Raw genomic sequence first — 115,343 nt, forward strand, 5'->3', positions numbered from 1 at the left:
ATAACAACATCATCATCTCTTCTGCTATCAAAGTAGGCATAGATTTCTCCAGATGAATGTGGCAGTTGATTTATTCCATGTTGAAGAACTAACCATTCTTTATGGAGTATATATCTAAATCTATCTTCATTGTTCATATACACATTTGAGCGTTTAACATCTAACATACTGTTAAGCACAATTTCATCCGTCAACATACGTTCTTTTTCCTCTTGGAGTGTTGAAATATAGAACCATTGTGTGAAGTTATCTACAAACTCATTGTGATTAAAGTATGCTGCGACTGTTTTTAATAATGTTGTGTGGATCCGAACTTTCAAGTCGATATATTCGTTAAAACTTGTGAATTCCTCGTAGTAAAGTTTCATTTTCAACTCATTGATCGCTTTAATCGCCGACGCCAACTTATGTATAAATTCAAATTCATCTATTTGTGAGAGCAAATAATAGTATAAGCCACTATAATAATCACCGGCCAGTACGTGAAGCTGCCTAGCTAAGTTTTCTTCCGTACTTTCATCTGCTTTATTTTCATTAACAAGTTCATGGGTATCCAATGCTATTTGAACAAGCATGGTCGTAATAATATATGCATCACGCTTTACATGGGGAAGCGCAAGATTTACCGGAATGAGCTTCGATAGAATAAATAACTTATCTTCATCGATTACGGGCTTTTGAATATTTTTCCATAGAAAATCATATTCTATTTTTTCCTCTATTGTTTTTTTAAAACGTAATATTTCATTTACCGAGTTACTCAAAGAAATCACCTAAGCCCTTTCGTCTATAGAAGTGCCTTAGTTATTATAGCATATTTATTTTCAATCTACATCTTCCCATAGATGTAAAAGTAAAATTTGTAAAATGACGAATCTGCTAATTTTCATTGCTCATTTCGCCATTACTCGTTTGAATAACAGCTTTTCCACGAATTTTTACGGCAGACGTATGCTCCGTGAATTGAGCGATCATGATTTCATCTTTATCGAGTTTTTCTGTATGATGAAATTTCGTATCCGTTCCTCGGGTGAGCCCAATGACATTTACACCGTCTTCCAGTGCTTTAATAACAATAAAATCTGTTTTGAAATTTGCCTCTTTCATGCTTTCATCCCCTTAAACACCCTGTATTTTAAATCTATCATCCTCTATTATACGCATATATCCACACGGTCTGCATGCTTTTTGCAATAATAATAAATGCATTAAAAAAGGGTACGTATGAAACGTACCCTTTATAAGCCCTATGTAGCAAGTTATTTAACAGCATCTTTAAGAGCTTTACCTGGTTTGAACGCAGGCACTTTGCTTGCAGGGATTTCGATTTCTTCTCCAGTTTGTGGATTACGGCCTTTACGTGCTGCACGGTCGCGCACCTCAAAGTTACCGAAACCAATCAATTGTACTTTTTCACCTTGTTTAAGTGAATCCATGACAGTATCAAATACAGCTTCAACTGCTTTTGTTGCGTCTTTCTTTGAAAGCTCAGTTTGTTCAGCTACTGCATTGATTAAATCAGTTTTGTTCATGACATTCACCTCCTCCCGAAATGTTAAGCTTGACAGTGTAACAAACAAAAAACTACTTAATTCATTTGTTCACATCTTTGTCTCTTTTTATACCCGGTTACTAAAATCAATTAGTAACAAGGCTAATATTAAACGAATTCGCTTATAAATTCAACAATATATGCGCTTTTTCCTCATATTTTTTGTAAAAACAGCTACTTCGTTTCCTTTGTCAGATATTTCAGATGTGAAAGTAGTTTTTTATTCGATTACCCTATACTATAGCTATTCGACGAGGGTTTCAATTTTCCTGCCGTCCAAAAATAAAAAGCAGCATTTTTCAGCTGCTATAATATGATTGCCAGTAATCCGCCAGAGCCTTCATTGATGATTCGCTCTAATGTATCCTTTAGTTTGTATCTGGCATTTTCAGGCATTAATGAAATTTTTCCTTGAATTCCTTCACGCACAATGGAGTTGAGCGACCTTCCAAATATATCTGATTCCCAGATGGATAGTGGGTCGTCTTCAAAATCCTGCATTAAATATCTTACAAGCTCTTCACTCTGTTTCTCCGTTCCGATAATTGGCGCGAATTCTGATTCCACTTCCACTTTGATCATATGAATGGACGGGGCAACTGCTTTCAGTCTTACACCAAACCTTGTTCCTTGCCGGATGATTTCTGGTTCATCGAGAATCATATCCTGTACACTTGGAGCAGCAATCCCGTAACCTGTCTGTTTTACCATTTGAAGAGCACTTGCAACCTGATCATACTCTCGTTTGGCATGGGTGAATTCCTGCATGAGTTCTAGGAGGTGATCTTTCCCGCGAATTTCTTCCCCAACGATTTCTTTTAATATTTCATCATACAATTCCGGTGGTGCATGAAGATCGATTTCAGCAATTCCTTCTCCCATTTCCATGCCAGCCAAGTTGGCTTGGTCAATATAATCGTATTCCGAAAAGGTTGCAACGATTTCATCAACATCTCTTAAGCGTTTAATGTTTTTCACAGTTGTTTGGATAGCGCTTTGATAATTTTCCCTTAGCCAATGTTCATCTTTAAGCACCATCACCCAGCTCGGAAGGTTGACATTCACTTCAAGTACAGGGAATTCAAACAAGGCCTCCCGGAGCACTTTATAAACATCTTGCTCTGTCATATTCTCCACACTGACTGCAACCACCGGAATATCATATTTCTCAGCTAATTCCTGTCTTAAAAATTCTGTTTCCGGGCTAGTCGGACGAACGGAGTTTACTACCATAATGAATGGTTTTCCAACATCCTTTAATTCCTCGATTACCTTTTCTTCAGCTTCTTCATAGTCTGAGCGAGCAATTTCTCCAATCGATCCATCGGTCGTTACGACAATTCCAATAGTAGAATGTTCTTGAATAACTTTCCGTGTTCCAATTTCTGCAGCATCGTGAAACGGAATTGGTTCTTCATACCAAGGAGTATGAATCATTCTTGGTCCATTTTCGTCCTCGAATCCTTTTGCCCCTTCCACCGCATAGCCGACACAATCGACAAGTCGGACGTTCACATCCAATCCTTGCTCTACATTGACCGTGACAGCCTGATTAGGAATGAACTTAGGTTCAGTTGTCATGATTGTTTTCCCAGCCGCACTTTGCGGCAGTTCATCCATTGCTCTTGATCTATCGCTTTCATCGGCAATATTTGGCAAGACGACGAGTTCCATAAACCTTTTAATAAATGTTGATTTTCCCGTACGGACAGCCCCGACTATTCCAAGATATATATCTCCGTTTGTCCGTTTAGAAATATCTTTAAAAATATCGATTTTCTCCAAAGAAATCCCTCCCGATCCTAAAAACTATTAGAAATACAGCGGAATATTACGTGACATTACAAGTCTATGATGTTGTCCTAATGAAATATGCATGATTAATCAATACTAGAATACATTTATATATTCTCCACGGCTCCTCCCCTCTGAGATATCAAACTATAGTTAAAATATACAGACGAACGCTTAACTTGATTTATATTCAGATATTTCTACTGGAGGTTGCAGTATCAACCTATTCTGCATGGATTGTATCCCACCCTCTAGAAACACACTACGCTTCCCAAAAGGGGGCTCACAGGCCGCCTGTGGAAAGGGAGAGGTATAAGGACTGCGGACCTCCAGTAGGATTCGCAGTATCCTTCTACAATAGAAAATATAATATAAATCAACAGTAAAAAACCCTCGGAACAGTATATGTTCCGAGGGTGTTGGTTTATGCATATTTTTAGAACTGCTATTCCTCTATCATTAAAACCGGTTCTCCGTCTGTCACCGTGTAAGGCAGCGAATATGCCGGTGCAAAGGGCGTATTGTCGGTTAAAAGGAAACGGATGTCATCTCCTTCTTCATAATCATGGTCAAATTCATTTAAAGCTTGCTGCAAGTCAATCCGGTAGTCCACATAAAGGTTTCCATCCACATCCATTATAATCGGCAAGTGCTCCTGACTATATGGGCTTACAACCGTGGGTGGACCATCGAGTTTTAATTTCTCATGGTCAACCAGATAAATACCATTTTCTATCTTTTCACCAAAAGCCGGGTATGTATGCTCCTGGCGGAAAGCATCCATTCGAATATTGACACTGCGAATAGCTTCTGTGATTCTTAAATCAATTACTTTAACAGTTGGCTCAACTTCCGGGTCGATTAAGATATATTGGTAATAGCCACCGTTTTCAAAAGCATTGCCCGGGATCTCCGCAATCGCACTATAATCCTTCAACAAATTAAAATCTATTAAATACTTTTCAAAAATTGGTGTATCGCTCGGTTTTGTACGGATTGGTACAAGACCGCCTGTCTCTTCTTGATAGGTATGCACCGCGGACTGAACGGTATCCAGCTGCGTGGCATGTGGTACTTGATTCTCCACTCGTTCACTGTCAGGGTACATGCAGCCTGCAAGCAGAATGAAGGAGAAGATAAGTAAACCTATTTTTATGTATGAAGCTTTCACTCTTTAACCTCCTGATCCATTATCTTGTAGGTCCTGTAAACACGACAAAAAGAATAATTAGCGCACCAGATACTAAGCTGAAATAAGCAAGCAGGGAAACGACTCCCGCTATCCAGCCCTTTAATTTTCTTCTGCTTAACCATATCAGACCCATTGCTAAAAATAATAAAATCATTCCAGCAAACGATACGTACATTTTAAACATGGATATATTCATTTCATTTCACCCCTGATTTATAGAATCTGCTTAAGACCACCGTATATTATACCATAAGCAATTCATATAATTATATCAAGATGTATTAGCTTACAAAAAAACCGGAACAGAGGGGGCCGCTCCGTTCCGGGTGACTAGATAATACCCTTGCAGGCTCTATCCATGAATGCTTGTGCGATTTATTGTATGCGAGAATGCAATGTTCTGTATCCTCATCTGCCTAATGTCCTTTTATTTATCGAATAAGTTATTCATGGTTTGTGAGTTCATTGGAACTTTATTTTTAACAATCGCTTCTACGATCTTATCCTCTTTCTCCTTCGAGACAGGTTTGTTCGCTAATCTTGATAAACGTTGGATAAGTTCGCGCACTGTTTTTTCGTCGGAAAAATCAGCATGTTTTACAGAATCTGCTACCTTATAAATCTCATCGGGGGATATGTTCGATTTTTGATTAATTTTATCGAACATGCCTTTCTGAAAATTATTCACTGCATTTCCTCCTTGATTCTTTATTTTTAGAAAACTTGGTCGTCACCAGGCTTTTCGGTGACGACCTTAGTTGTACTTATGCAGTAAGAAAGGATTTATACTTTCTTACTGCCAAAATAGTATATGCAAGGATGGAAAATGCGTGTGAATCAGGAATACAGTTCCTTAAGCAGCTGGTCAAGACCAGCCATTTCTTCGCGTTTATCCCGCGTCATCAATTGGGTGACGGCATCTTTAGGTTTTTTATTTTCAAAGAGGATGTGGTAAATTCCAGAAGTAATCGGCATTTCGACATCTTGCTCTTCAGCAATCTGGTGTGCTGCTTTCACCGTACGCACCCCTTCAACAACCATCCCCATTTCACTTAGGACATCATCCAGTTTATGCCCTTTCCCCAATAGGTTTCCCGCACGCCAGTTCCTGCTATGAACACTCGTACATGTCACAATCAAATCACCAACACCAGATAACCCTAAGAAACTAATAGGATTAGCGCCAAGCGACGTTCCTAAGCGTGTGATTTCAGCAAGTCCTCTTGTGATGAGGGCTGCCTTTGCATTATCACCATACCCTAATCCATCTGAAATGCCTGCTCCGAGTGCGATAATGTTTTTTAATGCCCCGCCTAGCTCAATCCCTAATACATCTTGACTTGTATACACTCTAAATGTATCGCTATTGAAAAGATTTTGAGCATGTTTGCTTTTCAGTGGGTTCTTCGCGGCAACTGTTACCGTGGTCGGATGTCGTAAAGCCACCTCTTCCGCATGACTTGGACCGGATAAAACGACAATATCATCAGAAGGATAGGCTGGAAATTCTTCCGCAATCATTTCTGACACTCGCTTTAACGTAACAGGTTCAATCCCCTTTGTTGCATGAATAATGGTTGCTTCTTCTGGTAAAATCCCTCGTAACGAACGGGTCACTTCACGGATTGCCTTTGCCGGTACAACAATTACGACAGCCTCAGTATCTTCTACTGCCTCACTTAAGTCAGAAAAGGCTTGTATCTTGTCCGGTAATTCGACATTTAAATACTTTTCATTTCGTTTCATTTGATTAATCGCCCGAGCTTGCTCCGCCCGGTGACTCCAAAGCCTTACAGCATGTCCATTATCAGCTAAAACAATACTTAAAGCCGTCCCCCAGCTTCCTGCGCCCAACACAGCAACTTTTTTCATATAACTACCTCCCCATACTACTGACGCCTTCTCACAAAGATGTTAATCGGGGTGCCAGTATAGTCAATCGCTTCTCTAATCTTATTCTCTAAAAATCGCTTATATGAAAAGTGCATTAACTCTGGATCATTAACAAAAACGACGAAAGAAGGAGGCTTCACAGAAACCTGTGTCGCATAGAGAACCTTCAAACGCTTCCCTTTAAATGTCGGGGTTGGATTCACTGCGATTGCATCCATAATCACATCGTTCAACAAATTGGTCGGAATCCGTTTTACATGATTCTCACTTACCATTTTCACAACTGGCAGTAAGGTGTGCAGGCGTTTTTTCGTTTCTGCAGATAAAAACACAATCGGTGCATAATCCAAAAATTGAAATTGCATTCGTATATCCTTTTCGAATTTCTGCATTGCCTTTTGGTCCGAATCGACTGTATCCCATTTATTAACTACGATTACAACTGCTCGCCCTTCTTCATGGGCATATCCAGCTACTCGCTTGTCTTGTTCCATGATGCCAGTTTCAGCATCAATCAAGACAAGGGCAACGTCAGCCCTTTCAATCGCCTTCAATGTCCGCAATACACTGTATTTCTCCGTCGTCTCATACACTTTTCCACGTTTTCGCATACCTGCCGTGTCGATGATCACATAGTCTTGTCCATCCCGAGTGAATGGAGTATCAACCGCATCCCGAGTCGTCCCTTCGATATTACTTACGATAACACGCTCTTCATTAAGGAGTGCATTTACTAAAGAAGACTTCCCGACATTCGGACGTCCGATTACACTGAAATAAATCGTTTCATCATCTTCTTCCTGCTCTTCTTCCTCAGGAAAGTGGTGAATGACTTCATCCAGTAAGTCACCAAGACCGAGACCATGTGCGCCTGAAATCGGAAACGGCTCTCCGAATCCAAGTGAATAGTATTCATAAATGGTTTCACGCATTTCCGGATTGTCTATTTTATTCACACCTAAAACAACCGGTTTATTTGATTTGAATAGAAGTTTCGCAACCTCTTCATCCGCTCCGGTAATTCCTTCTTTACCATTGATTAGAAAAATAATAACGTCAGCTTCATCGATTGCGATTTCGGCCTGTTGCCGCATTTGAACGAGCAATGGTTCATCACCCGCTTCAATTCCTCCAGTATCAATAAGGTTAAATTCTCTATTCAGCCATTCCGCTTTCGAATAGATCCTGTCTCTCGTAACTCCCGGAATATCTTCTACAATTGAAATTCTTTCACCGACTAAACGGTTAAATATCGTTGATTTGCCTACGTTAGGTCTTCCAACTATTGCAACAACTGATTTTCTCATGAAAGGAACTTCCCTTCTACACCATACTTTATTACTTCATTCATTCTAGCAAAATCAACCGATTTAAACAATTTTAAACCGAAATCAATGTTTTACAATGATGTACAATTCCTCGCTTAAGGAATGCGCAATTCCGTCTGTTATCGCTTCCAGATTTGCAGCAATCATTTCCAGTTCTTGCTTGGATTCACAAATAAAAATTGGTGCGCCTCCATCAATTTTTGATTGATCTGTTGTAATGACGGCAAGGATGGCTTTCTCGATATTCATCATTCATCCCTCGTTTCATGATAGGATTTTGATTCGGTAGGCATGCGGATTGCGCTTTCGAGCACTGGAACGGCACCGATAATTTTAATGGCAAGGTCAATATCACGGTTTTGCGGAAGAATAAACATACCGATTCTGCCGTCGTCCAAATCCCGTTTAATAAGCGGTGTTAAAGCTGGTGTTCCCGAGTCACGAAAAATCCCAAGTGAAACAGAAACGTCGTGAAGCATTGCCTGTCGTTGCCCTAAATTAGCTAAGGTCTGCACGACATTCCGGTTTTTCGGATGGATGATGAATCCAGCGCCATATTTTAATATTTCTTCTTGTCTTTCCTTAATTCCAATATTCATGATATAAATATTATCAACATATAAACCGGCACCATCAAACTTCAGAGGGGTATATTCGATATCAGCAATATCTTTGATTGTACTTCCGCTCATTAAGCGTAACGACAAAAGTATAGAGCCAATACCACCAGCAAGTGCAATCGAAAGATCAAAATATATAAAAAGAATCGTGGAAATGAAAGCGGAGAAAATACAAAGGTAATTTCTGCTTTCAAATGAAATTGCGATGCCCTCAATATACGCTCTCCCGCGAGGAACTAATTCCAATGGATCGATTTCAGCCAATGTATTTCGTTCCATATTACGTACATCCCTAAATTGGGTCGCGGCAACCGTTAATAACGTCACTGCCGTATATTCCTTTTCAATTAAAGCAGGTACTGCAATTGCCCCGAGAGAAGCCGCGATAAATCCGAGGGAAGCGTGAATGATTTTCCCATGAAGATAGGTTGGATACTGCCTATAATCAGTTTTCAACATTAAAATTCTTGCTAAAGTACCAACAATAACACCAAAAAGTATCGCATATGTATATTCGTTCATGTCCTCACTCCTTGGCTTCAGTTTGCCAAAAAAGCAAGCCCTGTATACACCAAGAAAAAAGGCCTTCCTTTTGTTAGGGAGGCCTTCAATAATCAATTACTTATATTTATCGAGCTGATCACCAATGACATCACCGAGTTGGAATCCGGAATGATCGTCATCCTTCTCATAATTTCTTACTTCTGCTTGCTCTTTTTCTTGTTCCAATTCTTTAATACTTAAAGAAATACGCTCATCTTCTTCATTCACATCAAGCACTTTGACATTTACTTGCTGATCTACTTCAAGTACTTCGTCTGGTGTGCCGATGTGACGGTTCGCGATCTGGGAAATGTGTACAAGACCTTCCACCCCAGGTAATAATTCAATGAAAGCACCAAAGCTGACTAAGCGTTTAACTGTTCCTTCTAAAACATCACCTTGGGAAACGCGCTCTCCGATATTCGTCCAAGGTCCTGGTAGAGTTGCTTTGTGCGATAGCGAGATTCTTTCGTTGTCTCTATCAACTGAAAGCACTTCCACTTCGATTTTGTCTCCTTCTGAAACGACATCAGAAGCTTTTTCTACATGGTAGTGGGCAAGTTGAGAGATATGCACGAGACCATCAATCCCGCCAAGGTCAACGAATGCACCAAAGCCTGTTAAGCGCTGTACAGTTCCTTCAATCACTTGGCCTTCTTCCAAGGAATCAAGGAGTTCTTTCTTTTTCTCTTCTTCTTCTTTTTCAACTACAGCACGGTGAGAGAGAATAACACGATTTTGGCTGCGGTCGAGTTCTTCCACAATAACTTCCAGCGTTTTTCCTTCGTAATCGCTGAAATCTTCCACATAATATGTTTCTACTAATGATGCAGGGATGAATCCGCGTACGCCTACGTCAACAACAAGTCCACCTTTAACAACTTCTTTTACAACGGTTTCAAAAACTTCCTTGTTGTCATGTTTTGCTTCAAGTTCCTCCCATGCTTTTTCAGCATCTACAGCCCGCTTGGACAAAACTACTTCTTCATCTGTCAATTTCTTTACCTGCAGGGTGACAGAATCCCCTTCACTCACAACATCGCTTGGAAGCTCGACATGTAAGCTGGAAAGTTCGCTAATCGGAACAATTCCCTCTGTTTTATAACCGATATCAACGAGAACTTGTTTTTCTTCTACTTTTACAACAGTTCCCGTTACCGTATCTCCTACTTTCAATTCTGGTAATTCATTAAATTCATTCGTCATAACCTTAGCCCTCCTATTAACATCATTGCGATATAAAATTATTCTTTCTATAACTTCTAATAATTACATTTTTTTGTCAAGTAAAGTATTCTAATTTTGTTTATCTTTATACTTTTCCACTTCTTGTAAAATAGAGCGGACGACCTCATCGATAGAAAGGGATGTTGTATCGACTTCAATCGCATCGTCCGCTCTAACTAGAGGTGCTGTTTCGCGATTAGAGTCTATTTCATCTCTTTTCTCAATTTCGGCCTTTAATTGTTCTAAATCGGATGGTATGCCTTTAGCGATATTTTCATCATGACGTCTTTTCGCTCTTTCATCAACAGATGCCACGAGAAAAATTTTCACTTGTGCATTCGGGAGGACGTGAGTACCGATATCCCGACCATCCATTACAACACCACGGTCCTTCGCTAACTCCCGCTGTCGCTCCAACATTTCTTGCCTAACAGTGGAAAGCTTGGCGACATAAGATACGTTTGCAGAGACAGGCTGGTAACGAATTTCCTCCGTTACATCTTTCCCATCCAAAATGACACGTTGCCCCGTTGAATCATTGGTAAGTTCGATATTGGTATTCATTAATAGGTCTAATACCGCGTCATCATCAGATGGATCAACCTTATCATTAAGTGCTTTTAAAGTAAGTGCACGATACATTGCTCCCGTATCTACATAAATATAATTTAATTTATCAGCTACAATTTTTGCGACCGTGCTCTTACCAGCAGCTGCCGGTCCATCAATTGCAATGGCTGTGTGTTGTTCTTGCATCTACAAACTTCCGTCCTCTCATAAACTTGTAAATGATTGCTTCACAAGTTCAGCAAGTGATTAATTATTTTTATCTACTGTTTATCATAGCATAATTCAAATTGGAAGGTCTACAATCTGTTCTCAAGATAATTCTTTTTTTCTCATTTCCCGTTGTTTTTCGAAACAATAGCTGATAATTAATTGTTGTTCTTTTGGTTTTAATGCAACAAATTTTAATGATGCTGTATGGATTCCATTTCTCATTTGCAAGAAAACTACTTGTGCTGCCGTCTCTATATAGTGAATTTTCCCTGAGCGGAAACCGAGCACAACCCATAGATTAATCATTTCATTCATTTTAAGCAAACCTTCTCTTGGTACAATTAAAGATAATCCCCCGCCGCTTACATCGGAAGTAACTGTTGTGAAAGCTTCTCCGTCTTCATTTTGGCGATGCACAGCTACATCAGCTGTTGCATCTACACGTACAAATTGTCTCCGTTGAATTCGCTCCATATCTTCCGGTTTTGGCTTTGAGAGAGCTAGAGCGGGAACAATAACCTTCACCCTTGCAGCAACGGTCGCCTGAAATTGATAAACCGCTTCGTCATCGCCTACAAAATCCGCTTTAAAAGAGGCGCCTATTTGGAAAAATTTCGTCTTTCCTGTTTGTTTATGTACGGGATAATCGATAATAAGATAATCTTCATTAATGTCAATGACTTTACAATAATATTCTTCCGGCTCCACTCCGGGTATTTTAAATAGTAATGTCAGCTTTGTTCCGATTTTTATTGTCGGTTCTTTCATATTTTCACCACGATTCTGAATACCTTTATTACGAAATGATTGAATATATATTTATTATTACAGATTTAAGTGAAAAGGGGAAGGCTTTTTGCCTATCCCCCTTTACGTGAGCTAAAAAATTATAAGATAAAGATGTATCGAACAACTACAGTTACCAGCACAAGCCACGTCCGCTCTGCGCCCAGCAACTAGCAGATCTTTTGGTGGGGCGAGCAGTGCGCAGTCCCAAACTCCACACTCCTCCAATTGATAAAGAAGACTTGCCGATTGGCTTCAGCCAGAGGCTTAGTCGCAGTTATATCCTTGTGGTGAAAGTCAACATCGGCTCTCTGCGTTCGCTTGAGTTTCCTTTATCTCAAAGAGAAGAATGGAAGTTCGATTAAGTTCACCCCGTTCTAGGGCCTAGGGCATCATCGAACTACCTCCCATCCTGGGAGGCACAGTTTGTACCTTGCTACGAAGCACAGGATATGCTAGTACAGGCGTTGCGACAGGACGTCACGCACTTAGCCTGTAAGGATGCTTTCGCCTTTGATCAGGAGTATTTCAATTCTTTTCCTCCAAGTTTTTCCACCATTTCTTCTCTGCCGTCCATTGCATTAATGAAAATGCGGTACGTATCATTGTTGAATGTGCCTAAGAATTCATAGGTAAGCACTTCTTCATCCACATCATTTGTAATAATCGATAGGCTGCTTTCTTCAATTTGCACATTGTCATTAACAAATTCAAGCGCCTCTTCTTCCGTGAGTTCCGGCTCGTCAATTTCCCGTTCATGGTGATTACTGTAATATTCGGTTGCTGTAACTCCTAAAACGTCACCATTGTCTAAAGCTACTTTTACCTCTACGGAATCAGAGTAAATGCGAATACCATCTTGGTTGTAATAAAACGAATACATTCCTACATTATTCAGTTCCATGCTTTGATAGAGGTTCATATCGTCAAAGTCAAATTGCTCCAAGTATTTTTCTGCGCGTTCCAGTCCTTCATGTAAACTAAGTTTCTTATCTTTTAAAGGACGTTCAATTAATAATGTTAGTGGATAACCGCCTTTTTGAGAGAGATCCATGTAAGCTCGTTTGTCATCATTTTGATACGAAACACTGTAAATTGGAATATCTGCGCCATCCCCTGAAGGAGTAATTTCAATATTTTCTTTCGAATTGATATCGAAAATCTTTCTACTCTTATCTAATGCTTCTTTTTCACTCAACGTTTCTCCGGGAAGATTTTCAAAATGATCTTCTGGCTTTGTACTGACTCCAATTAGACCGGATTGGCTGTTTGCCTCAGCAAATCCCTCCACTTGTTCTTCTACAGTTTTAAAGCCATCAATAATCGTATTATCAGTTTGGTCATTGTTAACTAATGCAAGCTGAACATCCATCCACCGTAAATTATTTTCAAGTGCTAGATGCTGTACATGCCGCAATTCATCTTTAATATCATTCGCTTGCACATAAAGCTCCTCCAGAACATTCGTTTCCTCATCCGTCAACGGGTCGTCATCCAAGTTCCTGATTGCTGTCCGGTACGTAAAATCACCGATGTTAGAGAGAAATTCCTCCGTTTTATTAAACGGTAAGAGTCCAAGCGGCAATTGGGATACATTGGAATGGGCCTCTGAAGTAATCCGCCAAATATCAACGAACTTAGGGGATAATCGTTCATGGGAATTCATCGCGAGCACTGTTCCAATCTCGTCATGCAATAAATCCATGTGATAACTAAGTTCGTGGAATGATTTTTGATAACCATTCTCCGCTTGTATTAAAATCGCATTTTTTTCTTGGTGCTCCTGGTAACCCCAAATGGCAGCACCAACTAAACCGAGTGACAGAACGCCAATGGTAATCCAACGAATCATATTATTCACGCCTTCCTATTTTGCAAAGATATGTTTACCGATTTTCTTAATTTGTGGCCTCGTCCATATCCAAGGTGAAGTTGCGGTATCTGGGTTGAAATAATAGATGGCATTGGAAGAAGGATCCCACCCATTGATCGCATCAAGCACAGCCTCTCTCGCTCTTTCATTCGGTGTAAGCCAGATTTGACCATCTGCTACGGCTGTAAAGGCACGGGGTTCGAATATGACACCTGATACTGTATTAGGAAAGCTTGGACTCGCTACCCGATTCAAAATAACGGCCGCTACAGCAACCTGTCCTTCGTATGGTTCTCCCCTGGCCTCTCCGTATACCGCATTTGCCATCAGTTGAATATCATTCTGTGAAAAACCTTGCGGGACATTGACTGCAGTTGTATTATCTGCTGGTGCGCTTTGCTCCGCCTGTTGCGCCTCGCCACCTTGCTGCTGTTCTCCTTCCATACCTCCATAGTGACTGAAACGATTGCCTCTTGTTATTTGTTCTTTCACATAAGCTTCATCAAATTCACTTGCTTGAACCAATTTGTTTTTTGTTTCTTCGCCTGCGAGTCCATCAATATTCATACCGAATTCATATTGAAAATTGCGCAGAGCCCAGTATGTCCCCCACCCGAATACTCCATCAATATTTCCATTGTAAAACCCTAAATATTGTAATCTCGCCTGCAATTCAATTACGTCATCCCCAATTGCACCATGTTGAATGACTTGGGGACTGAATGCTTTTACCTCTTCTTTTCCGTCAAAAAATAAAGGAAATAGAAATAACCCGACAACCATCAAGAAACTAATCTGTCTTAATCGCAAATCTTACCCTCCTCATGAAGCAGTGACTTGGGGATAGTTTTTGTTGCTAATCTATTTTTATACACAAATATGTAAAAAAAGCATATACAGCTGAGACACTGTACACGCTTCTATAGTGATTTCATATTATTTATTTAATTCAAATCCGGTTGATTAGCAATTTTCATGCGGTGAAGTCCAAAAATCCATAGGACGATCATAAAAGGGATCAGGTAGTAGATCCAGTTGCTTGAAACCGACTGTAAGATATAATTATAGATACCGTGAAGTAAAAAAGGAATGAAGAAAGCGAGCCCGAGATTAAATCTCGTTCTACTCACACGTGTCTTCGCCTTTCCGAAATAATACCCCATGATAACTCCAAATAATGCGTGAGAGGATACAGGAAAGATTGCTCTTGAAAAAGCGTATTCAATGCCGTTTGTCAGTAAATATAATATATTTTCAACCGAGGCGAAACCCAAACTGATTGCTACAGCATATACAATTCCATCATAATGGTCATCAAATTCCTCATGATGATACATGGAGAACATAAAGATAAACCATTTCAAAAACTCTTCCAGTATTGCAACTTGGAAAAAGGATGTTAAAAAATTATTTAACACGAACCCTTCCTTAACAAATGCATGCTGCACAAACATAACCGGAAATACAAGCAGACAGCCTAATAAAAAGGATCGGACAATTAAAGGGATTGGTTCTGTATATTCATCCTTTAAATAAAAAAAGGACATTAATGCTACAACAGGGGCAAGCCCGACAGTGAAAATAGCAATCATGATCACTAACCTCTTTCCAAATACAGTACTTTTATCGTATCATTAACTTGTCCCATTGGAAATAGTGAAAATAGGAAGCGGGTGATTTTGTTGAAGAAAATATTGATTATCCATACAGGTGGAACCATTTCCATGTTAGAAAATAAAGAAACTGGTGCAGTGAATGTTACGGATGAACATCCATTGACCAGATTACAGGATGAATATCGTAAATTTGCGAATGTGGATGAATATGTTGTTTTTGACCTGCCTTCCCCGCATATTACGCCGAAGCATATGTTAACACTGGCAGATTGCATCAGTCAATCCTTGTCAAAGTATGATGGAATTGTCGTTACACATGGTACAGACACACTGGAAGAAACGGCATATTTTCTCGATCTTGTGATCGACTCTGAAAAACCGATCATCATTACAGGTGCCATGCGTTCCAGCAATGAAATCGGCTCAGATGCACTTTATAATCTAATCAGTTCCATCCGGGTGGCATCTGCGGATCAGGCTAAGAATAAAGGTGTATTAGTTGTCATGAATGATGAAATTCATACAGCTGCCAACGTAACAAAGACTTCAACAAGCAATGTTGCGACCTTCCAAAGCACGCAATACGGACCGATCGGAATCGTTACAAAAGAAATGATCATTTTCCACCGGATCATTTTAAAACAAGAATATTATCCTGTGAAAGACGTTCATTCTAATGTTTTTCTATTGAAGGCGTTTGCGGGAATGGATGAGAATTTAATTCACGCGCTACATATGGCAAAACCGGATGGACTTGTTATTGAAGCTTTCGGTCAAGGCAACCTACCGGGATCGATAGTGGATGGACTTATAAAAATTATAAATGATAATATTCCAGTCATTCTCGTCTCCCGCTGTTATCAAGGAACCGTGCAGCCAACGTATGCTTATCAGGGTGGCGGCAGACAATTAAAAGAATTAGGTGTCATCTTCGCCAATGGTTTGACAGGTCCGAAAGCAAGAATCAAATTACTCCTTGCCCTAGAAAAAACGAAGAATATAGAAAGCTTAAGTAAATTATTTTCTGAACAATAAAGGAGCTAGCCGTTGCTAGCTCCTTTATTGTCTATAAATTATGCTTTCACCGTCTGCTTCGACATGATGGAGCGTGCAATTGCTTCTCCGTGAAAACGGCCATTTTCAATGAAGATGGCATTGTTATTAAACCCTGCTGCCACAACACCTGCTATATAAATTCCTTCTATATTCGTTTCATATGTTTCATCATCATATGCTGGAATTCCATTCACCGGGTCTGTTTCGACACCTGCATCATGTAAAAATTTGATATCAGGTTGATAGCCGATCATAGCGAATACAAATTCATTATCGATTCGCTTTTCGATACCATCCACTTCATAATACACCGCGTTTTCCGTGATTTCTTTTACGTTCGCATTAAATACCATCGAAACTTCATCTTTTTTCGCTAAAGAATCGAACCCGGGAAGAATCCATGGCTTGACGCTTGAGGAATATTCCTTGCCTCGGTAAAGGACCGTTACGTTAGCTCCTGCCTTATGGAGCTCAATCGCTGCATCTACTGCAGAGTTTTTTCCGCCTATTACTAGAACATCTTTATTATAATAAGGATGTGCCTCTTTAAAATAATGGCTTACCTTAGGCAAATCATCACCTGGAACGTTCAAGCGATTCGGCTGATCGTAATAACCGGTCGCGATGACGACATAGTTTGCTTTATATTGCTTTTTCTCCTGATGATTTGTTTCGGTATGAAGGAAAAATCCTGTTTCTGTTTTTTCAATCTGGACAACTTTTTCAAAGGATTGAACGCGTAATGCTTTTCTTTTTGCCACTTCCCGGTAGTATACAAGTGCTTCATTTCTGACCGGACGTTGTTTCTCGGTAATGAAAGCAACATCACCAATTTCCAGATTGTCACTGGAACTGAAAAATGTTTGGTGTGTCGGAAATTCATACAAGCTATTCACGACGTTTCCTTTTTCAATCAACAGCGGGTTGATGCCTCTTTCTTGTAAAGCAATTGCTGTAGCCATTCCACATGGTCCAGCTCCAACAATGATAACTTCTTCCTGTTGCATTTACTGCCACATCCTTTTCACATGCTCTAATAACCATTCTACTATAAATAAAACCATACTTCTACTGGAAGTCCGCAGTCCCGATACCTCTCGCTTTCCGCGGATGGCTGATGAGCCTCCTCGGCCTCCCGCAGGAGGCTCGAGGTATCGGGACTGCTCCCAGGAAATATTTTAGTTAGAATTTCTGTTCATGTTTTTTATTGGAATAATAATCTTTATAAAAGTAGGTAGCTATATCTTACCAAAAGAAATATAAACAGACTCCTGCGGGAATGCGTAGTATATTTCTGGAGATAGGATATCAGCTGATAAATGGGCTCATTTTTTGTATTTTGCACCATAAAAAAAACCCCTATCCTAAAATGATAAGAGTTTTTTGAATGGGTTAGCTTCAGTTTTTATACCCAGCCGCGGAATCTTGCTGCTTCGGCCATTTTTCGGACCCCTATCATATAAGCAGCGAGTCGCATGTCAACTTTTCTTGTTTCGGAAAGATTATATATATTATTAAAGGAATTAATCATAATCTCATGCAGCTTTTGATCAATTTCTTCTTCCGACCAATAGTAACCTTGATTATTCTGTACCCATTCGAAGTAAGACACCGTTACGCCACCTGCAGAAGCGAGCACGTCTGGTACTAAGAGAATATCACGGTCGGTTAAAATTTTAGTCGCTTCGGCAGTTGTTGGCCCATTGGCAGCTTCTACGATAATACTTGCTTTAATATTATGGGCATTATCCCGTGTGATTTGATTCTCTACTGCAGCAGGAATGATAATGTCGCAGTCCAGTTCAAACAGTTCCTTATTCGTTATCGTATTGTCAAACAGATTCGTGACCGTACCAAAACTGTCCCTTCTATCAAGCAGATAATCGATATCGAGACCGTCTGGATCATGTAAGGCGCCCTGAGCATCCGCAATGCCGACAATCTTCGCTCCTTGATCATAGAGGAATTTTGATAAATAACTACCTGCATTACCAAAGCCTTGAATAACAATCCGCGCACCTTTAACATCAATGCCACGTTTCTTCGCGGCTTCATTCAATACAATTGTAACCCCTTTTGCTGTAGCAGATTCTCTACCATGTGAACCACCAAGAACAATCGGTTTTCCAGTAATGAAACCTGGGTTATTAAATTCGTCAATCTTACTATATTCATCCATCATCCATGCCATAATCTGTGAGTTCGTAAATACGTCCGGTGCCGGAATGTCTTTTGTTGGACCTACGATTTGACTGACAGCACGAACATAACCACGACTAAGCGTTTCCAATTCACGGAAAGACATATGGCGCGGATCACAAATTATTCCACCTTTTGCCCCGCCATATGGTAAGTCGACGATTCCAGCTTTCAAGCTCATCCAAATGGATAAAGCTTTTACTTCTTTCTCCGTTACCTCTGGATGGAACCGAATACCGCCTTTAGTCGGACCAACCGCATCATTATGCTGCGCCCGGTATCCGGTGAATACTTTTACCTTGCCATCGTCCATGCGTACCGGAATACGAACAGTCATCATACGAAGCGGGTCTTTTAATAATTCATATACTTCATTGGAGTATCCCAGCTTTTCCAAAGCGGTCATGATTACTGTTCTTGTTGAACTTAAAACATCTAGATTTTCATGATTTTCTTCGGTAGAGTCAACTGCTTTATCGGCTACCATGAATTTACCCCCTAGAATACATATATTAATAAACCTTCTACTAAGAAGCTAGTATACACTGTCACTGTAAATATGCAATAAAAATACGATGAAATGCAATACTTTTTGTTAGAAGAAATTAGTTGTAAAAATGGTTCATAATTTGTTTTATCGCCTGCTCTTCATAAATAGCTTTCCCGTATTCCTTCAAACGATAGGAAGTAAGAATGCTTGAATGGGAGTACTCCGACATGATTGCAATTAAGCTTTCTTTCTCAATATCGGGCAATTCCTCTTCATCAAACAACATATAATAATGGTCATTCAAATGATATACTTGCCCATCCTCTATCCCAAGCGGTGATAAATAAGATGCAACGTCAATCAAATCTTCAAAGTCATCGAATAAAAAGATCAACTCATGGCTTTCATCAAGCGTTACCTTCATTTCAATAAAATCTTCGTCCTCAGTTTCCATGTCGTTCATTTGCGTCACGACTACATGCATACCTTGGGCTTGCATCATGAATACTTGAACAAGCAGCATTCCATCAAGTTCTATATCTAATTCATCACTTGCATCATACATCATTTCACTAAATAAACTCCGGACACTAGCTGCATCGTGCCATATTTCATCACTCGTAAAACCACGCTCAATTAAATCATCAAAAGTTAAAAAAATCGTGAACTGATGACTGGATAGTTTTTCCACACGCATACAGTATCCCCCTTAAAAAAATAATACTAAACACTAAGACAACGGCCTATACACGCAGATGATACATTGAATGTATACTCATACTATATGCAATTAATTAAATTTTAGGTAGTAAGCTATTTCGTAAGATTTTCTCCTTCTTACAGTCTATGCAACAAAGTCGTGATTTCATCCTGCCAGACATAAATTGCTGTACCTAGTCCCGCGATAACAATAACGACTGTAAAAAGTAATCGCAAGAGAGGTTTACTTAACTTAATTTTTGTCCGTGTATTTTTCGTATGTACCTCTTTTCGTGGAGGTAAATTCAAAACATCAATTTCGTTTATATGATGATCAGCTAATAGTTCCTTGTCATTTGTATTTCCTTCTTCAATATCCTTGACAAGGGATCTCAACTCATTCGCTTGATCTTTCTCTTTATGCTCAAGTTCTGTACTCAACTCAGAAAGCACCTCACTTTTTGAAGCGAATAAATAATCCTAAAAGAAAGTCTACTATAAAATGAAGTGTAATTGTAACGAAAAGATTCTCCGTAATTACAAATAGATAACCTATTATAAGACTAACAACCAGTACGGATAGAAATAATACCGGTTTTCTTAAATAACGGAAGTGAACCACTGCAAACAATATGCTTGCTGGCACATATCCGAACGTACTCTGAATTACACCGCGGAATAAAAGTTCTTCAGAAACAGCTACGAGTAAAGCTACACTAAAAATAAACGAAATGGATCTGTAACTGAATATCCTTTCATTTATCCCGCCATCATCAAACGCAGATTCAGGAAGCATCCTCATTAATAGTAAATCCATTCCGACGATACACAAAGCCGGTAAAGCACCAAAATAAATTACTTCCTGTATATCCCAAATAAATAACGTTGCCCAATCACTAAAATGATCAAATAAAAAGAAGCTTAAGAGAAGAGCAATTCCGAGAAATATCACTTGCGAAAATACGAGATTTATTTTTAACTCTCGATCTGACAATTGTTTGATTAATTCACTTCGCTTCATGTTTTACTCCAAGCAATAGCTTTTGGAGCTTTAACCTCCAATCTGTTTCCTTTCGCTGACTAGGAAGTAAGGCTTGTGTTTCCCATTGTTCCAGGTCAATTCCACAGTTGCTGCAGCATTCGAAGATTGGAGCGCCATAACCTGATTGAAACTTCTTATACAGTTGCTCCCGTAAACAACCAGCTGACTCAGCCCAGCTAACCATCTCTTGTAATTCTTGCATTTTATAGAGACTCCGTGAATGAATCCAGTTTACGAGATAATCATATATATTACGCCATTGTTCTGCTTGATAGACAACTTTCTTTCCTCTAATCATACCATGTTTTTCAAAATGAAACCGTAAAAATCTCCATTTTATTTCACTCATTTGAAAGAGTTCGTATAACGTATTAATTGTTTCTTTTGTGAGTTCAATTCCTTGTTCACCCCATATTTGTAACTGCTGCATAATCACGCGGATTTCTCCAGACTCTGGTAATTCATTTTCAATAATACTCTTCGGGATTGCAGTATCGTAGCGGCCATAAAGCAATAGACAAATACTTGGTTTCCCATCTCTCCCCGCCCTTCCGACCTCTTGGATATATGCTTCCATTTGGGATGGTAGATGATAGTGGATGATCAAGCGGATATTATGCTTATTAATTCCCATACCAAATGCACTCGTACAGCAAATCACATCAATTTGATTATTCATGAATTGTTGTTGAATCTGAATTCTATCAATTGGCTCCATACCGCCATGATAGAAAGCTACATTAAGCTCCGGCAATTTCTCTGATAAAATATGCGCAAGATTTTCCGCTTGGATTCTGCTTGAGAAATAAATTAACGCAGGGCCATAATGTTTTTTAAGATAGAAAGTTAATAATTCGAGCTTCTCCTGATCTGAGGATACATCTTGGATGACAAATGCTAAATTATCTCGGTCCATCGGATAGATTCGTTTTGTGATTTCTGGTCTGTTCAAGCTTTTAATTATATCCGCTTGCACAGCAGGGGTTGCTGTTGCACTTAAAGCAAGTACAGGCGGATTGTTGAGGCGCTGAATCACAGTTCCAAGCTTTAAATAATCCGGCCGGAAATCATGTCCCCACTGGGAAATACAATGAGCTTCATCGATAACAAATAAACTGATTTTTAGTTGCGACAATCGCTTTATTACTTGATCTTGTTGTAATAATTCAGGTGAGATATAAAGTAATTGATAGTGATGTAATTGTTCCATTATCAACTGTCTTTCGGCATAGGTGACAAAGCTATTTAGAGCGACGGCCCTTTTATAATTTTTCGCTTTTAATTCTTTTACCTGGTCTATCATTAATGATATTAAAGGAGAAATGACTATTGTGAGACCTTCTAATAATAGGGCCGGCAATTGATAACATACAGATTTACCTGATCCTGTCGGCAAAATACCGAGCACGCTTTCTCCCTGCAGTACATCATGAATGATTTCCCGTTGACCCGGTCGAAACGTTTGATAGTGGAAATGCTTCTTGAGTTCTTCTTCTAATCGAAGGGTTTCATGCATTATTACTTATTCCCTCCTTGAATTTATGGTGAAAAACAAGCATGAGACGAATTTGGAAAAAACTTATCTCGGGATGGAGTTTCTCTTTAATCGTCTTCAGCTTAAAGGAATTCGACTCTTGGATTACCTGCAAGATCTGTTTCGCATCGTTTTCAGATACATAGTCTGAAAAAGGAAAGACAGGATCGTACAGCGCAATTTCAGCTAAATGATCATAAATTGTATTTACTTTTAAATTCCTTGTGCGTGATATTTCTTCAGGTGTAAGACCTTGCTTGAACAAATCATGCGTCCGTCCGGCTGAACCGACTATTTTTACTGTTTGTCCAATATCAGCAATTAGTGGGAATAAGGCACGATAGTCTGATTGGGCTGTTTCAATTTTGTACAGCAACATATGAATCATTCCGGTTAACAGTAAATGGATATCCGTTGCCTCTCTTTTATAATCGACTGCAAGCTGATCAAGGCTTTTCCCATAATGTTGATATCCCGAAAATCGGTCAACAAATAACCGAGCTTCTTCTTCTTGAAAGTCAGCTAATAACTGCTCAAGTTCAAGATATAATGCTTTCAAATAACCTTTTTCATTTTCCTTAATTTGTTTAAAAAAAGATCGCACAAATCGTTCCGTCTCCGGCTGATGAATGACCGGGATGAATGAAAAGTTCTTTTCTTTCGTATTGCTTAATGTTTGAACGAGTAATAATAATCTATTATAAAATATTTCAGCTTTATCATAATAGCGGATCCCTTGAAAGTAATGATAAGGGATACTTGCTTGATGACTCCTTTGCCACATCTCACCCTCAGGTAAACAGCGTACTGCTTGTCGTCCTTTTTCATCAACTGTCTCTTCCAAGTGACCAGCTCGAATTAATTCATTTATTTTCTGATCAAAGCTTTGTTTCTTTAATCCTTTATAAATTCCATAGAATGCTTGATTAGAATAAATATGTGCATCTTGCAAGGTTTGGATGTTCCTGCTGCCGGTTAGTAAATGATAAATGCTTGACGTGCTTCTCTCTTGTTTAATCTGTTTTGCGGCGGTTAAAATGATACCGTTAAAAATCAACTATTTCACATCCAATCTGGCCACCTATTTGAAATTATACGTGAACCGTTTTACAATAGAAAGTGTTTATTCGGGAGGCTTCGTAAATGTATGTTATCGTGAATCAGGATACTTGTATAGCTTGTGGAAATTGCGGGGCAAATGCACCGAAGTTGTTCGGCTATAATGAAGAAGGGCTGTCTTATGTAAAGATTGATGGCAATACCGGCACAAAAAAGATAAAAAGAAGATTTCGAGACGATCTTCTCGATGCCTATGATGCTTGTCCTTCCTTGTCCATTCATATTAGCAAGAAACCGTTTCAAACGGGAAATAATTGATTTTACTCCAATTATATTATAGTAAAATCACACATAACAGCCAAATGTTTCACTTGTTAGATGGGCGCGGTGAGGATCAAGCAAGATTCTCACCGCGCTCATTCTATTTCAGCAATGACATTTACAGCAACCGGCACAGGGATTGGATTGTCGAAATGATAGTTCCTCAATTGCTTGATTGGTAAGTGGATGAATTGGACATCTTCGTATCCATAACTTTTTGCAGTTAGCAATATTGCCTCAATCATTTGTTTCGTTACATCTTCTTCTTGAATGGTTTCTTCGGCAAACTCGACTATGACTGTTTCATCTGCATCTTCCACTGTGAATTCAATATTTTCATCCATGACTGAATTGATGGAAGCATCACGTTGCATCTCTTTTAACGCAAGCATCGCCTCTCTTACTGTTGTATCATGATCTTGTGGAACAATAATATAACTTTCCTCATAAAGTAAATAGCTCACCCGTTGCGTGCGATGGGAAGACAAATCAATTATTTGCTCCATTTCATTCAGTTCATTTATGATTCTTACCTTATCAATACCATATGGCAGAAACATTTCACTCAATAAGTGTGACAGTAAATCGCTGGACCCTGTCGCTTTAAGCAACCGATTCTGCCCAGTCAAGACAGCTTGTTTCGTATCAAAATCGATTGCAAACTCGATGTCCTTTAATAGAAAGTTTTCCGGATAAAGTTGGTAAATCTCTAATATTTCATCCAGCTTTGTGTAATACCTCTCCATATTTGCTTCTTCAGGTACAAGAAAGGTCAACGGGATAATATATTGCATGGTTTCATCATGAATGGCAAAATGGATGATTTCCTTGTCAGCTGGGACTTCAATAAGCACATCTTCCGTAATGAGAGATGCTTCCTGCTGTTCCCTTTCACCAAAACGCTCCGATTCTTCATGTTGCTGGGCAGAATCATGGAATGTTTCACTTTCCATATCAAGGCTTACCTCCTCCGTTGCATTTCTCCTTTCCATAGATGATTGTTCAGTTGCGTTATGAAAAAGGAAAGGTAAGCTTAAAAGGCAAAGTAAAATTGCGGCAACAGAAAAATAGGGAATGAATTTCTTTTTTTTATTGTGCGGATTTTCGCTGAACTGCAAGGCTATTTGTTCATATACCTCTTCTTTTGATCGCTCGTCGTTATGCTTGGGCAAGTTTTCCAGCAGGTCAATAATCTGCTTATCGTCGCGTTTCGTCATCGATTATCCCTCCTTTCGCCTTCTCTTCATCAAGTAAACTTTTCAACTTTTTGATTGCACGGTGTTGCAAAGTTTTCACATTACTCACCGTCAAATCTAGAATTTCTGCCGTCTCTTTTAGACTATGATGTTGTATGTAGCGAAGAATAACAACTTGCTTCTGATTTACGCTGCATTGATCAAGTAGCTGATACATTAACGCAACATCTTCCTGGTGGATGATCGCTTCATCTGGTGTGGTTTCTCTAGCAGGAATGAACTCAGTCATATCATCCAAATCAATGGTTTCGTTTGTAACTTTTCGCTTTCGTTTTTGTTTCCTGAAGTGATCAAACACAATATGCCTGGCGATGGAGAATGCCCATGTTTTTTCACTGCTGTCCCCACGAAACCGGTCATAGGATTTAATGACACGAATATATACTTCCTGGACGATATCTTCTGTTATTGTTTTATCTTTGACCATGTAAAAGACATAATTATAAATGTCTTGATGATATGTTTCGTAAAAACGATTAAACAGAGCCTTCATCAGCTTCCCCCATTCCTGCCATTAGACGTTATCCAGCCGAAAATGTTTCACTTTCATTCAGCGTAAATGTTTTGCGCGTTCTCTAGACTGGAGTTCTAATCGCATATATTCCAGTGTTATATCATGATAAAAATTATATCTTTGGAATAATAAACAATGATCTAAATTTGGTATTTCCTGGTAGCAGTCCAGACACCTCGAGACTCCTCCAGGAGAATAGGTCTGGCGAGACCCCTTAGTGCTCAGCGCGAGGAGGCTTGCCGACCGCTCAGCAGGTACGAGAGGTGTCTGGACTGCGGACCTCCAGTAGAAAGTTTCGGAGTTTGACACACTTACGCTGAATGAAAGCAATCCATATTTTATTTTGAAAACCATTTAATGAATTTCATAATACGTATTTAATGCTTCACCATCACCATATGTAGTTGAGTTGGTTCGTTCCCAACGACATATGGTGATGGGAAAGCCGACTTTGGTAATTATGAAATTCATTCCATTATAAAATAATTTGGATTCTTATTTTCAAGTCCGAAAATGGAGTGTTTTAGCAAAGTAGTCTGTACGTCGTCTCAATTATAGGATAATAAAAAGGTTGGAACAATACTTTGATGTATGTCCCAACCTTTTTCTATCTGTTTATTGCAAATCGAGTGTTATTCGGTCGCCGCCGTTTAGTGTGTAATCTTTAGCTGGTACATCGGATAATTCGTCGTTTACGAATAAGTGCCAACTTGTACCTTCTTCTTCGCTGGCTTGCACCCGCTCGATTGAAGTGATTACATCTTCTCCATCGGTTTCGATATAAAATGTTTCATCAAGTACTTCTAGCAAATTGGCGCTTTCTTCAATTTCTACTTGCTGTTCGTTAATAAATTGTTCGCCGTCATTAATTGAAATTGTTAGGCGAACAGCATTCTCTGGTACACTGTCTGTTTCGCCCGTTTCATTTGTACTTACGGTTGTATTCGTCTCTTCATTACTACTTCCACACGCAGCAAGGAATAGGAAAACAGTAAATAGGACGAAAATGTTTATCAACTTTTTATTCATGTGTAACTAACCTCACTTTGTTATCTATTTCTGTTTAGACTGAGGAATGGTAAATGTAAAGGTTGTTCCTTGTTGTAATTTGCTATTCACGCGGATCGTACCCTGATGGGCATCAATAATATTTTTCGCGATTGCAAGTCCAAGTCCTGTTCCTTTCTTTTCTTTATTCCTTGTCCTTGACTTATCGGCTTTATAGAAGCGTTCAAAGACAAATGGTAAGTCCTCTTTCGGAATACCGCTGCCATTATCTGCGACTTCCGCAATAAATTCCTTTTCATTTGCAATTACTTTAATTTGGACATAACCTTGTTCATCCGTATGGCGAATGGCATTATCAATCAGGTTCGTAAAGACTTGTTCGACTCTGTCTAAATCAAATGTTGCCTGATCTGTTGTCACGTCCATCGACAGGTTTACTTCGACTTGATTTTCCTCAGCAACACGCTGGAACTTCTTAATGATTCGATCAATATAAGATTCCACTTGCACGGTTTCCAAGTTTAACTGGATATGCCCAGCTTCCATTCGTGCTAGATCCAGTAATTCATTAACAAGTCTGCTCATCCGTAATGATTCATCATGAATGATCGCAGCGAGTTCATTTTTTTCCTGCTTAGATTCCGCTACATCATCAACAATCGCTTCACTGTATCCTTGCAACATCGCGATTGGTGTACGCAGCTCATGGGAAACATTTGCGATAAAATCTTTCCGCAGCTTATCCAGCCTCCGTTCTTCTGTCATATCTCGAATTACAGCGACCGCGCCACGGACATAGTCTTCATCATATAATGGCGTCATCAGCATCACATAATCTCTTCCTTGCAGATGTGTTTCACGGATAACTTCCATTTCGCCTTTAATCACTTTCTCCAAAGCCTCTTTTAATTCATCCGGTAACTTTTGTTGGTTTGCATCAGGGGCAATATTTCTTTCAAAGTACCAGTCCTCAATATACTTCTCAGCAGGGGGATTAATTACAATAATATCTTCATTACGATTAAGGGTGATAACCCCATCTGCCATTGATTTCACAATACTAGCAAGTTGCTCCTTCTCTTGACTAACAGCATTAATATGAAATTTAAGCTGTCTTCCCATCCGGTTGAATTCCCTTGCCAAATCTCCAAGCTCATCATGGGTTAAAACAGGCACTTTTGTATTAAATTCTCCTTGAGTCAAGTCGGCTGCTGCTTCTCGCATTTTAATCAATGGTGACGTTATACGGGTTGAAAGAAAAACTGCAAAAAATACGGTAAACACAATAGCGAATCCTGCAGCAATTAAGATAATCTTCTGTGTTTCTGCCTTTGTCTGATTGACGACATCAAGAGATTGGTATATATAGACAGCACCATCATCGAGGAGCGGCTGACCGACGATAATCGCAGCCGTTGTATCATCTGGCAATACGATCAGTTTTTGTACTTCCCGTTCCAGCGTGATTACTTCAGAGAGCTCTGATTCATCCTGAATCCAGTCCAAATCGATTGCACTAAGTTCACTATCGCTGCTCATCGACAACCAGTAGTCCCCTGTCGGGTAAACAATTGCAATCCTGCTTGCTGGATCTTTAATCAATTCAGCCGTTTCATGAATAAAACGGCGATTATCCTGCTGATCGATAATGGTTGCAACCCTAGCAGCTGTTTCCATCATATCTTCTTCTGCCTCATTTATATAGAAGTTCTCAAAGAACTGCATTAATAGCATAAACAGAATAAATAAGACAATAAAAACGAGAAGGATAATCGTTAGTGCCAGTTTAACAACAATATTATTACGCCATACCATTATTCGTCCTCAACGACCTCAAATTTATAACCGACACCCCAGACCGTAACAATCATCTTTGCAGCCTTATTGGACACAGAACTTAACTTCTCTCTCAGCCGCTTGACATGCGTATCTACTGTACGCAAATCACCAAAGAACTCATATTGCCATACTTCTTTCAGCAAGATTTCCCGGTTATACACCTTATCAGGTGACTTAGCGAGGAAACAAAGTAATTCATACTCTTTAGGCGTCAAGTTCACTTCTTCACCATCAGCAGTAACCCGGTGCGCATCATGATCAATCGTTAGATGTGGATAAACGAGCACATCCCTAGCTGAACCATCTGCATTTGTAAAGGTAGAAGAGGTAACCCTTCTTAAAATTGCTTTTACCCGTAAAACAACTTCGCGGGGACTGAATGGCTTCACAATATAATCATCAGCACCAACTTCAAAGCCTTGTACCCGGTTAGACTCCTCTCCCTTTGCCGTTAACATAATGACTGGAGTAGACTTGTGCTTTCGTAATTCTTCACACACTTCAATCCCGTCCATCTCTGGCATCATGAGATCAAGAACAATACAGTCATAATCTTCTTCTAAAGCCATATCCAATGCTTCACGGCCATTCGCTGCTTCATCAATTTGGTAGTTTTCTCTTTCCAGGTACATTCGCACAAGACGACGAATCCTTTCTTCATCATCAACTACTAAAATTCTTACATCTGTTTCCATGAATAAATTCCCCCACAATCTCTAATCTTTGACATATTCCACTAGACTCAATTATTACAAAAACCTTGTACACAACTCAATCTTCACACTAAAATAATTAGCTATTCCTTCGTATAACTTTTCAAAACTAACCAAAAGGAATTACTGATCACTTTCATTCAGCGTAAGTATTCTGCGCATTCTCTAGATTGGATTTCTAATCGCCGTTCAGTTGCCCGGTGGACGGATGCGCATCCTTAGGCACTGCTAGAGCTCCTCGGGCTGAGCACTAAGGGGTCTCCAGGTTCGTGCTGTTCCCGCAGGAGTCACCGTCCACCGGGCAACTGAACTGGTAGAGATGATTATTTTAAATATAAATTATTCCGTCACGATAAGGATTATACTTTTCCAGTACATTAAACAGTGATCCTAATATGGCCTTTCCTGGTAGCAGTCCAGACACCTCGAGACTCCTGCGTGAGGCCGGCTAAAAACGGTCACGTCCTGTGACCAACGCCGGCATTAGAACTTCCTGTTCGGAGGTAGGCCTGGCGAGACCCCTTAGTGCTCAGCGCGAGGAGGCTTGCCGGCCGCTTAGCAGGTGCGAGAATTAAGTACGTAATAAAAAACTCTAACAATCATTATAAACGAAACTGTAATAAATGTATAAGAAAAGAGACAAAGGCAGCCGGATTCTAAAGAAAGCGGTGCTTTTGTCTCTTTGGTTATTTCGTCATTTATTAAGCGTAAGAGTGTAATCCAGAAAGGACGAGGTTCACGACAATCAGGTTAAACATAATGATACCGAAACCTATAACAGCAAGCCAACCTGATTTCTCGCCGTGCCATCCGCGAGATAACCGCAAGTGCAGGAAGGCAGCATAGAAGAACCATGTAATAAGCGCCCATACTTCTTTCGGATCCCAGCCCCAGAATCTGCCCCAGGCGATTTGTGCCCAAATTGCAGCAAATATCAATCCTCCAAGGGTAAAGACCGGAAACCCAATGGCAACAGCACGATACATAATCTCATCAAGAAGGTCCGCTTTCACACTGCGCAGTAAAGGCTGAATTGCAGCAGCAACACGTTTTCTTAAAATAAGTACGGTAATTCCATAGATGAGTGTTCCGGTCAATAGCGACCAGATGACCGTATTAAACTTCCTGCCAGCATCTTCCCCTTGCATCCAGGACGGCGCTTCGAACAATGGCTCCACTACACCATCTGTAACGAGCACTCCATTATTCGGTGCAGCAATTGCCGGGAGGTGGTACTCTGTCTCGAAAATTTGTGTTCCATCTTGATATTCAAATGTTGCTTTATAACCCGCAACGTTAAATACAGAGGTGATAACGATAAAACCAATGACTAAAAACAATGTATACACAACGATTTCTAGCCATGTATTTCGTTTCGTCCGCTTCGTCTGGTCAATCTCTTTAATAAGATACATTAATCCGGCAACGAAACTGATAAATAAAATACCTTGTCCGATTGCAACTGTTGAAACATGAATCCAGAGCCAATAACTATTTAGTGATGGCACTAACGGAGCTACTTCTGACGGGAACATGCTCGCATAAGCAATAATTAGCATTGCAATTGGTAAGGCAAAGAGCCCTAAAAAGCCGAGTCGATAAATAAAATAGATAATAATGAATGCAAGGACCATCGCCATCCCGAGGAATGTTACAAATTCAAACATGTTTCCAAGCGGCGCATGACCACTTGCCATCCATCTTGTAAAGAAGTACGTTAGTTGTGCCAAGAATCCAAGTATTGTAATGGTGATTGCAATATTTCCTGCGACTTCTTTTTTGTTTCCTTTCTTACGTTTTTCCCGAATAGTCGCTCCGAAAAATAACGTTGCAATCAAATATAAGATAAAAGCAGCAAAAAGCATATTACCGCTCAGATTGACTAAATCCATCAAACACCCTCCTAGAGAAGTTAGCAGACCGGACAAATAAACATTCTATTTATCCAGTTCCTGTCTATCTTCAACCATTTTTATATTCGTTTGTTCAATCGCTTTCTCTATATCTTTCGATAGGCCAAACCAGTTCTTGTTCGTATGGGCAGCGAGTAATACACCATCATCTTTCGGATGGAGCCATACTCTGCGGTGTTGCCAGTACATTCCTTGAATGACGCCAATCATAAAGATAGCCGCGCCAATTCCAAAGAAAATCAATGTATGGTCCACTCGTAATGTCAATCCACTAACATAATGGGTATCGAAATCTTGTATGGCGATTTTATAATCGTTTTCCCCAGTTGCATCAATATTTCTACCGATACCAAGGAAACTTATTTCCGGTTCCGTTTCGTCCGGCGGATAGACAAGTAGGACGAATGCCGGGTTTCTCGGATAATTCGTTTCGGAAGCCGGTGTTCCATCTTCTGCTAAATAATAATCTGGATAATATTGATCAATCGCTACCCGAAAACCATTATCCAGTATGTATTCTGATTCCGGATTGAATAAATCAATAGTGAAAGAATCGATGGCAGTCTCTTCCTCATCGGCTGTTTCATGGATTTTAAAAGTCATGCTGCTGAACTCATTCTGCTGATAACCTTGTTGATAAAGCGTATAGCCGTCAAATTTTGCAGGTTTATTCATTTGAATGGATTCGGTTAAAACATGTTCAAGCTCTGGTTCAGCACCTGGTACATCCTCATTCGCATCTTTATAAATGACAGCATCCGTTTGGAAATTACTTTCCACCATTCCAGATTTTTCGATTGCATCTTTAAATCGTTCATCCTCTGGGTCATGCATATCCAGATGGAACTTTTTGTTTTCAATATAGTATTCTCCCTTTGTTCCAGGGATAACGAGTGTTTCTCCCTCTCTCACCCACACATACTCATCTGTAAACATTATTGGCGTCGTCCGTAATATTGCCGCAAGCAAAATGATGATAAGTCCAATGTGGTTGACATAAGGTCCCCACCTTGAAAACCTGCCTTTTTCAGCTAGAATATGTCCGTTCTGTTCTGTTATTCGATAACGTTGTTTCTTCAATTTTTCTTTTACTTGTTCAATCTCAGCATCACTGACTTCTTCTGTTTCACTGTACAAACGCTGTCTGTTCAAGAACGTTTCATGGCGTCGTGGTTTTTGTATCTTTAATGCTTTGTATAAAGGTATAAAACGGTCTAAACTACAAATAACTAAAGAGACACCTATTAAACCTAGTAATAGCAAATACCACCAAGCACTATACATCTCGTGGAACCCGAGTAAATAATAGATTTTACCAATAAAACCAAACTGATCTTCGTAATAGATTGCTGGATCTCTTGATATAGCGTTCTGCGGTATGAATTGCTGTTGCGGAAAAAGCGTACCAAGCGTGGAAGCGACTAGCGCAATAACGATGAGCCAGACTCCCACTTTAACAGAAGAGAAAAAACTCCAGACTTTATCGACAAATGATCTCCGGTAAGTCTGTGAACGGCGTGCAGATCCTTCATATCTCATGTTGAGCAATTTCTTCTGATCATTACCGTCGATATGCTGATTCCCTTCTATCGGCTTTCCGCATGCTTCACAGAGGACGGTTCCCTCTGGATTGATATGACCACATTCACATTTGATCTTGTTCATTTGTATCCCTCACAGTTGTCTTTACCAAATCTGGAATAAACATATTATCATGAAAAATGTCATGTAGTTAAACTGATACATTGACCAACATGTCTATTAATTTGGTGTTATTTCTTCTAAGTATCCTTCCAGCCGGTCCAATGTTAAAGCACCATTCACTACTTCCTCAATTTCCCCGTCCGGATTAATGAAGAAGGTACTAGGTATTGGCCCAACTTTATATAAATCCCTAATCTCATTATTTTTGTCATGAGGAATAGGGAATGTCAGACTATAGCGATCGATGAAGCGATCAACGACAAGTTCTGTTGTGTCCAGGCTAACAGCAAGAATCTCTACTCCTTTATCTTTATACTCTGGATAAAGCTCCTGCATATATGGCATCTCCGCTTCACACGGTTTACACCAAGTTGCCCAGAAGTTCAACATGACTCCTTTGCCTTCGTAATCACTTAAACGTACTGTATCCAAATCACTATTGTCGCTGATTTGCGTCAACTGAAAGTTTGGTGCCGGATCACCCGCACGGTAAACCGTATTATCTTTTTGCAAGTTGGATACGATGGCAAAAATAAGTGCACCAACAAGTACTGCTAAGATGACTCCTCTATAAATTAACCTGTTTCTCTTTTTTTGCTGCTTTCTCTTTTTTGCTTTTTCTATGCTCATGACAATCACTCCCCGTGTATTATACCATTATAGCAATTGTTAGAATCGACAATTCTATGTCTAAACTGGTACAATTTTACTTATGTTTATTCTTTAGTTGTTTTACTTCTTTAGGAGTCAATGCTCTAGTTTCGCCGGGGACTAATCCTTCCAATGTTAAAAATCCATATTTTTCCCTTTTTAATTTCTGAACAGGGTAGCCGAGCGCTTCCATCATTCTCCGCACATGGCGATTCTTTCCTTCTACCAATGTTAATTCCAGTATCATTGTATCTTTTTTTCGATCTGCAGATAAAATGTTATATCGGACTGCCTTCAATAGGTCCCTTTCTGCCGTTACACCTTTTATCAATTTTGCCAACTCTTGTTTACTAGGAATGCCCTTCAATTTTGCAACATAAACCTTCTCCAAACCATAGCTTGGATGCATGAGCGCATTTGCAAAATCCCCATCATTCGTTAAAAGAATTAAGCCGGAACTGTCATAGTCAAGTCTTCCAACCGGGTATATTCGCTCCTCGACTTCCGGAAAAAAATCAAGGACGGTCTTTCTTCCTTTATCATCCTTTACACTTGAAATGATGCCCCTAGGCTTATATAACATATAGTACACGTGCGCTTCCTTCTCGATCGGCACACCTTCCACCTCAATTTCATCTTGAGGGGAAACTTTCGTACCCAGTTCCGTAACCACTTGATTATTTACTTTCACCTTACCATCCACAATTAATTGTTCCGCTTTCCTTCTTGAAGTAAGGCCACTTTGAGCTATAACCTTTTGTAATCTTTCCAATGCCATGCTTTTCATCATCCTAAAAAGTATTTTTTTCGATTTACCACCATAAAGTGAAACTTTATTCACATTTTGGGCTGCTCTCATGCTTAAAACTAAGGATTTTACAGACCGTTAATGCCTGATAAAACAATAATAGCGTTTAACCTAGATTAAACGCTACAAATTAGCTTATCCAAATACGATACTAACTATTATTATCGCAACAATTATACCAACCAGATCCGCTAATAGTCCAACCTTAAGTGCGTAACGCATCTTTTTTATTCCAACCGCACCAAAATAAATGGTTAGAATATACAATGTCGTATCTGTACTCCCCTGCATGGTAGAAGCCAGTCTTCCAATAAAGGAATCCGGTCCGTACGTTTGGATCAGTTCTGCTGTCATGCCAAGTGCCGCCGTACCTGAAATTGGTCTGATGAGCGCGAGGGGTAAGACTTCAGGCGGAACTCCAATAAAAGTAAGTACAGGAGTCAGCAATCCGATCAATGCACCCAGTGCTCCAGAACTTCTTAAAATCGTTATTGCCACAATCATACCTACTAAAAAAGGAAGTAAAGAAAATGCCAATTTGACACCTTCCTTCCCTCCTTCCACAAACAGTTCATAACTAGGAAGCTTTTTCCAAGAGGCCGTGATTAATACGATCAGTAAAAAACAAGGGATGATCCATACACTTATTGTCGTCATCCAACTCATCCTATTTCCTCCGTGACTCTTTATTATAGTAATAGCGATCAATTAGAACAGCACTCGTAACACCGGCAATCGATGCAATTAACGTTGTGCCGACGATTTCTGTAGGTGAGGCCGAGTTATATTGCATCCGGATAGCAATGACAGTAGTGGGAATAAGTGTCAAACTTGATGTATTGATAGCCAGAAAGGTTATCATCGACCTGGATGCAGTATCAGACTTACTTAAGTTTTTCATTTCTTGCATCGCTTTAATACCTAACGGGGTTGCAGCGTTACCTAAACCGAAAAAATTGGCAGTGAAATTGGAAAGGATATACCCCATGGCCGGATGATCCTTTGGTATCTCTGGAAAGATTTTTATAATAAGTGGACGCATCAATTTTGTAATTAGCTTAAGTACGCCTGCTGCTTCCGCTATTTTCATTACGCCCAGCCAGAAAACGAGAATGCTGATCAAACCGATCGATAGCGTAACCGCTTCATTGGCACTTTCAATGATTGCTTTATTTACCTCGTCCATCGTACCATTCAACATTGCATAAAGGATTCCGACAATCGCCATCAATGCCCAGATTAAATTCACCATGACTGGATCCCTGCCACTTTACGTAAAAATTCGGATAAAAAAGATCGAACACTGTTACCTGTCGTTTCTTTTACATCAGTCTCTTTTTCAAGACTTTCTTCCGTTAATTTTTCAAAACCCCATTCAAATAAAGCGATATGATCATTCCAGTCATTTCCAGCATCTAAAGTTACGACGATTAAAGAATGCCCATTTTCTTCTGCAGTCGTTACTAACGTTCTTCCGGTCCGTCTCGTATAACCGGTCTTCCCCCCTGTCGCCTTCGTATAGTATCCTGTCACGAGCTTATGTTTATTTTGCCAACTGTAGGAGCGGCTCTCCGATAAATAGCTTGTACTGCCGCTTATCTCTTGAAACTCTTTGTTTCTCATTGCGTCTTTCGTTAATATTGCCATATCGTAGGCACTTGAATAATGCTCCTCATTATCTAGACCATGTGGATTTGTGAAATTCGTTTGATTCATTCCTAGCCATTTCGCCTTTTCGTTCATCAAATAGACAAAGCCTTCTTCGCTCTCCCCAATATGCTCAGCAATTGCGACGGCCGCATCGTTTCCTGAGCGAAGCATCAATCCATAGACAAGGTCTTGAATTTTCATTTTTTCTCCCTGTTCAAGATAAATGGATGAGCCTTCTGTGTAAATTGCATTTCTTGAAATAATTGTCTCCTCATCCATTTTCCCGGATTCAATCGCAAGAATTGCGGTCATGATTTTCGTAATGCTCGCAATTGGTCTTGCTTCATATGCATCTTTTTCGAATAAAACGTGCCCACTCTCCGCATCCATTAAGATTGCTTGTGCAGCTGATACATCTGGGGCCGCTTGTCCATTTTCAGCCGAAAAGAAAAAAAGAAAAGCACATAGGATAAAGCCTGAGAATAATCGCATGCGAACTTGCCTCCTAGCATATTTCTTTATTTCATTCTATGCAGGAAGGTTTTCTATATATGACAAAACTGAACTTAGTCACGGCTATTCATCGCACTTAAGAGACGGTTGTTGACATCTTCCCAATTTACAACATTCCACCATGCATCAATGTAATCCGCTTTTCCCGTTTTATATTGTAAATAATACGCATGCTCCCATATATCAAGAACGAGAAGCGGAATCATGGAAACAAGTTGATTATTCTGATGCTCCTCAATCGATTCGATAACAAGCCGATGATTGACCGGATCGTATAATAAGGCAGCCCACCCTGGCCCCTGTATACTTTTTGCAACATTTGTAAATTGCTCTTTAAAATGAGCGAATGAACCAAAATCTCTATTAATTGCTTGGGCGATTTGTTTACTTGGTACCTTGGCTGAATAGGGAGTCATATTCTGCCAGAAAACCGAGTGAAGCAAGTGTCCTGAACCGTTGAAAGCTTGCTCTCGTAACCAATGCCTCAACATATCTGGTTCATGATTCTCGTAGTATATCTCTTCTTCAGCTTTATTTAATCCATCCACATAAGCCTGATGATGCACAAGGTGGTGAAGCCTCATAATTTCTTCACTAATATAAGGTTCAAGTGCATTGTAGGCGTATGGAAGCGCTGGAAGAACATGATTTGCATAATCCTGACGAACTGATTCTTTTGCAGAGGACATTAGATGTTGTCGTAATTCTTCTCCTTGGTTTTGGATCTTTATTAGTTGATTCTGTTCCACACCAGTTTTAAGAAAAGCTTGAATTTCCTCATCCCAGCTTACCCAAGTATGTCGCATTTCCTCCGGTAATTCTTCCATTTGTATCGTTTCCTTTACATCATCACTCCACTTTTTTAGCGCTCGTAAATGCATTTCATTCATACAAAAGCCCTCCTCCAAAGTATTTTATGAAGAGGGCTGTTAATTGTGCCTATGAAACTCAAATTAATGATTCTTTAGTTCATCATTAAATCTCTCAAAAAACAAATCGACTTCTTGGTTGTTTGCATCATCTGTCGTTTCTGGAAGTGGTGGTAATTCATCAATCGAGGTTAAACCGAAATAGGTTAAGAAGTCTTTTGACGTTCTAAAAAGAATTGGACGTCCAATCGTTTCTTTTCTCCCCATTTCTTCAATCATTGAACGATTGAGTAAGGTCTGGACCGGCCCGTCACTTTTCACTCCCCTAATTTCATCAATTTCCGCTCGGGTGATTGGCTGCTGATAAGCAATAATTGCCAATGTTTCAAGTGCTGCCTGTGACAAACTTGCCGAGCGGGGAGTTTCAATAAGCTTCTTGAAATAAGAACTGTGTTCTGGTTTTGTCGTGAGATGCAATACCCCATTTGCTTCCATCAGCATCAGTCCGCGAGTTGCATGTTCATAATCCCCTTTTAACGCTTCAATAATTTGGGAAGTTGCGTCCTCCGAAATATCAAGCACCTTACTTAGTTGTTTAATCGTAACTCCTTCATCACCTGAGGCAAAAAGAAGTCCTTCCGCGACGGCTTGTAATTCTCCGTTATCCACTTTCATTCCTCCATAGCATACAAGTATAACACATCAAAATGCTTCGTTTGTTTACAATAAATTTGCCGATCTTTCATTAGCTCCAACAAGGCAAGAAAAGTGACGACAATATGGTTACGGGTGCGCTCGGGAAACAATTCATCAAACCGGACACCTTGTTTCGTTTGATTAACGATGGAAAGTACCTGATCCATCCGTTCTTCGAGTGAGATTTCCGTCCGTTGCACTGTCGTGTCGAGCGGTTCATTCCATTTTTTCCTTTCAAGCATCTTGCCGAGTGCACCGAGCATATCATAAATCGTAATATCTCCTTGCACAACAGGCGGTTTTTCCGTCAAGATTTCATCGAATCCCATCGGTGGTCGTGTAAAGGTATGAGTTGCTTCTTCTTCTTTTTTCTTTAATTTCTCAGCAGCTTCTTTGTATTTCCGATATTCAATTAAACGTTGCATGAGTTCATCACGGGGGTCTTCCATATATTCTTCCACATCATCTGTCATTTCTTGTTTCGGTAAGAGCATTTGACTTTTAATCGCGACGAGCGTAGAAGCCATTACGAGGTACTCACTTGCAATATTCAACTCTAATATTTGAAAGGTGTGGATATATTGCATATATTGTTTCGTTATCTCTGCTACAGGGATATCATAAATATCAATTTCATATTGCTTGATTAAGTGCAGTAAAAGATCAAGCGGTCCTTCAAATTGTTCTAATTTCACCTTATAAGCTTCTTGCATCATCTGCATCCTTTCTCGAAAAGAAAAAAATTATGTTATCTGCCCAAACATATTCGCTAGCAGTACATAAGCTATATCGTAAGTAAAGTCAGATTGCTCTATAACGCTGGCTTTATCACCTACGCATTACGTAAAGGAGGTTTTTAGTTATGAGTGGTAGTTACGGTGGAGGTTTTGCAGGAGGATTCGCGCTAATTGTCGTGCTGTTTATACTCTTAATTATTGTAGGGGCAGCATGGTTCTAAGTCGAATGTAGGTGATTAATCTACCCGCTTAAAATAGCAGGTATAAAAGCCAGCCCGTCTGATGGGGCTGGCTTTTATTATTCAATCGCGTCACACTTCTCATAAAACTGTCTAATCTGTTCACTTGGATAAACAATATATTTCTCACTATATATTTCTTTCGCTTCTTGAATCAATGTTTTTCCGAGTCCTAGATTCCGGTGGGAAGGGTTGACGGACAAATCTTGAATAACTGCGTGCATTCCATCTTCCACACGAATGCCTACTGCACCTAGGATGTCATCTTCCTCATTTTTCCATAAATACAAATGCCAATCCGGATTCGTTTCATACTCTTTTATATGTTGCTGCAGCTTTTTTACATCCCGCTTGTCATCAGGCATAAAGGATAATAAGCCCATAGCAATTTTTTCCATATTTTTCTTATAGCGAATCAACATATCAATCCCTCATTAATTAACTTAAACTCATCTTAAGTTCTTTCAACAATGAATCATTCAACTAAAAGCATATATATATTTATGGCATTTTAATGCTAGTTTGTCAAATAAAAATCATATATGAAAAAGGAATGAACCTTGGTAATCGATTTATTACTCAGCCGATACCCGTACTTCTTTCATGGCATCACCATTTTGCATATTGCGTGCAATTTCTAGTCCGGAAGTGATTTTTCCGAAAACGGTATGAACTCCGTCTAGATGTGGCTGCGCTTCATGAACAAGGAAAAATTGGCTTGATCCTGTATCTTTACCAGCATGCGCCATCGATAATGCACCGGCTTCATGCTTGTGCGGATTACCTTCTGTCTCACACTTAATCGTCTTCCCACTGCCGCCAGCACCAGTTCCTGTCGGGTCTCCTCCTTGGCTTACGAAACCAGGAATCACGCGGTGGAAAGTCACCCCATCATAAAATCCTGAGTTTGCAAGATCTTCAAAGTTTTTAACCGTGTTCGGTGCAGCTTCTGGGAAGAATTCCATTTCAATTTTTTCTCCATTTTCCATTAGTATATAGCCTGTTTTAGCCATGCAAAACGCTCCTTTTATATTTAATTCATATTCCAATATAGTTTACCATTTTCGATTATTAATGAAAAGAAATGACACATCATTCATAAGATAAATCATTTTTCACAATATCTTCTACACTCTCTCTTCTTACGACTTGCTTATCGATCCCATTTTCTACAAAGACTACTGCCGGTCTCCTAAAGCGATTATAGTTGCTTGCCATGGCAAAACCATAAGCACCAGTTGCAAAGACAGCAAGGACGTCACCTGGCTCTGCTTCCGGAAGTGGAAGATCCCAAATAAGCATATCTCCAGATTCACACGCTTTTCCAGCAATGGATACGGTATCTACCGGGTCTTCTGTTGCCCTATTCGCGAGAACGGCTTCGTATTTTGCTTCATAAAGAGCTGGTCGAATATTGTCAGCCATCCCGCCGTCTACAGATATATAATTTCTAATATCGGGGATCTGTTTGGACGAACCAATCGTATATAACGATACACCAGCATTACCAACAATCGAACGTCCCGGTTCAATCCAGATCTCCGGCATGGCAATATTTAAACGATCACTGTTTTTCTTAACAGCTGCAGCGATTTTTTCTGCATAAATAGGATACGCTAACGGTTCGTCTTCTTCCGTGTACCGAATTCCATATCCTCCGCCGAGATTTAACACTTCAGGGACAAACCCTGTCTGATCCAGCCACTTTTCCAATTGATTGAATAATAGATTAACAGCAACCATAAAGCCATCGGTTTCAAAAATTTGGGAACCAATATGGCAGTGCAGACCTTTCAAGTGAATATGTTCGTGGTTATGTAAAAGTCGAAATGCTTCATCCACTTGGCCATTAACGAGGTTAAAGCCAAATTTAGAATCTTCATTTCCAGTCATGATGTATTGGTGAGTGTTGGACTCAATACCTGGCGTTACCCGGATTAATACATCGATTGTCTTATTCTCAGCTTGAAGTATTTCTTCGAGTAATTGAATTTCATATAAATTATCTATAACGATACAGCCGATATTTTGGTCGACAGCCATTTTTATTTCTTCTCTGCTTTTATTATTGCCGTGTAAGTGGATTCGCTCTGTAGGAAAATCTGCTTGAAGTGCTGTATACAGTTCTCCTTCCGAAACGACATCAAGACATAAGCCTTCCTGTTTAGCAACTTGAACCATTGCAATACTGGAAAAAGCTTTACTCGCGTATGCAACTTTAGCTTGTACATTCAAATCTTTAAAAGCCTGTACGAAACTTCGAGCATTTTTACGGATAATCCCTACATCGTATACATATAAAGGTGTTCCATATTTTTCAGCAAGTGTCAAACTGTCGACACCGCCGATCATTAAGTGTCCTTTATCATTAACTTCAAATGGATGGTGGTCAATTATCATTTTCGTTTCCCCCCGTACGCTATATTGTAAAATGATACATAACTTTATCATATTAAAGAGGAAAACAAAAGAACAATGCCTTAAAAATTTATATCGATACATTATCACTTTCATTCAGCGTAAGTATTTTGCGCATTCTCTAGACTGGAGTTCTAATCGCCGTTCAGTTGCCCGGTGTGGATGCGCATCCTTAGGCACTGCTAGAGCTCCTCGGGCTAAGCACTAAGGGGTCTCCAGGCTCGTGCTGTTCCCGCAGGAGTCACCGTCCACCGGGCAACTGAACTGGTAGAGATTATTATTATTAGCATTTATACCGGTGCCATATCACGATAAAAATAATACTTTTGGAATAATAAACAGTGATCTAAATTCGGCCTTTGCTGATAGCAGTCCAGACACCTCGAGACTCCTGCGGGAGGACAGCTAAAAACGGTCACGTTCTGTGACCAACGCCGGCATTAGAACTTCCTGTTCGGAGGTAGGCCTGCGAGACCCCTTAGTGCTCAGCGCCAGGAGGCTTGCCGGCCGCTCAGCAGGTGCGAGAGGTGTCTGGACTGCGGACCTCCAGTAGAAAGTTTCCGAGTTTGGCACACTTACGCTGAATGAAAGAGAACGTTTATTTGTCGTTCCCTTTGCCTTTTTCTACAGGTTGACGATAAATATTTTTCGGATGGACAATACTTGGCCTTCTATTGGAGTACGGAACAGGAATCCGAAAGATGATGTGGAGCAATGCACTTGGGTTATATGGGATGAATGGCCAGAAATATGGTGTCTTTAATGACTTTTGATTTACTAAATATAGAACAGTTAATGTAAAACCAATCATTAGCCCATTAACTCCAAATAACGCTGTCAGCAGAATCAAGAAATATTTTAATATTTTATTTGCCGTACCCAGCTCATAGCTCGGCGTCACATATGAACCAATCGCAGCGATCGAGACGTATAGAATGACTTCCGGACTGAATAATCCTACATCAATTGCAATCTGTCCAATTAACACCGCAGCGATCAATCCCATTGCAGTCGAGAGTGGTGTTGGTGTATGGACCGCTGCCATTCGTAATAATTCAATTCCCAAGTCGGCTAGAATGATCTGAATGATGATTGGAATATTCCCATCTTCATTTGGTCCTATAAAAGACAGGTCTTTCGGTAAAAGGCTTGGATCTGCAACAAATAATAACCAGAGTGGAAGCAGATATATTGAAACAAGTACCGCTAAAAAACGAATCCACCTGATAAACGTACCAAATATCGGTGACTGTCTGTATTCTTCCGCATGTTGCAAGTGATGAAAATAAGTCGTCGGAAAAATAATCACACTCGGTGAAGAGTCAACAATAACTAGCACATGGCCTTCCAATAAATGGTTAGCTGCAACATCAGGTCGCTCCGTATAACGGACTAAAGGAAAAGTATTCCATTTCCTTTCAACGATAAATTCTTCCAACGACTTATCAGCCATGGATAGCCCATCAACTTCCACTGATTCGATTCGACTCTTAACTAAATCAACAAGTCCATCACTTGCAATATCTTGAATATAACTGACACAGACATCTGTTTTCGAACGCTCTCCGACTTTCATCATTTCATTACGTAAGCGAGCGTCACGCAACCTTCTTCTCGTTAAAGCTGTATTTTCTACAACATTCTCCGTATAACCATCCCGGGAACCTCGAATAATTTGCTCCGTATCCGGCTCTTCCGGTGTCCGTCCAGGGTAATGTCTTATATCAACGGTGAAAGCCTCGTCATATCCATCTAAAAACAGAACTACGAGACCGGAAAGCAGTTCGTCAACTGCTTCATCCAATGTTTCTAACTTTACAAGCTGTTGATGCAGCAGGCGGTTTGTAAGTATTTCAGGCAGTTTCTTTTTCTCCCGTTCATATTCATTCAAGTGAACGAGCTCTTTTAGTAATTCCTGAATGATACTTGAATCACATAGACCGTTAACGGAATAAAGCTGAATCCGGCGTTCGAGTACAATAATTTCTCGAAAATCAACATCATAAGAAACGCCTACTCCGAGCCTTTCTCTCAAATATTCTTCATTTTTCTTCAAATCATGAAATACTTTTGTTTTTACTTCCATTCTCTTCACTCCGAACTCAAGTTTCGTAACAATCTAAACGGTAACAAAATACAACCATTGAAAAAGCGAGCCGATAATTTTACCGAACATAATCGCCATCAATAGCCAAAGTAAGAAACCGTCCACTCTTACCCGTTTCAATAAAATAGGGATTACATTCAATATTTCGGTAAGTGCCGCTGCAAGTAATCCATTGAAAATCCCATGCAATAGACCTAAAAACACAAGCAGGATAACGGGCTCCTGCCAACTTCCATCAAAAAAGGTAAGGAAAGTGCCAAACAATAATCCAGATATAATACTTGCGGTATATATTTTAAGAAAAGATGCGGTTTTACTTAACTGAATGAGACGCGGGATAATCTTCAGCACTGTAATAAAAGCTACAAAACCTGCACCGACTGTAATACCACTGCCAAAACCGATGAACGCTTGTATAATATTCAAACTAACTTCTGTCATCGAGCTCATTCTCATGTATGACTAAATATTGATCGAGTTCAGTTTGGTAGTTAGAGATTTCTATCTCAAGCGGGCTTGGTTCTTCATTGAAACGTTTATTGAACCAGTGATTAAAAAACAATAACGTTCCGAGTCCCAATCCAAGTGAATAAGGAATCTGAATCCATAACGGAAACTCATTTTCTTCACCGGTTAAGATGAAATGGAGTCGCTGCTGAACTTCTTGCATGCTCACATCATAATGAAAGTTCATGATTGTCATCGCCGTACCAACAAATAAAAGCAGCCAGATTAAACATGCGATGAATAAATTCGCTTTTCTTCTTTTCTTTTCAATCCGGATAACGGTTTGTTCCGGCCCAACCGTTTCTATCTCCCACTTAGGAAACTCTTTTGTAAGTTCCTTAATGATGAGAAATACGTCAATTACAAGGATGTTAAGATCTGCATCCCGGATACGGTAGATTGGTTTATTTTCAAAAATTTCTTTGATTTCTATTGGAGCAGCGATATGAGCGATATCATTTAGAAGCAGCTGTTTATTTTCGCTTACGCTAACATTTCGCTTCATTCGCAAATAGACCGTTCGCGTCATACCATCACCGACCTTTACCCAGCATTTTGCTTAGTATGCGTATTTTCGATGATTTTTATCCAAAATACATAAAGTAAACCTTCATTCAGTGGGGATATTACAGACCGCTAATGCGTGAGAAATAGATTGCGCAAGTTCTTACTACTAGGTTTTTCTACAAGAAACACCCCCAGCAAGGGGGATGAAATCCTTACCGGGGGTATTTCTAGATTCCTAAGTATTCTTTTATCTCTTGCAAGAGTTTCTTTTCGATTCGTGAGACTTGAACCTGAGAAATTCCTAGACGTTCTGCAACTTCCGTCTGGGTCTGGTCTTTATAATATCGCAAATATACAATCAATCGCTCTCTTTCATCTAGATGCTGAATTGCTTCTTCCAACGAAATTTTCTCAAACCATTTCGTATCTTCCGTTGAAATCTGATCAAGTAATGTAATCGGATCACCATCATTTTCGAAAACCGTTTCATGAATGGATTGTGGTGTCCTTGCTGCTTCTTCAGCATGGACGACTTCTTCTACTGTAAGGTCCAACTCATTCGCAAGTTCACTGACAGAAGGTGACCTGCCAAGCTCTTTCGTCAGGACATCCTTTGCTCTGCGAATTTTATTTCCTGTCTCCTTTAAGGTCCGGCTTACTTTTACACTTCCATCATCCCGAATGAACCGCTGAATTTCTCCAATAATCATCGGTACAGCATAGGTGGAAAAGCGGACGTCATAGGATAAATCAAATTTATCGATTGACTTGATTAATCCGATACTACCAATTTGAAATAAATCATCCGGATCGTATCCCCGGTTGATAAAGCGTTGGACGACTGACCAGACAAGCCGAACATTTTGCTCCACCAAGAAATCCCTGGCTTCTTTATTGCCATTTTGGCTTTGGTATAGGAGTTCTTTAACTTCTTCATTTGTAAGCTTGTGCTTATTTGATTTTGGTTTTGTATTAAGATCCATTGGCTCTCATCCTAATTATAAACCGTTTTATTATTTATTAATTGCTTTGACATCTCCACCGTTGTACCTTCGCCAAGTCGAGATATAATTTCTATTTTATCCATAAAATTTTCCATAATAGTAAAGCCCATACCTGAACGCTCCAATTCCGGCTTAGAAGTATAGAGCGGTTCCCGGGCCTCCTCAATATCGGCAATGCCTAACCCCTTGTCTTCGATTCTCAGTTTTATTTCATTATCCTCTATTGAACAAAATATTTTAATGAAATGATGAGGTTCATTCTGGTATCCATGAATAATTGCATTGGTTACTGCTTCTGAAACAACAGTTTTCATTTCCGTCATTTCGTCAACCGTCGGATCTAATGGAGCGATGAATGCCGCAACAGCAACTCTCGCAAAGGCTTCATTCTCACTGACACTTAAAAATTCAAGCTGCATACTATTTTTCATGATGCCACCCCCAAAGTTTCCAAAGCATATTCCTCATTTTCAGCAAGACGGATGATTTTAAATAAACCGGCCATTTCAAACAAACGATTAATTGGCGGCGTGACAGAACAGACGACCATTTCACCACCAAGCTGCAACACTTCTTTATATCGGCCTAAAATGACACCTAAACCCGAACTGTCCATGAATGAGATTCCATCCAAGTTTAAAATCACATGTTTTACAGAGTGATTATAAAGCATGTCCTTCCATTCTTTACGGAGTGTTTCAGCCGTATGGTGATCTAGTTCTCCCGTCAGTCTGACAATTAGTACATCCTCCTTCACGGAAAATAAGGATTGTAATCCCACATTAATCTCCTCCTCTTTTATTCCTTAATCTATGTTTCTTTATTGCTCCCTTGAATTCCTGCATCATGACAAAACTAGTTGATATTCCCGCTTAATCGACACTTATTCAAAAACAGTCACTTCCTGAAGAGAACGTTTTAGTAATGTGAAGAAAGATGCCTTATGAACCGAGCGTTCCACAGTCAATGGCGCTTCGATTATAATTTCTTCGCCGTTTTTAATGAAAAGGGTACCGACCTTGTCTCCTTGTTCAATTGGAAGGTCGATTTCTTCCATTAATTCATACTCTGTTGTTAAATCTTCAAGCTTTTGTCCTTTTGTATGAATTGTGCTTATCGGAGAGGCGGTGATGATGTTTGTTTTTTTCCTATCACCTTTTAACGTAGATATCTCTGTAACGACATCTCCCTTGTCATAAAGCTTTTCCGTTTCAAATTGGTTAAATGCATAATCGAGCATGGATGAAACTGCAGCATTTCTTGCTTTTGAGTTCTCATAACCTAAAACAACAGCAATAACTCGCATATCATCTTTTTTAGCTGTCGCAGCCAGACAGTATTTTGCTTCGCTTGTGTAACCAGTTTTCAATCCATCAACTTCAGGATAAAATCGGACGAGTTTATTTGTATTGACAAGCCAGAATTCCTTGTCGGTATCTTTCCGTAAGTAATCCTCATAAATGGATGTGAATTCTGTGATTTTTTCGTATTTTAACAATTCACGTGACATCATCGCCATATCATAAGCGGTGCTATAGTGGTCTTCTGCTGGTAAACCAGATGTATTTTGGAAATTTGTATTCTCAAGACCTAATGATTTCGCCTTTTCATTCATTGCTTTTACAAATGCTTGCTCACTTCCAGCAATCCGTTCAGCAAGCGCTACACTAGCATCATTAGCTGAAGCTACTGCTACACCTTTTAAGAGGTCTGTAACGGACATTTCCTCCCCTGCTTCAAGAAATATTTGCGAGCCGCCCATGGACGCAGCATTTTCACTTACACGGATCTTCTCATCAAGTGATAATGTTCCTTCGTCGATAGCTTCCATGATTAATAATAGAGTCATGATTTTTGTCATGCTTGCCGGTGGTAACTTTTCATGGGGATTCCTATCAAATAAAATCGTACCGGTATCCTGTTCAATCAATATCGCGGATTTTGCATCCTCGGCAAGTTCCAGCTCATTCTCCGCATCAGAAGCTGCATCTACCCCTGCTAATGGAGTGAAACTAGCAAATAGTAAAAATGAGATAACAGTTAGAAGAATACTGCTCTTATTCATAGATTTACCTCCAAATTTTAGTATGGAACTAGGATGCCCAATTTAGAGGTTTTTTATACAGAACAAAGGTGGAAGCGCCCGTTTAGCAACGTACAAACTGTGCCTCCCAGGATGGGAGGTAGTTCGATGTTGCCCCAGGAAGGGGCGAACTTAATCGAACCTCTTTTTTACCGGAAGGGAGAAAAAGGAAACTCAGGCGACGATAGTGAGTTGATGTTGACTTCCACCACAAGGGTATAAGTGCGACTAAGCCTCTGGCTGAAGCCAATCGGCCGAGTCTTCTTTATCGATTGGAGGAGGGTGAAGTTTGATAGTTGCTGGTCGCTGGATCCGGACGTGGCCACTGCCAGCAACTGTGGTTATAACAACATTTATATTTTATAGCTACCTATATTAAAAATCCCATATCCATTTGATATGAAATATGGGATGAATGTGTCTGTTATGCTCTTGGATGGTAGGCGTTGTACATATCTTTCAGTCTTGTTTTTGTAACATGTGTATAGATTTGTGTAGTTGAAATGTCCTCATGGCCAAGCATCTCCTGAACAATTCGCAGGTCAGCGCCATTCTCGAGCAGATGGGTAGCGAAGGAGTGGCGTAATGTATGTGGGGTTATATTTTTGGTAATGCCAGCTTCCAGCGCTTTTTTCTTCAAAATCTTCCAAAATCCTTGACGCGACAAGGGTCTACCGTGCTGATTGACAAAAAGCGTTTGCGTATTTTGCCCTTTCAATAGCTTCGGTCTTGCATTATCTAAATAATCTTCAATCGCATGGATAGCTGTATTTCCTAAAGGAACAATTCGTTCTTTAGAACCTTTTCCAAAACACTGAACAAACCCCATCATAAGATGCAAATCATTTGTTTTCAGTTCAATCATTTCCGTCACCCTGAGACCTGTTGCATATAAAAGTTCCAGCATCGCTTTCGTGCGTAAATCTAACGGTTTGCTATCGGTTATTTCAAGAAGCTTATCCAATTCATCTTGAGAAAGTACATCCGGTAATGTCCGTTCATTTTTTGGTTTTTCGATATGAAGGCTTGCATCTTGTGTAACGATTTGCTCTCTTACTAAAAATTGGTGGAAAGCACGAATAGATGAAATATGCCGGGAAATTGTCGCAGTTGATTTCCCGCTATCTTTCAAATGAAAGAGAAATTGCAAAATGTCCGGACGCGAAATTTCTTTCCAGTTCGTTTTCATCGCTGTTTTCTCCAAATGTTGTATGTAGCTCTTTAAATCGCGTTTATAGGAGGTCAAGGTATTGGCAGCAAGCCCCCTTTCGATTTGTAAAAAATGCAAAAAATCTTCCAGTTCATTATAAAGCATCACGCTCATCTCCCTTTATCTATAATTTACCATAGGTGGAATAACAAAAAAAGCTTCATCCCGTTTTGGACAAAGCTGCTCTTTACATTGATTATTGTGCTTTCACAACGGTTTCCTGACATTGTTTACAAATTCCATGGAATGTCAAACGGTGATCCTTTACTTGGAAACCAAAATCATTTTCAACAATTTTTTCTACATCTTCTAATAAATCATTTACAATTTCTTCAACGGATCCACATTCAATACAAACTAGATGGTGATGAAAATGTTTAGCGCCTTCTTTACGAAGATCATATCGAGAGACACCATCTCCAAAATTTATTTTATCGACAATCTTTAATTCAGATAATAATTCTAATGTTCGATAGACGGTAGCTAAACCAATTTCAGGCGACTTTTCTTTAACTAATAAATAAACATCCTCCGCACTTAGATGATCTTCTTCTCTCTCTATCAATACCCTTACAGTCGCTTCACGTTGTGGGGTCAATTTATAATTCTGTGCATGGAGTTGTTTTTTAATTTGTTCAATCCGATGTTCCATTCCTCGTTCGCCTCCCTCATAATCCCAACTTTATTATAGGCGCCATTCTTAAGCGTGTCAAAGTATAGTTTATTAGTTTATATTAATAATAATTATAAAGAAGGTTCGATTATAAGTAAAATGATTTGATTAACATTTCCATTAGGCCTCCAGAAATGTACACTTCCGCTAACGCCGCACCACCCGATAACAAAATCAGCATTGAGAATATAATAATGTAATTGACAAAAGGCTGCCAAAGCGAATCCACATTTCTTCTTGAAAAAATCTTTCTCAGACTGAAGAGCGCAAACAACATTGCCATTGTACCTGCAAAAATATAAATCGGAATAACAATTAAATTATGCGGTGCAATGGTTAAAGAAGCAAACAACAACCCTTCTGAACCGAGTTGATTCACAATAAAGCCGACCGAAAAACCGATGACCAACCCTTTAATAAATAGTAAAATCCAGATGATTGGTAATCCAATCACGGAAAGCCCAAGAACAGATAATAATAAAAGATATTTTAAATGAAAATAAAAACTATCTTTCCATACTGTAAAGCGGTCCACATCTTGTTCGTCCAAGGTATGATTGAAAAACCGTTCCAAATAGAAAAACAAGTCCTGTTTCTGGATAAAATTCATGCTGTTAACGAGGACTGCACCAAAAATAATCCCGGTTAACAGCAGAATACACATAAATAAATAGATAATTGCATGGGACTGTATATGGTTTGCGAACCTTAATTTAAACTCTTGCATGTGGACCCTCCTTAGCATCTTTCTATAGTTATGCTATGAGGGTCTATCTTTAAATAGAACTCATTAATAGACTCACGTTCCGAAAACACTTACTCGCTAGAATCACTCTCTCCAGTAATCACTTTCCCATATTTACCGCCGCCACCTGCAGCTATTTGCAATTCTCCATTCCGGTTGGTTATTATCATGTCGGCAAGTTTAGCCGGAACAATCACTTCCAACTCTTCCTTGCTTACCCGGTGGATGATATTCATTTCCGTACCGAATGCAGTTAATAGTTTTGTATAAGTTTTCGGACCTAGAGAAGGGATGAAGTCAAGTGGGACTTGATGAATATAAACAGGACGTTCTCTCGTATTTTCATTCGTTTTTAACGTATCGATCCGTTCTTTTACACCGTTTATCCGTTTCAAGGAACCGCAATTACTGCACGATTCATTTTTTGGCGCAGGATGCAAGCAGTTTTTACAAACCGTATGATAATACTTCCCAAGACGCGGATTCATGCCGAAGTTACGAACGACCTTTCTTCCTTCGACTTGGTGGATTGCATAGTAAAGCTCCTTGAAGCTCGGTGTTTCCATGAGGACTTCCTGATATTCCCTCGCCATCTTTCCTAATGAATGGGCATCAGAGTTTGTTAAAAATGTATAAGGGTGAAGCTCATCGATCCCCTCAACCATATACGTGTCCGAACTAAGACCAAGTTCAACCGCATCAATCAGCGAATCATCCAGTACTTCCCGTAGAGACCGCTCTACCCCTTTACCGTATAAACTTTTGAATGGGGTAAATATGTGAGCAGGAATAAATAAGCCGGATAACTCTTTTACTTTATACTGCAAATCCTTTGCAGAACCATAGTACCTTTGGGAGCTCAGATTAATATTTGTCATTCGTTCTTTAAGCCAGGCAGTAAAGGTGCTAATGCTTTCAAGTGTTGGGAAAAAGCAAAGAACATGAATTGGTCCTTTGCAATTTTCATCATATATTTCAATTTCTGAACCGAGAATCAACGTCACTTGCTTGAACCGAATCCCACCATCACTCAAGCTTAAAGCCTGCTTTGTATCAATTAGTTCCTGAATTTCAGCTTGCACGGCAGGTACGTGACAATCAATGACGCCAACCATATCCAATCCTTTCTTCTCATCTGCTTCTTTTAAAACATTGGATAAAGTAAGTGACGTTGCTCCGGTAATTTTTACCGGACGATTAGCATGATCCCTGCCGATATGAATATGCAAATCTACAAAATACGATGATAATTGCATTACATCCTCCCTAGCGCATGTAAGTAGAGAACGGCATAATTTGTTTTGGCGTCATGAATCATTTCTTCCTCGACATATTGTTTCGCTTCGTCCAAAGTTAATTCAACAATTTCAACAAATTCATCGTCGTCCCCTGGAACGGGCGTCTCCAATTTTTCCAATGTATCGGTAACGTATATATAAACAAGTTCATCAGCAAAACCTGGAGATGAGTAGAATGATGTGACAAAATTCAATTCTTTCGTCGTATAACCCGTCTCTTCCTCCAGTTCACGAATTGCTGCCGCCAGTGGTTGCTCATTATTATCCAATTTCCCTGCTGGTATCTCCACTAATGTTTTTTCAAGTGGTTTACGATATTGTTTCACGAATACGATTTTGTTATCTTTTGTAATCGGGATAACTGCTACAGCTCCCGGGTGTTTGACGATTTCCCGCTTCGAATTCTCCCCGTTTGGCAAGACAACATCATCCACTTGCAAGTCAATAATTTTTCCGTTGAATATTTTTTCTGTATGGATTGTTTTCTCTTCAAAGTTATTCATTGTTATCTCCTTCATTCTTTCTTTTATTCCCCATTTTATCATATATTTATTCCTTAAAACTACTAACTGATTGGCGTATGTCACGAAACTTCCTTATAATGGGGATAAGTTATGAATTAGCGGGGTGTTTTAATTGAAAAGAAATCAATTAGGGAAATCTGATATTTATGTATCTGAGCTTACTCTCGGTTGTATGTCCCTTGGACAAGATAAAAATAAAGCAAAAGAAATTATCGATACTGCATTAGCACAAGGAATTAATCATCTTGATACAGCAGATTTATATGATTTTGGATTGAACGAGGAAATTATCGGGGAGATTATTAAAGATAGAAGACAAGATATAATCTTAACTACAAAAGCTGGGAACCACTTCTCGAAAGAAACGAAGGACTGGTTCTGGGATCCTTCAAAAGGATATATCGTACAAGCAGCAAAAGAAAGCTTAAAACGGCTCCAGACCGACTATATTGACTTCTTCATGCTTCACGGCGGAACATTGGATGATCCAATAGAAGAAACGATTGAAGCGATGGAAGAATTGAAACAAGATGGATTGATCCGGGCTTACGGAATTTCCTCCATTCGACCGAATGTGATTGATACGTTCATTAACAAATCTTCTATTGATGGTGTGATGCTGCAATATAACTTGCTCGACCGGAGACCCGAAGAAAGTGTCTTAAAGCAGCTGGAATCGAATCAAATCAGTGCGATTGTAAGAGGACCACTAGCGAAAGGCATGTTGAGTACATATTATAAAGAAAATATTACAAAGAAAGCAGCAAAAGGCTTTCTGGACTACAATCAGACCGAGCTGCTGGAAACGGCTGAAGCTATAGCAGAACTCGCTGGAGGAATGCCAATGAACGAACTAGCATTAAAATATGTCCTACAACATCCTGCCGTTACAACAATCACATTTGGAGCAAGCACGAAAGAACAGGTCATGGAAAATACAGCAGCTGATTTAACCGCTGATTTACCGGAAGATTTGTATGTAAAGTTAAAAGAACATACAAAACGAAATATCTATGAGCAGCATCGGGTATAAGCCTATCTGATTTCGAAAGGATGGATCAATTGCAGACGATGATATTCGCTCACCGCGGAGCAAGTAAATATGCACCAGAAAATACGCTGCCTGCTTTTCGCCTTGCTTATCAAATGGAAGCAGACGGAATCGAAACGGATATACAATTAACAAAAGACGGCATTCCAATTCTGATTCATGATGAGGATTTACGGAGAACGACAAATGGAAGAGGTCATATTAAAGATTATCATTTGGAAGAACTAAAGACCTTGGATGCTGGCGCTTATTTTGCAGCTACGTTCATTGGAACACGAATTTTGACACTTGAAGAATTCTTAGAGTGGGCCAGTGATAAGCCGTTACATTTAAATTTGGAACTGAAAAATAATAAAATAGACTATGAAGATATCGAAATAAAAGTGCTTGATGCAATCAGAAAATACCAAGTAAAGCAGCGCACGACAATTTCAAGCTTCAATCCAGAAAGTGTCAAACGGATGAGGCAGCTCGATCATACTTTAGATGTTGCTTTTCTCCGGTCAGGAAAACACCCTAATCTTGCAGACTATGCTAAAGAATTAGGAGCAAGCTCTCTACATGTCAAGCATACGCTGCTTACACCTTCTTTAGTCAAAGCATGTGAAGCAGCCCATCTTCCTATCCGGGTCTATACTGTAAATCGTACGATCTCGATTAAAAAATGCTTGAAACTTCATTGTTCCGGCATCATTACCGATGTCCCAGATAAAGCACACCATATCCGAAATATTTTTAAATAAACCATCCATCGCTTTCATTCAGCGTAAGTGATTTGCACGTTCTCTTGAAATGCTCTCTAATCGCCGTTCAGTTGCCCGGTGGACGGATGCGCATCCTTGGGCACTGCTAGAGCTCCTCGGGCTGCCGCCCTGCGGGGTCTCCAGACTCGTGCTATTCCCGCAGGAGTCACCGTCCACCGGGCAACTGAACTGGTTGGGATGATTATTATTAATAGCATTTATTCCAGTACCATGTCACGAAAAAATTATATCTTTGGAATAATAAATAGCGTTCCAAATTAAGTTTTCCCTGGTAGCAGTCCAGAAGTGAGTTTCGGACACTTACGCTGAATGAAAGTATAAGTATATCTAGCCGTATCAGGCTAGGTATGTTGAATGAATATGTAAACTATTTATCGCGGAGGAAATCGCATGGAAATCACATTTCTTGGTACTGGTGCTGGCCTTCCTTCAAAAGGAAGAAATGTATCAGCTATTGCCCTGCAACTCCTGCAGGAAGAGAACCAAATTTGGTTATTTGATTGCGGAGAAGCAACCCAGCACCAAATACTACACACCTCAATAAAACCGAGGAAAATAAACAAAATATTTATCACCCATTTACATGGCGATCATATTTTCGGCCTGCCAGGCCTGTTAAGCAGCCGCTCCTTCCAAGGAGGGGATGATGCGGTTACGCTTTACGGCCCAACTGGATTACGTGATTATGTCGAAACGGCGCTCCGTATCAGTAAATCTCATCTCAACTATCCGATTACAATTGTTGAAATAAAAGACGGATCCGTGATTAAAGAAAATAACTTTACGATTTATGTAAAGGAGCTGGACCACGGCGTCCCAAGTTTCGGTTACCGAATTGTTGAAAAAGATTCACCTGGAGAATTACTTGCAAGCAAATTACAAGCTAAAGGTATTCCACCAGGACCTTTATACGGTAAAATTAAAAATAATGAATATATCAATACGGAACAGTTCGGTACACTATACCGCAAAGATTTCATTGGACCGGATAAACCGGGGAAAATCGTTACTGTAATGGGAGATACCCGTTATAGCGCAAGCTTTACTACATTTGTTGAACAATCTGATGTTTTAATCTATGAAGCAACCTTCAAGGCGGAACAGGAAGATTTAGCGTTTCAATACTTTCATAGCACAACGAAGCAAGCCGCTACTCTTGCAAAAGAGGGCAATGTGAAACAGTTGATCATGACTCATATTTCATCACGGTATCAGCAAGAAGACGATGAGGATTTACTGCAGGAAGCACGAGTAATTTTCCCGGATACGGAGCTTGCAAACGATTTTTATCATCACAATATCAGGTAATAGATAAGCGTTACACGGACTTTAGGAGAGATAAAAATGAATTATATTCCAGAATTACTAGAAAATCAGCGAACCTTCTTCATTCACGGGAATACGCTTGAATTTGAATATCGCAAAGAAAGTTTATTAAAATTGAAAAGTATGCTTAAAGAAAATGAAACAGAGATCTATTATGCTTTAAAACAGGATCTCAACAAGTCAAAACATGAGGCCTTCGTAACAGAATTAGGCTTTTTATATTCCGAAATTGATTTTACATTAAAAAATTTAAAGGCATGGATGGCGCCAGAAAAGGTACCTTCCCCGCTTTCGCATAAAGGGTCAAAATCCTATATTATGAAAGAGCCTTACGGTGTTGTGCTCGTTATTTCACCTTGGAATTATCCGCTGCACCTTGCCCTTGCACCAGCAATAGCAGCGCTTGCGGCTGGAAACTGTGTGATGATTAAACCATCTGAACATGCAAAAGCAACTTCCCAATTGCTAAGTACGCTCATTCAGGATACGTTTGATCCTTCTTTAATTGTTGTCGTGGAAGGTGGAGTCGAAACGACACAGACCCTCCTCGGAGAACGATTTGATTATATCTTTTTCACAGGAAGTACAAGCGTTGGAAAAATTGTGATGAAAGCAGCAAGTGAACATTTAACACCGATAACACTTGAACTGGGTGGGAAGAGTCCAGCAATCATTGATTCTGATGCCAACGTAAATCTTGCTGCCAAACGAATTACGTGGGCAAAATTCACTAATGCAGGACAAACTTGTGTGGCTCCGGATTATCTGTATGTTCACGATGATGTCAAATTTAAATTTATGAAAGCTCTCGTCAAACAAATTAAATCGTTATTTGGAAAACATCCGTTATACAATGAGAATTACACGAAAATCATAAACGAGAAGCATTTCAACCGATTGATAAACTTTATTGATCAAGAAAAAGTGATTCATGGCGGGGGATATGAACCAGATACGCGTTTAATCGAGCCGACCGTGCTGGATAAAGTGACATGGGATGACCCGATTATGCAGGAAGAAATTTTCGGTCCTCTCCTACCTATCCTTACGTTTCGAAATATTGAAGATGCCTTATATAAAATCAAGCGCAAAGAAAAACCGCTTGCTCTTTATTATTTCGGTGAAAATGAAAAAATCCAGCAGCAAGTTATCGAGTTTATTTCCTTTGGAGGGGGTGCGATTAACGACGCTGTCTACCATTTAGGCAATCCATTCTTGCCCTTTGGCGGTGTGGGCCAAAGCGGGATGGGTGCCTATCACGGCCAATACGGCTTTGATACATTCACCCATCAAAAAGGTATTCTTAAACAAACAACGAAATTTGATTTTCCATTCCGTTACCAAGGAAGCAAGCTGAACACTTCAGTTGTAAAGAGAATCATGAAATGACCCGCTCATGACTGATGTCACAAATGTTCTTGGTTTATTTATAAACGTCCTTTCGAGCTCCGCAGCCCATGCGCTCATTCCCATGGGACTGCGGATTTCTGTGAGAGATACACAGAGTGCGTAACATTATTTTTTAAAGTCATCAAGGAAGTCTTTTTGAAAGCTTGTTGTGAATTTGTTAGAGTCGTTGTCTTGCTTGCTAGGTAATGTTTTAAATGTACCCACGCCAAATTTATCCGCTAATTCCTTTACCGTCTGCTCTAATTTCTCTTTTTTTACAGCTTCTTCATAGGTAAATAAATCAAGCTGCTCTCCAACGTTACGCTTATCTTCCAGATGCTGAGCGGTCACACCTAACAGCCGGATTGGTTCTTCGTTCCAGTGATGTTCAAATAACTCAGTCGCAATCGGTAATAATTCTGATTTTTCATCGATATATGTATCCAGCTTCCTGCTTCGCGTAACCGTCTTCCGGTCATGATAACGAATCATAATTTGCACACTTTTTCCAACGACTTCTTTTCGTTTCATGCGGCTAATCACCTTTTCAGAAAGCTTATCAAGCAATTGGTAAATCTCTTGATGGCTCGTCGTATCATAAGGTAAGGTTTGTGAATTGCCAATGCTCTTGAAATCAAATATCGCATCAGGGTCGACTTCCCTGTTGTCAATACCATTTGCCCGATTGATTAGTCGTTCGCCGTTAATTCCAAGCAATTGGCGTAACTCATAAACATCTGCTTCTGCCAGATCTTTAATCGTGTGAATCTTTATTGCTTTTAACTTTTCTGCTGTCTTTTCCCCCACACCATACATTTTATCAATGGGAAGCGGCCATAATGTTTTAGATAATTCCCGTTTGCGAATAATTGTTATACCAAGGGGTTTTTTGAGGTCTGAACCCATTTTAGCCAGAAATTTATTTGGGGCAATACCGATACTGCACGGTAAATCAAGTTCATTCAATATGCGATTTTGTAAGTTTTGTGCAATTTCTACCGGGGTACCTAGACTCTCTACATCTGTTACATCCAAATACCCCTCATCAATGGAGACCGGTTGAACAAGTGGCGTTATTTCAGACAACATCCGAAAGATTTCACTTGAAGCGGCCCGGTAACGTTGGAAATTTGGTTTCAAAATAATGAGCTCCGGGCAAAGCTTTTTCGCCTGCCAAACCGTCATCGTTGTCCGGACCCCTTTCGCCCTTGCTTCATAGCTGCTCGTTACAATAATCCCTTTTCTTTCTTCAGGATTTCCCGCGATAGCGACAGGCTTTCCTTTAAGATCTGGATTGAAGGCCATTTCAACGGAGGCATAAAAACTGTTCATGTCTATATGAAAAATGATTCTTCTTCTTGCTGTTCGCTGCAACGTAGACATGTTAACCACCCTTTACTGATTGGTTGTTACTCTTACTATAAGTATAGCATAGAAAAAGCATCCATTACGTCCTATTCACAGGGCAATGGATGCTTGATTGTATTGTTATTTTGCTGTCTCCATAACAATTGCTGTAATGAGTTCTGTAATCTTACGCAAATTATCTACAGAGATTCTTTCTTTTGTCGTATGGATTTCTTCATACCCTACTGCGAGATTCACCGTTGGAATCCCAAAACCGGCAATGATATTAGCATCACTGCCACCGCCGCTTTTCAGCAATTTACTTTCTCTACCAATTGCTTTTGCAGCCCTCCTAGCAACTTCCACCACTTGGTCCCCGCTTTCTTGTTTATAACCAGGGTACATCAGTTTTATTTCTACTTCCGCCTCACCACCAAGTTCGCTTGCTGCGTGTTCGAACGCTTCTTTCATTGCGGCTGTCTGTTTATCAAGCTTTTTCCGATCTAAAGAACGAGCTTCTGCAATGATATCTACATGATCCGCAACGATATTCGTTTGTTGTCCACCTTCAAAGCGGCCGATGTTTGCAGTTGTTTCTTCATCAATTCTACCAAGCGGCATTTTGGATATTGCTTTAGCTGCTATTGTAATCGCAGAGACACCTTTTTCTGGCTCGACCCCTGCGTGGGCGGTTTTGCCTTTTACAGTTGCGAAAATTTTTGCCTGATTCGGAGCTGCAACAATGATGTCACCAATCTCGCCATTACTATCAATTGCATAGCCGTATGACGCATGAATCAGGGAACTGTCCAATGCTTTTGCACCAACCAGACCGGACTCTTCCCCGACTGTAATGATAAATTGAATATCACCATGCTCGACTTGCTGCTCTTGTAATAAACGAATCATTTCTAAAATTGCTGCAAGGCCAGCTTTATCATCTGCGCCGAGAATGGTCGTGCCGTCTGATTTAATAAACCCGTCCTCGATTATGGGTTGAATATGATTACCTGGTACGACAGTATCCATATGGGATGTGAAGTAAATAGTATCTATATCCGATTTAGTCCCTTTCAGTGTACAAATTAAATTCCCTGCTCCGTGTCCTGTCTTTTCCTTTGCATTATCTTCCATCACTTCCACACCAAGATCAGTAAATTTCTTTTTAAGGACGGATGCAATTTCTGCTTCATGTCCTGTTTCGGAATCCACTTGAACGAGTTCAAGGAATTCCTCGACTAATCTTGTTTCATTTACTATATCCATCTTTTAGCCTCCAGGTCCTTTATTACATCATAAGGGGATGTTCCCGTGCTTTTTATGAGGGCGTTCCTCCTGTTTATCCCGCAGCATTTCCAAGGCTTGGATGAGCTTGATTCTCGTCTCTCTAGGATCGATGACGTCATCAACCATTCCTAAACCTGCTGCTACATAAGGATTCGCGAATTTCTCGCGGTAGTCTGCGATTTTCTCAGCGCGCAAGCTCTCAGGATTATCACTTTCTGCAATTTCCCTACCATAAATGATATTAACCGCTCCTTCAGGCCCCATGACAGCAATTTCAGCATTCGGCCATGCATAAACGAGATCCGCACCGATTGACTTACTATTTAAAGCAACATACGCACCGCCAAATGCTTTTCTTGTAATCACGGTAATTTTCGGAACGGTTGCTTCGGAATAAGCGTATAAAATCTTTGCCCCATGTCGTATAATACCACCATGTTCCTGTTTGACACCAGGGAAAAATCCAGTAACATCTTCAAATGTAATAATTGGTATATTAAAGCAGTCACAGAAACGAATAAATCGAGATGCCTTATCACTTGAATCGATATCTAGTCCACCGGCCATATACTTCGGCTGATTACAGACGAGACCAATCGCTTCCCCTTTTATCCGGGCAAAGCCAACAACAATATTCTTAGCAAAGTCTTGATGTATTTCAAAAAAACTGTCCGTATCAACAATATTCTCAATTATATTTTTCACATCATATGGCCGAACGGGATCAAATGGAACAAGATCAGTCAGAGCTGGACGAAATTCTTCTTCCATGCTTTTCGTTTCATAGGGGAGCGGCTTTAATTTTTCCTCAAAATTTGCCGGAATATAAGATAGTAGCTTTTTGACCGAATCGAGAGCTGCTTCTTCAGTTGAAGTCTTGATATGGGCATTTCCACTTTTCGTGTTATGAATGTATGCTCCCCCTAAATCTTCTGAGGATATCTTCTCTCCCGTGACAGTTTCAATCACTTTCGGCCCTGTAATAAACATTTGAGACGTCTTCTCCACCATAATAACAAAATCAGTGATTGCCGGTGAATAGACGGCACCACCAGCACTTGGCCCCATAATAACTGAAATCTGCGGAATGACACCAGAATAAATGGAATTACGGTAAAACACCTGTCCATAACCATCCAAAGAGGAAACACCTTCCTGGATTCGCGCACCACCTGAATCACTCAGTCCGATAAACGGCACTCTCGTCTTTGCTGCAAGATCCATAACAGCTGCAATTTTCTTCCCATGCATTTCTCCAAGTGCACCACCATACACCGTAAAATCTTGGGCAAATAAATAGACAGATCTCCCTTCTATTTTCCCGTATCCGGTTACCACACCTTCACCTTTGTTACTCGAATCACCGTTCATACTGAAGTCAGAGGTGCGGGTTTCGACAAAAGGATTCAGTTCAACAAATGTATCCTCATCCAAAAGGTAATCGATCCGTTCCCTTGCAGTCATTTTACCTTTTTCATGTTGCCTCTTGATCCGTTCGTCACCACCGCCTAGTTCGACTTCTCTCCGTTTATCATATAATTCATTAATCTTATCATATATATCCATCAGTCTTCACTTCCTTCTGGATGCTCACATAACTCAACTAAGACACCATGCGCCTCTTTCGGATGGATGAACGCGATTTGACTATTGTTTGCGCCTTGCTTCGATTCTTCATTGATAAGCCGAACACCTTTTTCTTTTAATTTGGAGAGTCTGCTTGTTAAATCTTCCACTTCAAAAGCGATATGATGGACACCTTCTCCCCGCTGCGCAAGAAAAGAGTTTATAGGAGATTGTTCATGTAACGGTTCGAGTAATTCAATTCGTGTTTCTCCAACTTTTAAGAATGCTATTTTAACACCTTCTGACTCTACCTCTTCAATTGCTTCTACCTCGAGACCTATCGCATTGGTATAAAAAGGTAATACTTCTTCGATTTTTTTAACCGCAATCCCGAGATGAGCAATCTGTTTCGGTGGGATTGGTGTTTCTTCCGGTCGTAGAAGCTGCTTTAAATAAATAGCCATTTCTTCCGTTGGTGAACCGCTAGTGAAAATACGTTTAATGCCCTTTTCAAGCAGAAACGGAATATCTTCATTCGGAATAACCCCTCCGCCAATCACTGGAATATCGCCTGCATTTCGTTTCTCAAGTTCCTCCAGTACTTTTGGAAATAGCGTATTATGGGCTCCGGATAAGGAGGATAAACCAACAACGTCAACATCTTCTTGAACTGCAGCTGTTGCAATTTGTACAGGTGATTGACGAAGACCGGTATAAATTACTTCCATTCCGTGGTCACGCATTGCTTGAGCAATAACTAAAGCTCCGCGATCATGCCCATCGAGTCCAGGCTTAGCTATTAGTATTCTAATTTTTCTCACGATACCTTCCCCCCTTAAAATCCTGTATACTCCCCAAACTCATCACGTAACACGCGGCAAATTTCTCCGACGGAAGCATATGCTTTTACAGCATCTAATATATACGGAATCAAATTTTCCTTCTGATTTTTTGCATTTGTACGCAATGCTTGCAGCTTGCGGTCCACTTCTTTTTGATTTCGTTCTCCGCGGATTTGCTGCAGATTATTTATTTGGGCTTGCTCAAGCTCCTCATCTACTTTCAACAGATCAGGATTAACCTCTTCTTCCACTTTAAATTGGTTAAGACCGACGATGATTTCTTCTTCACTCTCAATCCGCTTTTGAGTTTCATACGCGTTATGATGGATTTCCCGTTGCATATATCCTTCTTCAATCGCTTGTACGGCACCTCCGTACGCTTTAATCCGGTCTAAATAATCCATTACCTTTTCTTCGAGTTCATCTGTTAACGCTTCCACATAATAAGAACCGCCAAGCGGGTCTACCGTATCCGCAACGCCACTTTCATGGGCAATAATCTGTTGGGTCCGTAAAGCAATTCTTGCAGACTCCTCTGTCGGCAATGATAAAGCTTCATCACGTGAGTTTGTATGCAGGCTTTGTGTGCCGCCTAGGACTGCCGCAAGAGCTTGCATGGTTACACGGACAATATTATTATCCGGTTGCTGCGCGGTTAATGTTGAGCCGCCTGTTTGGGTATGAAATCGTAATTTCCAGCTCTTTGGATCCTTCGCATGATAATGTTCTTTCATTATTTTTGCCCAAATTCTTCTTGCTGCCCGGAATTTAGCAATCTCTTCAAAGAATTCATTATGGGCATTAAAGAAGAAAGCCAGGCGCGGTGCGAATGAATCCACATCAAGTCCAGACTCGATTGCGGCGTCAACATAAGCCATTCCATTCGCAATTGTGAATGCAGCTTCCTGGACGGCATTCGAACCGGCTTCCCGAATATGGTAACCGGAAATACTTATCGTATTGAATTTAGGCAAATTCTCCTGACAATAGGCGAATATATCTGTAATTAATCGCATCGATGGTTTTGGCGGGAAAATATATGTACCCCTTGCAATATATTCTTTTAAAATATCATTTTGAATCGTTCCAGTAAGCTTTTCTGAAGATACCCCTTGCTTCTCTCCTACTGCAATATACATGCATAAAAGAATAGCTGCAGGAGCGTTGATTGTCATCGAAGTACTTACTTGATCAAGTGGAATTTGATCCAACAGTTTTTCCATATCAGCTAATGTATCAATTGCTACTCCTACTTTACCGACTTCTCCTTCACTCATCGCATCGTCTGAGTCATAGCCAATTTGCGTCGGTAAGTCAAATGCAACGGAAAGTCCTGTTTGCCCTTGTTCTAACAAATAACGAAATCTTTTATTCGTTTCGATTGCTGAACCGAATCCCGCATATTGTCGCATCGTCCATAACCTGCTGCGATACATGGTCGGTTGAATCCCACGTAAATAAGGATATTGCCCCGGATACCCTAACGGATAGTTCGCTTCCTTTGATCCATACAAATAGTCAATCGGGATCTCAGATGATGTATGAAACGCTCTCTTACGCTCAGGAAAGCGCTTTAATGTTTTCTTAACATCTTCTTCCCATTTTGTTTTCTCGTGATTATACTTTTCCGGCATATAATTTTCCCCCATTCTCCAACAAATCCATGACAAATTCATTTTCCGAAATCTTTACACTTGTCCAATGAGCAATTTCACGTTAAAATGTTTAAGAGTAGTAATTGTGATAAGGAGGTCAGAGAATTGTCCAAACAATCTTATTCAAAAAGACAATCAAAACGTCAGCGCAGGACAAAAATTATTGTATACGTCATGATTATCCTCATGTTGTTGTCAACATTCACATACGGATTGGCCGCCTTCGCGTTTTAATGAATCCTAATACTAAATATTATGAACTTACAAAGACTGGTGAATCAGACCGGTCTTTTTTAATTTATTATGTTATGTAAGACTCTAGTAAAAAGGAGACTGACTAAATACCGTCAGTCTCTATTAAAATCGGTTAGACCTCTTCACAGTGCACATCATATAATGCTTGGAGTTTAATCATTACTTCCATAGGGCTATAGTTTTCGATATCGTGACGTTCCAGCATCGATACAATTTCTCCGTCCTTAAGTAACGCAAAAGATGGGGATGATGGCGGATACCCTTCAAAATATTCTCTTGCCCGCTCTGTAGCCTCCCGGTCCTGACCAGCAAATACGGTTACCAAGTGATCCGGTCGTCGATCATAATGAATGGAAGTGCCTGCAGCTGGACGAGCAATACCTCCTGCACATCCACATGTCGAGTTAACCATGACAAGTGTTGTTCCTTTTTGTTTGAGCGCTTCATCCACCTCTTCCGGTGTTCTGAGCTCTTGAAAACCAGCTTCAGTTATATCTTTACGAGCAGCGTCGACAATATCATTCATAAACAAGTTAAAATCCATCACAAACTCTCCTTTCCCAATTAAAATAAAATTAGTCTAAATACATATTTAGCTTATCAGGGAATATTAGTAATTTCAATTAAATAAATTCCTAAAAATCCCTTCCTAACGAACTCTTAGTAAATAGTAGTCGTATCTTCATTCGTATTCTCAAGAATTTCCTTTACTCTTCTCAAGAACTTGCCGCTGATCAACCCGTCTAGCACACGATGATCTAATGATAAGCAGAGATTAACCATATCTCTTGCTGCAAACATATCATGAATAATTACCGGACGTTTAACGATCGATTCCACTTGCAGGATTGCTGCTTGTGGATGATTGATGATTCCCATCGATTGTACCGATCCAAATGTGCCTGTATTATTCACTGTAAACGTGCCACCACTCATATCTTCAGCCGTTAATTGACCATTTCTTGCTTTCTGGGCTAACTCGGTGATTTCGCGGGCAATACCTTTGATCGACAGCTCGTCAGCATTTTTAATTACTGGAACAAATAACTCCTCATCACTCGCTACTGCAATGGAAATATTGATTGCTTTACGTTGGATAATTTTATCCCCGGCCCATGTACTGTTAAGCTGCGGGAATTCTTTTAAGCCCTGCGCTACAGCTTTAACAAAAAATGCAAAGAAAGTTAAATTATAGCCTTCTTGTTGTTTAAACTCATTCTTAACCGCATTACGGTAGTTAACAAGATCGGTTACATCTGTCTCCACCGTCATCCAGGCGTGTGGAATCTCTTGAGCCGATGTGACCATTTTTTGGGCAATCGCTTTCCTTACACCAGTCACCGGGATTTCAATGTCACCAGTCTTCGTTCGAACTGCAGGTTCAACTGAACGTTTCACTTTTTGCTGTATCTCCTGGAACTCTTTTGCCCCTGGCGTTGCTTCCCGTTGCGGAATGTTTCCGGAGGCGATTATTTTCTCAATATCTTTTCTCGTAATCCGTCCACCACGCCCAGAACCTTCCACTACATTTAAATCAATATTATTTTCCTGGGCTAATGATAAAACAGCCGGAGAAAATCTTTTCTTCATCGTTGCGTCCTTCTGTTCAGCAGAAATAGTTTCTGTTGTTTCATTTCCTGCTGATGTTTGCTCGTTCTCAGGAAGTGCGCCCCCGCCTTCTATTTCAATTTGACACATTACCTCACCAACCGCAATAGTATCTCCTTCATTTGCAGCAAGTTCTTTAATCACTCCTGAAAAAGAAGATGGTACTTCAGCGTTTACCTTATCTGTCATTACTTCTGCAATTGGATCATACTTCTCAACACTATCCCCGGGCTGAACAAGCCAGGTTGTAATTGTACCTTCTGTCACGCTTTCCCCGAGCTGAGGCATTGTAATTTTTTCCAAGGCCATTTTTCATCCTCCTAAAGCTTAAAATTCGGCTAAATCACGCATCGCTTTCTCGACTTTTTCCGGGTTGATCATAAAGTATTTTTCCATAGTGGGAGCATAAGGCATGGCTGGAACATCCGGTCCAGCAAGACGCTTAATTGGTGCATCCAGGTCGAACAGACAATTCTCAGCTATTATTGCTGCCACTTCCCCAATAATGCTTCCTTCTTTATTATCCTCTGTAACGAGCAACACTTTTCCGGTCTTTGTTGCCGCCTCAATAATTGCTTCCTGATCAAGCGGATAAACTGTTCGTAAATCGAGTATATGAGCTTCGATGCCTTCTTCAGCAAGTTTCTCTGCTGCTTGAAGGGCAAAGTGTACACCGAGCCCATACGTAATAACCGTGATGTCATCCCCTTCCCGCTTCACATCTGCTTTTCCAATCGGAAGAACATAGTCATCTTCGGGTACTTCCCCTTTGATGAGCCGATATGCGCGTTTATGTTCAAAAAATAACACAGGATCATTATCACGGATTGCTGCTTTAAGCAATCCTTTTACATCATAAGGGGTTGATGGCATGACAATTTTAAGTCCAGGCTGGTTCGCAAACATCGCTTCGACAGATTGAGAATGATATAAAGCACCATGTACACCACCGCCATATGGAGCTCGGATTGTAATTGGCGCCTGCCAGTCATTATTGGAACGATAACGGATTTTAGCTGCTTCCGAAATAATCTGGTTGAATGCCGGCAAGATGAAGTCTGCAAATTGCATTTCAGCTACCGGACGCAACCCATACATTGAAGCGCCGATTCCAACGCCGGCAATTGCTGATTCGGATAGTGGGGTATCCAGGACGCGCGTGGCGCCAAACTCATTGTAAAGCCCATCCGTCGCCCGGAATACACCACCTTTTTTACCAACATCTTCACCGAGTATAAATACTTTTTCATCACGTTGCATTTCTTCTCGTAATGCAGTAGTTACCGCTTGTATATAAGACATAACTGTCATTTCTCTTATCCCTCCTGTTCTTCGTAAACGTAGCGTAATGCATGTTCTGGCTCTGCATAAGGGGCTTGTTCTGCATATTCAGTTGCTTCGTTTACTATCTCCTGTACTTCACGTTTAATCTGTTCTTCTCTTTTCTCTGTAAGTACACCGGATTCCTTTAAGTAAGTAGAGAAAGTAAGGATACAGTCATCTTTTTTCGCTTCCTCCACTTCCTCTTTTTCTCGATATGTGCGATCATCATCATCACTCGAGTGAGCTGTAAGGCGATATGTCACTGCTTCAATAAGTGACGGGCCATCACCGTTAACCGCACGCTCCCGCGCTTCTTTAACAGCGGAATAAACTTCAATCGGATCATTACCATTAACGGTGACGCCATGCATGCCATAACTTTTAGCACGGATTGACACGTTCTCACTCGCAACCTGACGTTCGAATGGGACAGATATGGCGTACTTATTGTTTTCAACCATCGTGATAACAGGGAGTTTGTGTACACCAGCGAAATTCAAACCTTCGTGGAAATCCCCTTGGTTTGTTGAACCTTCACCAAGTGTAACAAAAGAAACAAAATCTTCATGCTCCATTTTACCAGCCAAAGCAACACCTACTGCATGTGGCAGCTGTGTTGTAACGGGAGAAGAGCCAGTTAATATCCGGTTTTTCCTTTGGCCAAAGTGTCCTGGCATTTGTCTGCCGCCTGAATTTGGATCTTCCGCTTTCGCAAAGGCGGAAAGCATTAAATCTTTTGCTGTCATACCGAACGCCAAAACGACACCTAAGTCGCGATAATATGGCGCACTCCAATCCCGCTCCCGATCTAGAGCAAAAGAAGCTCCAATCTGTGCTGCTTCCTGACCTTGACAAGATATAACGAAGGGAATCTTACCTGAACGGTTCAGCAGCCACATCCGTTCATCAATTTTCCTTGCAAGCAGCATCGTTTTATACATATCAAGTACCTGTTCATCTGTTAAACCTGCTTGTTGATGACGATTTGAACTCATCTTTTAATCACTCCTTTGTTCTTCTATCCTTAGCCGTGGATCTGATTACCATCGACAGCAAGTGCTGCTTCGCCAATTGCTTCTGAGAGCGTAGGATGCGGGTGTACACCAGTTGCAATTTCCCATGGTGTTGCATCAAGAACTTTTGCAAGTCCTGCTTCTGAAATCATATCTGTGACATGTGGACCGATCATGTGAACGCCCAATAAATCATCCGAATCGACGTCCGCGATTATTTTTACAAAACCCGCAGATTCACCATAGACTAATGCTTTACCGACTGCTTGGAACGGGAACTTACCGATTTTCACATTGTAGCCCTTATCCTTCGCTTCCTTCTCCGTCAAACCGACATGAGCCGCTTCTGGACTGGAATAGATGCAGCTTGGAATCGTTTCATAATCAAGTGGCAACGGATTTTCATTCGCCAGATGCTCAACCGCCCTTATTCCTTCATAAGAAGCGACATGGGCAAGCTGCATGCCACCGATAACGTCGCCTATCGCATAAATATGAGATTCTTTCGTTTGCATGAATGAGTTTGTTTTAATGAAACCATTTTCCACCTGAATATCCGTATTTTCAAGTCCAATGTTTGTTACATTAGCCGTTCTTCCGACTGATACGAGAATTTTTTCCGCTTGATATGTTGTTGCTATACCTTTCACTTCAGCTTGGATGGAAACTTCGTCTGCAATTTCCAATGTATCACGAAGGACATTCGCTTCTTTTACAAAGGTAATGCCTTTCTTCTGAAGCAGGCGTTCCATCTCTTTAGCAATTGCCTCGTCTTCCGTCGGTAAAATTTGTTTTGCATATTCAATGACCGTTACTTCCACTCCGAAGTCATTCAGCATGGATGCCCATTCAATTCCAATTACCCCACCGCCAATGATGAGTACAGAGCTTGGAAGTTCATCCAGCTGCAAGACATCGTCTGAAGATAAGACTTGCTTCCCGTCAAATGCTAATCCATCCAACGAACGCGGATGTGATCCAGTTGCGATGATGACGTTTTTAGGAGTTAAGATTGTATTTTCATCTCCATTGGCGTATTCGACCGATATCGTGCCAGGCATCGGAGAAAAGATGCTTGGTCCAAGAATTCTTCCAAATCCTTGATAAACATCAATTTCACCTTTTTTCATCAGTCCCTGTACACCTTGATGCAAGCGCTCAACAATCGTATTTTTTCTTGCCTGTACGTTTGTAAAGTTAATTGTTGTATCCTTCGTTTCTATGCCGTACTCACTGGCTTCTTTTGTCTGACGATATACTTCAGCACTGCGCAATAAAGCTTTAGAAGGGATACAGCCCTGGTGGAGACAAGTTCCTCCGAGCTTCTTATTTTCAACGACTGCTGTCTTTAATCCAAGCTGGGAAGCCCGAATGGCTGCGACATATCCACCCGTACCTCCGCCTAATATGACTAAATCGTAATCCTCTGCCATCGTCCATTACTCCTTTCCGGTCTCCATTCCAATCTTAACGATTTAAAATTGATCGCTCATTCGTTAAGAATTGGCTGCGTGATTCCCGTTTCGCTTTAATTCGTTCCTCAGCCATTCTGTCAGCTGCAACGTAAGTCGGGATATTATCTCTTCTGGAAATTTCAAAGACACGTTCCAGGTTGGAATAGATAACCTCAACTTTCTTTAATGCCCTTCCCTTATTATAACCGGCAAGCTCATCCGCAACATTAATAACTCCACCTGCGTTAATAACATAATCCGGTGCATAAACAATTCCCATTTCATGGATGATGTCACCATGTTTTTCTTCTGCAAGCTGGTTATTTGCTGAGCCGGCAATCATTTTCGCTTTAAATTGAGGAATCGTTTCATCATTAATAACCCCACCTAATGCACAAGGAGTGAATATATCGCATTCAACACTATAAATTTCATCCGGTCCAACAGCTGTTGCTCCGAACGCTTCTACAGCTCTTTGAACCGCTGCTTCATTAATATCCGTCACGATTAATTCAGCACCTTCATCATGGAGATATTCACAAAGCGAATAAGCGACATTACCAACTCCTTGAACGGCAATTGTTTTACCTTCTAAGGAATCAGAACCGAATGTTTCTTTCGCTGTTGCTTTTATTCCTTTATAAATTCCATAAGCAGTTATTGGCGACGGGTTGCCGGCTGCGTCAGGCGAAGTCGGTGAGGTTCCCGTTACGAACTCGGTTTCCAGATGAATAAGATCCATATCTTCTGTTGTTGTGCCTACATCCTCAGCAGTAATATAGCGTCCGTTCAACCCTTGAATGAAACGTCCGAAAGCACGGAATAATTCTGGATTTTTGTCCTTTTTCGGGTCTCCGATAATAACCGTCTTCCCACCACCTAAATCGAGTCCGGCTGCAGCATTTTTGTATGTCATCCCTTTGGCAAGGCGAAGCGCATCCTCAATCGCTGCCTCTTCTGAATCATACGTCCACATTCTCGTTCCTCCAAGCGCAGGTCCCAGCGTTGTATCATGAATCGCGATAATTGCCTTTAGTCCTGATGCCTTATCTTGGCAAAACACTAATTGTTCATACTCATATTTTTCCATTGATTTAAATAATTCCATTTCCCATTCCTCCCAAATTTCATAAAAAGATTATTATTCATACGAAGATCGATTGAATGTAAGCGCTTTAATAACCATTTAGCCCTAAGTATCATTCAAGCTGGTATTTCTCAATTTTATAATATAAGTTTCGAATTGAAATATTTAATGCTTGAGCAGTTTTCGTTTTATTAAATCCATTATTTTTATATACTTTATAGATATAATCTTTCTCAAAACCATCTACAGCGTCTGTTAAAGAGTCCCACTCCGGGAACATGAGATTGGATTGCTTTAGCGTGGAAGATGATTGCAGTAATTTCGGTAAGTATTCTTTTTTAATTACTTCTTCCTGATTATCCATATAAATCATCGCGCGACCAATCATATTCTCCAACTCCCTTACGTTCCCCGGCCACTGGTATTGCTCGAGCACTTCAATTGCTTCTTCACTAATATGCTTGACATCTCTGCGGTAATCTTCATTAAGTTTCAAAATGAGATGCTCTGCCAGTTCGCGAATGTCAGATACACGTTCACTTAAAGATGGAATAAAAATAGGTAAACGATTTAAACGGTAGTAAAGATCCTCTCTGAATGTCCGATTACTGATTGCTTTTTCCAAATTTGTATTCGTTGCAGTAATGATCCGGACGTCAATTGGAAGCGCTTGTTTTCCACCAACACGAATAATCTCCTTCTCCTCTAAAACCCGGAGAAGTTTAGACTGCATATCTAAAGATAACTCACCAATTTCATCAAGAAAGACACTTCCTTCATCCGCTGCTTCGAAGGCACCTACTTTACTTTTGGGCGATTCACGTGATTCATAACCGAATAATTCCATTTCAAGCAATGATTCATTCATTGTGGCACAATTAACACGGATGAATTTATTTTGTTTGCGGTCACTTTCATTATGAATCGCATGGGCAAACAACTCTTTCCCCGTACCAGAATCACCTCTTAGCAAAACTGTTGCTGGCGTCTTCGCTCCAACTTTCGCTTGTTCAAGTGCCAGTTGCATTTCAGGTGATGAACCGATAATATCATCAAACGTATATTTTGCTTCCAGACTGCGTATAATTCGCCTCGCATGTTCCAGTTCATTTGTCAGTGCTTGAATTTCCGAGACATCATGCAGGACGCCGACACTTCCTTGAATTTTACCTTTGGCAATGACCGGTGCAACATTTACAATGACTTCACTTTTTTTCTGGCCAACTTTCATCCGGACCCCACGATAGGCATTACCAGTTTGCAGCACTTTCATGTGCATGCTTTCCCCTTCATGGATGTCTACTGTCGCTGGTTTTCCAATCACATCATCTTCTGTTAGTCCAGTTATTCTTGTATAGGCAGGATTAATCATGATGCCATTACCATGTTCATCAACAACACTTATTGCAGCGTCTGAAGATTTAATGATCGCTTCTAACATATTTTTCAGCTCGATTAAATCGGTGTTCTCTTCTGCTAACTTAACAACTTCGGTAATGTCTTTGAATACAGTAAACGCTCCAATTAAATCACCGTTTTCACTAATTAAAGGTATCCGTGTGGAAATAATCTGTTTTCCATTTTCTAATGGAAACTTCTGATTAATTTCTTTTTCTTTTGTTTGAAGTATATTTGGTAGACGTGAATTTTTTATAATGTGTCTTATATGCTTGCCGATAAATGCATCTTTCGGATGCCCGACAATCTCTGCCGCTTTCTCATTCACAAATTGAATGTTCTCTTCCTTGTCGATAACAATCATTCCGTCACGAATATGGTTAAGAATCAATTCCTGATCATCGCTTTGCTGCTTAATTTGCTCAAGCAGTACATCTTTTTCATCTACAAGTTCAGAAATAATGTAGGCCACGGAGCCTGGAACAACAACTGTCTGTTCTCTTCTCGAACGGATCAGTTCTTCAAGGACAGTCTGATCGCCTGTAGCTTCAATAATGATATCGATCGATTTATCGACCCAGGCTCTCCAATCACTTCCGGTTTGTATTTGTAACTTATTAGCTAATGCAAGACCGGGTGCATCATCATTGTGATCAATTACTGCCACAATTTTCATAGTGGTTGTGGAGTGAATGATATGAATCAATGCCGTCCCACCTTTTCCGGCACCAACAATAAGTACTTTTTTCATCAATTCACCACCTTTGCATTATCTTGCATACTTATATCATACGTTATCGTGAATGAATTGGCAATGATTAGTTGATTATGATAACTACTGCATTATTGTGTATAAAACATTTCCCTTTGAATGATTTTGTTCTATTTCTATGCATATTTTTGCTATACTCTATAGATAGAACAACTTTAGAGATTTTTAAAGGGGAATGAACATGAGAAATATAGCAATTGGCATCCTATTAATCCCTGGCATCATTGCTGCCATTGGAATTAAATTAATGCGGGATACATTATTCAACGATTTTTATACCATTTTCATTTATTCATGGATTCAATTTGTTGTCGGATTAGCCTTATTCCTTGCTGGAATCGCTTTTCTTGGAGGTTTTATCGTTTTTCGCGATCGAAAAAACAAAGCAAAAGAGAAGAATTCCTCTGTTAAGGGTGAATAAACAAAATTTATTAACTTTTTATCGTAATTATATATGAATTTATGATATGATAAGTAGAAAATTATCTTTATGTAACAAATGAGGAGGAAACCAGATGAAGGTCGCAAAATTTGGCGGCAGTTCAATGGCGAGTGCAAGCCAATTAATGAAAGTTGGAGATATTATAAAGAGTGACGCAAGCCGTAAATTTATCGTTGTGTCAGCTCCGGGAAAACGATTTAAGGAAGACACAAAGATGACCGACTTGCTGATCGACCTTGGGACTGCTTATTTAAAGCAAACTGATTTTGACGAACAGTTCGAGGCCATTATGCAGCGTTTTACAGAGATAGTTACAGAATTAGAACTTCCAAGTACGTTATTGGATGAATTTACAGAATCATTAAAACAAGTACAGGAACTATCTGATAATGAGGCAAGTTTAATGGATGCCGTAAAAGCAATCGGTGAAGATAGTTCAGCGAAATTGCTGAGTGCTTATTTAAATAAAATCGGTATCTATTCGGCATACGTCAATCCGCAGGAAGCCGGCCTTATTCTTAGTGATGAGCCAGGTAACGCACAAATTCTTCCGGATAGTTTTGATAAGATTTGCATGCTAAGAGAACGGGATGGAGTACTTGTCATCCCCGGTTTCTTCGGATATACAGAGGAAGGTAAACTCGTTACATTTTCTAGGGGCGGATCAGACATTACCGGTTCATTAATCGCTGCTGGTGTCGAAGCTGAGATTTATGAGAATTTCACAGATGTTGATTCTGTATTTACAGTAAATCCTGCTTTTGTACCTAATCCGAAAACAATTACAAAACTTACGTATAAAGAAATGCGGGAATTATCTTATGCTGGTTTCTCTGTTTTTCATGATGAAGCGTTAATCCCTGCTTACCATGCCAAAATTCCGGTCGCAATTAAAAACACGAATAACCCTTCAGCTAAAGGGACATTGATCGTCGCAGAACGGGAATTAAATGGACGAGTTGTAACAGGTATCGCAAGTGATACTGGCTTCTGCAGTCTTTATGTCAGCAAATATCTAATGAACAGAGAAATTGGATTTGGGCGTAAGCTATTAAATATCTTTGAAGATGAAGGTGTGTCATTTGAACATGCTCCTTCCGGAATTGACAACATGTCTGTTATTTTCCGGGAAAGTAATTTACCGCGCCATAAAGAAAGAGTTATTTTAGAACGGATTAAAAATGAACTGCATCCAGATACGGTCAGTATTACAAGAGGAATAGCAATTATTATGGTCGTTGGTGAAGGGCTTGTAAATTCGATTGGTGTTGCTAATAAGGCAACTGAAGCATTTACAAGGGCAAATGTAAATATTGATATGATCAACCAAGGTTCTTCCGAGGTATCCATGATGTTTGGTATTCAAGCCGACGATTTAGAACGGGCAATCCGCTCCCTTTATGAACTGTATTTTGTAGAGGAAGATTCGTTAGTAAAAAGTGGTTCCTAGAGAAATGCATAAGAAGAGACTGGATGTTTGATCCAGTCTCTTTTTTTAGCTGACTTGATGTTCAAGCCGTAATCTGTCAGCAACCATCGCAATGAATTCACTGTTCGTAGGTTTTGCTTTAGAAATATTAATGGTATAACCGAATAATGCCGATATTGAATCAATGTTCCCCCTGCTCCAAGCTACTTCTATCGCATGGCGAATTGCTCGCTCCACTCTGGAAGCTGTTGTATTATATTTTTTTGCGATTTGCGGATAAAGCGTTTTTGTAATTGCTCCCAACAAATCGATATTATTATAAACCATCGTAATTGCTTCCCGTAGATACATATAACCTTTAATATGGGCTGGCACACCAACTTCATGAATGATATTTGTAATGCTTGCTTCAAGATTATGTGTCTTATTCTTTTTCCTTTGTTTTCTTACTTTGGTTTTAAAATTATCGATATTCTTACTGATCGTTCGGATTCTGTCAGCTAGATGGTCCAAGTCAAATGGTTTTAAAATGAAATAAGAAGCGCCAAATTCAACTGCTTTTTTCATTACTTCTTCCTGGCCGAATGCAGTTAGCATGATGACTTGCGGTGTTTTATTTAATTCCAGCGTGCGTAATTGATTCAGTACTGCAATTCCATCAATATGTGGCATAATAATATCTAATATAAGTATATCGGGTTCTAATACCTCCAACATTTCTAGGCATTCCCTGCCATTTGAAGCTGTACCGATTACTTCAATATCATCTTGACCTTCAAAATATTCCTCCATTAACGAAATTAATTCCGGGTTATCATCGACTAAACATACTGAAATACTTTCCACTTTACGAATCCTCCTTATTTTTACTCTTCCCTCTTACATATTCTACAAAAGATATTATTATCCTTCTTTATTTTAAAGAATTTGTATATTTTTATATTTCTCTATTTTTCCTACAATTTAACTAATATACCGAGCTTTTTCGACAAATTTATTCGATGTTATTCGACAAAAACCATAACTAGATTTTCGTCACCAAAGCTCAATACTGTATAATCTTATCACTTTCATTCAGTGTAAGTGTTTTGCACGTTCTCATGGCTCTCTCTAATCGCCGTTCAGTTGCCCGGTGGACGGATGCGCATCCTTAGGCACTGCTAGAGCTCTTCGGGCTCGCGCCCTGCGGGGTCTCCAGGCTCGTGCTGTTCCCGCAGGAGTCACCGTCCACCGGGCAACTAAACTGATTCTCTGAATAGAAATTGTTTCGTCACGATAAGAATTATACCTTTGGAACATTAAACAGTGATCCATATTTGGTCTTTCCTGATAGCAGTCCAGACACCTCGAGACTCCTGCGGGAGGATAGGGCTGGCGAGACCCCTTAGTGCTCAGCGCGAGGAGGCTTGCCGGCCGCTCAGCAGGTGCGAGAGGTGTCTGGACTGCGGACCTCCAGAAGTGAGTTTCGGACATTTCGGATACTTACGCTTAATGAATGTAAAAAACTTGCAACAGGGTGTTTTTACTGTTGCAAGTTCTTGGTTAGCTCGCTAAGGCAATGGTTTCATCATCTTTTTTAATGGATATTCCTGCATCGTTCAGCATCCATTCGATATGGACACCATAGCCCGAAGTTGGGTCGTTAACGAATACATGTGTTACAGCACCTACTATCTTTCCGTCTTGTATAATGGGACTGCCGCTCATTCCTTGAACAATTCCACCTGTACTTTCGAGGAGACGAGGGTCGGTTATTTTAAGAACCATTCCTTTAATGTCAGCTTTTTTTTGCGGAACCGAGCTAACGATTTCGATGTCGAATTCCTCGACCTTTTCATCAGCAACAACAGTTAAAATTTTTGCTGGGCCTTCTTTAACTTCATCAGATCGGGTGATTGGTAAAGGCTTATCATAATTGTCATTCGTTATGGTTGAGTTAAGCACACCAAAAATGCCGTGTGGTGTATTCTTCACAATACTTCCAATCACATTCCGGTCTGCGGAGAATCTTGCTTGCTTCTCACCCGGTGTTCCTTGATTACCTTTTTCAATGTGGACGACAGATGACCGGACAATCTTACCTCTCATTAATTCAATCGGTTTCTTTGTGTCCATATCTGAAATTACATGACCAAGCGCCCCATATCGCTTTGTCTCTGGGTCATGGAATGTCATCGTCCCAATTCCCGCTGCAGAATCCCTAATATAAAGTCCAATCTTATATTCCTGATCCCGTTTATCTTGTACTGGCTGTAAGGATGTGTTAAGTGTTTCATTTCCCCTTTTCAGCGTAATTTTTAGTTCTTCATTTTGCTTCCCGGCTGTGTTTACCAATGGTTTGATCTCGCTCATATCTTTAATCGGTTTCCCATTGATTTCAACAATCATATCCCCAATTAAGACTTTGGCATCCTGTCCCGGTGACAATGAGCCTTCTTTCCCTTGAATGGAATGGTGACCGACTACAAGTACCCCGAGCGTTTCCAGCTGCACCCCAATCGATTGACCTCCTGGAATTAATTTAATATCTTCCTCCCTCTGTATCGGTTCCAATGACGCATCCTCTTCAGCAGAAACAACACTTAAAGGAATGAAATTAGAGAACACTTCATGAGTCATTGTGTCTTTTGCGGGAAATATTCCTGCTTGAAATGGAAGTGTAAATGTAAGAAGGAATAAAAAGCTTCCAAATAGTATCAAGGTTCGTTTTATCGATTGTCTCTTTGCTATCTTCATGTATATTTAACACCCCTCGCATCTCACCCATACCAATTTTTTTTCTGTACTCCTAATTTGAGCGAAGCAGGCTGATTTTAAACTGGTGATTCATAAGTGATATGCTTAAGTTTTCCTTGCATAATAAATGACGTGCAGTAGAGGCTAATTTATGATGATATGTAAAAAAACATTAAAAAAAGCCGGTACTGTTAGTTTCCGGCTATTACTCAATATTATTCCTGATGATTTTTCTTCTTGAACATGTCGGCAAGGTCAAGCATTTCTTTTGCATGTTCTTTCGCTGTTTCTGTCAATTTCGTTCCAGTAATCATTCGGCTTAATTCTTCCATTTGTTCGTCCGTGCTTAATTCGGTAACATGTGTTGAAGTTCTGTCATCTTTTTCATGTTTTTTAATCAGTTTATGCGTGTCTGCCATTGCTGCAACTTGAGGTAAATGAGTAATACAAAGTACTTGTGAAGCGTTAGATATTTCATATATCTTCTCAGCAATCGCTTGTGCAACGCGCCCGCTTACACCCGTATCAACTTCATCAAATATCACACTTGTTACCCCTTGATGCTTAGCGAAGATTTTCTTTAGAACGAGCATAATTCTAGATAATTCTCCACCTGAAGCTACTTTTGTCAGCTCTTTAAGTGGCTCACCCGGATTTGTCGAAATCATAAAGCGGATTGTATCATACCCGTCTTTATGAAGTTTTGGATGATCTGCTTCAATATCAAAACTTATTTGGAACTCCGCTTTTTCTAAATATAAGCTTTTCAATTCGCTATGGATTTCTTTAACAAGTGCTCTTGCAGCTTTTTCTCTTAAATCATGAAGTTCTTTTGCCTCAAGCATGGCATCCTTTTCCACTTCTTCAATCTCTTCTACCAGTGCCGTTAAATGAAAATCTTTATTCGTGATTTCTTCCAATTCTTCTTCTATTTTCGCCATGTACGTTTGCATTTCATTCACAGTTGAACCATATTTCTTTTTTAACCGATTGAGTTCATTTATTCTTGCTTCAATTTCATTCAATCGTTCTGGATTATATTGCAATTGATCGATATAATTCCGTAAATCAAATGCCATCGTCTCAATCGAATAATAATGGTTAGCGATTTCTTCTGCTTTTTCATCAATAAAAGGATCAATCTTTTCATGTTCGCTTAAAGAGAGCATCGCATGATTTACCCATTCCAAACCTCTTCCTTCCCCGTATAAGGCATTATAGGCGTTCTGAAGCGCGGTATGGATATTCTCAAAGTTGGCAAGGGAGTTTCGTTCTTTTTCCATTATTTCATCCTCGTCCGGGACAAGATTGGCCTGTTCCAATTCTTGTAATTGAAAGGATAATAAATCTTGGCGATGGGCAGTTTCTTGCTCATTTTCATTTAATTGTTTGTAGCGTTGCTGTAACTTTTTTAGCCTGTTGTAAAGCCCCGTGTATTCTTCTTTAGCCTGTTTGATGTTCTCGTAGTCATAAAGGTCAAGCAGGTGAATGTGATTGTCTGCATCCATTAGAGACTGGGTTTCGTGCTGGCTATGTATATCAATCAGTGTTTTACCAAATTCCCTAAGAATTGCGAGCGTCACCAATTTACCGTTCACCCGGCAAATGCTTTTCCCGCTTTTCGTAATCGTTCGTTCTAAAACGACCTGCTCATCCGTTATTTCAATGCCGTATTGTCTCCCGACCGCATAAATTGGGTGCTCCAATGATTCAATGGAAAATAATCCTTCAATTTCTGCTTTATTTGTTTTATGACGTACATATTCAACAGACCCGCGACCCCCTGCAAGAAGTTGGATAGCATCGATAATGATTGACTTCCCAGCTCCCGTTTCACCAGAAAGCACGGTTAATCCCTCATTAAATGTAATCGATATTTGATCGATAATTGCAAAGTTTTGAATAGAAAGTTCCGTAAGCATGATTGTTCACCTCTTCTTGTATACAATATTAAAGCATGCGTATGAAGCGGTTTTTAATTTTTTCTGCATTCTTTTCTTTTCGGCAGATGATTAAACATGTATCATCCCCGCAAATTGTTCCCATTATCTCTTCCCATTCGAGGTTATCAATTAACACACCGATTGCATTTGCGTTCCCAGGCAATGTTTTTAGTACAACAAAATGATTCGCATGGTCAATACTGACAAAAGCATCAACAATAAGACGTTTTAATTTTTCCTCGGGATTAAATCGTAAATCTGCTGGCAAACTGTATTTATACTTTCCGGATAGTGTAGGTACTTTCACTAAATGTAATTCTTTAATATCACGCGAGACTGTTGCTTGGGTAACATTATAACCAAGAGCTTTCAGTTCATCAACTAGCTCATCTTGCGTTTCGATTTCGTGTTCATGAATTAATTCACGAATTTTAATATGTCGTTGAATCTTACTCATTCGGCTGACCTCCGTTTTTTGCTATGTTGCTTTTAAATGCTTATGTGCTTTGTCTACAACTTCTTCAAGAGATAACGTATAGGGTTTTTCTTTTAGTTCTGGAAGGTGTTTAAAATGGGCTAAAAATTCTACATTACCTTGAGTTCCTGTAATCGGCGAATACGTAATACCATGCAAAATGAAATTTTCTTCTTCAGCAAAGCGTGTGACCTGTTCAAGAACTTCCACATGAACTTCTTTATCACGAATGATTCCACCCTCACCGACTTGCTCTTTCTGCGCTTCAAATTGGGGTTTGATTAAAGCTACGACATCATTCGATTCACTTAATAAATGTTTAAGCACAGGTAAAATCAAACGCAAAGAGATAAAAGAGACATCAATCGAAGCAAATTCCGGGATTGCTTCTAGCATATCTTTTGTTACATAGCGGAAATTAGTCCGTTCCATAACGACGACCCGTTTATCATTGCGTAATTTCCAATCGAGTTGATTGTATCCGACATCAATTGCATAACTTAATCTCGCCCCATGCTGAAGGGCGCAATCGGTAAAGCCCCCCGTTGATGAACCAATGTCAAGTATGGTTTTATCTTGGAGATCCAAGTTAAACTGTTGGATTGCTTTCTCTAATTTCAATCCGCCGCGGCTGACATAGGATTTATTTTTTTGTTTTATACGAATTGGCATGTCTTTCTCGACTTTAACACCTGGTTTATCTAGTCGTTCATGCTCTGAATAAACTAAACCAGCCATAATCAGACGCTTGGCCATATCAGTACTATCAACTAAATCTCGTTCTACAAGTAATTCATCTAAACGTTTTTTTGTCATTTTCATTTCCTTTACTGTGACTGTCATTCATATTCATAAGCTTTTCTGATTTATTATACATCAAATGACTCATATTCTAAAATAGTATACATCTTCCAAACAAAAAAAACAGCCGCTCGTCTTGCATATTGAACGGCTGGACCTTACGATTTACTTAATGATCTCGGTTACTAATATAATCAATTAATGCTTTTAACTGTGATTGAATTGCTCCTGCTTGCTGCAATGATTCCATTGCTTTTTCCACATATATTTCTTTTTGTTTTATAGCTCCGTCTAGCCCAAGCAGCTTCGGATAGGTGCTTTTATTATTATCCACATCACTTCCTACAGGTTTACCAAGTGCTTCCTCTGTTCCAGTAATATCTAAGATATCATCCTGAACTTGGAAGATTAATCCTAAGTAATGGGCAAAACGTGTAAGGTGAGTTAGTTGTGCTTCTGTTGCCCCGCCTAAAAAGGCACCAGCGTAAACAGCGAACTTCAATAATTCTCCAGTTTTCAACTCGTGAATCTTCTCAAGTTGTTCAAGCGGGACTGATATTCCTTTATTTTCCGCTTCCATATCGAGGATCTGTCCGGCAACCATACCAAGCGGACCACTCGCTTCGCCAATTTTTCTTGTTAATTCAACTTTTTCACGGTCGGTAAGGAGTGGCTCATTCGCAATCAACGTAAAGCTATGTGTAAGTAAGCCATCACCTGCTAAAATTGCCGTTGCTTCATCAAACTTCTTATGATTCGTCAATTGTCCACGGCGGTAATCATCATCATCCATCGCAGGTAAATCATCATGAATTAAAGAATATGTATGCATCATTTCTAATGCAATCGCGGTAGAAATGGTTTTTTCAATAGAAGTCCCATAAGCTTCATAGCTAGCAATCAAAAGAATGGGTCGGATTCTTTTCCCGCCAGCTTGAAGGGAATAGAGCATGGAAGCTTTTAATCGATCTGGAATCGAAAGCTTAGCTAATTGAGCTTCCATTTCACTTTCAATTAAGTCTTTCTGCCGCTTTAAATAATCTTCCAGATTGGCCTCGTGCATGCTAGACTTCCCCCTCCACATCAAAGTTTGTGATTTCTCCGTGTTCATTTAAGATTTTTGCCATTTTATCTTGGACAGAATTAATTTTATCACTGCATAGTTTTGATAAAATCATGCCTTCCTGATAATAATCAATTGCTTTTTCCAAAGGGACATCTCCTGTTTCCAGCTTCCCTACAATTTTCTCTAACTTCTCCATTGCTTCCTCGAAGGAAAGTTCCGTATTTTTCTCAGTCATTTGAAGTCTCCTTTACCGATAGCACCCTGGCGTCGATGGTGCCGTCTGTTAATTTTACTGATAGCTGTTCATGTTCCTTAATATGCTTCACTGACTTCAATAATTGGCCATCTGCAGTATAAGGTAACGCAAATCCACGCTTCATAATTTCTAATGGATTGACCAAACTTAACTTATCTAATAAATTACCAAGCTCTCGCAGGTGGTAATCAAGAGTTTGATTCATATAGCGGTTGTTAGTTGCTGTAAGTTCAACCAACTTCTTTTCCGCCTCTTCAATCCTTTCTTTCGGATGCTGCAGGGCAAGTCGATTTATAACGGTTTGATGAGCTACTGCAGCGTCATTTACTTGCAACTTTAGTGTCCGCTCGAGTGATTCCATTTGCTGATCTAATTCTTGTTCTTTCTGGCGGATAAGTTCTTTTGGATAACGGAAGGCATATGAATTCCTCAAGTTATGAAGCTGTCGTGTTTCCCGGTCCAATAATTGATTCACTTCCCGGGTTATTCTTTTGGTAAAAAGAACAATGTTATTTTTTAATTCTGCTTGAGATGGAACCGCAAGCTCTGCTGCACCGGTTGGCGTGGGTGCCCTTAAATCCGCTACAAAGTCACTAATCGTTGTATCTGTTTCATGTCCAACTGCAGAAATAACTGGGATCTGTGATTCATAAATTGCATGGGCAACGATTTCTTCATTGAAACTCCATAATTCTTCAATCGAACCCCCGCCTCTTCCGACAATTAACGAATCAAAGTCCATCCGATTCGCTATTTCAATTCCCTGCTTTATTGAGGCTGCTGCTTCTGGACCTTGGACAAGCACTGGAATGACTACAACTTCAACCAAGGGATAGCGTCTTTGGATCGTTGTAATAATATCTCTTACTGCTGCACCAGTCGGAGATGTTATGACACCTATTCGCTTCGGAAATGGTGGTATTTGCTTTTTATGTACAGATGAAAAATAACCTTGCTGCTCCAGCTTGGTCTTTAATTGTTCGTAAGCTAAGTATAAAGCACCGATACCATCCGGCTCCATAGCATTAATATACAGTTGATATTGCCCGGCAGCTTCATAAACACTGACATTTCCGCGAATGAGCACTTTCATCCCACTCTCCGGAACAAATTTTAAATAACGGTTATTCCCGGCAAACATAACGGCTTGAATCCTTGTCTGTTCGTCTTTTATCGTCATATACATATGACCGCGACTATGATGTTTAAAATTCGATATTTCGCCTCGGAGCCATATTTGCTGTAAATGCTGATCAATATCGAGCTTCCGCTTAAGATACCTTGTTAATGCTGTTACCGTTAAGTATTTATCCTTCAATACCAGTCAGTCCTTTGGCCGCTTTAATTGTATTGGAAAGAAGCATTGTAATTGTCATTGGACCGACCCCTCCCGGAACAGGTGTAATATACCCGGCTTTTTCCACTACCCCGGCAAAATCGACATCACCGGTCAATTTACCTGCTTGGGTCCGGTTAATCCCAACGTCGATAATAACCGCGCCTTCTTTGACATCCTCTTGCTTGATAAAATTTTCCTTTCCGATTGCTACGATAAGAATATCAGCTGCTTGTGTGTATTGATGCATGTTCTCTGTTCTGGAATGACAGTAAGTGACCGTCGCATTTTCATTCAATAAAAGTTGTCCGACTGGCTTTCCAACAATATTACTGCGCCCGATAATCACCGCATGCTTCCCTTCAATCTTAATTCCTTTTGATTTGATCATCGTAATGATTCCATAAGGAGTACACGGCAGGAAACTATCTTCCCCCGCCATCATCTTCCCGATATTAATCGGATGGAATCCGTCCACATCCTTCAACGGATCTATCCGATCAATTACTTTCTGTTCATCAATTTGTTCAGGTAACGGTAATTGGACTAAGATACCATGAACCGCATCATTATCATTCAGATCATCCAGTAATGCTAATAAGTCTGCTTCCGTTGTTTCAATCGGTAACGTGATAAGCTCGGAATCCATTCCAATTTCAGCTGCCGCCTTCTCTTTCCCTTTAACATAAGAAAGCGATGCGGGGTTATCGCCGACAAGAACTACTACCAATTTTGCTGTTAGGTTTTTGACTTTTAGTTTCTCAATTTCTTTTGCCAAGTCTTGCTTGATTTCTGCAGCTAATTCTTTTCCACTAATGATTTCAGCAGTCATAATTCATTTCCTTTCTCTTCTACAATTTTGGATAATACGCCATTAACAAATTTCCCTGATTTCTCATCGCCAAAGCGGTTGCCCAGTTCGACGGCCTCGTTAATCGAGACATTGAGCGGGATATCTTCCAGATACTTTATTTCAAATGTCGAAAGCCGCAAAATCGTCCGTTCTACCGCAGCTAAACGATCAAGGCTCCAATTCTCCAGATGACTAGCAATTATTTCATCTAATGAGGATTTTTGCTCCAACACTCCTTGTATTAATCGGTTAAGAAACGGATCATTTCCCTGTTCTTCAACATATTCTTGAATGTTTTCTTTAGGTACATCAAGATTGATATCGATTTGAAACAGAAACTGGAATGCTTTTTCTCTTGCTTCGCTTCGTTTCATGCTTTTACTCCTTCTATTGTTCTTCTCAAATGATAAGAAGGCCAAAGTGTTTCGCTCTGGCCTGCTTGTCTACTCCTTATGCTTAGCTTGCTCTTCTTTTTCATCCATATTGATTCCGACTACGTGAATATTTATTTCAGCAATATCAAGTTGCGTCATTGTCTTTAAACTTTGTCGGATCGTCGTTTGTAACGCCTGAGCGACTTTCGGGATGGATGATCCGAAATTTAAGATACAATACACATCGATTGTGATCCCGTTATCTGTGAGCTCGACTTTTACACCTTTACTGTGTGTCTGCTTCCCTAGACGCTCTGCAACGCCTGAGGCAAAAGTTCCGCGCATTGCGTATAAGCCTTTAACTTCTGTTGCAGCAATACCAGCAATTACTTCAATTACCTCTGGGGCAATCTCCACTCTACCTAAAGATATATCATCACTGACATTTAATAATGGTTGTTCACTCATGAAATCACACCTTTTATAGAAAGTTGTCGTTCTATTCCTCTACAATCGGGTTCTCTTCTAAAAAGTTCGTATTGAAATCCCCGCGCTGGAACACATCATGATCCATTATTTGCCGGTGGAAAGGAATTGTCGTGTAAATTCCTTCAATCACGAATTCATCAAGTGCCCGTTTCATTTTCTTTATTGCTTCTTCTCTTGTTGACCCGTAGGATATTAGTTTAGCAATCATGGAATCATAATACGGCGGGATAGTATAGCCGGTATATGCTTGAGAATCCACTCGAATTCCAAATCCTCCGGGCGCAAGATACATATCGATCTTACCTGCTGAAGGCATGAAGTTCTTATATGGATTTTCCGCATTTATCCGGCATTCAATCGCCCAACCGTCAAATGTGATATCCGCTTGTTTTAGACTGAGCTTTTCATTGTCCGCCACTTTAATTTGTTCTTTAATCAAGTCTACTCCAGTTACCATTTCTGTGACTGGATGTTCTACTTGAATTCTTGTATTCATTTCCATAAAGTAAAATTCCTTAGTCTGACGGTCGAATATGAATTCTATCGTACCAGCACCGACATAGTCCACTGCTGCAGCTGCATTAACTGCCGCTTGTCCCATCTTCTCTCTAATCTCCGGCGTAACCGCTGGGGAAGGGGTTTCTTCGATTAGTTTTTGCAGGCGTCTTTGAACCGTACAATCCCGTTCTCCTAAGTGGATAATATTTCCGTGTTTATCTGCAAGAACTTGAATTTCCACGTGGCGGAAGTCTTCAATAAATTTCTCGAGATAAACTCCAGGATTCCCGAAAGCTGTCTCTGCTTCTTTTTGTGTTACACGAATCCCCTTAACAAGTTCCTCTTCATTTCTTGCGACACGGATACCTTTACCGCCACCACCTGCTGTAGCTTTGATAATGACCGGATAGCCGATTTTTTCCGCGATTTCAATACCCTCTTCTTCACTTTCGATAATCCCATCAGAGCCAGGAACAATCGGAACATTAGCCTGTTTCATCGTTTCCCGGGCAACGTCTTTAATTCCCATTTTTTGAATCGCTTCTGCTGTCGGACCGATAAAGCTTATATTACATGCTTCACACAACTCAGCAAAATCAGCATTCTCAGCGAGGAATCCATAACCTGGGTGAATCGCATCCACATCTGTTGACGTTGCTACACTTAATATATTCGTAAAGTTGAGATAGCTGTCTTTACTTAATTTCGGGCCGATACAATATGCTTCATCTGCAAGTTGCACGTGTAAAGATTCTTTATCTGCTTCTGAATAGACTGCGACGGTTTCAATCCCCATTTCATGGCAGGCTCTAATAATTCGAACAGCAATCTCTCCTCTGTTCGCAATTAACACTTTATTAATCAATTACTCCATCCCCTTACTTTTTCTTTACCCGGAATAGTGGTTGACCATACTCTACAAGCTCGCCATTTTCCACAAGTATTTCAACGATTTCTCCACTTACTTCCGCTTCAATTTCATTAAATAATTTCATTGCTTCGACAATACAAACAATGGAATTTGATTGGACGATGCTGCCGACTGCAACATATGCATCGTCTTCCGGAGATGGTGCCCCGTAAAATGTTCCGACCATTGGAGATACAATTTCAAAGTCATATTCATTGTTTTCTACTTTTACTTCCTGTTGCTCCTCTATCACTTCTGCTTGTTTCTCAACTACTTGTTCTTGAACCGGTTCACTTTGGCGCTGTATTTGTACAGCTGCAGTTTCTGTTACTTGTGGTGTTTCGCTTCCTACAGCCGCCCCATTACTTCCTTTTTTTAGTGAAACAGAAGTTCCGTTAGATTCATAATTAAATTCTGTAATAGATGATTGATCAATTAATTTAATAATTTCACGTATTTCTTGTACTTTAAGCATCTAAAAACGCACCCCTTATTTATTTTGTATACGATACTATACATTTTACTTAAATTTCGCTACCATGTCCAAGTTGTAAATATGTAGTATGCTTCTTTTATTTTATCATTATATCAGTAGTGCATAATGATAGCTATCAAAAATGTAACGAACCCCCAACCATATGAATGAACGATCACTTTCATACAGCGTGAGTGATTTGCACGTTCTCATGGTTCGCTCTCTAATCGCCGTTCAATTGCCCAGTGGACGGATGCGCATCCTTAGGCACTGCTAGAGCTCCTCGGGCTACCGCCCTGCGGGGTCTCCAGACTCGTGCTATTCCCGCAGGAGTCACTGTCCACCGGGCAACTGAACTGGTTAGATGATTCTCTGAATAGAAATTGTTCCGTCACGATAGGAATTATATCTTTGGAACATTAAACAGTGATCCATATTTGGCCTTTCCTGGTAGTAGTCCAGACACCTCGAGACTCCTGCGGGAGGCCGGCTAAGAACGGTCACGTCCTGTGACCAACGCCAACGCCGGCATTAGAACTTCCTGTTCGGAGGTAGGTCTGGCGAGATCCCGCAGCGCGTTAGCGCAAGGAGGCTTGCCGGCCGCTCAGCAGGTGCGAGAGGTGTCTGGACTGCGGACCTCCAGAAGGAAATTTCGGGGTTAGGCACACACTCACGCTGTATGAAGGCGATAGTAGTTTCTTTCGGTTGCCGGGGATAGTTTTGACACTCAGGATAAATCACAAGACAACAAGAAATCCAGACGTTGGAGCGTCTGGATCGGGTGGGTCATTTATAACTTTTGGGAATGATTAGTAATTGACTTCAACAGGGATGTCGCGGTCGAATTCATCTCTTACCATTTGCATAATGCGCAATGCTTCTTCATCGGATAATTCCTCCGCTCGGACATGGACGTGCACCTTTTCACCACCAGAATTCCTTACTAACACATCTTCATACCCTGCTTCATCAAGAATGGATTCCTCCAGAATCTCTTCTTTCGTCCCAATTGAGTCAATCTCATCAATTTCTTCCAGTGCACTATTTTTTTCTTCAATACTTGCTGACCCGGAAGCTACAATCGCCTCAAGCCGAGATTTTTCCCTGCTTCTGTCATCTTCTACCTTCATGCGGATGGTTGTAAATAATTCATCACCTGCCACATTGGTTATATCGGTAACTTCTGCATCCGTCGTTTCTTCGGTAACAGAGTCTGTCTCTGTCGCCCCTTCACTTAATTCATCATCTTGATTAATAAAAGCTAAGTCACCGTCATTTGGCGACATGATGTAATACACACTCAGCACAATTAATAAACTCAACATTGTCAGCAACCAAACCGTTTGTTTTTTTAACATCATTCTCCTCCTTAATCTTTAGGCATAACAGAAATTCGGTGGGAAGGAACATCCAGGACACTGGAGATTGCTTCAATGATCCAGCTTTTTACACTTGGCTGTTCGGCACCCTTTGCTACAACAAATACACCTCTTACTTCCGGTCGTTTCGTTTGAACAAGGAGCGGTTTTTCCGTATCTCCTTGGCGGACTAAAACGACTTGCGTATCTTCTGTTCGGTCCTCAACTTGTCTTGTGCCCCCGCTTTGGTCTTCCTCGCTAGTCGTTTGAGTTCCTGATATCAGATTACGCTCGTACACTTTTACATCAGACGAATCAAGATTAACCATCACTTCCGCTTCTCGGACTCCTTGGATTTTATTTAACATCGCTACTAAATCTTGTTGATAGCCATTTGCAAGTTGCTCCATATCTGCTACTGGCTCAGATGTTGTATCTCCTGTCTCTACCTGCTGTTCGGTCATATTAGGTTCATAATGAATTTCTGTTTCCTCTGGTTCCTCTTTTTGAAATAAATTGCTGAAGAGCAGCAGCAACACGCCGACTAAGCCAAGAATAATAAAGTATTTCGGCCGCAACGGCTTTTTCTCCTGTCCTGGTTCTGTGGAAAATAACTTATCAATAAATCGTTTCAAGATGCCCCCCCTTCCCAATAAACAGTAATTTTTTTATCTTGCAGCTCCCAGCGATCCCTCAGTAAATCGATAATAGGTTCATCTGCTTCTTCCAGCTCTTGTTCTTCTTTTCCAGTAATTACAATATCCTCGACTGGTTTGATTTCTCCCTCCCTAGTCGTCGATTTCTCCAAAAAGACAATTACTTCATCCAGCCCTTCATATGTTTTCTCTGCTTCATCAGTAAAAATAAAATCGATGTCTGTGATTATCGCATCATATTCTGTCTGTAATGCTTCATCTGTGAGGGATATGAGTTGGACAGCCATTTCTTCTAAAATATATGCATCATGAGTCGATTCTATTTCACTTTTTTGCAATTCGATGGAATCTTGTACTTGCTCCATTTCACCCCCTGTTTCAAAAAGGCTTTGATACGTATTACCAACAGCTTGCTCGAAGTCCAAATTGAATAAAGAAAAAATTGGTGACAATAAAATGAGAATTAAGATAAGCCCTAAAACAAGCTTGATGTATTTCCCCATTGATAAATTAGGTATAAGTAAATCAATAATTGTCGCGACTAATATAAAAATGATAATTTGTGTAATCCAATTCGTTAACATTTCCATTACAATCACGCTACCTTAGCAGAAGGGTCAGATTACTCGCTGCAACAATCAACACAATGGCTAAAAGAAACATAAACGATACAGCTAACAAACAGGCCAAAACATACAGGATATACGTACTTAGCGCCTGCAAGGTCGTAATGATTGGTCCTTTTCCAAGCGGCTCGAGAACTGCTGCTGCTATCCGATAAATAAATGCAATAACTAATATTTTTATAGCAGGAAACAGACATATTATTAAAATAATCAGTAACCCTACAATTCCTAGAGAATTTTTAAGTAGTAATGTAGCGGATAAAATTGTATCTGCTGCATCTGTGAATGTTCTTCCAATTACCGGGATAAAATTACCCGTAATAAATTTTGCTGTCCGCATGGCGACCCCGTCTTGAACAGCACTTGCCGCTCCTTGCACAGACATAACTCCCAGAAAAATCGTCAGTAACACTCCAAGGCTACTCACTGTAACGGACCGTAGTAAATTAGCTAGATTCGTCACTTTATAATTCTCTGAAATGCTGCTGATAATGACTAACAGCGCTGCAAAGGATAATAACGGTAGAGCGAAAAACGAGATGAATACGCCAGTAAAATGAATGAGAAATATAATAATCGGATGAAAGAAAGATACAGCAAATACGTTTCCAAAAGTCGCCATTAGTCCAAGTATGAGTGGCAATAAACCAATCATAAACCCGCTCATTGTATCAATTGCTTCTTTCGCATAGGTGATCACGGTATAAAAGCTGGATAAAGCAATGAAAATAAGTACGAGAAAGACAACGAAGTAAGCTATTTTGCTAACTGCGCTTTTTTCAAATGCAGCATGCACCGTCTGCAGAATAATCGAGAAGATCGTTAGTAACAACAAGCTGCCTAATAATTTTCCATTATGGATTAATTCATGAAATAAAAAATCAAGGAGCCCTAGTGCAATTTCCTTAAATGAGAGATTGTCCAAATTTTTTACAAAATCGCTGAACGATGTCCGCTCTATATTCGGAATATAGCCGCCATATTCTTTCGCAAGCGTTTCCCAGTAATCCTCGACCGCATCTAATGAAATTTCCTCTAGGAGTCGATCATTCATGTCGTATTCTTCCTCTTCTGCTTGTACCGGGATCCCTGTCCATAAGCCAGATAATAAAATGATGAAGATGAAACCCGTTCTCCTAATCATATAAACTGCTCCTTAAACTGTCGGCAGGAAACTGACGATTGCTTCAATAACGGATGTAATTATTGGTATAGCAAGCAATAATATAAAAATTTTCCCGGCAAGTTCGATGTTTCTCGCAACTGATTGCAAGCCAGCATCTTGTGTCATACTCGCCCCTAATTCAGCAATATAGGCAATCCCGATAATTTTCAAGATCGTTTCCAAATATAGCCCCGGGACATTTGCTTGATCACCCAATGATTGGATAACTTGAAAAATTAAGCGAATCTGCCCAATGACACTTGCAAATATCATAATGCCGACAACAATAATAATGAAAAAAGCAAAGGTTGGATTTACATCTTTCAATATAATGAAAAGTATACTTGCAACAATGGAAACCATAACAATTTGTAATATATCCATATTTTATCTCCCAAGGATTTATTACTTGTCCTTTTCTAAAACAGGAATACCGATTTAATCTGATTAAATAAATCACGCAGTCCGTTGATGACGATATAAAGAACGATAATAAATCCGATTAACGTAGCGAATTGGGCAATTTCTTCCTTTCCCATCTGCTTTAATATCGTATGGATAAGCGCTACAATAATGCCTATGCCTGCGATTTGAAAGAGAACAGATATATCGGTGAGCATGGTCATACCCCTTTCTCGCTAGAAGAGCAACAACGCGATAAATATTCCTGCTAAAACACCTAAACTTCTTGCTAAATTACTATATTTATAAGATTCATCCCGCGCTTCTTCCAGTTCTCGATCCAAATGGGTTAAAGCAAGTCGGATCTGTTTTTGCTGCTGAATGAAATCATGCTGGCCCAATGAATTGCCAAATTGCTTTAAAACTTCAATTTCATTTTTCTTTAAACTTGTCATCTTTTTTAATTCATCCGTTTTTTCATCCCAAACCGTATTAAAATCAACTTCCTGTTGCAACATTGCTTCGCTGAGTGATTGAAAAAAACGGCTGATCGGATGTGGCAGTTGACGAGCAATTGTTTGAAATGCAAGCTGTAAAGGAGTCTGGCTATACGTAATTTCTGCTTCCAGTAGTTGCAGCGCACTTTCCAATTGCCGAATATGTTTCGGTCTTTTCTCATAACGAACGCTGAAATATAAACCAATACAAGTAGTTGCGGCAACGAGTAATATAGCGCCTAACCATTTCATTTCCAACCAACTCCGCGTGATTGAATTTGCTTTCCTTCTTCGTTAAAGATTTGAATTTTTTGCCTTCCAGCCGTACGTTTGCCTAAAATAATAAAACGTTTAAACGTGCGTGCCTGCATGAGTTCGCGGAGAGCCGTGCGTTTTTTTAAATCTTCCAGCGATTGTCCATGAATAGAGCAAACAACCGTCACGCCAGAATGAACGGCTTCATGTATGGCATGGATATCTTTGTTCCCACCTACCTCATCAACGACTAGCACTTCTGGTGACATTGAACGAATCATCATCATCATACCCTCTGCTTTTGGGCAACCATCCATCACATCTGTTCTTCTCCCTAAATCATGCTGAGGAATTCCTTGAATTGCTGCTCCAATTTCAGAACGTTCATCAATAACGGCAACTTTCCTGCCAGGTTTATCTTTCCACCCAGTGGAAACTAATCGAGTAATATCACGGATTAAAGTTGTTTTTCCAGATTGAGGTGGTCCGATGATTAGTGTGTTTTCATATGCTTGCGTGTATAGATTCTGTATAAGAGCTTCGGCCACCCCTAATTTCTGCCGGGCGATACGAATATTAAAAAAAGATATATTTTGTACTGCTTTCACTGATCCATCCAGCGTATTCACCTTGCCTGCGATTCCGACACGATGGCCGCCTTCGATTGTAATAAAGCCTTCGCGCAATTCATTTTCCATGCGATACAACGAAAATTCACTTAATTGGTTTAATAAAAATACACCTGTTTTTTTATCTGGGATAAGCGTTGTTATCCATTCCACTTGATCTTCAAAAATCAACTCCACCGGTTGATGGAGACGACAACGAATTTCTTCTAGCTTGTCCCAGCGCTTACCGATTTTTAAAGCGATATAGCCTTTCATTTCAGGTGGGAATATACGTAAAATCTCTTCCATCATCTCCTACTCCTCTTCTGGTCTGTTCCCGAGACTATATAGAAAATGTATGAAATTTAATTCAAAATATGATTACAGACAAAAAAAACAGGATGGCATCCTAAGGACTACCACCCTGTTTTCGTTATTTTTTTTAATTTTAGTTAGCGCGTGATACATATTTTCCTTCATCTGTGCTGATGACTAATTTATCACCTTGGTTTACAAACAATGGAACTTGCACTGTTATTCCTGTTTCTAATGTAGCTGATTTTGAACCACCACTTTGCGTATCACCTTTAATTCCCGGCTCGGTTTCCGTCACTTCGAGCTCTACGTTTTTAGGTAGGTCAATACCAAGGATTTCTCCTTCATAGGAAACAACTGTCACTTCCATATTTTCTACGATGAATTTCAACTCATGCTCAAGACTGTTTCCAGGGATTTCAATCTGCTCATACGTATTCGTATCCATGAATGCATGAGCATCACCTGAAGCATATAAGTATTGCATTTTATTCGTTTCAATGTGGGCACGCTCTACTTTTTCGCCACCGCGGAATGTTTTTTCCTGAATGTTGCCGTTTCTTAAGTTACGTAATTTCGAACGAACAAATGCAGCTCCTTTTCCTGGCTTAACATGCTGGAATTCGATTACTTGCAAAATATCTCCGTCTACTTTAATTGTTAGACCTGTTTTAAATTCGTTTACTGAAATCATTGTTTAGCCTCCTAATGTTGTGTCATCCTAATTGAATGAATTCTTTCGACGATGTAGTTAATCGTTCATTGCCTTCTTTTGTAATTACAATATCATCTTCAATCCGACAGCCGCCAAGTCCTGCTACGTATATTCCCGGCTCTACCGTTACGACCATCCCTGGCTCTAATTTTTGTTCAGAACGCGCAGAAAGTCCCGGTGCTTCGTGAACTTCCATACCAAGACCATGTCCTGTCGAATGCCCAAAGTTTTCACCGTAACCCATTTCTGTAATATAATCTCTTGTGATGGCGTCCGCTTCAATACCAGTCATGCCTGGCTTAATTTCCTTTACCCCGCGCATATTGGCTTCTAACACAATATCATAAATCTTCCGAAGTTCATCACTTACTTCACCGACTGCGACAGTTCTCGTAATATCTGAACAATATCCATTGTACAAAGCACCATAATCTAATGTGACAAGTTCTCCTGCCTGAATTACCTTATCAGATGCTACACCATGCGGCATGGCAGAGCGGTGGCCAGAAGCAACAATTGTATCAAAGCTTGATGAGGTTGCCCCTTTACCACGCATGTAAAATTCCAGTTCATTCGCAACTTCAATTTCTTTTACCCCTGGTTTAATGTAAGATTGGATATGTACAAACGCATCATCTGCAATTTTCGCAGCCTGTTTCATTATTTCAAGTTCTTCCGGTGACTTAATCATCCGTAAAGCTTCGACGAGCCCGCTTACTGGAATCAATTCCACGTCAAATGTCTTTTTATAGGTTTCGAATTGTCCATATGTAGTGTAATTTTTCTCAAAACCTACTCGACTTACATTCATTTCATTTAGTTGTTTTTTCACTTCGGCTTCAAGTCCTTGTTTATGTTCAATCACTTGAAAGCCTTCAGTTTGTGCTTCTGCTTGCTCTGTATAACGGAAGTCTGTGATAAACTGGGCATCTTTATCCGATATTACAGCAACACCCGCTGTACCGGTAAAACCACTAATATATCGCCTGTTGATTCCGCTAGCAATAATAATTGCATCTAATTTGTTTTCTTGCAGTTTTTCCCGCAGTTTTTGTAATTTAACCATCGTTCATCCCTTCCCTCATCAAATTTCTCACTATCGATCATCGTTTTTTTAGTGTATCATAATGTTACCGTGATTGGTAATTTTTATATACTAACTTTCTGGCTCTTGTCTGATTTTCCGTATCTTCATTTCATGATCGTCATAGGAAATGGAATAACCTGTGAAAAGACCATATAATATAAATGTACACACGGTTGTGACCCATGTTTCCGCGGGAAGGTCAATCATTGGCCTCGTACCGGGCAATAACGGCTGTAAGAGGAAGAAAATAATTCCCCATAGTAAAACACCATATCCGACTCCCATCCAGACTGAATTTATTTTACGGAATAAGCTATAGTAAATAACGGTAGGGAGAAGGGAAACAATACTTGCCATCACAATTGCAACGATGTGACCTGTCAAACGATCGGTCCATCCATCTTGGATCCATGGCTTCAGTAAATATGTTTTCGGAGCAGTTTCTGTGAAATTAAAATAATAAGAAACTGCCAGAAATAAGCTCCATATAAGTCCACCCACCAATCCGATTACGAGCGCCCGGCCAAGTGAATTATCGGCAGGCGAATCTTGTTTATTCTCCTGATTATTCGTCATCATTGATCACCTCAATTGTAGTATGACCAATCATAAAGTTTTCTTTCATTTGGAGGAACAACATTTAATACTCTCAACTTCTTTACACTAAATTAACGAAGCTCCTGATCACTTTCATACAGCGTGAATGTGTCTAACCCCGAAACTATCTACTGGAGGTCCGCAGTCCAGACACCTCTCGCACCTGCTGAGCGGCCGGCAAGCCTCCTCGCGCTGAGCACTAAGGGGTCTCGCCAGGCTTACCTCCGAACAGGAAGTTCTAATGCCGGCGTTGGTCACAGGACGTGACCCTTCTTAGCCGGCCTCCCGCAGGAGTCTCGAGGTTTCTGGACTGCTACCAGGAAAGACCAAATATGGATCACTGTTTAATGTTCCAAAGATATAATTCCTATCGTGACGAAACAATTTCTATTCAGAGAATCAGTTCAGTTGCCCGGTGGACGGTGACTCCTGCGGGAACAGCACGAGCCTGGAGACCCCGCAGGGCGCGAGCCCGAGGAGCTCTAGCAGTGCCTAAGGATGCGCATCCGTCCACCAGGCAACTGAACGGCGGTTAGAGAGCGAACCATGAGAACGTGCAAAACACTTACGCTGTATGAAAGTGATGTTCGATTTTAGTTGTCAGGGATTGGTTGTTTTTTAATTTCAAGTAGATATATCTAGTTGTTATAGATTATAAACGTTGGGTGAATCATTTTTAATAAAAATAAGGTTAACCAATAGTCTTATCTTATTATTTTTAGTACAATTAAAGTAGGGAAACTTGCACGAAGGCCACCTACAAAGGAACCTGATTTTCACGTATAGATTTTTGTTAATCGTCAAGACTGTTAATAGTTTAAAAGGTACAGTCCTTTCACTGATTTCTAAGTTTCCCGATGCTGAATTGTGGTATATAGCTAGTAGAGTGTATTTTTATGAAGGAAAGGAGGACTTCTTCATGAAACGTAAAAAAATAGCTTATATTTTTTACATCATCATCGCCCTTGCTGTATTCGGAGTGATTACACAACTGTTTGGGAATACCCGTAACTTTTTAATGGGAATGTTTATGATGCTTGGGTTTGCCGTTGCTATTTTTGCGTTGCTCTATTTTGTAGTTAACCGTTCAAGAGGTTCGTCCGATGAAATGAAAAAATATAAACAAGCTGTCAAACAATCGAAATCAAAATACCAGCAAACTACACCAAAGAAACCAAAACAACCCGAGTCATTTAATCGAAAGTATCCACGAACGCGCAATGGAAAAAAACGCCCTACCCATTTACGAGTAATTGAAGGAAATAAATCGAAGGCAAAAGGAAAAGACCGAGCCACTTTTTAAGTAACTCGGTCCGGTCTCTTTTGTTCCCCTTTACCATCTAGCCGGACCAGCTTCTAAGAAAACGATCTGCTGCCTTTTTTCCAGCAGCAGCAAGTTCTAATTTCTTCTCTTCTGACAAATTAAAGTCAGTAGCCGCAAGATCCTGTACAGGAACAAACAATATCTTATTTTCCTCTGCTTTTGAAATATACCGCATATCATGAGCTTTCTTCATTGTAAGAAATAGAGCATGGAACATATTGAGTGCATTCGTAATTGTTTGTGGCTCGTTCAGCATTTCGCCTTCCTCTGTTAACTTTACACCTAGAACGGGCCGTAATTGTTGTTTGCGTCCGAAAATCCAGAGCGGAAAATTACTTAATAACCCTCCATCAACGATAATGCTTTTGTTTTTCGTTTTTCCAGGGAGTTTTTTAGGCATAAAAAAATAAGGAAATCCAGCACTCATCCTTACTGCTTTCGCTACTGGAAATAGGTTTGGATCAAGACCATAATGGGGCATCAGGTCATCTGGAAAAACAACAAGCCTGCCTAGTGATAAATCACTTGCAACAATCTTCAAATAACCCTCTTTCAAATCTTTAAATGTCCGAATGTTTTTTGCTGCTAATATTTCCGTTAACCATTCCTCTAATTTGTCGCCTTTATAAATACCCATCTGAAAATAAAGAAAGCCCCATTTCATAAAAGGAAAGTATCTTGTAAGAATGGGCGGATCCATAAATAATTTCACGTCAAGTTCACGGATGATTTGTTCAATTTCTGCGTTCGTGTAGCGGGCCGCTATTAAGGCCGAAATGATTGCTCCTGCCGATGTTCCTGCAACGCGTTCCAACTTGAGCTGGTGTTTCTCAATACTTTCCAGTACGCCTACATAAGCAAACGCTTTTACTCCACCACCCGAAAACACCGCATCAATTCGCATAATCTTCCCCCTGATTTATTTCGTAGTATTATACTTACGAAGATTGGGGATAAATTTAGAACTGATTATTTCAAATTGTTATCATCATACTGCAAGATTTATGGTCACAGTTGTATTAGTGATTAAAAAACACGCGCCATTGAATTAGAAAAAACGCGTGTTAGTTACTTTGATTCGATTGCTGAAGTGTTTTTAAATCTTTGATCCGCTGTTCATCTTCTTTAAAATATCTCACTAAATCATCGATTCGGTCGATGGAGTTCCAACTTAAGTGATGTTCAATACCTTCGACATCTTCGTAGATATTTTCCTCTTTTACCCCAATGATCTCAAGGAAATCTTCTAGGAGATCGTGGCGATATAGTAGTCGCTTTCCAACTTTTTTCCCCTTATCCGTCAACATAAAACCACGGTATCTCTCGTAATTAACGAATTCGCTCTTATCGAGCTTTTGAATCATTTTCGTTACAGATGACGGGTGAACTTCTAACTCTTCAGCTATGTCCGATACACGGGCATATCCTTTCGTTTCGATGAGAATATATATTTGCTCAATATAGTCTTCCATACTCGGTGTTGGCATATCGTCACCTCATTTCATCGTGCATCAAAGTTTATCTAACGCAAAATTTTTTCTTCCATTTTTAGAATACCTTATAAATACGAAGGAGACAAGTAATTATACTAAAAAGAAAAAAGATTAGTCAATAGGATACCCGTTACACGCTTACGATAAACGAGTGCGTGTAACATTTTTGCCTGCTGATTAATCTTTAATTTTAAAATTAAGCCTGATTATGATCTAGTTTAATGAATTTCATAATACGTATTTAATGTTTCATCATCACCATATGTAGTTGAGTTGGTTCGTTCCCAACTAAATATGGTGATGATGAAGCCGACTTTGGTAATTATGAAATTCATTCAGTTGTAAACTTAAATTTTTGCACTCATTTCGATACCTTTATTAATCAATTTTATAATTGGATTTTCAATTTATCTCCAGGCGGTGGAGATGGGATACCTAAAAAACAGTGTTTTCATCAACCATAATTTGTTCTTCTATATTTGAATAGCCCTTCATTTTGTGAATTATTTCATTTTGGTCTATCACAATCGTTGCTAATCCGGCAATATGATGCTCCTGTTCTTTTATATAAGCCTCTAAACTGTTTTCTAAATCTATATTTTCATTTTCGGAAAACGTTGATTGAGGGCTATATCCAATAAAGGTCCAGAAAAGCAAAAAACAAATAAAAAACTTAAAAGTAGCTATTTTGTGATTGCTCAATTTGTTTCAGACCTTTCAGACCCCTTTTCATCCATTTTACCCTAGCTTTCCATCGTTGCTGATAACAATCATCCTTCATCCTCTTTTTTAGTTGGTTCTACATAATATACCACTGTTATTGTTTTTTTGAAAATATCCACAATTAAACACAGGGGCGGAGATAATAGACGGTTACATCGGGATAAATCATTTTCATATGCAAAAAACAACCTCTTATGGTCATCATACCTAAGAGGTTGTTTAATCAAGCTCCGTATTAAGTTACTTAACTCTTATATTCCACATTTCAATTGGGCAGCACAGTTTGTACATGTGTTGCATCCACCAATGTCTTCAATGCTTCCTTGACGACATACCGGGCATGTATCCCCAATTTCAGAGCCGATGTTTACATTTGTTGAATCCAGTTGTTGAATCGTGTCCATTAAAACAACTTTTGGTTTGTCTGTTTCATCTTCGAACAGTTCTGTCTGCTCGCCAACTGTATTTTCTTCAGCTTTCAGTGTCAGTACTTGAGAGTCACGGCTTCCGTCAACATAAACGGTTCCACCTTTCGCTCCTCCTTTGTACAATCTCTGATAGACACTTTCTACTTGTTCAACCGTGTATCCTTTTGGTGCGTTAACTGTTTTCGAAATAGAGCTGTCTACCCAGCGCTGGATGACACATTGTGTGTCCGCATGTTCTTCAGCTGAGAGATCCATCGCGGATACGAACCACTCCGGTAGATTTTCTTTATCCGCATTTGGATTGTTCTCCAAATACTCCTCAACAATTGCTGCATTCACTTCAATAAATTTACCTAAGCGACCACTTCTGAAGTATGAGAAGGAGAAGTATGGCTCAAGTCCAGTAGATACTCCTACCATAGTTCCCGTACTGCCTGTCGGGGCAACGGTTAGCAAGTGAGAGTTACGGATACCGTGTTCCAATATGCCTTCACGAATATCTTCTGGCATTGTTTTCATATAACCGGTATTGATAAATGCTTGGCGCAGCTCTTTCGTTTCTTCATCCGTTTCACCAATCAGGAACGGGAAGCTGCCTTTTTCTTTTGCAAGTTCAATGGAAGCTCTGTAAGCGCTCGTTGCAATTGTTTCAAATACTTTATCAACGAGTGCGTTCCCTTCTTCTGAACCATATCTCGTTTCCGTGTAGATGAGCAGGTCATGCAGCCCCATTACGCCAAGACCTACCCGGCGCTCACCGAGAGCTTGCTTTCTGTTTTCTTCCAGGAAATATGGAGTTGCATCGATCACATTATCCTGCATTCTAACTCCGGTGCGGACTGTGTCTTGTAGTTTTTCAAAATCTACCGTCTTATTTATTTTATCCGTCATTTCCGCTAAGTTTACAGCTGCCAAGTTACATACACTGTATGGTGCGAGAGGCTGTTCTCCACATGGGTTCGTTGCGACAACTTGCTGTCCGTAGCTTGATGCGTTTGTCATATCATTCGCATTATCGATAAAGAAAATACCAGGTTCTGCAGAGTATGTCGCACAAACGTTGATTAAGTTCCATAGTTCTTTAGCACGAATACGGCGGTATACGCGGACACCGTAACCCATTTCTTCCCATTTACGTACGTCACCGACTTCATGCCACGTTTCGTTATAAGCTTTCATTTCTTCCGGTGTATAATTTTCCACATCCGGGAAGCGCAGTTCGTACATTTCGTCATTTTCCACAGCTTCCATGAACTCTTTTGTTATACATACGGAAATATTAGCTCCTGTTAAAAAATCTGGATTATGAACATTGTAAGAACCGCCATCCCTTAACTTCTGTCCAGCCTCATGCATCGAGGCTTCTGTGAATCCTCCTAGACCTGGGAAGCCTTTATAGTTTTGTACGCTCGTATATAAATCAATTTCCGTCTCCGTTAGTGGAGTGAAGTTCAGTTTTTCTCTTGCCAGAATTTTGATTTGTTCATCTTCTGTATTTTCAATTAAATACCTCAAAATACGCGGATTCTGCATTTTTGAGATAATGAACTCAATAATGTCCGGATGAGAATCCACCAGCATAATCATTTGTGCCAATTATGTTGCGTTGATTCGTTACATCAACTCTCCAGGTCGCCCTAGAGTTCAGACCATATCTTACATTCCTTTTTGAATGTCCTCGCACTTCGGAGTCACTTGACTCCTACTCTACTCGCTTCCACATTTCTGTGTGCTTTCGATGGTCGTTGAACCTTCACCATTTGACAGGTGCTTGGCTGCTGATTGTCTTTAACCACCTGCTGTTTTAAAGCATTCACGCTTACCGTTTCCAGTTACGTTGTAGCCAGCAAGTCATATATGATACGTTTTACATTATTGAAATTGTTTAAAATGTCATCTTCCCAGAATCGTATAAGAATATACCCATTTCTTTTTGCAAGTTCATTTTTTTGTTGGTCGATTTTTATCCGTTCAATTTGCCATTCTTCCGGAACCGGATAATATTTTGGGTTTGCATGCCAATATTCTCCGTCACACTCAATAATAACTCCATAATTTGTTAATAGAAAATCAAACTGTCTTTTTTCTAAGATAAAAGAATATTGGTAGTCAATTTCAAGTTCACTTAAAAATTTCTCCATTTTCCTCTCTATCCCAGTTTTTTTAAAAACTTGATTTTCCATTTGCAGGAGTGTTGCTGCTCGAATTTTTTCGATTGTTTCCTGAGAATAAATACCTTTTTTACCACTATTCCAAGAAGGAGTACTTTCTTCTTGTTCTCGCTGTTTTAGTTATTATGTTTTTAAAGTGAGATATCTTTTCTTTTTCAGACATTAATTGATGCCAATTCATTGTCTTATTTGACCGAAGTACTTTTTCACAAGAATGACTGCATGTTTTAGTTTTTCTATGTGGACGGGTACTTGTGTCAAATTTTGAATTACATATTATACAAATCAGAGGATTTCCTTTACTTCCGCATGATTTACTACAGTATCTATTAGGTATTCCTCTGTATAACTTAACTGTCTGATTGCAAAGTTCATATACACACTTTAAATCTTGTGGTTTATAATGGTAATTTATTAGGTATTCTTCAAGATTAAGATTATGATTTTTTATTAAATGCGATGTAAATCGACCTTGCTTATTATGGTTAAATTCAAATCCACAAATCTTACATTTCTGAGTTAATTTCGCATCATATGGAATCATGATTTCCACCTCAATATAGTATTTTCAATGAAAAACATGATTAATAAAAAGAGTTTCCAGCAATTCACGAGGTTTATTTATAGACGAGGCACTTAAGCTGATTTACCACGTCTCGATCCGCCTTGTTCCACTAAATGAGTCAGTTTGGCGATATCGTCAAGCCAGGATACGGATCCGGATGACTTTCCGTTTACTCCGCGGGCCAATGTATTTCTTGGACGAAGTGTTGAACCGTTCGTTCCTACCCCTCCACCGCGGGACATGATTTCCATTACTTGTTTCCGGTGGTCAGAAATACCCTCCCGCGAATCTTTTACATATGGCATTACATAGCAATTAAAATAAGTTACATCTGTATTTGCTCCTGCACCATACAATACACGTCCTGCTGGTACAAAATTAAGATCGGATAGCTCCTTATAAAACATCTCAAAGGATTCTTTACGTTTTTCTTCCGTTTTCTCCACAACTGCTAAGCCGGTCGCATTTCGTTTAGCGATTTGTTCATAGAAGATTTCGAGCGGTTTATCAATCACATCAATGGAACGTGTGATAATGCCAGTTTCCATTTCTGCTTCGTTATCAAGTGCCGATACAAATTCATCCAGCACTTTAATGTCTGCTTCATTTTTTTCCCAATTGATTGCTTGGACAAATCCTAAGCCTCTTGCAGGGAATTTAGGATCAGATTTTACCGTTAACACAACAAAATCTCCAGTTTTTAATGTAGCTTTTCCAGTATCTTTAAAAGCGTATCTGTCGAGCATGACCAAGCGTGAAACTCCATGATGTGTGAGCTTCATATCACTTGTAATTGGATGTACCGCATCAAATAATTCAATATCCTTATTCAGGGCAGCCACATCAATTCCATTAACTTTTTCTAATAACATCGACACGAAACCACTCCTTTTTTCATCTTTTTTTGTGTAATGTGTTATAATATGTAGTACCACGTTTTATAAATTCTAAAACAATATATGGTATCGGATAACGAGTGAACACACTATATATTGTGTATTAAACATGATTAATGAGATTTTGTCAAGAGAATATATTTACATTTCCCTGCGAAAAAGTGCTGGTAAGCTTGCAGGAATCGACTTTTGCTTCAAATAATTTTTTGTAAAAAAGAATTGGATAAACGAAATACTTTTAAAGCAGAAAAAAGTATTTTATAATATGAAATGAGATATGAGAAAGACGGGGGAAAAAAAATGTCAGTATTAATAATTGTTTTAGTTGTATTGCTTGGTTATTCGATATTCCGTTATTACAGACAAAAAATGATTTTGAATGTACTAACTCAAGATCAATGGGTTGAAGGCTACCGAAAAGCCCAGTTAATTGATGTGCGTGAGCCGCAAGAATACGACGCCGGCCATATCCTCGGGGCGCGAAATATCCCAGTGACTCAACTGAAACAGCGTCTAGTGGAAATTAGAAAGGACAAGCCGGTTTACTTATATTGTCAAAAAAGCAGCCGTTCAGGTCGCGCTGCGCAAATTCTGAACAAAAAAGGCTATAAAGAACTCTACCAACTAAAGGGCGGTTTCAAAAACTGGACCGGAAAAATTAAAGCAAAAAAGTAGGAAAACAAATGCCGACAGACACTTTATCCATGTCTGCCGGCATTTTATTTCATAAAGTGAAACTTCATTCAGCGGTGGTTCCTTTATCTCCCCCACTGCATATTAGTTGAACAGAATCGGGGACTGTTTATCCCCCACCTTCCCACGAAATGCTTCAAAAGTCTAGAGTCGGGAGGGTCACATACCGTTCGTGATCAACTATTATGCATGGTCTGTACGCGTGTACCGAAGAATTGGCTTCCTTGCCGCTGTCGTTTCGTCCATTCGTTTTACAATCGTATGATGTGGAGCTTCTTGGACGGTTTCAGGGTTGTCTTCTACCTCTTTTGCAATGTTCACCATAGCATCAATAAAACCATCGAGTGTCTCTTTTGACTCTGTTTCTGTCGGCTCAATCATCATTCCTTCTTCAACGATTAACGGAAAATAGACCGTCGGTGGATGATAACCGAAGTCGAGAAGACGTTTCGCCATGTCGAGGGTACGCACGCCGAGCTTTTTCTGTTTCTTGCCGGACAGGACGAACTCGTGCATACAATGTTGCTTATATGGTAAATCATATACATTCTCCAACTTACGCATCATGTAGTTCGCATTTAATACTGCATATTCGCTTACCTTTTTCAGTCCCTCTGCACCCATCGTACGGATATACGTATAGGCACGCAGATTAATTCCAAAGTTTCCATAAAATGCTTTAATACGACCAATAGACTGTGGACGATCATGTTCTAATTTATATTCATCATTCTCTTTCACAATCAATGGTTTTGGTAAAAATGGTGCCAGTTCTTCTGTCACTCCAATAGGTCCTGAACCTGGACCACCGCCGCCATGCGGACCGGTGAATGTTTTATGAAGGTTTAAATGAACAGCATCAAAGCCCATATCGCCTGGTCTTGTGTAGCCCATAATTGCATTCAGGTTCGCTCCATCATAATAAAGTTTTCCTCCAACACCGTGGATAATCTCAGCCATTTCCATAATTTCTTTTTCAAAAAGGCCGAGTGTATTCGGATTTGTCAGCATTAGTGCAGCTGTATTTTCATCTGCAACGCGCTTTAGGTCTTCAATATCAACTAAGCCAGCCTCATTTGATTTCACTGTTACAGCATCAAAACCTGCTACTGCAGCAGATGCCGGATTTGTCCCATGGGCAGAGTCGGGAACGATTACTTTTGTCCGGTGGTGATCCCCGTTTGCCTCATGGAAAGCACGGATCATCATTAATGCGGCCCATTCGCCTTGCGCTCCTGCTGCCGACTGTAAAGATACTTCATGCATACCAGTAATTTCCTTAAGTGAAGTTTGTAAATCATACATCATTTCCAGTGCACCTTGGACGGTTTTTGGATCTTGATATGGATGAATATGGGTAAATCCCGGAAGACGTGCTACATCTTCATTTATTTTTGGATTATATTTCATTGTACAAGAACCAAGCGGATAAAATCCGGAATCCACTCCATAATTCCTATTGGATAAACCTGTATAGTGCCGCATGATTTCTAGCTCGCTTACTTCAGGTAAATCTGGAGCGGACTTCCGAACGTACGAATCTTCAAAATCTGCATCAAGATCGATGTCCGGTACATCGAGATCTGGTAAGCTATAGCTTGTTCGCCCCTTTTTACTACGTTCAAAAATTAATGGAAATTCCTGTTTAGGCATTGATATCCCCCACTTCCTTAATAAATTGATCAATTTCATCCTTTAAACGGATTTCCGTTACAGCGACTAACATACAATTTGTTAATTCTGGATAATCACGACTTAAATCATAGCCACCGACAATTCCTTTGGAAAGAAGCGCTTCATTCACTTCACTCATCGGTTTATCCAGCTGTATGACAAATTCATTAAAGAATGGCTTGTCAAATAGGACAGGTATTTGAGCTTCCTCAAACTGCTTCTTGGCGTAACGTGCTTTCTTCATATTTAATTGCGCCATTTTTCTTAAACCATGCTTTCCAATTGAACTCATCGCAACCGAACTGGCTAGTGCATTAAGCGCCTGATTGGAGCAAATATTCGATGTTGCTTTGTCCCTGCGGATATGCTGTTCTCTTGCCTGGAGCGTAAGCACAAATCCACGCACCCCATTTTCGTCTGTAGTCTGCCCGACAAGACGACCTGGAATTTTACGCATTAATTTTTGTGTTGTTGCGAAATAACCACAATGCGGACCACCGAACTGAGCTGGTATGCCAAACACTTGCGTATCTCCTACTACAATATCAGCTCCAAATTCACCAGGCGGTGTCAAATACCCAAGAGCCAGCGGATTACTTGAAACTACCATCATCGTTTTCTTTTGGGTGTTAATTAATTCACGTATCTTAGCCAGCGGTTCTATTTGACCAAAAAAGTTCGGATATTGAATGACTACACCAGCTACATCTTCATCGAGTTCTTTTTCAAGCGAGTTCAAATCTGTTACACCGTTTTTATGATCTATTTCAACGATTTCAACATGTTGGCCAGTAGCATACGTTTTTACTACTTCTAGTGATTCCGGATGAATTGCTTTTGAGACGAGTACTTTTTTTCGTTTTGTATGGGCGGCGCTTAAGTTCACCGCTTCACCAAGTGCTGTCGCCCCGTCATACATTGAGGAATTTGCGATTGGTTGGCCGGTTAGTTCAGCAATCATTGTCTGAAATTCAAAAATCGCTTGCAGCTCCCCTTGAGAAATCTCGGGCTGATACGGTGTATATGCAGTATAAAACTCAGAACGACTGATGACGTGATCGACAACGGAAGGAATGTAATGATCATACACACCCGCACCCAAGTATGAAGTGTACTCTTTTAAGTTCACGTTTTTATTGGACATTGCTGTTAGTTCTTTCATTAGCGCATATTCATTTTTACCAGGCTTTAAGTTCAGTTGCCCTTTGAATCGAATCGCTTCTGGAATATCTGAGAACAATTCATCTGTTGAATCGACTCCGATTGTACGAAGCATTTCGACCTTATCCGATTCCGTCATTGGTAAGTAACGAAATTCCATCTTCAACCCCTCCTAATTATCTTTTTTATAAAATGGTGTCGGTACTACTTTCGCTTTCAGTTTCCGTTTCCGTACTTGAATCAAGACTTCCGTTCCAAGTTCGGTATAATCCACCTCAAGCAGTGCGCGACCAATATTTTTCTTTAGTGTCGGCGATTGTGTACCTGTCGTGACATGACCAATAGTTTTATCCCCGGCTCCGGATAAAACTTCATAACCCGTCCTTGGAATCCCTTTATCAATCATCTCCAGACCGACAATTTTTCTTTTCGGTCCATTTTCAGCCTGTTTTTTCAGCGTTTTCTTTCCGATAAATTCAGCTTCTTTATCAACTTTCACGGCGAATTTCAAGCCTGCTTCAAGCGGTGTAATCGTTTCGGATAGTTCTTGACCATATAATGGCAAGTTAGCTTCAAAACGGAGTGTATCACGAGCCCCTAGTCCAGCTGGAACAATTCCAGCACCTTCTCCAGTTTCTAAGAGTTGATTCCAAAGCTTAGGTCCCTCTTCCGGCGCAACATATATTTCAAATCCATCTTCACCCGTATAACCGGACCGAGAAACAATTGCCTCCTGTCCGATACCACGCAAAACGACATCACTTTCAAAGCAAAACGGCTTAATAGCTGCTAGATTTGTATCGGTTAATTGTTGTAAAATAGCTTCTGCTTGAGGCCCCTGAATAGCTAGGAGACTATATTTATTCGATTCGTCAATAATAGCAACTGCTTCATCGGCGTAGGTATTATGTTTCTCTAACCAGGCTAGATCTTTTTCTGTATTTGCTGCATTGACAACAAGCATATAATGGTTTTCTCCGAGCATGTAGATGAGTAAATCGTCTATTACACCTCCATCCTCGTTACAAAGAAAGGTGTATTGGGCTTTCTTCGGTTTCAGTTTACTCAAATCATTCGTTGTCATCTTTTGAAGGAATTCGAACGCCTTCCTTCCTACTACACTAATTTCTCCCATATGAGACACATCAAATAACCCTGCATTTGTTCTTGTTGCATGGTGCTCGTCCTTGATTCCAGAGAATTGAACAGGTAAATCCCAACCCCCAAAATCAATCGTCTTCGCCCCGTATTTTTCATATTCCGGAAAAATTGGTGTGCGCTTTAATGGTTTCAACTTTACCACTCCCTCAGAAAATAATAGATGTTTTTATATTCTGATTTCTTAAATATAAAAAAACAGAGATTTCCTAATAATTAAGAAATCTCTGTCCTTCTACCAGAAAGTTGCATGCGAACGTCCAGGAATTCCTAATTCCTTCCGTTCCCACTTGCTTCTTGGGTGGTTTACAAAAAAATGTAAACGCTCTCCAGAGTTGTGTCCGATAAAAGTCTTTTTGCCTGAGAGATTCGTCTTTTAGCTTGCTCCTTCGGCGTTACACCAAAATCGTGTAAGCTCTCCCCTTATCTTCATCCACAGCATATATTTTTTTATAATGGTAAAACTAAGTTTATCACGCATTAACAGCCTGTAGTACCCCCACCTCTAAAGATGTGGGAAATCCGAAATGTGAAGGTGCGGGAAAAACAGTCCGTAAATCCCTGATTCTGTTCAACTAACTTTCAGCGGGAGTAGTAAGGAAGCCCCCACTGAATGAAGTTTCACTTTATTATAAGAAATACTCTGCCTTTGCATTGAATAATACCATACTATTTACAAAAGGTATAGTGGAATCCAAATTTTATCTAGATACTCGGGGTGTAACATATGGATTTGGTTCAATTGACAATTAATCAAACGTTTATAAAAGAATTAGAGGAACGACTTAACAATGACGGGCCATTTAGCTCCCATCAATTGTTTTCACTTGGCTTTCAAGCCGAACAAGCAAGAATTATCCCCTCTTTTTCAGGGTTGAGGAGTTTAGACTTTTTGCCGCATATGTCTTTCCTTGATCATCAAGTGGAAACAGCATTAGAAACGATAGAAAAAATGAATGGCAGGGCGATTCTTGCTGATGAAGTTGGTTTAGGAAAAACAATTGAAGCCGGATTGATTTTAAAGGAATACATGCTGCGTGGACTTGTTAAAAACGCGTTAATCCTTGTTCCAGCTTCTCTTGTGAACCAATGGGTGAATGAATTGAATACGAAATTCTATATTCCTGCTGTCCATCACCGGAAACATCATAACTGGGAAGGCAACACAATTCTAGTCTCATCCCTTGATACTGCAAAACGCACACCTCATCAGGAAGTGATTCTAGCAAATGAATATGACTTAGTTTTAATTGATGAGGCACATAAACTAAAAAACGACCAGACGAAAAATTATCAATTTGTGCGGCAGATTAAAAAGAAATACTGCTTATTATTAACCGCTACACCAATTCAAAATGATTTAATGGAAATATTTAATTTGATTTCCATTTTAAAACCGGGACATCTTGGAGATGTCACTTCCTTTAAAGAAAAATATTCCAGTAAAACCGAAAAGCAGGAAGCGGATGTTTATCTGAAACAACTGATTGAGCGAGTCATGATTCGGAATACAAGGGAAAATACAAATTTAAAACCTTCGAACCGAATTATCGAGACTGTTCTCGTTGATTTTTCAAATGAAGAATCAGAGGTTTATGAACAACTAAATAATATGCAGCGGGGACAAGATATATTTACAAAGATTACCTTATTACGAGAGATTTGTTCTTCAAGGGAAGCTTGTTATCTTTCTCTTGCGAAATTACAAGAAACAAATCCGCAAGATGCGGAAATATATTCTATCATTCAAAAAATCAATGCATTACCTGCTCACTCCAAGGCTATGAAAGCAGTCGAATTAATTGAACAGATTGGAGATGAGAAGGTAATTATATTTACGGAATACCGGGCAACTCAATTGTATTTACAATGGATTTTACAACAGCACGGAATTAGCTCCGTACCATTTAGAGGTGGATTTAACCGCAGTAAGAAGGACTGGATGCTTCAATTGTTTAAAGGTCAAGCACAAGTATTGATTGCAACAGAAGCTGGTGCTGAAGGAATCAACCTGCAGTTTTGTCATCACTTGATTAATTATGACTTACCGTGGAATCCGATGAAAATAGAACAACGAATTGGTAGAATCCATCGTTTTGGTCAGGATAATGATGTGAAAGTGTATAATCTTGCTGTTAAGCAGACTATTGAAGAACATATACTACATGTGCTTTACGAGAAGATCCAGTTATTTGAAAATGTTATTGGTGAACTTGATGCAATTCTTTCCAATTTAAATATCGCGGATGTCGAGGAAGAAATCGAAACTATATACAGGGAATCGGATTCCTTGGGAGAAGCGGAAATTAAACTTGAAAATTTAGCATCCATCGTCCAAAAGATAGCAGATGAAACAAGTGAAAAAAGTGTAGGTGAATAAGATGGCAATTGTTGATATCGAACAATTTATAATCGATTATTTCAGCGCGTATCAATGTAATCCTTTGAAGATAGAAGATGGCGTTATGCAAGTGGAGTTAACAGAGGAATTAGACAAGATATTAATGAATCGTCCCTTTTATTGGCATTATATTCAAAGTCTTGGCCAAGAAGGTGTACCAATGACATTGACACTCATAACAAACCCGGATAAAAGAGAGCAAGCAGGAGAATGGATCGATATCGGCAGTCCAAGACTGCAACAGATCTTCAATCATGTTACGCAGCATGAGAAATATACATTACTTTTCCAAGAAGTAAATACGGATAAAAACACCCCGCTTTACCCATGGTTGCTCGCGAATTTTAAAGTGAGTTATAGAGGGAGACAAAAGAAAGAAGAAATTATTTCCCTCGGTATCCAACTTGTTACTGGAAAAGTAATTGTGAATATGATGGATGAGTTGAATAAACTTGCTTTGAAACAACAAATATCCAATTTTTGCTATACAATCTCACCAATTATTACATTGACAAGCGGATTTAAGCGCATTGAAAAAATCATCCAGCATTATGTTGAAAATCAACCGAAAGAATGGGCTAATGAAGCATTGGAAACACGAAATGAAGAAATCGCCCTCTTAAAGCAATTTTACAAGGACGATTTGGAGAATAATATCGTCAAGAAGGAAATGGAGGAAATTAACAATCGATATACACCAGAAATTACAATTGACGTAACAAGTGGAGGGTTGATTTACTTACTCCAAGACTTTCCTGATATTGAACGGTTTTCATAAAGAAGTCTACCATCCTCAAGGAATGTGAAAGTGCGAATAGCACCAATGAGTAGGCGGGAGATGAATTTCGGTTGCTTTAGCCAAAATTCCTTCCATACGGTATTGAAGACTTGGACATGAAAGGAATCTCAAGAGCTCTTCACTTTGGAATAAGTGTTCACGACAACGGTTGGTGGATGTTCACGTTCTTTTTAGCGTATAACCTAAAAGAATAAGGGAAACAACTTGTGAAAGTTGGTAAATGGTTTCCTTCCACTAAGAAGTGTTCTTCCTGTGGTGCAGAAAAACCGATGAAATTATCTGAACGCACCTACCGTTGTTCCTGCGGTTATGTGGGTTTACGCTCGTCTTCCTTTAAGAAACAATTTAAATGAGAATGGAAGGATTCCAAACCAGCGATTCAGCACAACAGATCCATCCTGCTTCTCCGCTTCCCTCCGCTCCTTCCGTTCCTCACGCGGGCTGTTCATGTATTTAACAATTTCTTCTGTAATAAATTTCAAATAATTATTCGTTGACATCCTGTTGCCTCCTCTTGTTTTTTAATAGCTTATACGACTTAAAAATATTTATACAAATTAATTAAAAATAAAGCAGGAATATCTCAATACATGTCGAATCATATAATTTATAAGGAGGTGAAACTAACTTGAACCCGGCCTTACCCTTGGTTAAACAAATAATGGAACAGGCAATCAACGAACATGCTACAGACCTTCACTTCATACCTTCTCCAAACGAAACGAAAATCCACTTTCGTATTCAGGGCACCCGTAAATTCCATTCTGTTATCTCTAAGAGTCAATATGAGCTTTTGCTAACCTTTTTTAAATTCAAGGCAGGAATGGATATTGGAGAATCAAGAAAACCCCAAGATGGCAGTATTGCCAACCTTTTCCCAGCACTCGGTAAATATACATTAAGGCTATCCACGCTACCGATGCTCGCATCGGAAAGTTTGGCGATTAGAATTTTACCACAAGAAGACTTCCTCCCACTTGATGAATTATTTCTCTTCCCTTATCAATTAAATGAGCTCAAAAAATCGGCAATTGCTCAATCTGGCTTAGTTTTAATTACCGGACCTGCTGGAAGTGGAAAGTCAACAACCCTTTATGCCTTAATTCGTTTCTTGATGAAAGAACACTCCTATCAAGCGATAACGCTAGAAGACCCTGTTGAAAGGCAAATTGATGATGTCATTCAAGTACAAATTAATGAACAAGCAGGCATTACCTATCAAGCTGGATTGAAAGCAGCATTAAGACATGACCCGGATATATTAATGATAGGAGAATTAAGGGATGAAGCAACCGCTCACTTTGCTTTACAGTCATCACTGACGGGACACCTCGTGTTTAGCACGTTCCATGCACGCGATGCAGTCGGAACGATTTACCGGTTGCTCGATATGGGGATTAAACAACAAGATCTGTTTCAATCACTTGTTGCTGTTATATCCATAAAATTAATCCCTATTCGGCAAAAGGGCATTATTCGACGGGCAGCAATTTTAGAATTTCTAAGTGGAGAAGATTTGAATAAGGCAATCTATTCTCGATTTGATTTCCATCAACAAGACAGGAATTCCTTTAAACATTTAAGGAGGAAAGCATATGCATACGGCTTCACCGCTGAAGGTTTTCCTAAAGAAGCAGCGGAAAATACCTGAAACGATTCAAATTCGTTTTTTAAAACGTCTCGAACGCTTTTTGATAAATGGGTATTCGTTACAGGACGCCCTTGAAGCGACTGCTTGGGACAAAGATTTGGCCTCTATTTCCCTTTACTTTTTGGAGAAATTAAAAGAAGGTATACGTCTCGATACTATTTTCGAACAGGCTGGTTTTCATCCTTCGATTAGTTCCTTTCTGTATTTTATCAATGCAAATTCAGACTTGAAAGAAGCAGTTGGAAAATGCCTGGAATTAGTCGAGCATCATTTCCAGAACGTCCGAAAGTTCAAGCAGATCATTCGTTATCCCTTATTTCTTCTGCTTATTTTCTCTGTTGTTTTATTTTTTATTAACCACCGCGTACTTCCCGCGTTCCAATCATTATTTACCTCTTCTCCTGAGACGCAAACAACGATCAATCTCTTAAAATGGTTAATGGATTTGATTCAATTTTCCGCTATCTTTATTATCGTGTTAAGCATCCTTTTCACAATTATCTGGCGTTATGTGCGCCCAAGAATATCTATGGAAGAGCAATTGAAAGTGATTGAGCGTATTCCTTTCTATCGCTATTATTTACGGTTGCAAACAAGCTTGCAGCTTTCCACCCATTTTAGTTCGTTGCTAAAAGCAGGACTTAGCCTAAAGGAAATTCTTGCAGAACTTGCTCGCCAGAATAGACTCCCGATTATTTCTTATTATGCGACATTACTGACCAATAATTTAGAACGGGGTTACCATATTAGCAACTTACTCGAAGAATTACCGTTAATAGAAAAACAACTAGCTGCAATATTCCAGAAAAATACGACTATTCCCGTATTAGAAAAAGACCTTACATTATATAGTGATATGTTGCTTGACGAGATGGAACGAATGATGATTCGAGTCATTACATCTATTCAGCCTGTATTTTATACAGTACTCGGGGTATTTATTGTTTTTATTTACTTAAGTATGATGTTGCCTATGTTTCAACTAATGAATTCATTTTAAAAGGAGCGATTATAATGTTTAACAATGAACGTGCGTTTACGCTGATTGAGATGTTAATCGTAATGCTTGTTATCTCCGTATTGCTATTACTGATTATCCCTAACTTGGCAAATCAGTCGGAAAATGTGAATGATAAAGGTTGTGAAGCCTTGAAAGAGATTGTTCAAACGCAGGTAGAAGCATATTATTTGGATAACAAAGAGAAAGTCAATGATATACAGACACTCGTATCAGCAGGTTATCTAAAAGATAACCAAACAAGCTGCGGAGACACTCCAATCACAATCAATAATGGTAAAGTAAACGATGACTCGTAATGATGCAAAGAAACGGTTTTACTCTGATTGAAATGCTTCTTACGCTCAGTATCCTATCCATTCTTTTCTTGCTCACCATTCCCCTTCAATCTGATTTGCTTACTAAACAACAGGAAGAACAATTCATTGAGGTATTACAACAAGATGTACTGCTTATCCAAAACCAATCAAGTAAGCATAGGAGAGACGAAATGTATATCCGATTTTTTGATGATTATTACAGCATCCTGTCCGGGGTGAATAAACCTTTTGCATACCGGGAATATCCTGCAGATTGGACGTTGGTTACTACGAACCAGTCACGACTGATCCGATTCGTACAAACTGGAACCATCCTCCAACCCCGAACCCTTGTTATGTATACACCCAATCATAAGTTATATATCGTATTCCCACTCGGCAAAGGGAGGTTTTATATTGAAAAAGAAAAACGGATACTCGATGATTGAAGTTTTAATCGCCTCCACCATATTTTTTCAAGCGCTCATTATATTTATACCGATATACACAGATATTCAGACGGCAAAAGATACATTGGGGGATAGAAGATGGGCAGCTCATCAATTACAAGCTGAATTGCAGCAATTTATTTTGGGGAACCCTCCCCCGCTTCCTGTTAGTAAAGAAACGACAAAAGACGGAAAGGCCTTTCACTTTCATTTTTATAAAGAAGACATATACACGAAGGGATGTGTATCTTGGGAGAATGCAGAAGAAACCGAAGAAGAAATCTGTTTACTCGCAATACCTAAAGAATGAGCGTGGTTTTAATTTTATTTCTTTGCTGACGATGCTAACTGTCATCTTTCTCACATTGCCGTTTTTAGTTTATGCTTTGCAAGCTGTCAAGCCGACAAATAATTATGAAGAACTTGCAGTATATGAATTTTTTCGCTTTGTTCGAGATGATATCCTTGAATCTCATCATTATTATATCCAGGATCATACTCTTTATTTACTTCAAGCAAACGAACAAACCGCTTCGATTAGTAAATATGATTCCTTAGTCAGAAGACAGATTGATGGCAGGGGGCATGAAATTTATTTGCGCGGCGTGCAGTTTCTCAGGTTTCAGGAGGAGCCATTCGGTATAAAGTTGATTATCACGACAGAAGAAGGTATAACATATGAAAGGTTATTTCCGTTTTATAACGGAGTCTAACGGTTTTATTCTGCTTCATATATTATTTATCATTGCCATCCTCTTCTTGCTTGTCACCGGCAGTATTTTCTCTTACCGGAATGAAGTCCATATAACGGAAACACAAGTGGAACAGATACATGTCGAAAGTTTATTTCAAATGAGCCGATTGAAATATGTAAAAGAACAAATGCAAAATGAAGAAATATTGCAGACGGCCTCCTATGATTTTCCGAATGGTGATGTCGATATTAGGATAACCCACTTATCGGAAGCTTACCGAAAATTGCAGTTCCACATTAATCCGTCTAATCAAGAATCTCTCTTTACGGTTAATCATGTAATAAAAAACGAGATGTTTCGTGAATAATTATGTATACTTTTCAACAAAGCTTGAATACTCAGCTCTTTTTCCCGTTTTTCTAATATAATTAAGGTGTAAATGATCTGTAGCATAATTATGGGGTGAAAAATAATGAAGAACACATTAAAGGTTACCAATGTGATGAGCGACCCTACAAGATTCAATATTTATCAACATTTAGTGGAGCACCATCAAGATGTGAGTGTCACCGATATTTCCGAGGCTTTTGATATTCATCCGAATGTGGCCAGACTCCATTTATCCAAACTCGAAGAAATTAATCTTGTTACCTCTTATTTGAAAAAAACAGGGAAAGGTGGCCGTCCGGGTAGACGCTATCAGTTATCAAATGAAGTTGTCGAATTGAACTTCCCTGCACGGGATTATAAGATCCTTTCATCTATTGCCCTTGAAGCTTTAATGGATCTCGGCGAACCAGGGAAACAAGCTCTGTACGAAACAGGGAAAAAATACGGAACAGAAGTAATGCATCAGGATATGAAGCATCTTAATGAGGATGCCGATGTGAAGGAGAAAATTACGGTACTTGAACGAACAGGCCGCATGCTTGGCATGTACCCTTCCTTCAAATATGATAAAGAAACAAACAGTATCCATTTTTCAGTGAATAATTGTCCATTTAGAGAAATTGCAAGCAATAATCACCAGCTCGTCTGTGAGATGCATCGCATCTTTTTAAAGGGTATGTTTGAAGCATTATTTACTTCGATTGAATTAATAGAAGAGAAAAATATGTTTGCCGATAATTGCAGTAATTGTGCTTATATCGCAAAACTTTCAATCGTTTAAGGTCAATCGTTTACAATAGTTGCTTCCTCGTTTATAATAACTATGAAAGGTTAACTAGAAGGAGGGGGAAAGAGACATGGATCGTGTGTTTCGTATGCTGGGCTTTTGGACAGGGATTTTTGCCGTTATGTTCTATGTTGGGGACATGATGGTACCATCCGTACTATCCTTGATTCAAACAGTATTTTTCCTTACAGTAGGCTACTTAAAATTATCAGAACGGATGTATATGTATTTATTCGGAGCTTATTTAACAGTATTCATGATAGGTTATACATGGTAT

General features: G+C 39.7%; 121 protein-coding genes, 3 pseudogenes and 1 riboswitch (2 of these 125 cut by a window edge). Of the genes and pseudogenes, 24 read left to right on the forward strand and 100 right to left on the reverse strand.

Going from position 1 to position 115,343, the window contains the following annotated elements; genetic code table 11:
• From L3V42_RS04870 to prsW, 17 genes are all read right to left on the reverse strand, one after another.
• Window positions 1-764: the 5' portion of a heptaprenyl diphosphate synthase component 1 gene (locus tag L3V42_RS04870; RefSeq protein ID WP_235760789.1), read on the reverse strand. Its footprint begins 28 nt before the window's first position; only the first 764 of its 792 coding nucleotides appear in the window; its start codon is at window positions 762-764; its stop codon lies beyond the left edge, outside the window.
• 115 nt (window positions 765-879) lie between these two features.
• Entirely contained in the window at window positions 880-1,107 is a 228-nt protein-coding gene (gene mtrB, locus L3V42_RS04875; RefSeq protein ID WP_238471476.1) for a trp RNA-binding attenuation protein MtrB, read from the reverse strand.
• Window positions 1,108-1,259: 152 nt separating this feature from the next.
• Window positions 1,260-1,532 (reverse strand): non-specific DNA-binding protein Hbs, encoded by a 273-nt coding sequence (gene hbs / locus L3V42_RS04880; RefSeq protein ID WP_235760791.1) that lies wholly within the window; start codon window positions 1,530-1,532, stop codon window positions 1,260-1,262.
• Window positions 1,533-1,858: 326 nt separating this feature from the next.
• Entirely contained in the window at window positions 1,859-3,337 is a 1,479-nt protein-coding gene (gene spoIVA, locus L3V42_RS04885) for a stage IV sporulation protein A (RefSeq protein ID WP_235760792.1), read from the reverse strand.
• 454 nt (window positions 3,338-3,791) lie between these two features.
• Window positions 3,792-4,517: a YphF family lipoprotein gene (locus L3V42_RS04890; RefSeq protein ID WP_238471477.1), complete on the reverse strand. Its 726-nt coding sequence runs from the start codon at window positions 4,515-4,517 to the stop codon at window positions 3,792-3,794.
• Window positions 4,518-4,536: 19 nt separating this feature from the next.
• A complete protein-coding gene (locus tag L3V42_RS04895; protein ID WP_235760794.1) occupies window positions 4,537-4,734 on the reverse strand; it encodes a DUF2768 domain-containing protein in 198 nt (65 codons plus the stop codon).
• Between the two features lie 231 nt (window positions 4,735-4,965).
• Window positions 4,966-5,226: a stage VI sporulation protein F gene (locus tag L3V42_RS04900; RefSeq protein ID WP_235760795.1), complete on the reverse strand. Its 261-nt coding sequence runs from the start codon at window positions 5,224-5,226 to the stop codon at window positions 4,966-4,968.
• 149 nt (window positions 5,227-5,375) lie between these two features.
• A complete protein-coding gene (locus L3V42_RS04905) occupies window positions 5,376-6,410 on the reverse strand; it encodes an NAD(P)H-dependent glycerol-3-phosphate dehydrogenase (RefSeq protein WP_238471478.1) in 1,035 nt (344 codons plus the stop codon).
• 17 nt (window positions 6,411-6,427) lie between these two features.
• Window positions 6,428-7,738 carry a ribosome biogenesis GTPase Der gene (gene der, locus L3V42_RS04910; RefSeq protein ID WP_238471479.1) on the reverse strand — a complete coding sequence of 437 codons (1,311 nt, stop codon included), beginning with the start codon at window positions 7,736-7,738 and terminating at the stop codon, window positions 6,428-6,430.
• 84 nt (window positions 7,739-7,822) lie between these two features.
• Window positions 7,823-8,008, reverse strand: a complete 186-nt coding sequence (locus L3V42_RS04915) for a capping complex subunit for YIEGIA (protein ID WP_235760798.1) — start codon at window positions 8,006-8,008, stop codon at window positions 7,823-7,825.
• Window positions 8,008-8,901, reverse strand: a complete 894-nt coding sequence (locus L3V42_RS04920) for a YIEGIA family protein (RefSeq protein WP_235760799.1) — start codon at window positions 8,899-8,901, stop codon at window positions 8,008-8,010. Before L3V42_RS04920 ends, L3V42_RS04915 begins: the two co-directional genes overlap by 1 nt.
• A gap of 96 nt (window positions 8,902-8,997) precedes the next feature.
• Window positions 8,998-10,128, reverse strand: coding sequence for a 30S ribosomal protein S1 (rpsA, locus tag L3V42_RS04925; protein WP_235760800.1), 1,131 nt, complete (start codon window positions 10,126-10,128; stop codon window positions 8,998-9,000).
• Window positions 10,129-10,218: 90 nt separating this feature from the next.
• The gene (cmk, locus tag L3V42_RS04930) at window positions 10,219-10,905 is read right to left on the reverse strand and encodes a (d)CMP kinase (protein WP_235760801.1); all 687 of its coding nucleotides are present in this window, start codon (window positions 10,903-10,905) and stop codon (window positions 10,219-10,221) included.
• Between the two features lie 123 nt (window positions 10,906-11,028).
• Window positions 11,029-11,697 carry a flagellar brake protein gene (locus L3V42_RS04935; RefSeq protein WP_235760802.1) on the reverse strand — a complete coding sequence of 223 codons (669 nt, stop codon included), beginning with the start codon at window positions 11,695-11,697 and terminating at the stop codon, window positions 11,029-11,031.
• Window positions 11,698-12,232: 535 nt separating this feature from the next.
• Entirely contained in the window at window positions 12,233-13,567 is a 1,335-nt protein-coding gene (gene ypeB, locus L3V42_RS04940) for a germination protein YpeB (protein ID WP_235760804.1), read from the reverse strand.
• A gap of 15 nt (window positions 13,568-13,582) precedes the next feature.
• On the reverse strand, window positions 13,583-14,371 hold the full coding sequence (gene sleB / locus L3V42_RS04945) for a spore cortex-lytic enzyme (RefSeq protein WP_235761084.1): 789 nt from the start codon (window positions 14,369-14,371) through the stop codon (window positions 13,583-13,585).
• A 161-nt stretch (window positions 14,372-14,532) separates the two neighbouring features.
• Window positions 14,533-15,180 carry a glutamic-type intramembrane protease PrsW gene (gene prsW, locus L3V42_RS04950; RefSeq protein WP_235760805.1) on the reverse strand — a complete coding sequence of 216 codons (648 nt, stop codon included), beginning with the start codon at window positions 15,178-15,180 and terminating at the stop codon, window positions 14,533-14,535.
• Window positions 15,181-15,270: 90 nt separating this feature from the next.
• On the opposite strand from prsW, the gene L3V42_RS04955 reads away from it, so the two are divergent.
• Window positions 15,271-16,239 carry an asparaginase gene (locus tag L3V42_RS04955; protein ID WP_235761085.1) on the forward strand — a complete coding sequence of 323 codons (969 nt, stop codon included), beginning with the start codon at window positions 15,271-15,273 and terminating at the stop codon, window positions 16,237-16,239.
• 38 nt (window positions 16,240-16,277) lie between these two features.
• On the opposite strand, the gene L3V42_RS04960 is transcribed toward L3V42_RS04955, so the two are convergent.
• The 7 genes from L3V42_RS04960 to L3V42_RS04990 all read right to left on the reverse strand — a co-directional run bounded on the left by L3V42_RS04960 (window position 16,278) and on the right by L3V42_RS04990 (window position 23,281).
• The gene (locus L3V42_RS04960) at window positions 16,278-17,267 is read right to left on the reverse strand and encodes a YpdA family putative bacillithiol disulfide reductase (protein WP_238471480.1); all 990 of its coding nucleotides are present in this window, start codon (window positions 17,265-17,267) and stop codon (window positions 16,278-16,280) included.
• Between the two features lie 398 nt (window positions 17,268-17,665).
• Entirely contained in the window at window positions 17,666-18,946 is a 1,281-nt protein-coding gene (locus L3V42_RS04965; protein ID WP_235760807.1) for a Glu/Leu/Phe/Val family dehydrogenase, read from the reverse strand.
• Window positions 18,947-19,064: 118 nt separating this feature from the next.
• On the reverse strand, window positions 19,065-19,646 hold the full coding sequence (locus L3V42_RS04970) for a genetic competence negative regulator (protein ID WP_235760808.1): 582 nt from the start codon (window positions 19,644-19,646) through the stop codon (window positions 19,065-19,067).
• A gap of 140 nt (window positions 19,647-19,786) precedes the next feature.
• A complete protein-coding gene (locus L3V42_RS04975; RefSeq protein ID WP_235760809.1) occupies window positions 19,787-20,089 on the reverse strand; it encodes a hypothetical protein in 303 nt (100 codons plus the stop codon).
• A 13-nt stretch (window positions 20,090-20,102) separates the two neighbouring features.
• Entirely contained in the window at window positions 20,103-20,669 is a 567-nt protein-coding gene (locus L3V42_RS04980; RefSeq protein WP_235760810.1) for a CPBP family intramembrane glutamic endopeptidase, read from the reverse strand.
• Window positions 20,656-22,206, reverse strand: coding sequence for a RecQ family ATP-dependent DNA helicase (locus tag L3V42_RS04985; protein ID WP_238471481.1), 1,551 nt, complete (start codon window positions 22,204-22,206; stop codon window positions 20,656-20,658). The genes L3V42_RS04980 and L3V42_RS04985 overlap by 14 nt, the downstream gene beginning before the upstream one ends.
• The gene (locus L3V42_RS04990) at window positions 22,199-23,281 is read right to left on the reverse strand and encodes a YpbB family protein (RefSeq protein ID WP_235760812.1); all 1,083 of its coding nucleotides are present in this window, start codon (window positions 23,279-23,281) and stop codon (window positions 22,199-22,201) included. The genes L3V42_RS04985 and L3V42_RS04990 overlap by 8 nt, the downstream gene beginning before the upstream one ends.
• Before the next feature lie 86 nt (window positions 23,282-23,367).
• Between L3V42_RS04990 and L3V42_RS04995 the strand changes: the two genes are divergently transcribed.
• Window positions 23,368-23,601 (forward strand): ferredoxin, encoded by a 234-nt coding sequence (locus L3V42_RS04995; RefSeq protein ID WP_238471482.1) that lies wholly within the window; start codon window positions 23,368-23,370, stop codon window positions 23,599-23,601.
• A gap of 98 nt (window positions 23,602-23,699) precedes the next feature.
• On the opposite strand, the gene L3V42_RS05000 is transcribed toward L3V42_RS04995, so the two are convergent.
• From L3V42_RS05000 to L3V42_RS05070, 15 genes are all read right to left on the reverse strand, one after another.
• A complete protein-coding gene (locus L3V42_RS05000; RefSeq protein WP_238471483.1) occupies window positions 23,700-24,821 on the reverse strand; it encodes an RsiX family anti-sigma factor in 1,122 nt (373 codons plus the stop codon).
• A complete protein-coding gene (locus tag L3V42_RS05005; protein ID WP_238471484.1) occupies window positions 24,802-25,353 on the reverse strand; it encodes a sigma-70 family RNA polymerase sigma factor in 552 nt (183 codons plus the stop codon). Before L3V42_RS05005 ends, L3V42_RS05000 begins: the two co-directional genes overlap by 20 nt.
• Before the next feature lie 636 nt (window positions 25,354-25,989).
• A complete protein-coding gene (locus L3V42_RS05010) occupies window positions 25,990-26,403 on the reverse strand; it encodes a DUF4430 domain-containing protein (RefSeq protein ID WP_235760816.1) in 414 nt (137 codons plus the stop codon).
• A 24-nt stretch (window positions 26,404-26,427) separates the two neighbouring features.
• Entirely contained in the window at window positions 26,428-28,197 is a 1,770-nt protein-coding gene (locus L3V42_RS05015; RefSeq protein ID WP_235760817.1) for an ATP-binding protein, read from the reverse strand.
• Window positions 28,197-28,916: a response regulator transcription factor gene (locus L3V42_RS05020; RefSeq protein ID WP_235760818.1), complete on the reverse strand. Its 720-nt coding sequence runs from the start codon at window positions 28,914-28,916 to the stop codon at window positions 28,197-28,199. The genes L3V42_RS05015 and L3V42_RS05020 overlap by 1 nt, the downstream gene beginning before the upstream one ends.
• A gap of 719 nt (window positions 28,917-29,635) precedes the next feature.
• A complete protein-coding gene (ccsB, locus tag L3V42_RS05025; protein ID WP_238471485.1) occupies window positions 29,636-30,826 on the reverse strand; it encodes a c-type cytochrome biogenesis protein CcsB in 1,191 nt (396 codons plus the stop codon).
• A 45-nt stretch (window positions 30,827-30,871) separates the two neighbouring features.
• Window positions 30,872-32,512, reverse strand: coding sequence for a cytochrome c biogenesis protein ResB (resB, locus tag L3V42_RS05030; RefSeq protein WP_235760820.1), 1,641 nt, complete (start codon window positions 32,510-32,512; stop codon window positions 30,872-30,874).
• Window positions 32,513-32,608: 96 nt separating this feature from the next.
• The gene (resA, locus tag L3V42_RS05035; RefSeq protein ID WP_235760821.1) at window positions 32,609-33,181 is read right to left on the reverse strand and encodes a thiol-disulfide oxidoreductase ResA; all 573 of its coding nucleotides are present in this window, start codon (window positions 33,179-33,181) and stop codon (window positions 32,609-32,611) included.
• 76 nt (window positions 33,182-33,257) lie between these two features.
• Window positions 33,258-33,980, reverse strand: a complete 723-nt coding sequence (locus L3V42_RS05040; protein ID WP_305082617.1) for a pseudouridine synthase — start codon at window positions 33,978-33,980, stop codon at window positions 33,258-33,260.
• A gap of 165 nt (window positions 33,981-34,145) precedes the next feature.
• Window positions 34,146-34,676 carry a spore maturation protein gene (locus L3V42_RS05045; RefSeq protein ID WP_235760822.1) on the reverse strand — a complete coding sequence of 177 codons (531 nt, stop codon included), beginning with the start codon at window positions 34,674-34,676 and terminating at the stop codon, window positions 34,146-34,148.
• 1 nt (window position 34,677) lies between these two features.
• A complete protein-coding gene (locus L3V42_RS05050; protein WP_238471486.1) occupies window positions 34,678-35,262 on the reverse strand; it encodes a nucleoside recognition domain-containing protein in 585 nt (194 codons plus the stop codon).
• Window positions 35,256-36,152 (reverse strand): D-alanyl-D-alanine carboxypeptidase family protein, encoded by an 897-nt coding sequence (locus L3V42_RS05055; RefSeq protein ID WP_235760824.1) that lies wholly within the window; start codon window positions 36,150-36,152, stop codon window positions 35,256-35,258. Before L3V42_RS05055 ends, L3V42_RS05050 begins: the two co-directional genes overlap by 7 nt.
• Window positions 36,153-36,226: 74 nt before the next feature.
• Complete coding sequence (locus L3V42_RS05060; protein ID WP_238471487.1) at window positions 36,227-37,063, reverse strand: superoxide dismutase; 837 nt, start codon at window positions 37,061-37,063, stop codon at window positions 36,227-36,229.
• A 63-nt stretch (window positions 37,064-37,126) separates the two neighbouring features.
• Window positions 37,127-37,711 carry an SMC-Scp complex subunit ScpB gene (scpB, locus tag L3V42_RS05065; RefSeq protein ID WP_235760826.1) on the reverse strand — a complete coding sequence of 195 codons (585 nt, stop codon included), beginning with the start codon at window positions 37,709-37,711 and terminating at the stop codon, window positions 37,127-37,129.
• Between the two features lie 2 nt (window positions 37,712-37,713).
• The gene (locus L3V42_RS05070) at window positions 37,714-38,451 is read right to left on the reverse strand and encodes a segregation/condensation protein A (RefSeq protein ID WP_235760827.1); all 738 of its coding nucleotides are present in this window, start codon (window positions 38,449-38,451) and stop codon (window positions 37,714-37,716) included.
• Between the two features lie 149 nt (window positions 38,452-38,600).
• Here L3V42_RS05070 and L3V42_RS05075 point away from each other — a divergent pair, with 149 nt between their 5' ends.
• Window positions 38,601-38,696, forward strand: a complete 96-nt coding sequence (locus tag L3V42_RS05075; protein ID WP_235760828.1) for a YjcZ family sporulation protein — start codon at window positions 38,601-38,603, stop codon at window positions 38,694-38,696.
• A gap of 77 nt (window positions 38,697-38,773) precedes the next feature.
• Here the strand turns inward: L3V42_RS05075 and L3V42_RS05080 are convergent, their stop codons facing one another.
• The 15 genes from L3V42_RS05080 to L3V42_RS05150 form a co-directional block, all read right to left on the reverse strand.
• Window positions 38,774-39,136: a GNAT family N-acetyltransferase gene (locus tag L3V42_RS05080; RefSeq protein ID WP_235760829.1), complete on the reverse strand. Its 363-nt coding sequence runs from the start codon at window positions 39,134-39,136 to the stop codon at window positions 38,774-38,776.
• Window positions 39,137-39,289: 153 nt separating this feature from the next.
• Window positions 39,290-39,727, reverse strand: coding sequence for a peptidylprolyl isomerase (locus L3V42_RS05085; RefSeq protein WP_235760830.1), 438 nt, complete (start codon window positions 39,725-39,727; stop codon window positions 39,290-39,292).
• Window positions 39,728-39,806: 79 nt separating this feature from the next.
• Complete coding sequence (gene lysA / locus L3V42_RS05090) at window positions 39,807-41,114, reverse strand: diaminopimelate decarboxylase (protein WP_235760831.1); 1,308 nt, start codon at window positions 41,112-41,114, stop codon at window positions 39,807-39,809.
• A 616-nt stretch (window positions 41,115-41,730) separates the two neighbouring features.
• Window positions 41,731-43,218 (reverse strand): spore germination protein, encoded by a 1,488-nt coding sequence (locus L3V42_RS05095; protein WP_235760832.1) that lies wholly within the window; start codon window positions 43,216-43,218, stop codon window positions 41,731-41,733.
• A gap of 33 nt (window positions 43,219-43,251) precedes the next feature.
• Window positions 43,252-43,680, reverse strand: coding sequence for a stage V sporulation protein AB (locus L3V42_RS05100; RefSeq protein WP_235760833.1), 429 nt, complete (start codon window positions 43,678-43,680; stop codon window positions 43,252-43,254).
• Complete coding sequence (locus L3V42_RS05105) at window positions 43,667-44,275, reverse strand: stage V sporulation protein AA (protein ID WP_235760834.1); 609 nt, start codon at window positions 44,273-44,275, stop codon at window positions 43,667-43,669. The genes L3V42_RS05100 and L3V42_RS05105 overlap by 14 nt, the downstream gene beginning before the upstream one ends.
• Before the next feature lie 205 nt (window positions 44,276-44,480).
• Window positions 44,481-45,236, reverse strand: coding sequence for an RNA polymerase sporulation sigma factor SigF (gene sigF, locus L3V42_RS05110; RefSeq protein ID WP_235760835.1), 756 nt, complete (start codon window positions 45,234-45,236; stop codon window positions 44,481-44,483).
• A gap of 11 nt (window positions 45,237-45,247) precedes the next feature.
• Entirely contained in the window at window positions 45,248-45,688 is a 441-nt protein-coding gene (gene spoIIAB / locus L3V42_RS05115; protein WP_235760836.1) for an anti-sigma F factor, read from the reverse strand.
• Complete coding sequence (gene spoIIAA / locus L3V42_RS05120) at window positions 45,685-46,038, reverse strand: anti-sigma F factor antagonist (protein WP_438822735.1); 354 nt, start codon at window positions 46,036-46,038, stop codon at window positions 45,685-45,687. Before spoIIAA ends, spoIIAB begins: the two co-directional genes overlap by 4 nt.
• A gap of 102 nt (window positions 46,039-46,140) precedes the next feature.
• The gene (locus L3V42_RS05125) at window positions 46,141-47,322 is read right to left on the reverse strand and encodes a D-alanyl-D-alanine carboxypeptidase family protein (RefSeq protein WP_238471488.1); all 1,182 of its coding nucleotides are present in this window, start codon (window positions 47,320-47,322) and stop codon (window positions 46,141-46,143) included.
• Window positions 47,323-47,764: 442 nt separating this feature from the next.
• The gene (gene xerD / locus L3V42_RS05130; RefSeq protein WP_235760838.1) at window positions 47,765-48,655 is read right to left on the reverse strand and encodes a site-specific tyrosine recombinase XerD; all 891 of its coding nucleotides are present in this window, start codon (window positions 48,653-48,655) and stop codon (window positions 47,765-47,767) included.
• A gap of 91 nt (window positions 48,656-48,746) precedes the next feature.
• On the reverse strand, window positions 48,747-49,202 hold the full coding sequence (gene fur, locus L3V42_RS05135) for a ferric iron uptake transcriptional regulator (RefSeq protein WP_235760839.1): 456 nt from the start codon (window positions 49,200-49,202) through the stop codon (window positions 48,747-48,749).
• Window positions 49,203-49,311: 109 nt separating this feature from the next.
• The gene (spoIIM, locus tag L3V42_RS05140) at window positions 49,312-49,950 is read right to left on the reverse strand and encodes a stage II sporulation protein M (protein ID WP_235760840.1); all 639 of its coding nucleotides are present in this window, start codon (window positions 49,948-49,950) and stop codon (window positions 49,312-49,314) included.
• Between the two features lie 89 nt (window positions 49,951-50,039).
• Entirely contained in the window at window positions 50,040-51,224 is a 1,185-nt protein-coding gene (locus L3V42_RS05145) for an endonuclease Q family protein (protein ID WP_235760841.1), read from the reverse strand.
• A complete protein-coding gene (locus L3V42_RS05150) occupies window positions 51,224-51,769 on the reverse strand; it encodes an NUDIX hydrolase (protein ID WP_238471489.1) in 546 nt (181 codons plus the stop codon). Before L3V42_RS05150 ends, L3V42_RS05145 begins: the two co-directional genes overlap by 1 nt.
• A gap of 133 nt (window positions 51,770-51,902) precedes the next feature.
• Between L3V42_RS05150 and L3V42_RS05155 the strand changes: the two genes are divergently transcribed.
• The 4 genes from L3V42_RS05155 to L3V42_RS05170 all read left to right on the forward strand — a co-directional run bounded on the left by L3V42_RS05155 (window position 51,903) and on the right by L3V42_RS05170 (window position 56,320).
• Window positions 51,903-52,823, forward strand: coding sequence for an aldo/keto reductase (locus L3V42_RS05155; protein ID WP_238471490.1), 921 nt, complete (start codon window positions 51,903-51,905; stop codon window positions 52,821-52,823).
• A gap of 38 nt (window positions 52,824-52,861) precedes the next feature.
• Window positions 52,862-53,584 (forward strand): glycerophosphodiester phosphodiesterase, encoded by a 723-nt coding sequence (locus L3V42_RS05160; protein WP_310739766.1) that lies wholly within the window; start codon window positions 52,862-52,864, stop codon window positions 53,582-53,584.
• Between the two features lie 411 nt (window positions 53,585-53,995).
• Complete coding sequence (rnz, locus tag L3V42_RS05165; protein ID WP_238471491.1) at window positions 53,996-54,913, forward strand: ribonuclease Z; 918 nt, start codon at window positions 53,996-53,998, stop codon at window positions 54,911-54,913.
• 36 nt (window positions 54,914-54,949) lie between these two features.
• A complete protein-coding gene (locus L3V42_RS05170) occupies window positions 54,950-56,320 on the forward strand; it encodes an aldehyde dehydrogenase (protein ID WP_238471492.1) in 1,371 nt (456 codons plus the stop codon).
• Window positions 56,321-56,446: 126 nt separating this feature from the next.
• Here L3V42_RS05170 and L3V42_RS05175 read toward each other — a convergent pair whose 3' ends face one another.
• The 5 genes from L3V42_RS05175 to L3V42_RS05195 all read right to left on the reverse strand — a co-directional run bounded on the left by L3V42_RS05175 (window position 56,447) and on the right by L3V42_RS05195 (window position 62,996).
• Window positions 56,447-57,703, reverse strand: a complete 1,257-nt coding sequence (locus L3V42_RS05175) for a DNA polymerase IV (RefSeq protein ID WP_238471493.1) — start codon at window positions 57,701-57,703, stop codon at window positions 56,447-56,449.
• Window positions 57,704-57,808: 105 nt separating this feature from the next.
• A complete protein-coding gene (locus tag L3V42_RS05180) occupies window positions 57,809-58,927 on the reverse strand; it encodes a M20/M25/M40 family metallo-hydrolase (protein ID WP_438822737.1) in 1,119 nt (372 codons plus the stop codon).
• Window positions 58,928-58,960: 33 nt separating this feature from the next.
• Complete coding sequence (locus L3V42_RS05185; protein WP_235760849.1) at window positions 58,961-60,520, reverse strand: acyl-CoA carboxylase subunit beta; 1,560 nt, start codon at window positions 60,518-60,520, stop codon at window positions 58,961-58,963.
• Complete coding sequence (gene mce / locus L3V42_RS05190; RefSeq protein ID WP_235760850.1) at window positions 60,520-61,341, reverse strand: methylmalonyl-CoA epimerase; 822 nt, start codon at window positions 61,339-61,341, stop codon at window positions 60,520-60,522. The genes L3V42_RS05185 and mce overlap by 1 nt, the downstream gene beginning before the upstream one ends.
• A 14-nt stretch (window positions 61,342-61,355) precedes the next feature.
• Complete coding sequence (locus L3V42_RS05195) at window positions 61,356-62,996, reverse strand: acyl-CoA mutase large subunit family protein (RefSeq protein ID WP_235760851.1); 1,641 nt, start codon at window positions 62,994-62,996, stop codon at window positions 61,356-61,358.
• An 87-nt stretch (window positions 62,997-63,083) separates the two neighbouring features.
• Between L3V42_RS05195 and prli42 the strand changes: the two genes are divergently transcribed.
• Entirely contained in the window at window positions 63,084-63,251 is a 168-nt protein-coding gene (gene prli42 / locus L3V42_RS18265) for a stressosome-associated protein Prli42 (RefSeq protein ID WP_255770215.1), read from the forward strand.
• Between the two features lie 133 nt (window positions 63,252-63,384).
• Here prli42 and L3V42_RS05205 read toward each other — a convergent pair whose 3' ends face one another.
• The 7 genes from L3V42_RS05205 to L3V42_RS05235 all read right to left on the reverse strand — a co-directional run bounded on the left by L3V42_RS05205 (window position 63,385) and on the right by L3V42_RS05235 (window position 71,906).
• Window positions 63,385-63,816: a BrxA/BrxB family bacilliredoxin gene (locus L3V42_RS05205; RefSeq protein WP_235760852.1), complete on the reverse strand. Its 432-nt coding sequence runs from the start codon at window positions 63,814-63,816 to the stop codon at window positions 63,385-63,387.
• A 116-nt stretch (window positions 63,817-63,932) separates the two neighbouring features.
• Window positions 63,933-65,189: a dihydrolipoamide acetyltransferase family protein gene (locus L3V42_RS05210; RefSeq protein ID WP_235760853.1), complete on the reverse strand. Its 1,257-nt coding sequence runs from the start codon at window positions 65,187-65,189 to the stop codon at window positions 63,933-63,935.
• A gap of 18 nt (window positions 65,190-65,207) precedes the next feature.
• A complete protein-coding gene (locus L3V42_RS05215; protein WP_238471494.1) occupies window positions 65,208-66,191 on the reverse strand; it encodes an alpha-ketoacid dehydrogenase subunit beta in 984 nt (327 codons plus the stop codon).
• 5 nt (window positions 66,192-66,196) lie between these two features.
• Window positions 66,197-67,198 (reverse strand): thiamine pyrophosphate-dependent dehydrogenase E1 component subunit alpha, encoded by a 1,002-nt coding sequence (locus L3V42_RS05220; protein ID WP_235760855.1) that lies wholly within the window; start codon window positions 67,196-67,198, stop codon window positions 66,197-66,199.
• 29 nt (window positions 67,199-67,227) lie between these two features.
• Complete coding sequence (lpdA, locus tag L3V42_RS05225) at window positions 67,228-68,649, reverse strand: dihydrolipoyl dehydrogenase (protein WP_235760856.1); 1,422 nt, start codon at window positions 68,647-68,649, stop codon at window positions 67,228-67,230.
• A 34-nt stretch (window positions 68,650-68,683) separates the two neighbouring features.
• A complete protein-coding gene (locus L3V42_RS05230) occupies window positions 68,684-69,778 on the reverse strand; it encodes a Leu/Phe/Val dehydrogenase (RefSeq protein WP_235760857.1) in 1,095 nt (364 codons plus the stop codon).
• Between the two features lie 91 nt (window positions 69,779-69,869).
• A complete protein-coding gene (locus tag L3V42_RS05235) occupies window positions 69,870-71,906 on the reverse strand; it encodes a sigma 54-interacting transcriptional regulator (RefSeq protein WP_235760858.1) in 2,037 nt (678 codons plus the stop codon).
• Window positions 71,907-72,108: 202 nt separating this feature from the next.
• On the opposite strand from L3V42_RS05235, the gene L3V42_RS05240 reads away from it, so the two are divergent.
• Window positions 72,109-72,348 (forward strand): DUF2627 family protein, encoded by a 240-nt coding sequence (locus L3V42_RS05240; RefSeq protein ID WP_235760859.1) that lies wholly within the window; start codon window positions 72,109-72,111, stop codon window positions 72,346-72,348.
• A 94-nt stretch (window positions 72,349-72,442) separates the two neighbouring features.
• The gene (locus tag L3V42_RS05245) at window positions 72,443-73,819 is read left to right on the forward strand and encodes an aspartate kinase (protein WP_238471495.1); all 1,377 of its coding nucleotides are present in this window, start codon (window positions 72,443-72,445) and stop codon (window positions 73,817-73,819) included.
• 45 nt (window positions 73,820-73,864) lie between these two features.
• On the opposite strand, the gene spo0A is transcribed toward L3V42_RS05245, so the two are convergent.
• The 24 genes from spo0A to L3V42_RS05365 all read right to left on the reverse strand — a co-directional run bounded on the left by spo0A (window position 73,865) and on the right by L3V42_RS05365 (window position 94,270).
• The gene (spo0A, locus tag L3V42_RS05250) at window positions 73,865-74,644 is read right to left on the reverse strand and encodes a sporulation transcription factor Spo0A (RefSeq protein WP_235760861.1); all 780 of its coding nucleotides are present in this window, start codon (window positions 74,642-74,644) and stop codon (window positions 73,865-73,867) included.
• Between the two features lie 696 nt (window positions 74,645-75,340).
• On the reverse strand, window positions 75,341-76,534 hold the full coding sequence (spoIVB, locus tag L3V42_RS05255) for a SpoIVB peptidase (RefSeq protein WP_238471496.1): 1,194 nt from the start codon (window positions 76,532-76,534) through the stop codon (window positions 75,341-75,343).
• A gap of 215 nt (window positions 76,535-76,749) precedes the next feature.
• Window positions 76,750-78,456: a DNA repair protein RecN gene (gene recN, locus L3V42_RS05260; RefSeq protein ID WP_238471497.1), complete on the reverse strand. Its 1,707-nt coding sequence runs from the start codon at window positions 78,454-78,456 to the stop codon at window positions 76,750-76,752.
• A 28-nt stretch (window positions 78,457-78,484) separates the two neighbouring features.
• Window positions 78,485-78,934: a transcriptional regulator AhrC/ArgR gene (gene ahrC / locus L3V42_RS05265; protein WP_235760864.1), complete on the reverse strand. Its 450-nt coding sequence runs from the start codon at window positions 78,932-78,934 to the stop codon at window positions 78,485-78,487.
• A gap of 21 nt (window positions 78,935-78,955) precedes the next feature.
• Entirely contained in the window at window positions 78,956-79,774 is an 819-nt protein-coding gene (locus tag L3V42_RS05270; protein WP_235761088.1) for a TlyA family RNA methyltransferase, read from the reverse strand.
• A 148-nt stretch (window positions 79,775-79,922) separates the two neighbouring features.
• Window positions 79,923-80,816: a polyprenyl synthetase family protein gene (locus tag L3V42_RS05275; protein WP_235760865.1), complete on the reverse strand. Its 894-nt coding sequence runs from the start codon at window positions 80,814-80,816 to the stop codon at window positions 79,923-79,925.
• A 1-nt stretch (window position 80,817) separates the two neighbouring features.
• Window positions 80,818-81,054, reverse strand: coding sequence for an exodeoxyribonuclease VII small subunit (xseB, locus tag L3V42_RS05280; protein ID WP_235760866.1), 237 nt, complete (start codon window positions 81,052-81,054; stop codon window positions 80,818-80,820).
• Window positions 81,047-82,393, reverse strand: a complete 1,347-nt coding sequence (gene xseA / locus L3V42_RS05285; protein WP_235760867.1) for an exodeoxyribonuclease VII large subunit — start codon at window positions 82,391-82,393, stop codon at window positions 81,047-81,049. The genes xseB and xseA overlap by 8 nt, the downstream gene beginning before the upstream one ends.
• Complete coding sequence (gene folD, locus L3V42_RS05290) at window positions 82,383-83,243, reverse strand: bifunctional methylenetetrahydrofolate dehydrogenase/methenyltetrahydrofolate cyclohydrolase FolD (protein ID WP_238471498.1); 861 nt, start codon at window positions 83,241-83,243, stop codon at window positions 82,383-82,385. The genes xseA and folD overlap by 11 nt, the downstream gene beginning before the upstream one ends.
• Window positions 83,240-83,638, reverse strand: coding sequence for a transcription antitermination factor NusB (gene nusB, locus L3V42_RS05295; protein ID WP_235760869.1), 399 nt, complete (start codon window positions 83,636-83,638; stop codon window positions 83,240-83,242). The genes folD and nusB overlap by 4 nt, the downstream gene beginning before the upstream one ends.
• 69 nt (window positions 83,639-83,707) lie before the next feature.
• On the reverse strand, window positions 83,708-84,106 hold the full coding sequence (locus L3V42_RS05300; protein ID WP_235760870.1) for an Asp23/Gls24 family envelope stress response protein: 399 nt from the start codon (window positions 84,104-84,106) through the stop codon (window positions 83,708-83,710).
• A 31-nt stretch (window positions 84,107-84,137) separates the two neighbouring features.
• Window positions 84,138-85,490: an acetyl-CoA carboxylase biotin carboxylase subunit gene (gene accC, locus L3V42_RS05305; RefSeq protein WP_235760871.1), complete on the reverse strand. Its 1,353-nt coding sequence runs from the start codon at window positions 85,488-85,490 to the stop codon at window positions 84,138-84,140.
• 13 nt (window positions 85,491-85,503) lie between these two features.
• Window positions 85,504-86,010, reverse strand: a complete 507-nt coding sequence (gene accB / locus L3V42_RS05310) for an acetyl-CoA carboxylase biotin carboxyl carrier protein (RefSeq protein WP_235760872.1) — start codon at window positions 86,008-86,010, stop codon at window positions 85,504-85,506.
• Window positions 86,011-86,819: 809 nt separating this feature from the next.
• Window positions 86,820-87,368 (reverse strand): SpoIIIAH-like family protein, encoded by a 549-nt coding sequence (locus tag L3V42_RS05315; RefSeq protein WP_235760873.1) that lies wholly within the window; start codon window positions 87,366-87,368, stop codon window positions 86,820-86,822.
• A gap of 11 nt (window positions 87,369-87,379) precedes the next feature.
• Window positions 87,380-88,003, reverse strand: coding sequence for a stage III sporulation protein AG (spoIIIAG, locus tag L3V42_RS05320; RefSeq protein ID WP_235760874.1), 624 nt, complete (start codon window positions 88,001-88,003; stop codon window positions 87,380-87,382).
• Window positions 88,000-88,614 (reverse strand): stage III sporulation protein AF, encoded by a 615-nt coding sequence (spoIIIAF, locus tag L3V42_RS05325; protein ID WP_235760875.1) that lies wholly within the window; start codon window positions 88,612-88,614, stop codon window positions 88,000-88,002. Before spoIIIAF ends, spoIIIAG begins: the two co-directional genes overlap by 4 nt.
• A 10-nt stretch (window positions 88,615-88,624) precedes the next feature.
• Window positions 88,625-89,794 (reverse strand): stage III sporulation protein AE, encoded by a 1,170-nt coding sequence (gene spoIIIAE, locus L3V42_RS05330; protein ID WP_235760876.1) that lies wholly within the window; start codon window positions 89,792-89,794, stop codon window positions 88,625-88,627.
• A 12-nt stretch (window positions 89,795-89,806) separates the two neighbouring features.
• Entirely contained in the window at window positions 89,807-90,199 is a 393-nt protein-coding gene (gene spoIIIAD / locus L3V42_RS05335) for a stage III sporulation protein AD (protein WP_235760877.1), read from the reverse strand.
• Window positions 90,200-90,234: 35 nt separating this feature from the next.
• Window positions 90,235-90,435 carry a stage III sporulation protein AC gene (gene spoIIIAC, locus L3V42_RS05340; RefSeq protein WP_188858732.1) on the reverse strand — a complete coding sequence of 67 codons (201 nt, stop codon included), beginning with the start codon at window positions 90,433-90,435 and terminating at the stop codon, window positions 90,235-90,237.
• A gap of 18 nt (window positions 90,436-90,453) precedes the next feature.
• A complete protein-coding gene (gene spoIIIAB / locus L3V42_RS05345; protein WP_235760878.1) occupies window positions 90,454-90,966 on the reverse strand; it encodes a stage III sporulation protein SpoIIIAB in 513 nt (170 codons plus the stop codon).
• Complete coding sequence (gene spoIIIAA / locus L3V42_RS05350; RefSeq protein ID WP_235760879.1) at window positions 90,963-91,886, reverse strand: stage III sporulation protein AA; 924 nt, start codon at window positions 91,884-91,886, stop codon at window positions 90,963-90,965. Before spoIIIAA ends, spoIIIAB begins: the two co-directional genes overlap by 4 nt.
• Before the next feature lie 139 nt (window positions 91,887-92,025).
• Window positions 92,026-92,586, reverse strand: coding sequence for an elongation factor P (gene efp, locus L3V42_RS05355; RefSeq protein WP_235760880.1), 561 nt, complete (start codon window positions 92,584-92,586; stop codon window positions 92,026-92,028).
• Between the two features lie 22 nt (window positions 92,587-92,608).
• Window positions 92,609-93,673, reverse strand: coding sequence for a M24 family metallopeptidase (locus L3V42_RS05360; protein WP_235760881.1), 1,065 nt, complete (start codon window positions 93,671-93,673; stop codon window positions 92,609-92,611).
• A 90-nt stretch (window positions 93,674-93,763) separates the two neighbouring features.
• Entirely contained in the window at window positions 93,764-94,270 is a 507-nt protein-coding gene (locus tag L3V42_RS05365) for a YqhR family membrane protein (RefSeq protein ID WP_235760882.1), read from the reverse strand.
• 940 nt (window positions 94,271-95,210) lie between these two features.
• Here L3V42_RS05365 and L3V42_RS05370 point away from each other — a divergent pair.
• Window positions 95,211-95,594 (forward strand): SA1362 family protein, encoded by a 384-nt coding sequence (locus L3V42_RS05370; RefSeq protein WP_235760883.1) that lies wholly within the window; start codon window positions 95,211-95,213, stop codon window positions 95,592-95,594.
• Window positions 95,595-95,631: 37 nt separating this feature from the next.
• On the opposite strand, the gene L3V42_RS05375 is transcribed toward L3V42_RS05370, so the two are convergent.
• The 6 genes and pseudogenes from L3V42_RS05375 to L3V42_RS05400 all read right to left on the reverse strand — a co-directional run.
• Window positions 95,632-96,519 (reverse strand): patatin-like phospholipase family protein, encoded by an 888-nt coding sequence (locus tag L3V42_RS05375; RefSeq protein ID WP_235760884.1) that lies wholly within the window; start codon window positions 96,517-96,519, stop codon window positions 95,632-95,634.
• Between the two features lie 160 nt (window positions 96,520-96,679).
• Window positions 96,680-97,102, reverse strand: a complete 423-nt coding sequence (mntR, locus tag L3V42_RS05380; RefSeq protein ID WP_235760885.1) for a transcriptional regulator MntR — start codon at window positions 97,100-97,102, stop codon at window positions 96,680-96,682.
• Between the two features lie 441 nt (window positions 97,103-97,543).
• Window positions 97,544-97,810 (reverse strand): hypothetical protein, encoded by a 267-nt coding sequence (locus tag L3V42_RS05385; protein WP_238471499.1) that lies wholly within the window; start codon window positions 97,808-97,810, stop codon window positions 97,544-97,546.
• 272 nt (window positions 97,811-98,082) lie between these two features.
• Window positions 98,083-99,852: pseudogene (locus L3V42_RS05390) on the reverse strand (vitamin B12-dependent ribonucleotide reductase); the annotation flags it as partial.
• A gap of 239 nt (window positions 99,853-100,091) precedes the next feature.
• Window positions 100,092-100,400, reverse strand: a complete 309-nt coding sequence (locus tag L3V42_RS05395; RefSeq protein WP_238471500.1) for a DUF559 domain-containing protein — start codon at window positions 100,398-100,400, stop codon at window positions 100,092-100,094.
• Window positions 100,401-101,078: 678 nt separating this feature from the next.
• Window positions 101,079-101,867: pseudogene (locus L3V42_RS05400) on the reverse strand (ribonucleotide reductase barrel domain-containing protein); the annotation flags it as partial.
• 324 nt (window positions 101,868-102,191) lie between these two features.
• On the opposite strand from L3V42_RS05400, the gene L3V42_RS05405 reads away from it, so the two are divergent.
• Complete coding sequence (locus L3V42_RS05405) at window positions 102,192-102,566, forward strand: rhodanese-like domain-containing protein (RefSeq protein ID WP_235760889.1); 375 nt, start codon at window positions 102,192-102,194, stop codon at window positions 102,564-102,566.
• Between the two features lie 201 nt (window positions 102,567-102,767).
• On the opposite strand, the gene gcvPB is transcribed toward L3V42_RS05405, so the two are convergent.
• From gcvPB to gcvT, 3 genes are read right to left on the reverse strand one after another with little or no spacing between them, the layout of a single operon-like run.
• Window positions 102,768-104,237, reverse strand: a complete 1,470-nt coding sequence (gene gcvPB, locus L3V42_RS05410; RefSeq protein WP_235760890.1) for an aminomethyl-transferring glycine dehydrogenase subunit GcvPB — start codon at window positions 104,235-104,237, stop codon at window positions 102,768-102,770.
• The gene (gcvPA, locus tag L3V42_RS05415; protein ID WP_238471501.1) at window positions 104,230-105,579 is read right to left on the reverse strand and encodes an aminomethyl-transferring glycine dehydrogenase subunit GcvPA; all 1,350 of its coding nucleotides are present in this window, start codon (window positions 105,577-105,579) and stop codon (window positions 104,230-104,232) included. The genes gcvPB and gcvPA overlap by 8 nt, the downstream gene beginning before the upstream one ends.
• Before the next feature lie 12 nt (window positions 105,580-105,591).
• Window positions 105,592-106,713, reverse strand: coding sequence for a glycine cleavage system aminomethyltransferase GcvT (gene gcvT, locus L3V42_RS05420; protein WP_238471502.1), 1,122 nt, complete (start codon window positions 106,711-106,713; stop codon window positions 105,592-105,594).
• A 202-nt stretch (window positions 106,714-106,915) separates the two neighbouring features.
• Window positions 106,916-107,010, reverse strand: a riboswitch (glycine riboswitch).
• 294 nt (window positions 107,011-107,304) lie between these two features.
• On the opposite strand from gcvT, the gene L3V42_RS05425 reads away from it, so the two are divergent.
• From L3V42_RS05425 to L3V42_RS05435, 3 genes and pseudogenes are all read left to right on the forward strand, one after another.
• Entirely contained in the window at window positions 107,305-108,957 is a 1,653-nt protein-coding gene (locus L3V42_RS05425; protein WP_238471503.1) for a DEAD/DEAH box helicase, read from the forward strand.
• 1 nt (window position 108,958) lies between these two features.
• Window positions 108,959-109,756: a YqhG family protein gene (locus tag L3V42_RS05430; RefSeq protein ID WP_238471504.1), complete on the forward strand. Its 798-nt coding sequence runs from the start codon at window positions 108,959-108,961 to the stop codon at window positions 109,754-109,756.
• Window positions 109,757-109,857: 101 nt separating this feature from the next.
• Window positions 109,858-110,130: pseudogene (locus tag L3V42_RS05435) on the forward strand (zinc ribbon domain-containing protein); the annotation flags it as partial.
• Here the strand turns inward: L3V42_RS05435 and L3V42_RS05440 are convergent.
• The gene (locus L3V42_RS05440; protein WP_235760895.1) at window positions 110,095-110,277 is read right to left on the reverse strand and encodes a YqzE family protein; all 183 of its coding nucleotides are present in this window, start codon (window positions 110,275-110,277) and stop codon (window positions 110,095-110,097) included. The pseudogene L3V42_RS05435 and the gene L3V42_RS05440 overlap by 36 nt on opposite strands.
• A 128-nt stretch (window positions 110,278-110,405) precedes the next feature.
• On the opposite strand from L3V42_RS05440, the gene comGA reads away from it, so the two are divergent.
• From comGA to L3V42_RS05485, 9 genes are all read left to right on the forward strand, one after another.
• Window positions 110,406-111,428, forward strand: coding sequence for a competence type IV pilus ATPase ComGA (comGA, locus tag L3V42_RS05445; RefSeq protein ID WP_238471505.1), 1,023 nt, complete (start codon window positions 110,406-110,408; stop codon window positions 111,426-111,428).
• Complete coding sequence (locus L3V42_RS05450) at window positions 111,373-112,428, forward strand: type II secretion system F family protein (protein WP_238471506.1); 1,056 nt, start codon at window positions 111,373-111,375, stop codon at window positions 112,426-112,428. Before comGA ends, L3V42_RS05450 begins: the two co-directional genes overlap by 56 nt.
• A 14-nt stretch (window positions 112,429-112,442) precedes the next feature.
• Complete coding sequence (gene comGC, locus L3V42_RS05455) at window positions 112,443-112,745, forward strand: competence type IV pilus major pilin ComGC (protein ID WP_235760898.1); 303 nt, start codon at window positions 112,443-112,445, stop codon at window positions 112,743-112,745.
• The gene (comGD, locus tag L3V42_RS05460; protein ID WP_235760899.1) at window positions 112,745-113,194 is read left to right on the forward strand and encodes a competence type IV pilus minor pilin ComGD; all 450 of its coding nucleotides are present in this window, start codon (window positions 112,745-112,747) and stop codon (window positions 113,192-113,194) included. Before comGC ends, comGD begins: the two co-directional genes overlap by 1 nt.
• A complete protein-coding gene (locus tag L3V42_RS05465; protein ID WP_235760900.1) occupies window positions 113,163-113,504 on the forward strand; it encodes a type II secretion system protein in 342 nt (113 codons plus the stop codon). The genes comGD and L3V42_RS05465 overlap by 32 nt, the downstream gene beginning before the upstream one ends.
• Window positions 113,452-113,907: a competence type IV pilus minor pilin ComGF gene (locus tag L3V42_RS05470; protein WP_238471507.1), complete on the forward strand. Its 456-nt coding sequence runs from the start codon at window positions 113,452-113,454 to the stop codon at window positions 113,905-113,907. Before L3V42_RS05465 ends, L3V42_RS05470 begins: the two co-directional genes overlap by 53 nt.
• A complete protein-coding gene (locus tag L3V42_RS05475; RefSeq protein ID WP_235760902.1) occupies window positions 113,873-114,256 on the forward strand; it encodes a hypothetical protein in 384 nt (127 codons plus the stop codon). Before L3V42_RS05470 ends, L3V42_RS05475 begins: the two co-directional genes overlap by 35 nt.
• A 105-nt stretch (window positions 114,257-114,361) precedes the next feature.
• Window positions 114,362-115,060, forward strand: a complete 699-nt coding sequence (locus tag L3V42_RS05480; RefSeq protein ID WP_238471508.1) for a helix-turn-helix transcriptional regulator — start codon at window positions 114,362-114,364, stop codon at window positions 115,058-115,060.
• 76 nt (window positions 115,061-115,136) lie between these two features.
• Window positions 115,137-115,343 carry the 5' portion of a DUF2626 domain-containing protein gene (locus L3V42_RS05485; protein ID WP_235760904.1) on the forward strand. It continues 36 nt past the right edge of the window, so only the first 207 of its 243 coding nucleotides appear in the window; the start codon lies at window positions 115,137-115,139; its stop codon lies beyond the right edge, outside the window.

It is taken from the genome of Oceanobacillus alkalisoli (genome assembly GCF_022213125.1).
GTDB lineage: Bacteria > Bacillota > Bacilli > Bacillales > Amphibacillaceae > Oceanobacillus > Oceanobacillus alkalisoli.

Coding starts and splice junctions, on each gene's coding strand:
- mtrB (WP_238471476.1), bottom strand. CDS start 1,107: ATGAAAGAGGCAAATTTCAAAACAGATTTTATTGTTATTAAAGCACTG.
- hbs (WP_235760791.1), bottom strand. CDS start 1,532: ATGAACAAAACTGATTTAATCAATGCAGTAGCTGAACAAACTGAGCTT.
- L3V42_RS04895 (WP_235760794.1), bottom strand. CDS start 4,734: ATGAATATATCCATGTTTAAAATGTACGTATCGTTTGCTGGAATGATT.
- L3V42_RS04905 (WP_238471478.1), bottom strand. CDS start 6,410: ATGAAAAAAGTTGCTGTGTTGGGCGCAGGAAGCTGGGGGACGGCTTTA.
- der (WP_238471479.1), bottom strand. CDS start 7,738: ATGAGAAAATCAGTTGTTGCAATAGTTGGAAGACCTAACGTAGGCAAA.
- L3V42_RS04915 (WP_235760798.1), bottom strand. CDS start 8,008: ATGAATATCGAGAAAGCCATCCTTGCCGTCATTACAACAGATCAATCA.
- L3V42_RS04920 (WP_235760799.1), bottom strand. CDS start 8,901: ATGAACGAATATACATATGCGATACTTTTTGGTGTTATTGTTGGTACT.
- rpsA (WP_235760800.1), bottom strand. CDS start 10,128: ATGACGAATGAATTTAATGAATTACCAGAATTGAAAGTAGGAGATACG.
- cmk (WP_235760801.1), bottom strand. CDS start 10,905: ATGCAAGAACAACACACAGCCATTGCAATTGATGGACCGGCAGCTGCT.
- L3V42_RS04935 (WP_235760802.1), bottom strand. CDS start 11,697: ATGAAAGAACCGACAATAAAAATCGGAACAAAGCTGACATTACTATTT.
- ypeB (WP_235760804.1), bottom strand. CDS start 13,567: ATGATTCGTTGGATTACCATTGGCGTTCTGTCACTCGGTTTAGTTGGT.
- sleB (WP_235761084.1), bottom strand. CDS start 14,371: ATGGTTGTCGGGTTATTTCTATTTCCTTTATTTTTTGACGGAAAAGAA.
- prsW (WP_235760805.1), bottom strand. CDS start 15,180: ATGATTGCTATTTTCACTGTCGGGCTTGCCCCTGTTGTAGCATTAATG.
- L3V42_RS04960 (WP_238471480.1), bottom strand. CDS start 17,267: ATGCAACAGGAAGAAGTTATCATTGTTGGAGCTGGACCATGTGGAATG.
- L3V42_RS04965 (WP_235760807.1), bottom strand. CDS start 18,946: ATGGTAGCCGATAAAGCAGTTGACTCTACCGAAGAAAATCATGAAAAT.
- L3V42_RS04970 (WP_235760808.1), bottom strand. CDS start 19,646: ATGCGTGTGGAAAAACTATCCAGTCATCAGTTCACGATTTTTTTAACT.
- L3V42_RS04980 (WP_235760810.1), bottom strand. CDS start 20,669: ATGAAGCGAAGTGAATTAATCAAACAATTGTCAGATCGAGAGTTAAAA.
- L3V42_RS04985 (WP_238471481.1), bottom strand. CDS start 22,206: ATGCATGAAACCCTTCGATTAGAAGAAGAACTCAAGAAGCATTTCCAC.
- L3V42_RS04995 (WP_238471482.1), top strand. CDS start 23,368: ATGTATGTTATCGTGAATCAGGATACTTGTATAGCTTGTGGAAATTGC.
- L3V42_RS05000 (WP_238471483.1), bottom strand. CDS start 24,821: ATGACGAAACGCGACGATAAGCAGATTATTGACCTGCTGGAAAACTTG.
- L3V42_RS05005 (WP_238471484.1), bottom strand. CDS start 25,353: ATGAAGGCTCTGTTTAATCGTTTTTACGAAACATATCATCAAGACATT.
- L3V42_RS05010 (WP_235760816.1), bottom strand. CDS start 26,403: ATGAATAAAAAGTTGATAAACATTTTCGTCCTATTTACTGTTTTCCTA.
- L3V42_RS05015 (WP_235760817.1), bottom strand. CDS start 28,197: ATGGTATGGCGTAATAATATTGTTGTTAAACTGGCACTAACGATTATC.
- L3V42_RS05020 (WP_235760818.1), bottom strand. CDS start 28,916: ATGGAAACAGATGTAAGAATTTTAGTAGTTGATGATGAAGAAAGGATT.
- ccsB (WP_238471485.1), bottom strand. CDS start 30,826: ATGGATTTAGTCAATCTGAGCGGTAATATGCTTTTTGCTGCTTTTATC.
- resB (WP_235760820.1), bottom strand. CDS start 32,512: ATGAACAAGATCAAATGTGAATGTGGTCATATCAATCCAGAGGGAACC.
- resA (WP_235760821.1), bottom strand. CDS start 33,181: ATGAGCATAGAAAAAGCAAAAAAGAGAAAGCAGCAAAAAAAGAGAAAC.
- L3V42_RS05040 (WP_305082617.1), bottom strand. CDS start 33,980: ATGGCATTGGAAAGATTACAAAAGGTTATAGCTCAAAGTGGCCTTACT.
- L3V42_RS05045 (WP_235760822.1), bottom strand. CDS start 34,676: ATGAGTTGGATGACGACAATAAGTGTATGGATCATCCCTTGTTTTTTA.
- L3V42_RS05050 (WP_238471486.1), bottom strand. CDS start 35,262: ATGGTGAATTTAATCTGGGCATTGATGGCGATTGTCGGAATCCTTTAT.
- L3V42_RS05055 (WP_235760824.1), bottom strand. CDS start 36,152: ATGCGATTATTCTCAGGCTTTATCCTATGTGCTTTTCTTTTTTTCTTT.
- L3V42_RS05060 (WP_238471487.1), bottom strand. CDS start 37,063: ATGAATGAAATGCATTTACGAGCGCTAAAAAAGTGGAGTGATGATGTA.
- L3V42_RS05070 (WP_235760827.1), bottom strand. CDS start 38,451: ATGCAAGAAGCTTATAAGGTGAAATTAGAACAATTTGAAGGACCGCTT.
- L3V42_RS05075 (WP_235760828.1), top strand. CDS start 38,601: ATGAGTGGTAGTTACGGTGGAGGTTTTGCAGGAGGATTCGCGCTAATT.
- L3V42_RS05080 (WP_235760829.1), bottom strand. CDS start 39,136: ATGTTGATTCGCTATAAGAAAAATATGGAAAAAATTGCTATGGGCTTA.
- L3V42_RS05085 (WP_235760830.1), bottom strand. CDS start 39,727: ATGGCTAAAACAGGCTATATACTAATGGAAAATGGAGAAAAAATTGAA.
- lysA (WP_235760831.1), bottom strand. CDS start 41,114: ATGATAATTGACCACCATCCATTTGAAGTTAATGATAAAGGACACTTA.
- L3V42_RS05095 (WP_235760832.1), bottom strand. CDS start 43,218: ATGGAAGTAAAAACAAAAGTATTTCATGATTTGAAGAAAAATGAAGAA.
- L3V42_RS05100 (WP_235760833.1), bottom strand. CDS start 43,680: ATGACAGAAGTTAGTTTGAATATTATACAAGCGTTCATCGGTTTTGGC.
- L3V42_RS05105 (WP_235760834.1), bottom strand. CDS start 44,275: ATGACGCGAACGGTCTATTTGCGAATGAAGCGAAATGTTAGCGTAAGC.
- sigF (WP_235760835.1), bottom strand. CDS start 45,236: ATGGATCTTAATACAAAACCAAAATCAAATAAGCACAAGCTTACAAAT.
- spoIIAB (WP_235760836.1), bottom strand. CDS start 45,688: ATGAAAAATAGTATGCAGCTTGAATTTTTAAGTGTCAGTGAGAATGAA.
- L3V42_RS05125 (WP_238471488.1), bottom strand. CDS start 47,322: ATGAATAAGAGCAGTATTCTTCTAACTGTTATCTCATTTTTACTATTT.
- xerD (WP_235760838.1), bottom strand. CDS start 48,655: ATGCTTTATAATGAACTGGAAGATTTTTTGCATTTTTTACAAATCGAA.
- fur (WP_235760839.1), bottom strand. CDS start 49,202: ATGGAACATCGGATTGAACAAATTAAAAAACAACTCCATGCACAGAAT.
- spoIIM (WP_235760840.1), bottom strand. CDS start 49,950: ATGCAAGAGTTTAAATTAAGGTTCGCAAACCATATACAGTCCCATGCA.
- L3V42_RS05145 (WP_235760841.1), bottom strand. CDS start 51,224: ATGCAATTATCATCGTATTTTGTAGATTTGCATATTCATATCGGCAGG.
- L3V42_RS05150 (WP_238471489.1), bottom strand. CDS start 51,769: ATGAATAACTTTGAAGAGAAAACAATCCATACAGAAAAAATATTCAAC.
- L3V42_RS05160 (WP_310739766.1), top strand. CDS start 52,862: ATGATATTCGCTCACCGCGGAGCAAGTAAATATGCACCAGAAAATACG.
- rnz (WP_238471491.1), top strand. CDS start 53,996: ATGGAAATCACATTTCTTGGTACTGGTGCTGGCCTTCCTTCAAAAGGA.
- L3V42_RS05170 (WP_238471492.1), top strand. CDS start 54,950: ATGAATTATATTCCAGAATTACTAGAAAATCAGCGAACCTTCTTCATT.
- L3V42_RS05175 (WP_238471493.1), bottom strand. CDS start 57,703: ATGTCTACGTTGCAGCGAACAGCAAGAAGAAGAATCATTTTTCATATA.
- L3V42_RS05185 (WP_235760849.1), bottom strand. CDS start 60,520: ATGGATATATATGATAAGATTAATGAATTATATGATAAACGGAGAGAA.
- L3V42_RS05195 (WP_235760851.1), bottom strand. CDS start 62,996: ATGCCGGAAAAGTATAATCACGAGAAAACAAAATGGGAAGAAGATGTT.
- prli42 (WP_255770215.1), top strand. CDS start 63,084: ATGTTTAAGAGTAGTAATTGTGATAAGGAGGTCAGAGAATTGTCCAAA.
- L3V42_RS05205 (WP_235760852.1), bottom strand. CDS start 63,816: ATGGATTTTAACTTGTTTATGAATGATATTGTCGACGCTGCTCGTAAA.
- L3V42_RS05210 (WP_235760853.1), bottom strand. CDS start 65,189: ATGGCCTTGGAAAAAATTACAATGCCTCAGCTCGGGGAAAGCGTGACA.
- L3V42_RS05215 (WP_238471494.1), bottom strand. CDS start 66,191: ATGACAGTTATGTCTTATATACAAGCGGTAACTACTGCATTACGAGAA.
- L3V42_RS05220 (WP_235760855.1), bottom strand. CDS start 67,198: ATGAGTTCAAATCGTCATCAACAAGCAGGTTTAACAGATGAACAGGTA.
- lpdA (WP_235760856.1), bottom strand. CDS start 68,649: ATGGCAGAGGATTACGATTTAGTCATATTAGGCGGAGGTACGGGTGGA.
- L3V42_RS05230 (WP_235760857.1), bottom strand. CDS start 69,778: ATGGAATTATTTAAATCAATGGAAAAATATGAGTATGAACAATTAGTG.
- L3V42_RS05235 (WP_235760858.1), bottom strand. CDS start 71,906: ATGAAAAAAGTACTTATTGTTGGTGCCGGAAAAGGTGGGACGGCATTG.
- L3V42_RS05240 (WP_235760859.1), top strand. CDS start 72,109: ATGAGAAATATAGCAATTGGCATCCTATTAATCCCTGGCATCATTGCT.
- L3V42_RS05245 (WP_238471495.1), top strand. CDS start 72,443: ATGAAGGTCGCAAAATTTGGCGGCAGTTCAATGGCGAGTGCAAGCCAA.
- spoIVB (WP_238471496.1), bottom strand. CDS start 76,534: ATGAAGATAGCAAAGAGACAATCGATAAAACGAACCTTGATACTATTT.
- recN (WP_238471497.1), bottom strand. CDS start 78,456: ATGCTTACGGAACTTTCTATTCAAAACTTTGCAATTATCGATCAAATA.
- ahrC (WP_235760864.1), bottom strand. CDS start 78,934: ATGAGTAAGATTCAACGACATATTAAAATTCGTGAATTAATTCATGAA.
- L3V42_RS05270 (WP_235761088.1), bottom strand. CDS start 79,774: ATGAAAATGACAAAAAAACGTTTAGATGAATTACTTGTAGAACGAGAT.
- L3V42_RS05275 (WP_235760865.1), bottom strand. CDS start 80,816: ATGCACGAGGCCAATCTGGAAGATTATTTAAAGCGGCAGAAAGACTTA.
- xseB (WP_235760866.1), bottom strand. CDS start 81,054: ATGACTGAGAAAAATACGGAACTTTCCTTCGAGGAAGCAATGGAGAAG.
- folD (WP_238471498.1), bottom strand. CDS start 83,243: ATGACTGCTGAAATCATTAGTGGAAAAGAATTAGCTGCAGAAATCAAG.
- nusB (WP_235760869.1), bottom strand. CDS start 83,638: ATGAAACGAAGCGAAGCAAGAGAAAAAGCATTCCAGTTTCTGTTTCAA.
- L3V42_RS05300 (WP_235760870.1), bottom strand. CDS start 84,106: ATGAGTGAACAACCATTATTAAATGTCAGTGATGATATATCTTTAGGT.
- accB (WP_235760872.1), bottom strand. CDS start 86,010: ATGCTTAAAGTACAAGAAATACGTGAAATTATTAAATTAATTGATCAA.
- L3V42_RS05315 (WP_235760873.1), bottom strand. CDS start 87,368: ATGTTAAAAAAACAAACGGTTTGGTTGCTGACAATGTTGAGTTTATTA.
- spoIIIAF (WP_235760875.1), bottom strand. CDS start 88,614: ATGGAAATGTTAACGAATTGGATTACACAAATTATCATTTTTATATTA.
- spoIIIAE (WP_235760876.1), bottom strand. CDS start 89,794: ATGATTAGGAGAACGGGTTTCATCTTCATCATTTTATTATCTGGCTTA.
- spoIIIAD (WP_235760877.1), bottom strand. CDS start 90,199: ATGGATATATTACAAATTGTTATGGTTTCCATTGTTGCAAGTATACTT.
- spoIIIAC (WP_188858732.1), bottom strand. CDS start 90,435: ATGCTCACCGATATATCTGTTCTCTTTCAAATCGCAGGCATAGGCATT.
- spoIIIAB (WP_235760878.1), bottom strand. CDS start 90,966: ATGAAATGGTTAGGCGCTATATTACTCGTTGCCGCAACTACTTGTATT.
- spoIIIAA (WP_235760879.1), bottom strand. CDS start 91,886: ATGGAAGAGATTTTACGTATATTCCCACCTGAAATGAAAGGCTATATC.
- efp (WP_235760880.1), bottom strand. CDS start 92,586: ATGATTTCAGTAAACGAATTTAAAACAGGTCTAACAATTAAAGTAGAC.
- L3V42_RS05360 (WP_235760881.1), bottom strand. CDS start 93,673: ATGGTTAAATTACAAAAACTGCGGGAAAAACTGCAAGAAAACAAATTA.
- L3V42_RS05365 (WP_235760882.1), bottom strand. CDS start 94,270: ATGACGAATAATCAGGAGAATAAACAAGATTCGCCTGCCGATAATTCA.
- L3V42_RS05370 (WP_235760883.1), top strand. CDS start 95,211: ATGAAACGTAAAAAAATAGCTTATATTTTTTACATCATCATCGCCCTT.
- L3V42_RS05375 (WP_235760884.1), bottom strand. CDS start 96,519: ATGCGAATTGATGCGGTGTTTTCGGGTGGTGGAGTAAAAGCGTTTGCT.
- mntR (WP_235760885.1), bottom strand. CDS start 97,102: ATGCCAACACCGAGTATGGAAGACTATATTGAGCAAATATATATTCTC.
- L3V42_RS05395 (WP_238471500.1), bottom strand. CDS start 100,400: ATGGAGAAATTTTTAAGTGAACTTGAAATTGACTACCAATATTCTTTT.
- L3V42_RS05405 (WP_235760889.1), top strand. CDS start 102,192: ATGTCAGTATTAATAATTGTTTTAGTTGTATTGCTTGGTTATTCGATA.
- gcvPB (WP_235760890.1), bottom strand. CDS start 104,237: ATGCCTAAACAGGAATTTCCATTAATTTTTGAACGTAGTAAAAAGGGG.
- gcvPA (WP_238471501.1), bottom strand. CDS start 105,579: ATGGAATTTCGTTACTTACCAATGACGGAATCGGATAAGGTCGAAATG.
- L3V42_RS05425 (WP_238471503.1), top strand. CDS start 107,305: ATGGATTTGGTTCAATTGACAATTAATCAAACGTTTATAAAAGAATTA.
- L3V42_RS05430 (WP_238471504.1), top strand. CDS start 108,959: ATGGCAATTGTTGATATCGAACAATTTATAATCGATTATTTCAGCGCG.
- L3V42_RS05440 (WP_235760895.1), bottom strand. CDS start 110,277: ATGTCAACGAATAATTATTTGAAATTTATTACAGAAGAAATTGTTAAA.
- L3V42_RS05450 (WP_238471506.1), top strand. CDS start 111,373: ATGCATACGGCTTCACCGCTGAAGGTTTTCCTAAAGAAGCAGCGGAAA.
- comGC (WP_235760898.1), top strand. CDS start 112,443: ATGTTTAACAATGAACGTGCGTTTACGCTGATTGAGATGTTAATCGTA.
- comGD (WP_235760899.1), top strand. CDS start 112,745: ATGATGCAAAGAAACGGTTTTACTCTGATTGAAATGCTTCTTACGCTC.
- L3V42_RS05470 (WP_238471507.1), top strand. CDS start 113,452: ATGCAGAAGAAACCGAAGAAGAAATCTGTTTACTCGCAATACCTAAAG.
- L3V42_RS05475 (WP_235760902.1), top strand. CDS start 113,873: ATGAAAGGTTATTTCCGTTTTATAACGGAGTCTAACGGTTTTATTCTG.
- L3V42_RS05480 (WP_238471508.1), top strand. CDS start 114,362: ATGAAGAACACATTAAAGGTTACCAATGTGATGAGCGACCCTACAAGA.